General features: G+C 73.8%; 87 protein-coding genes. 35 read left to right on the top strand and 52 right to left on the bottom strand.

Annotated features, from left to right (window positions below):
- The 3 genes from ABD352_RS55640 to ABD352_RS55630 form a co-directional block, all read right to left on the bottom strand.
- Positions 1–424: thioredoxin domain-containing protein (locus ABD352_RS55640; protein WP_425554006.1), on the bottom strand; the 424-nt coding region annotated here is incomplete at its 3' end.
- Entirely contained in the window at positions 424–846 is a 423-nt protein-coding gene (locus ABD352_RS55635) for a cupin domain-containing protein (protein WP_344620806.1), read from the bottom strand. The genes ABD352_RS55635 and ABD352_RS55640, both read right to left, overlap by 1 nt.
- A gap of 14 nt (positions 847–860) precedes the next feature.
- Complete coding sequence (locus ABD352_RS55630; RefSeq protein WP_344620805.1) at positions 861–1,310, bottom strand: RrF2 family transcriptional regulator; 450 nt, start codon at positions 1,308–1,310, stop codon at positions 861–863.
- A 180-nt stretch (positions 1,311–1,490) separates the two neighbouring features.
- On the opposite strand from ABD352_RS55630, the gene ABD352_RS55625 reads away from it, so the two are divergent.
- On the top strand, positions 1,491–2,261 hold the full coding sequence (locus ABD352_RS55625; protein WP_344620804.1) for a hypothetical protein: 771 nt from the start codon (positions 1,491–1,493) through the stop codon (positions 2,259–2,261).
- Positions 2,262–2,287: 26 nt separating this feature from the next.
- Positions 2,288–3,103, top strand: coding sequence for an effector-associated domain 2-containing protein (locus ABD352_RS55620; protein ID WP_344620803.1), 816 nt, complete (start codon positions 2,288–2,290; stop codon positions 3,101–3,103).
- A gap of 13 nt (positions 3,104–3,116) precedes the next feature.
- Here the strand turns inward: ABD352_RS55620 and ABD352_RS55615 are convergent, their stop codons facing one another.
- Positions 3,117–3,494 carry a DUF6220 domain-containing protein gene (locus ABD352_RS55615; RefSeq protein WP_344620802.1) on the bottom strand — a complete coding sequence of 126 codons (378 nt, stop codon included), beginning with the start codon at positions 3,492–3,494 and terminating at the stop codon, positions 3,117–3,119.
- Positions 3,495–3,562: 68 nt separating this feature from the next.
- Between ABD352_RS55615 and sigJ the strand changes: the two genes are divergently transcribed.
- On the top strand, positions 3,563–4,435 hold the full coding sequence (gene sigJ, locus ABD352_RS55610) for an RNA polymerase sigma factor SigJ (protein WP_344620801.1): 873 nt from the start codon (positions 3,563–3,565) through the stop codon (positions 4,433–4,435).
- Positions 4,436–4,689: 254 nt separating this feature from the next.
- Here the strand turns inward: sigJ and ABD352_RS55605 are convergent, their stop codons facing one another.
- A complete protein-coding gene (locus tag ABD352_RS55605) occupies positions 4,690–4,869 on the bottom strand; it encodes a DUF3073 domain-containing protein (protein WP_344620800.1) in 180 nt (59 codons plus the stop codon).
- Positions 4,870–5,136: 267 nt separating this feature from the next.
- On the opposite strand from ABD352_RS55605, the gene ABD352_RS55600 reads away from it, so the two are divergent.
- A complete protein-coding gene (locus ABD352_RS55600; RefSeq protein ID WP_344620799.1) occupies positions 5,137–5,955 on the top strand; it encodes a hypothetical protein in 819 nt (272 codons plus the stop codon).
- A 43-nt stretch (positions 5,956–5,998) separates the two neighbouring features.
- On the opposite strand, the gene ABD352_RS55595 is transcribed toward ABD352_RS55600, so the two are convergent.
- Positions 5,999–6,640 (bottom strand): peptidoglycan recognition protein family protein, encoded by a 642-nt coding sequence (locus ABD352_RS55595; protein ID WP_344620798.1) that lies wholly within the window; start codon positions 6,638–6,640, stop codon positions 5,999–6,001.
- Between the two features lie 263 nt (positions 6,641–6,903).
- On the opposite strand from ABD352_RS55595, the gene ABD352_RS55590 reads away from it, so the two are divergent.
- Both ABD352_RS55590 and ABD352_RS55585 read left to right on the top strand, forming a co-directional pair.
- Entirely contained in the window at positions 6,904–7,593 is a 690-nt protein-coding gene (locus tag ABD352_RS55590; RefSeq protein WP_344620921.1) for a lysozyme, read from the top strand.
- 74 nt (positions 7,594–7,667) lie between these two features.
- A complete protein-coding gene (locus tag ABD352_RS55585; RefSeq protein WP_344620797.1) occupies positions 7,668–10,166 on the top strand; it encodes a glycoside hydrolase family 28 protein in 2,499 nt (832 codons plus the stop codon).
- Between the two features lie 127 nt (positions 10,167–10,293).
- Here the strand turns inward: ABD352_RS55585 and ABD352_RS55580 are convergent, their stop codons facing one another.
- Both ABD352_RS55580 and ABD352_RS55575 read right to left on the bottom strand, forming a co-directional pair.
- Positions 10,294–10,791, bottom strand: coding sequence for a pyridoxamine 5'-phosphate oxidase family protein (locus ABD352_RS55580; protein ID WP_344620796.1), 498 nt, complete (start codon positions 10,789–10,791; stop codon positions 10,294–10,296).
- Between the two features lie 196 nt (positions 10,792–10,987).
- Positions 10,988–11,680, bottom strand: a complete 693-nt coding sequence (locus ABD352_RS55575) for a GOLPH3/VPS74 family protein (RefSeq protein ID WP_344620795.1) — start codon at positions 11,678–11,680, stop codon at positions 10,988–10,990.
- A gap of 185 nt (positions 11,681–11,865) precedes the next feature.
- Between ABD352_RS55575 and ABD352_RS55570 the strand changes: the two genes are divergently transcribed.
- A complete protein-coding gene (locus ABD352_RS55570; protein WP_344620794.1) occupies positions 11,866–12,681 on the top strand; it encodes a tyrosine-protein phosphatase in 816 nt (271 codons plus the stop codon).
- A gap of 158 nt (positions 12,682–12,839) precedes the next feature.
- Here ABD352_RS55570 and ABD352_RS55565 read toward each other — a convergent pair whose 3' ends face one another.
- The 5 genes from ABD352_RS55565 to ABD352_RS55545 form a co-directional block, all read right to left on the bottom strand.
- Positions 12,840–13,907, bottom strand: a complete 1,068-nt coding sequence (locus ABD352_RS55565; RefSeq protein ID WP_344620793.1) for a sugar ABC transporter substrate-binding protein — start codon at positions 13,905–13,907, stop codon at positions 12,840–12,842.
- Between the two features lie 9 nt (positions 13,908–13,916).
- Complete coding sequence (locus ABD352_RS55560; protein WP_344620792.1) at positions 13,917–15,521, bottom strand: methyl-accepting chemotaxis protein; 1,605 nt, start codon at positions 15,519–15,521, stop codon at positions 13,917–13,919.
- 264 nt (positions 15,522–15,785) lie between these two features.
- Positions 15,786–17,042 carry an RNA polymerase sigma factor gene (locus tag ABD352_RS55555; protein WP_344620791.1) on the bottom strand — a complete coding sequence of 419 codons (1,257 nt, stop codon included), beginning with the start codon at positions 17,040–17,042 and terminating at the stop codon, positions 15,786–15,788.
- A 70-nt stretch (positions 17,043–17,112) separates the two neighbouring features.
- On the bottom strand, positions 17,113–17,472 hold the full coding sequence (locus ABD352_RS55550) for a YciI family protein (protein WP_344620790.1): 360 nt from the start codon (positions 17,470–17,472) through the stop codon (positions 17,113–17,115).
- A 94-nt stretch (positions 17,473–17,566) separates the two neighbouring features.
- Positions 17,567–18,418: an aldo/keto reductase gene (locus ABD352_RS55545; protein WP_344620789.1), complete on the bottom strand. Its 852-nt coding sequence runs from the start codon at positions 18,416–18,418 to the stop codon at positions 17,567–17,569.
- Between the two features lie 171 nt (positions 18,419–18,589).
- Here ABD352_RS55545 and ABD352_RS55540 point away from each other — a divergent pair, with 171 nt between their 5' ends.
- The 8 genes from ABD352_RS55540 to ABD352_RS55505 all read left to right on the top strand — a co-directional run bounded on the left by ABD352_RS55540 (position 18,590) and on the right by ABD352_RS55505 (position 24,193).
- Entirely contained in the window at positions 18,590–18,793 is a 204-nt protein-coding gene (locus tag ABD352_RS55540) for a hypothetical protein (RefSeq protein WP_344620788.1), read from the top strand.
- A gap of 85 nt (positions 18,794–18,878) precedes the next feature.
- A complete protein-coding gene (locus tag ABD352_RS55535; protein ID WP_344620787.1) occupies positions 18,879–19,574 on the top strand; it encodes a siderophore-interacting protein in 696 nt (231 codons plus the stop codon).
- Positions 19,575–19,641: 67 nt separating this feature from the next.
- Complete coding sequence (locus ABD352_RS55530; protein ID WP_344620786.1) at positions 19,642–20,631, top strand: glycosyltransferase 87 family protein; 990 nt, start codon at positions 19,642–19,644, stop codon at positions 20,629–20,631.
- Between the two features lie 66 nt (positions 20,632–20,697).
- Positions 20,698–21,450 carry an SDR family NAD(P)-dependent oxidoreductase gene (locus ABD352_RS55525; RefSeq protein ID WP_344620785.1) on the top strand — a complete coding sequence of 251 codons (753 nt, stop codon included), beginning with the start codon at positions 20,698–20,700 and terminating at the stop codon, positions 21,448–21,450.
- Positions 21,450–22,367 carry an aldo/keto reductase gene (locus ABD352_RS55520; protein WP_344620920.1) on the top strand — a complete coding sequence of 306 codons (918 nt, stop codon included), beginning with the start codon at positions 21,450–21,452 and terminating at the stop codon, positions 22,365–22,367. Before ABD352_RS55525 ends, ABD352_RS55520 begins: the two co-directional genes overlap by 1 nt.
- Positions 22,364–23,191, top strand: a complete 828-nt coding sequence (locus ABD352_RS55515) for an amidohydrolase family protein (protein WP_344620784.1) — start codon at positions 22,364–22,366, stop codon at positions 23,189–23,191. Before ABD352_RS55520 ends, ABD352_RS55515 begins: the two co-directional genes overlap by 4 nt.
- Before the next feature lie 196 nt (positions 23,192–23,387).
- Entirely contained in the window at positions 23,388–24,059 is a 672-nt protein-coding gene (locus ABD352_RS55510; protein ID WP_344620783.1) for a FadR/GntR family transcriptional regulator, read from the top strand.
- Entirely contained in the window at positions 24,056–24,193 is a 138-nt protein-coding gene (locus tag ABD352_RS55505; RefSeq protein WP_344620782.1) for a hypothetical protein, read from the top strand. The genes ABD352_RS55510 and ABD352_RS55505 overlap by 4 nt, the downstream gene beginning before the upstream one ends.
- A 16-nt stretch (positions 24,194–24,209) precedes the next feature.
- Here the strand turns inward: ABD352_RS55505 and ABD352_RS55500 are convergent, their stop codons facing one another.
- The 4 genes from ABD352_RS55500 to ABD352_RS55485 form a co-directional block, all read right to left on the bottom strand.
- Positions 24,210–24,533 (bottom strand): STAS domain-containing protein, encoded by a 324-nt coding sequence (locus tag ABD352_RS55500; protein WP_344620919.1) that lies wholly within the window; start codon positions 24,531–24,533, stop codon positions 24,210–24,212.
- Positions 24,534–24,662: 129 nt separating this feature from the next.
- Positions 24,663–25,910, bottom strand: coding sequence for an aldehyde dehydrogenase family protein (locus ABD352_RS55495; RefSeq protein WP_344620781.1), 1,248 nt, complete (start codon positions 25,908–25,910; stop codon positions 24,663–24,665).
- Positions 25,911–25,927: 17 nt separating this feature from the next.
- Positions 25,928–26,758, bottom strand: a complete 831-nt coding sequence (locus ABD352_RS55490; RefSeq protein WP_344620780.1) for a class I SAM-dependent methyltransferase — start codon at positions 26,756–26,758, stop codon at positions 25,928–25,930.
- 21 nt (positions 26,759–26,779) lie between these two features.
- Positions 26,780–27,670 (bottom strand): serine/threonine-protein kinase, encoded by an 891-nt coding sequence (locus ABD352_RS55485; RefSeq protein WP_344620779.1) that lies wholly within the window; start codon positions 27,668–27,670, stop codon positions 26,780–26,782.
- A 151-nt stretch (positions 27,671–27,821) separates the two neighbouring features.
- Here ABD352_RS55485 and ABD352_RS55480 point away from each other — a divergent pair, with 151 nt between their 5' ends.
- The 3 genes from ABD352_RS55480 to ABD352_RS55470 are packed head-to-tail and all read left to right on the top strand — an operon-like array spanning position 27,822 to position 32,232.
- Complete coding sequence (locus ABD352_RS55480; protein WP_344620778.1) at positions 27,822–30,164, top strand: putative bifunctional diguanylate cyclase/phosphodiesterase; 2,343 nt, start codon at positions 27,822–27,824, stop codon at positions 30,162–30,164.
- Positions 30,161–31,948, top strand: coding sequence for a diguanylate cyclase domain-containing protein (locus ABD352_RS55475; RefSeq protein ID WP_344620777.1), 1,788 nt, complete (start codon positions 30,161–30,163; stop codon positions 31,946–31,948). Before ABD352_RS55480 ends, ABD352_RS55475 begins: the two co-directional genes overlap by 4 nt.
- A gap of 5 nt (positions 31,949–31,953) precedes the next feature.
- Positions 31,954–32,232, top strand: a complete 279-nt coding sequence (locus ABD352_RS55470) for a hypothetical protein (RefSeq protein WP_344620776.1) — start codon at positions 31,954–31,956, stop codon at positions 32,230–32,232.
- Here the strand turns inward: ABD352_RS55470 and ABD352_RS55465 are convergent.
- From ABD352_RS55465 to ABD352_RS55450, 4 genes are all read right to left on the bottom strand, one after another.
- Positions 32,229–33,638 carry an FG-GAP-like repeat-containing protein gene (locus ABD352_RS55465; protein ID WP_344620775.1) on the bottom strand — a complete coding sequence of 470 codons (1,410 nt, stop codon included), beginning with the start codon at positions 33,636–33,638 and terminating at the stop codon, positions 32,229–32,231. The two genes, ABD352_RS55470 and ABD352_RS55465, sit on opposite strands and share 4 nt — an antisense overlap.
- Positions 33,639–34,187: 549 nt before the next feature.
- Positions 34,188–34,424: a hypothetical protein gene (locus ABD352_RS55460; protein WP_344620774.1), complete on the bottom strand. Its 237-nt coding sequence runs from the start codon at positions 34,422–34,424 to the stop codon at positions 34,188–34,190.
- 218 nt (positions 34,425–34,642) lie between these two features.
- Positions 34,643–35,020 (bottom strand): hypothetical protein, encoded by a 378-nt coding sequence (locus tag ABD352_RS55455; protein ID WP_344620773.1) that lies wholly within the window; start codon positions 35,018–35,020, stop codon positions 34,643–34,645.
- 621 nt (positions 35,021–35,641) lie between these two features.
- Positions 35,642–37,354: an ABC transporter ATP-binding protein gene (locus ABD352_RS55450; protein WP_425554012.1), complete on the bottom strand. Its 1,713-nt coding sequence runs from the start codon at positions 37,352–37,354 to the stop codon at positions 35,642–35,644.
- A 154-nt stretch (positions 37,355–37,508) separates the two neighbouring features.
- Here ABD352_RS55450 and ABD352_RS55445 point away from each other — a divergent pair, with 154 nt between their 5' ends.
- The gene (locus ABD352_RS55445) at positions 37,509–37,928 is read left to right on the top strand and encodes a MarR family winged helix-turn-helix transcriptional regulator (protein WP_344620771.1); all 420 of its coding nucleotides are present in this window, start codon (positions 37,509–37,511) and stop codon (positions 37,926–37,928) included.
- Positions 37,929–38,851: 923 nt separating this feature from the next.
- Entirely contained in the window at positions 38,852–40,108 is a 1,257-nt protein-coding gene (locus ABD352_RS55440; RefSeq protein WP_425554003.1) for a right-handed parallel beta-helix repeat-containing protein, read from the top strand.
- Positions 40,109–40,329: 221 nt separating this feature from the next.
- On the opposite strand, the gene ABD352_RS55435 is transcribed toward ABD352_RS55440, so the two are convergent.
- Genes ABD352_RS55435 through ABD352_RS55415 form a run of 5 tightly spaced genes read right to left on the bottom strand, consistent with a single transcriptional unit; the run spans position 40,330 to position 46,578 of the window.
- Positions 40,330–41,487, bottom strand: a complete 1,158-nt coding sequence (locus tag ABD352_RS55435) for a S8 family serine peptidase (protein ID WP_344620770.1) — start codon at positions 41,485–41,487, stop codon at positions 40,330–40,332.
- A 41-nt stretch (positions 41,488–41,528) separates the two neighbouring features.
- On the bottom strand, positions 41,529–43,835 hold the full coding sequence (locus ABD352_RS55430) for an Hsp70 family protein (protein WP_344620769.1): 2,307 nt from the start codon (positions 43,833–43,835) through the stop codon (positions 41,529–41,531).
- 30 nt (positions 43,836–43,865) lie between these two features.
- Positions 43,866–44,300, bottom strand: coding sequence for a nitroreductase family deazaflavin-dependent oxidoreductase (locus tag ABD352_RS55425; RefSeq protein WP_344620768.1), 435 nt, complete (start codon positions 44,298–44,300; stop codon positions 43,866–43,868).
- A 9-nt stretch (positions 44,301–44,309) separates the two neighbouring features.
- Positions 44,310–45,614 carry an AI-2E family transporter gene (locus ABD352_RS55420; RefSeq protein ID WP_344620767.1) on the bottom strand — a complete coding sequence of 435 codons (1,305 nt, stop codon included), beginning with the start codon at positions 45,612–45,614 and terminating at the stop codon, positions 44,310–44,312.
- 49 nt (positions 45,615–45,663) lie between these two features.
- Positions 45,664–46,578, bottom strand: coding sequence for a lipocalin-like domain-containing protein (locus ABD352_RS55415; RefSeq protein WP_344620766.1), 915 nt, complete (start codon positions 46,576–46,578; stop codon positions 45,664–45,666).
- 243 nt (positions 46,579–46,821) lie between these two features.
- Between ABD352_RS55415 and ABD352_RS55410 the strand changes: the two genes are divergently transcribed.
- The gene (locus ABD352_RS55410; RefSeq protein ID WP_344620765.1) at positions 46,822–47,118 is read left to right on the top strand and encodes a DUF3040 domain-containing protein; all 297 of its coding nucleotides are present in this window, start codon (positions 46,822–46,824) and stop codon (positions 47,116–47,118) included.
- A gap of 305 nt (positions 47,119–47,423) precedes the next feature.
- Positions 47,424–48,164, top strand: a complete 741-nt coding sequence (locus tag ABD352_RS55405; protein WP_344620764.1) for a 3-keto-5-aminohexanoate cleavage protein — start codon at positions 47,424–47,426, stop codon at positions 48,162–48,164.
- 168 nt (positions 48,165–48,332) lie between these two features.
- Here ABD352_RS55405 and ABD352_RS55400 read toward each other — a convergent pair whose 3' ends face one another.
- Complete coding sequence (locus ABD352_RS55400) at positions 48,333–49,163, bottom strand: NAD-dependent protein deacetylase (RefSeq protein ID WP_425554011.1); 831 nt, start codon at positions 49,161–49,163, stop codon at positions 48,333–48,335.
- A 149-nt stretch (positions 49,164–49,312) separates the two neighbouring features.
- On the opposite strand from ABD352_RS55400, the gene secA2 reads away from it, so the two are divergent.
- Positions 49,313–51,640 carry an accessory Sec system translocase SecA2 gene (gene secA2, locus ABD352_RS55395; RefSeq protein ID WP_344620762.1) on the top strand — a complete coding sequence of 776 codons (2,328 nt, stop codon included), beginning with the start codon at positions 49,313–49,315 and terminating at the stop codon, positions 51,638–51,640.
- Between the two features lie 65 nt (positions 51,641–51,705).
- Here the strand turns inward: secA2 and ABD352_RS55390 are convergent, their stop codons facing one another.
- On the bottom strand, positions 51,706–52,227 hold the full coding sequence (locus ABD352_RS55390) for a type 1 glutamine amidotransferase domain-containing protein (protein ID WP_344620761.1): 522 nt from the start codon (positions 52,225–52,227) through the stop codon (positions 51,706–51,708).
- 93 nt (positions 52,228–52,320) lie between these two features.
- Between ABD352_RS55390 and ABD352_RS55385 the strand changes: the two genes are divergently transcribed.
- Positions 52,321–54,267, top strand: coding sequence for an ABC transporter ATP-binding protein (locus ABD352_RS55385; protein WP_344620760.1), 1,947 nt, complete (start codon positions 52,321–52,323; stop codon positions 54,265–54,267).
- Between the two features lie 41 nt (positions 54,268–54,308).
- On the top strand, positions 54,309–54,788 hold the full coding sequence (locus ABD352_RS55380) for a GNAT family N-acetyltransferase (protein ID WP_344620759.1): 480 nt from the start codon (positions 54,309–54,311) through the stop codon (positions 54,786–54,788).
- 103 nt (positions 54,789–54,891) lie between these two features.
- Here ABD352_RS55380 and ABD352_RS55375 read toward each other — a convergent pair whose 3' ends face one another.
- The 12 genes from ABD352_RS55375 to uraD form a co-directional block, all read right to left on the bottom strand.
- Positions 54,892–55,146 (bottom strand): DUF4190 domain-containing protein, encoded by a 255-nt coding sequence (locus tag ABD352_RS55375; RefSeq protein WP_344620918.1) that lies wholly within the window; start codon positions 55,144–55,146, stop codon positions 54,892–54,894.
- 174 nt (positions 55,147–55,320) lie between these two features.
- Positions 55,321–55,812 (bottom strand): flavin reductase family protein, encoded by a 492-nt coding sequence (locus ABD352_RS55370; RefSeq protein WP_344620758.1) that lies wholly within the window; start codon positions 55,810–55,812, stop codon positions 55,321–55,323.
- Between the two features lie 9 nt (positions 55,813–55,821).
- The gene (alc, locus tag ABD352_RS55365; RefSeq protein WP_344620757.1) at positions 55,822–56,808 is read right to left on the bottom strand and encodes an allantoicase; all 987 of its coding nucleotides are present in this window, start codon (positions 56,806–56,808) and stop codon (positions 55,822–55,824) included.
- The gene (gene allB, locus ABD352_RS55360) at positions 56,805–58,112 is read right to left on the bottom strand and encodes an allantoinase AllB (protein WP_344620756.1); all 1,308 of its coding nucleotides are present in this window, start codon (positions 58,110–58,112) and stop codon (positions 56,805–56,807) included. Before allB ends, alc begins: the two co-directional genes overlap by 4 nt.
- Positions 58,109–59,272: a DUF6986 family protein gene (locus tag ABD352_RS55355; RefSeq protein WP_344620755.1), complete on the bottom strand. Its 1,164-nt coding sequence runs from the start codon at positions 59,270–59,272 to the stop codon at positions 58,109–58,111. Before ABD352_RS55355 ends, allB begins: the two co-directional genes overlap by 4 nt.
- Before the next feature lies 1 nt (position 59,273).
- Positions 59,274–61,526, bottom strand: a complete 2,253-nt coding sequence (gene pucD, locus ABD352_RS55350) for a xanthine dehydrogenase subunit D (RefSeq protein WP_344620754.1) — start codon at positions 61,524–61,526, stop codon at positions 59,274–59,276.
- On the bottom strand, positions 61,523–62,860 hold the full coding sequence (locus tag ABD352_RS55345) for an 8-oxoguanine deaminase (RefSeq protein ID WP_344620753.1): 1,338 nt from the start codon (positions 62,858–62,860) through the stop codon (positions 61,523–61,525). The genes pucD and ABD352_RS55345 overlap by 4 nt, the downstream gene beginning before the upstream one ends.
- Positions 62,857–63,315, bottom strand: coding sequence for a (2Fe-2S)-binding protein (locus ABD352_RS55340; RefSeq protein WP_344620752.1), 459 nt, complete (start codon positions 63,313–63,315; stop codon positions 62,857–62,859). Before ABD352_RS55340 ends, ABD352_RS55345 begins: the two co-directional genes overlap by 4 nt.
- Positions 63,306–64,157: an FAD binding domain-containing protein gene (locus ABD352_RS55335; protein ID WP_344620751.1), complete on the bottom strand. Its 852-nt coding sequence runs from the start codon at positions 64,155–64,157 to the stop codon at positions 63,306–63,308. Before ABD352_RS55335 ends, ABD352_RS55340 begins: the two co-directional genes overlap by 10 nt.
- On the bottom strand, positions 64,145–65,002 hold the full coding sequence (gene pucL / locus ABD352_RS55330; protein ID WP_344620750.1) for a factor-independent urate hydroxylase: 858 nt from the start codon (positions 65,000–65,002) through the stop codon (positions 64,145–64,147). The genes ABD352_RS55335 and pucL overlap by 13 nt, the downstream gene beginning before the upstream one ends.
- A gap of 3 nt (positions 65,003–65,005) precedes the next feature.
- Positions 65,006–65,308, bottom strand: coding sequence for a hydroxyisourate hydrolase (gene uraH, locus ABD352_RS55325; RefSeq protein WP_344620749.1), 303 nt, complete (start codon positions 65,306–65,308; stop codon positions 65,006–65,008).
- Positions 65,309–65,482: 174 nt separating this feature from the next.
- The gene (gene uraD, locus ABD352_RS55320) at positions 65,483–65,971 is read right to left on the bottom strand and encodes a 2-oxo-4-hydroxy-4-carboxy-5-ureidoimidazoline decarboxylase (RefSeq protein ID WP_344620748.1); all 489 of its coding nucleotides are present in this window, start codon (positions 65,969–65,971) and stop codon (positions 65,483–65,485) included.
- Positions 65,972–66,335: 364 nt separating this feature from the next.
- Between uraD and ABD352_RS55315 the strand changes: the two genes are divergently transcribed.
- Both ABD352_RS55315 and ABD352_RS55310 read left to right on the top strand, forming a co-directional pair.
- The gene (locus tag ABD352_RS55315; protein WP_344620747.1) at positions 66,336–67,640 is read left to right on the top strand and encodes an AAA family ATPase; all 1,305 of its coding nucleotides are present in this window, start codon (positions 66,336–66,338) and stop codon (positions 67,638–67,640) included.
- Positions 67,641–67,649: 9 nt separating this feature from the next.
- The gene (locus tag ABD352_RS55310) at positions 67,650–68,579 is read left to right on the top strand and encodes a hypothetical protein (protein WP_344620746.1); all 930 of its coding nucleotides are present in this window, start codon (positions 67,650–67,652) and stop codon (positions 68,577–68,579) included.
- Between the two features lie 305 nt (positions 68,580–68,884).
- Here the strand turns inward: ABD352_RS55310 and ABD352_RS55305 are convergent, their stop codons facing one another.
- From ABD352_RS55305 to ABD352_RS55280, 6 genes are all read right to left on the bottom strand, one after another.
- Positions 68,885–69,946 (bottom strand): NlpC/P60 family protein, encoded by a 1,062-nt coding sequence (locus ABD352_RS55305; RefSeq protein WP_344620745.1) that lies wholly within the window; start codon positions 69,944–69,946, stop codon positions 68,885–68,887.
- 18 nt (positions 69,947–69,964) lie between these two features.
- On the bottom strand, positions 69,965–70,450 hold the full coding sequence (locus ABD352_RS55300) for a poly-gamma-glutamate biosynthesis protein PgsC/CapC (protein WP_344620744.1): 486 nt from the start codon (positions 70,448–70,450) through the stop codon (positions 69,965–69,967).
- Positions 70,447–71,727: a poly-gamma-glutamate synthase PgsB gene (gene pgsB, locus ABD352_RS55295; RefSeq protein WP_344620743.1), complete on the bottom strand. Its 1,281-nt coding sequence runs from the start codon at positions 71,725–71,727 to the stop codon at positions 70,447–70,449. The genes ABD352_RS55300 and pgsB overlap by 4 nt, the downstream gene beginning before the upstream one ends.
- Before the next feature lies 1 nt (position 71,728).
- Complete coding sequence (locus tag ABD352_RS55290) at positions 71,729–73,915, bottom strand: HAMP domain-containing protein (protein ID WP_344620742.1); 2,187 nt, start codon at positions 73,913–73,915, stop codon at positions 71,729–71,731.
- Between the two features lie 83 nt (positions 73,916–73,998).
- On the bottom strand, positions 73,999–75,225 hold the full coding sequence (locus ABD352_RS55285) for a CapA family protein (RefSeq protein WP_344620741.1): 1,227 nt from the start codon (positions 75,223–75,225) through the stop codon (positions 73,999–74,001).
- Between the two features lie 21 nt (positions 75,226–75,246).
- Positions 75,247–76,005, bottom strand: a complete 759-nt coding sequence (locus ABD352_RS55280; RefSeq protein WP_344620740.1) for a GNAT family N-acetyltransferase — start codon at positions 76,003–76,005, stop codon at positions 75,247–75,249.
- Positions 76,006–76,097: 92 nt separating this feature from the next.
- Here ABD352_RS55280 and ABD352_RS55275 point away from each other — a divergent pair, with 92 nt between their 5' ends.
- Positions 76,098–76,415, top strand: a complete 318-nt coding sequence (locus ABD352_RS55275) for a PadR family transcriptional regulator (protein WP_344620739.1) — start codon at positions 76,098–76,100, stop codon at positions 76,413–76,415.
- Complete coding sequence (locus ABD352_RS55270; protein ID WP_344620738.1) at positions 76,409–77,332, top strand: hypothetical protein; 924 nt, start codon at positions 76,409–76,411, stop codon at positions 77,330–77,332. The genes ABD352_RS55275 and ABD352_RS55270 overlap by 7 nt, the downstream gene beginning before the upstream one ends.
- Positions 77,333–77,425: 93 nt before the next feature.
- On the opposite strand, the gene ABD352_RS55265 is transcribed toward ABD352_RS55270, so the two are convergent.
- Positions 77,426–78,841 carry an MFS transporter gene (locus ABD352_RS55265; protein WP_344620917.1) on the bottom strand — a complete coding sequence of 472 codons (1,416 nt, stop codon included), beginning with the start codon at positions 78,839–78,841 and terminating at the stop codon, positions 77,426–77,428.
- Between the two features lie 99 nt (positions 78,842–78,940).
- On the opposite strand from ABD352_RS55265, the gene ABD352_RS55260 reads away from it, so the two are divergent.
- A complete protein-coding gene (locus ABD352_RS55260) occupies positions 78,941–79,327 on the top strand; it encodes a MarR family winged helix-turn-helix transcriptional regulator (RefSeq protein ID WP_425554002.1) in 387 nt (128 codons plus the stop codon).
- Positions 79,328–79,367: 40 nt separating this feature from the next.
- On the opposite strand, the gene ABD352_RS55255 is transcribed toward ABD352_RS55260, so the two are convergent.
- Positions 79,368–79,856, bottom strand: coding sequence for a DUF2306 domain-containing protein (locus ABD352_RS55255; RefSeq protein WP_344620736.1), 489 nt, complete (start codon positions 79,854–79,856; stop codon positions 79,368–79,370).
- A 21-nt stretch (positions 79,857–79,877) separates the two neighbouring features.
- On the opposite strand from ABD352_RS55255, the gene ABD352_RS55250 reads away from it, so the two are divergent.
- Complete coding sequence (locus ABD352_RS55250; protein ID WP_344620735.1) at positions 79,878–80,426, top strand: TetR/AcrR family transcriptional regulator; 549 nt, start codon at positions 79,878–79,880, stop codon at positions 80,424–80,426.
- Here the strand turns inward: ABD352_RS55250 and ABD352_RS55245 are convergent.
- Positions 80,423–81,136: a class I SAM-dependent methyltransferase gene (locus ABD352_RS55245; protein WP_344620734.1), complete on the bottom strand. Its 714-nt coding sequence runs from the start codon at positions 81,134–81,136 to the stop codon at positions 80,423–80,425. The genes ABD352_RS55250 and ABD352_RS55245 overlap by 4 nt on opposite strands.
- 16 nt (positions 81,137–81,152) lie before the next feature.
- Positions 81,153–81,653 (bottom strand): hypothetical protein, encoded by a 501-nt coding sequence (locus ABD352_RS55240; RefSeq protein WP_344620733.1) that lies wholly within the window; start codon positions 81,651–81,653, stop codon positions 81,153–81,155.
- A 396-nt stretch (positions 81,654–82,049) separates the two neighbouring features.
- On the opposite strand from ABD352_RS55240, the gene ABD352_RS55235 reads away from it, so the two are divergent.
- Both ABD352_RS55235 and ABD352_RS55230 read left to right on the top strand, forming a co-directional pair.
- Entirely contained in the window at positions 82,050–82,463 is a 414-nt protein-coding gene (locus tag ABD352_RS55235) for a hypothetical protein (RefSeq protein WP_344620732.1), read from the top strand.
- 120 nt (positions 82,464–82,583) lie between these two features.
- Positions 82,584–83,402 (top strand): Rv1352/Rv1906c domain-containing protein, encoded by an 819-nt coding sequence (locus ABD352_RS55230; RefSeq protein ID WP_344620731.1) that lies wholly within the window; start codon positions 82,584–82,586, stop codon positions 83,400–83,402.
- A gap of 223 nt (positions 83,403–83,625) precedes the next feature.
- On the opposite strand, the gene ABD352_RS55225 is transcribed toward ABD352_RS55230, so the two are convergent.
- Positions 83,626–84,876: a sensor histidine kinase gene (locus tag ABD352_RS55225; RefSeq protein WP_344620730.1), complete on the bottom strand. Its 1,251-nt coding sequence runs from the start codon at positions 84,874–84,876 to the stop codon at positions 83,626–83,628.
- Positions 84,873–85,559 (bottom strand): response regulator transcription factor, encoded by a 687-nt coding sequence (locus tag ABD352_RS55220; protein ID WP_344620729.1) that lies wholly within the window; start codon positions 85,557–85,559, stop codon positions 84,873–84,875. Before ABD352_RS55220 ends, ABD352_RS55225 begins: the two co-directional genes overlap by 4 nt.
- A 49-nt stretch (positions 85,560–85,608) precedes the next feature.
- Here ABD352_RS55220 and ABD352_RS55215 point away from each other — a divergent pair, with 49 nt between their 5' ends.
- Both ABD352_RS55215 and ABD352_RS55210 read left to right on the top strand, forming a co-directional pair.
- Positions 85,609–86,073 carry a hypothetical protein gene (locus ABD352_RS55215; RefSeq protein WP_344620728.1) on the top strand — a complete coding sequence of 155 codons (465 nt, stop codon included), beginning with the start codon at positions 85,609–85,611 and terminating at the stop codon, positions 86,071–86,073.
- A gap of 87 nt (positions 86,074–86,160) precedes the next feature.
- Positions 86,161–87,265 (top strand): serine/threonine-protein kinase (locus tag ABD352_RS55210; RefSeq protein ID WP_344620727.1); only part of this gene is annotated, 1,105 nt, incomplete at its 3' end.

The raw sequence follows: 87,265 nt of genomic DNA, 5'->3' as shown, positions 1-87,265 counted from the left end.
GGTCCGCGTCGAGGCCCGGCACCCCGCGGGCGGCGGCCAGCGCCCGCTCCAGCGTGTCGGCCGGCGAGCCGAGGACGAAGAAGGTCTCGCGCAGCCGCCGCAGCACCCGGTCGGCGACGACCTCGCCCTGCCCGGCCGCGGCCCGCGCGACGAGCGACGAGGGCTCGCTGGACAGCGCCACCCGCTCCAGCGTGGCGGGCCAGGGCGCGCCGGTGTGCCCGGCGATCTCCTGGATGTGGCGGTGGTACCACGCCGTCTCCGCCGCCGGGTCGGGCGCCGGATCGTCGCCGGGGTGGAACAGGATGCCGAACACGCGGCGCCAGCGCGCATCGAGGGCGCCGCGCAGGTACCGGAACGCCGGCTCCGACCCCCACGCCCAAGGGCACATGGGGTCGGTGAACTCGACGACCGACAGCATCGCCATCAGGGCCGCTCGACCGGCGCCCACAGGCTCGGCAGGTTGACCACGACGCCCTCCTGGCTGCTGCGCGCGATGACCACGACGGCCTCCTCGGCGCCGGGGTTCTCCTCGCGGTGCGGCGCGTACGGCGGGACGAAGATGTAGTCGCCCGGCTCGGTCTCCAGGCGCACCTCCTCGTCGCCGTCGGCGAAGACGAACACCGGGCGGCCGGAGACGATGTAGATGGCCGTCTCCGCCTCGCCGTGGTGGTGGTCGCCGGAGCTGGTGGCCGGCGCGACGTGGGTGCGCCCCATCCACAGCTTGTCCGAGCCGACCGTCTTGCCGGAGACGGCCTCGAGCCGGGTCATGCCGGAGGTCTGCATCGTGTCGCCGGTGAGCTCGGCGCCCTTGATGTGGCGCAGGGGCGCATGCCAGTGATCGGTCATCGTCGTCGCCTTTCCTATGGGTGTACGTCCACCAGGCCCAGCAGGGCCGCGGCCGACGTTCGGGGGCGCTCGTCCAGCAGGTCCGCGAGGGTCACGCCGGTGAGGATCTCCTCGGTGCGGGCCTGGATCGCCCGCCACACCGCGGCGACCGCGGGCGCGCGGGTGGCGTCGGCGGGGTCGTTCAGGCTCTCGCCGTGCACGGTCAGCAGCTCGCCGTCGACCGCCCCGACCACGTCGGCGAGGGTGATCTCGGCGGCCGGGCGGGCCAGCCAGTAGCCGCCCTCGCAGCCGCGCTGGCTGCGCACGAGCCCGGCCCGGCGCAGGTCGCGCATGACGGCCTTGAGGAACCGGTACGGAATGTGCTGGGCCGCGGCGATCCCCTCGCAGACGAGCGGGCGCCCCGCGTCCGCGGCCAGTTCGACCAGCGCGCGGATCGCGTAGTCCGCCTTCGCCGAGATGCGCATCGCGGCACGTCCTCCAGCAGCTGGGGGGTTGACTGCCCAAAACCATACCAAGGCACTGTGTTTGTATCCATTGACTCCTGGGGTGCCGATGAAAGGGGATGCACCTTTTTGCCCGAATTGTCGTTGAACGCCTTGGCCGGCCCGGAGCGCGGGCCCGGGAAAGATCGGGAGCGTTGCACGATGAACCGCAGAAGCCTGCTCGTGGCGGCCGGCGCCGTAGGACTCACCACCGCGGTCGGCGGCGCCGCGGCCGCGATCGCCGCCGACGCCCCGGAGGCCGGCCGCAAGCCGCGCCCGATGCTGACCTGGGAACTGGTCGGCGGCTTCGTCCCGGCCGGCTGGACCATGCTGCGCGCCCCGCGCCTGGTCGCATACGACGACGGCCTGCTCATCGCCGACGCCACCCGTCGCCTGCGGATCAGCGGCGCCGAGGTGCGCTCCCTGCGCAACCACGCCACCACGGTCCTGCGCGACCCGGCCAACGCCCGCCGCCGCCCGGGCGCCCCGATCGTCGCCGACGTCCCGTCGACGGTCATCACCGCCCGCGACAACGGCCGCAAGTACTCCGCGTCGTTCGAGGGCCTGGAGGAGACCCGGCGCGACCGCGCGTACCCGCCGCCGGCCTACGCCCTGCTGGACCACCTGACCCAGCTGCGCGACCGGGTGAACCGCGCCGGCACCCAGTGGCAGCCGGAGGCGGTCCGGGTCGTCACCACCCTCATCGACGCCGCCCAGCCGACGACGGCGACGCTGCGCCCGTGGCCGCAGGGCGTGCCGGTGCCGCAGTTCCGCAAGGACGAGTTCGTGGTGCGGATGGACCTGCGCGACCGCCAGGCGCGCGCCCTGATCCGGGCCGTCCCGCACCCGGACCTGTCCCAGTGGCCGGTCTTCCGCCTGCCGGACGGCCGCCGCGCCCAGCTGAACTGGCGCTACCTGCTCCCCCACGAGTGACTCCCAGTGTGATAGCCATGTAATCCGTGGTACGTGTGCTGATCTCCTACGCCCATGACAACGCCGACCACGAGGAGGCGGTCTACCAGTTCTGGCGGACCCTGCGCGACCAGGGCGTGGACGCGAAGATCGACCTGACCGCCACGGCCACCCGCCAGATCTGGACGGAGTGGATGACCGAGCAGGTCCGGGAGGCCGACTACGTCCTGGTCATGGCCTCCCCGGCCTACCGTGATCGGGCCGAGAACCGCGGCGACCCGGCCGCGGGCCGTGGCGTGCGCTGGGAGTCCCGGCTGCTGCAGGAGCTGCTGTTCGCCGATCCGGACGGCGGCTTCCGCAAGGTCCTGCCGGTCGTCCTGCCGGGCCGCTCGGTCGACGAGCTGCCCGCCTGGGTCCAGCCCATGGCCGGGCACACCTACCGGGTGGCGGCGATCGCCCCCGCGGGCCTGGAGGAGCTGCTGCGGGTGCTGACCGGCCAGCCGCTGCACCCGGAGCCGGCGCTCGGCGACGTGCCGGTCCTGCCGCCCCGCACCGATGCGGCCCCGTCCGCTGCGCCGGCCGGCACCACCGCCGGCCTGGTCGACGCGCTGCTGGCCGTCCCCGGCATGCTGGAGCCGGCGTTCCGGCAGAAGCTGTACGACGGCCTCCCACCCCAGATCGCCCAGCAGCTCCACCGCGACGGGCGGGCCCGCCTCGAGCTCGTCGGCCTCGTCGACGTCTTCCGCGGCTACCCCCACCTGCGCCCGTGGCAGGCACTGGTGACCCGGCTGGAGGAGCTGGTGCCCGATCACCCTTCGGTGCGGGCGGTCGCCGGCCTCGTGGCGGGGTTCAGCGGGGACTGAGCGCGGCCGCCGGCTACGCCGGCCTTGCCAGGGCGCGGGCCCGGTGGGCGATGAAGGCGGTGACGGCCAGCATCGCGAGGGCGTTCAGGGCGTGCAGGCCGAAGACGAGCCGGCCGGCCACGGAGTCCTCGCCGATCGCCCTGGCGGTCACCGCGATGAGGACCTGCAGGCTGGTCAGGGCGCAGATCAGGGCGGACAGGGCGATGAGCCGGCCGGGGACCCTGGCCGGCACCGCGACCGCGATCATCGCGACCGGGACCAGGAAGATGACGTAGCCCAGCGCGTGGTGCGCGGCGTAGGAGTCGCCGAAGGCACCGCTCGCGGCGAAGAAGAACTGGGCGACGACGATCAGCAGGAGTAGGGCCGCGAGGGCGGCGAAAGCCTTGCGCATGCCCCTACGACGACGTACCCCCGCCAAATGTGACGTCACGTTTCGGGGGGCTGCGTCGTCGTGTTGGTATGAGCGACCCGATCGACGAGCGGCGGCAGCTGATCAACCTCGCGTACCGGCTGCTCGGCTCGCTGGCCGATGCCGAGGACGTGGCGCAGGAGGCGTTCGCCCGGTGGTACTCCCTCACCCCTGAGCAGCGGGCGGACATCGCGTCGCCGGGGGCCTGGCTGACCACGGTCACCGGGCGGATCTGCCTCGACGTGCTCGGCTCGGCCCGGGCGCGGCGGGAGCGCTACGTGGGTGAGTGGCTCCCCGAGCCGTTGCCCGGCCCGGGCGCGGCCGATCCGGCCGACCCGGCGGACCGGGTCACCCTGGACGAGTCGGTGAGCATGGCGTTCCTCGTCGTGCTGGAGTCGATGACCCCGGCCGAGCGGGTCGCCTTCGTGTTGCACGACGTGTTCAAGTACTCGTTCGCCGAGGTGGCGGCGATCGTCGGGCGCACGCCGGCGGCCTGCCGCAAGCTCGCCTCGCTGGCCCGCCGCCGCGTCGAGGCGCCGCGCTCGGCCGCGCTCCCGGCGGCGGAGCAGGCGGCGCTGGTCCGGGACTTCAGGCAGGCGTGGGAGGCCGGGGACATTGAGGCCCTCGTCGGGCTGCTCGACCCGGACGCCGTCGGCACCGTCGACGGGGGCGGGCTGGTCAACGCGCTGCCCCGGCCGATCGTCGGCGCGCCCCGGCTGGCCCGATTCGCGGTGGAGTTCTCCGCCTGGATCCCGGCCATGACGCTGCGCGAGTGCACGGTGAACGGCCAGCCGGGACTGGTCGCCGAGCGCGACGGGACGATCGTGGCGGTGATCGCCTTCGCCGTGTCCAACGGGCGCATCAACCACCTGTGGGCGGTCCGCAACCCGGAGAAGCTCCGGACGTGGACCACCCAGCGGTGATGACCGGCTGCTCAGCGGCAGCCGGGGGACGCGGTCCGCAACCCGGAGAAGCTCCGGACGTGGCACCCAGCGGTGATGACCGGCTGCTCAGCGGCAGCCGGGGGACCATGATGTCGCAGGGCCTGGTCTCACCCGCGTCGTCTCATCCGCGTCGGTAAGGCCCGGCCGCCGCCGAGTGCTCGACGCCCGTGGCCACCGCCAGGCCGATCACGGCTGACGCGCTCACCGCATCAGCCGTGTATCCCGGGCTGCGCTCAGCGCGACGGGGCTTCCTCGCGCTCGTAGTCGGCGTAGGCCTCGTCGGGGTCGTCGTCGACGGCGTGCGGCACGCCGGACAACTCGTGCTGGAGCGCGGTCAGATCGGTCTGCGGGCTGAAGTACTTCAGCTCTCGCGCGATCCTCGTCTGCTTGGCCTTGGCTCGTCCGCGTCCCATGTGTGCCCCCGTGAGCATCCCTCAAGCGTCATCCGTGCCGACCACAATAGCTCGCCGCCTGCCCATCGACGAACATCCCCCTGGTGGTGTCGCGAAGCGGACGGACGGTAACCGGAAGGCGTCGTAGAGGAAGCCGGGGCGAGTCGGCCCCACTCCCCGGTTGTGATGTGGGGTACACGGCGGGAGGAACACCGGAAAACGCACCACGCACCATTACGTGGGACTGTACGCTGCGGCGGCCTATACCCCCTTTCCAGGAAGAACCCGATGAAGCTTGCATGGGGACGGAGCGCGGCAATGCTCGCCGCGGTCTCCGTCGTGTTCGCCGCCGGCGCCTGCGGCGACAAGGCCGGCGACAGCTCGAAGCCGGCCGCCGCGGCCACCAGCTCGAAGCCGGCCGACCCGAAGGAGACCCTCCTGGGGTCCCTGAAGGAGTACGACAAGGGCATCTACGACGTCGCCTTCACCGCGCGCGACGGCTCCGGCTCGGCCGCGGTCGACGCGACGCAGAAGCACGCGCACATCAAGCTCGCCAGCACCGAGGGCGACGTGAAGTTCTCGATGGAACTGCTCGTGCTCGAGCCCGAGGCGTACCTCAAGATGGACATGGGCGCGATGGCCACCGCCGTGCCGGGCCTGGAGCTGCTCAACGGCAAGAAGTGGATCCACGTCGACCGGTCCAAGATCAAGGACTCGCAGGAGCTGAGCATCAAGGCCGACGAGGCCGACCTGCTCGGCGTCGAGGCGCTGCTCAAGAGCGCGCAGGGCGTGCAGGCGGCGGGCGACAAGAAGTACACCGGCACCCTCGACCTGAGCAAGGCCGACAAGTCCCCCATGACGGACGAGGAGGTCACCAAGGCCCTGGGCGACAAGGCGGCCAGCGTGCCGTTCACCGCCACCCTCGGCGCCGACGGGCAGCTCTCCGAGCTGGTCATCGACGTGCCGGCGGCCGGCGACAAGGCGGCGCACCAGCTGAAGATGACGCTGAGCAACTACGGCAAGGCCACCATCCCGGCCAAGCCGGCCGGCGCCGAGGTGGTCGAGCCCCCGGCGTCGATCTACACCATGCTCAACGGCAGCAACTGACGCACTACCGGCAGGGGGCGGCGACCCGCCCCCTGCGGGCTTCTCACAGACGTGCGGCCACCGCGGAGCGCAGCTCGGGCAGGCGGTCGTGCAGCAGTCCGGGACACTGGGTGTTGTTGAAGTCCATGTGCCCGTAGATCTCGGTGGGCGCGATGCCGTACTGCTGGCAGGTGAACGCGCAGAAGGCCACCAGACTGTTCCAGAGCGCCGCCGGCGGCTGCTCGGTCAGGTAGGTGCCCTCGTTCTCGATGCCGATGGCCTGGTCGTTCTGCCCGACGCAGTGCGCGCCCTGCACCATGGTCTGGCCGTGCAGCAGCGCGTAGAGGCTCCCGTTGCGCCCCTCGGTCAACCAGCCGCCGCGGCTGTTGGTGAAATGCTGGCCGCTGTCGACCCAGCCGTTGGTGTCCATGTGCAGGTTCTGGATGTCCCGCGAGTTCTGGAAGGCGTGCGCCTGCGAGTAGTCGGTCGAGTTGGCCATCGCGGTGTGGTGCACGATGATCTTGTTCGGGCGATGCTGGTCGATGGTGAGCGGCCCGGACGGCGGGCGGGCGCCCCAGGCGCCGCAGCTGGCGATCGAGACCTGCTCCACGGCCGCCCCGGCGGGCCGCAGCGCGGCGAGACCGGCGGCCGCGCCGCCGAGCAGGACGGCGCCGCGCAGGGCGGCACGGCGGGTGAGTCGGGCCACGACGACCTCCGGTTGGTAATTTACGACATCGACAACTTTCTGTAAGCTTCCTACAGCGGCGCACACTACACCTGTTCAGCGGGTGGTGTCCATCGATCGATGTCGCTGAGATCTTTCCTTAAACTTCGACGAGCGTCTCTTGAAAGTTTTCCACGGGCGTGAGCTAATCGGCGAAGCTCTTTACCGAAAGGGCCGACCCCCCACCCCCCACGAGGAGGCGCACCGTGACCCTTCGACGGCTCGGCGTCCTGGCGGCGCTGTCCATGGCGGCCGCCCTGGTCGCCACATTCCTCACCGGCAACCCCGCCTCGGCGGCCACCGTCACGTACGGACAGGACGTGTCTGGCTACCAGGGCAGCGTCAACTGGCAGGCCCAGTGGAACGCCGGCTCACGCTTCGCCTACATCAAGGCGACCGAGGGCACGTACTACACCAACCCGTCCTTCGCCCAGCAGTACAACGGCTCCTACAACATCGGCATGATCCGCGGGTCGTACCACTTCGCGATCCCCAACGGGGGCACCGGCGCCGCCCAGGCCGACTACTTCGTCGCGCACGGCGGCGGCTGGTCCAAGGACGGCAAGACCCTGCCGGGCGCCCTGGACATCGAGTACAACCCCTACGGCGCCACCTGCTACGGCCTGTCCCAGTCCGGCATGCAGAGCTGGATCCGCTCCTTCCTCAACGAGTACCACACCAAGACCGGCCGCTGGGCGGTCATCTACACCACCACCGACTGGTGGACGACCTGCACCGGCAACTACAGCGGCTTCTGGGCCAACTCCCCGCTGTGGATCGCCCGCTACAGCAGCGCCCCCGGCACCCTCCCGGCCGGCGCCCCGACGTGGTCCTTCTGGCAGTACTCCAGCAGCGGCCCCTTCGCCGGCGACTCCAACCAGTGGAACGGCGCCCTGGACCGACTCAAGGTCCTGGCCTGCAACGGCACCTGCTGACGCACCGGGCCCGGAGGGGCGCTTTGTCCCTCCGGGCCCACGCACGCATCGGAACTCGCCTATCCTCGGCCACCATGATTCGCCGAGGCATGGGGGCGCTCGCGATCGGTGTCGTCACGATCGCGATGTTGACGGGCGCAGGGGACGACTTCAACGACGTGACGGTGGGCCAGGCGCCGCCCGGCTGGACGGTCGACACCAGCGGCGGCACGGTCGCCGCGGCGGCCGCCCCGGACGCGACCGACCGCAGCCTGCAGCTGACCAAGCCGGCCACCACCGGCGTCGTGCGGGCCACCAAGCCGCTCGCGGCGCTGGCCGGGGCGGTGACCGTCGAGGCCCGGGTCCGCGGCACCGGCACCGGCGGCTGGCTGCACGCGCTGGGCGTCGACGGGGCCGCCGGCCCGGTCGCCGACATCGGCCTGCGGGCCGGCCAGCTCTACGACGGCGGCTCCGGCCAGAGCCTCGGCCCGGTCGCCGACGGCAGCTGGTACGTCGTGCGCCTCGAGCTGCGCACCGCCGAGCAGCGCTACGACCTCTACGTCGACGGCGAGCGCCGCCTCGCCGGGGCCGCCTTCGCGACCGCGGCCACCGCCCTGACGTCGCTGTCGGCCCGCATCGACGCCGGCTACCAGGGCGGCATCAACCTCGACAACGTCGCCGCCCGCCAGGCGCCGGCCGACTCGGTGAGCTACCTCGTCGCCGACCAGTTCAACGACGCACCGCTCGGCGCCGCGCCGCCCGGCTACCAGGCCACCCCCGGCCCCGGGACCGTCGCCGTGGCCGCCGTGCCCAGCGCCGCCGACCGCAGCCTGCGCATCGCCAAGACCGTCGCCACCGGCAGCAGCAACGCGGTGCGCACCTTCCCGGCGCAGACCGCGACCGTGCTCGTGCGGGCCAACCTGCGCACCGACGAGACGACCGGCACGAAGGTCGCGCTGTACCTGCAGAGCTCGACCGGCAAGACGGCGATCTCGCTGCGGTTCGTCAACGCCGAGCTGCAGTACTTCGACGGCGTCACCGCCCACCCGCTGACTGCGGTCACGGCCAGGGAGTGGTACACCGTCCAGCTCGCGGTCGACGTCGCCGCCCAGAAGTTCGAGGCCTTCGTCGACGGCCGCCGCGTCCAGCCGGCCCCGACCGGGCTCGGGACCACCCCGCGCTGGTCGTTCCGCGACCCCGCCGCCACCGACGTGGCCTCCGCGCTGATCGGCGTCGGGGAGAGCCAGACCGGCACCGTCCTCGTCGACAACCTCCTCGTCTACCCGCACCGCCCGAGCGCGCCCGCGGGCACCGTCATCGACGTGCGCAACCCGCCGTACGGCGCGGTACCCAACGACACCACCCCCGACACGGCCGCCATCCAGCACGCCATCGACGACGCCCCGCCCGGCGCCCGGATCGTGCTCAACGGCGGCGTCTTCCTGACGGGGACGCTGCGCCTGAAGTCCGACATGACCCTGTGGATCTCCCGCGGCTCGACGCTGCGCGGCGTCCAGGACGACGCGGCCTACCCGATCTACGACCGGGCCGCCCTCGGCGCGCCGAACTGGGGCCTGAGCCAGTTCCGGGCGCTGCTGTTCACCCTCGACGCCGACAACGTCCACGTCGACGGCGGCGGCACCATCGACGGCAACGGCGACAAGCCCGAGTGGCGCATCGAGGGCAACGGTCCCGACCCGAACAACCCGGTCCGCCGCCCGCTGCTGTTCCTGCCGATGCGCGGGCACAACGTCAGCCTGCGCAACGTCTCGGTCCAGAACGCCGCGACCTGGGCCGTCGTCCCGGTGCAGGTGGACGGCTTTCTCGTCGCGGACGTGAACCTGGACAGCAACCTGACGTACAACCGCGATGGCATCGACGTCTGCGACAGCGACAACGTGGTCGTCGAGCGGACCAGCATCTGGACCGACGACGACTCGATCGTCATGAAGTCCTACGACCCGGTCGGCGTGGACGACGTGACCGTGCGCCTGTCGACCGTCGGGCACTCCGAGCGCGCCAACGGCGTCAAGCTCGGCACCGAGAGCATGGGCGCGTTCCGCGGCGTGACCGTCGAGGACGTCCTGGTCAAGCACACCCTGCGCAGCGCGCTGACGGTGACGGTCGTGGGCGGCGCGACCGCCCGCGGCCTGACCTTCCGCCGGATCACCGCCCAGGACGCGTACCGCGCCTTCTTCGTCCTGCTGGGCGAGCGCACGGACGGCAAGACGCCCCTGGCCGAGCCGCGCTGGGTGAGCGGGGTGCGGCTGGAGGACGTGACCGGCACCGGCCTGCGCGAGCCCTCCGTCGCCTCCGGCGAGACGATCGGCGGGCACCCGTACCGGGTCTACGACCTGCTCGTCAGCGCGCTGCACCAGGAGCTGCCGGGCGGGGCGGCCGCGCAGCCGGCGGCGCCCGCGGAGTACACCGGCAACTACCCCGAAAGCAGCATGTGGCCCGCGCTGCCCGGCTCCGGCCTGTACGTCCGCCACGCGAGCGGCGTCACCGTCCGGGACGCCACTGCGACCCTGGCCGCACCGGACGTGCGCCCGGCCGCGGTCTACGCCGACGCCCTGGACGTGCGGACGCCGTAGCCGTCATCGAGCGCTGATCGCGCTGCAGATCGCGAACGCCCGGTGCATCGCTGTCCGCCCCGGAGGCCTTCGAACAGATCGTCCGCGCGGCCCTGCGGGCCTGAACGCACGAACGCGGTACCTGATCTCAGGCGTGCTGACGTTCGGCCCGTTGCCGGATCAGCTCCTCGACCGCGGAGGGCAGGGTGGTTTCGAAGTCGATAAGTTTCGCCCAGGTCGGGGTGACGACGATCCGGACCATGCCGTCGTAGAGCGAGCGGACCTCGGCCTCCCAGTCGACGCGCTGCTCGGGCGTCATCTCGTAGCTGCCGTTCATCTGCAGGTACTCGTCCGGGATGCCGTCGACGACGTCCAGCTCGGCCCGCCCGCGGATGAGCAGGATCTTCGGCGGGTGGACCTCGGTGTCGATGGTCAGGGCAACCATCGGGTTCTCGCGCAGTGCGGGCAGCTTCGGGGCGTTCTTCGTGGTGCACATGACGATCTCCGAGCCGTTCCAGGTGAAGGCGATCGGGATACTGCGCGGCGTGCCGTCCTTGGCGACGTAGGCCAGGCGGGTCAGGTCGCGGGCCAGCAGCTCCTGGCTGATCGGCCGGTTCAGGATCTCGGTGATCTCGGTCGGTCGCATGGTGATCGCTCCTTCGTCGGCGGCGCCGAGCGACCTGTCCGTGGCCGCTCGAGTCCTGGGACGGAGCCGGCCGGACGTTCTCGACACCCGAGCCGCACGAATGCTCGAAAATTTCCGAGCTCGTTCGCCACACCGCCTGGAGCCGCGGCCGGCCACCCGTCACCGCCGACGGCGGCAAGATCCTCGAGGACGCCGCCTAGGCCGTCGGCTTGGCGGTGCCGAGGGCGGTCTGGATGGCCTTGACCAGGACCGCGACCACCAGGGCGACCGACGGGCGGATCGAGGAGTCCTCCATGCTCACCGACCCGGTGAACCCGGCGAAGTCGCTGATCTGCTGCAGGCGCTCGTGCGCGGCCGCCGCCTCCTCGGCCGGCAGCCCCAGCGTCGGCTCCATCCGGGCCGCCGCGACCAGCGTCGCCAGCGCGGCGGTGCGCTCGTCCGGCGTCTCGTCGCCGACGAGCGCGCGGGTGAGCCGCTCCCGGATGCCCGCCTCGACGGAGGTGTCGATGGTGGGGTACCGGTGCAGGTGCACGTAGCCGTTCATGGTCGTCTCGTCGACGTCGCAGACGATGTTGCGCGCGCACAGGTCGCCCAGCACCCGCTCGCGCAGCCCGTGCCGCAGCCGCTGCACCCAGGACGCCGGCGTGTGCGGGGCGTCGGCGGCCACCCGGGCCAGCACCTCGTCGGCGATCGGCTCACCCGTCGGCGCCGGGTTGGTCACCAGCATCGTCCCGCCGTTGTAGGCGAGCCGCCCGGCCAGGGCCAGCTCGACCAGCACGGCGGCCGCCATGGCCAGGTCGAGCCCGATCGTGGAGCCGGTGGCCCGCCCCGACTCGTCGTCGTAGGCCAGCAGGAGCAGCTCTTCGGGCAGCGCAACCGATGTTCCCATGGCTGGACGTTAGCGCGCGACCGCCAGATCCCCTATCCCCCCTTTTTCCGACTCCCCCCTTTTCCGGCCCGGCCGTACCGGCGCGCAAGCGTTACCCGCCGGTAGGCCAACCGATAGACGCCGGTCACTCGAATCCGGCTAGATGGGGCGCGGCTGGTCAACCACCCCGAACGGAGTACGACCACATGGGGATCACTCGCCGGGCCTCCCTGGCCCTCGCGGCCGCGGTGCTCGCCGGCACCGCTGTCGCCACCCCCGCGGCGGCGGCGCCCGCGGCGACCTGGGAACGGTCGCTCGGGCTCGCCAACGCGTCCAACTTCCGCGACGCCGGCGGCTACACCACGGCGGACGGCCACACCGTGCGCACCGGTGTCGTCTTCCGGTCCAACAAGCTCAGCAACCTGACCGCCGCCGAGTGGCAGGTGGTCATCGCCCACGGCATCAACCGGGACGTCGACCTGCGCAACGTCTCCGAGCGCGGCGACGAGCCGGACCACGCCCCCGCCGGCGTGGCCTACCAGGTGGCCGACGTCGCCTCCCTGAGCCACGGCATCCGCTTCCACGACAACGCGATCGGCACCCTGGCCGCGGCGCTGGCCGCGGGCCTGCTGTCCGGCTCGTCGGACCTGGGCCAGTCCATCGGCTACCCGTTCATGGTCAACTTCGTCGGCGCCGACTACGCCTTCCGGGACACGCTGCTCGCGATCGCGAACAACACCTCGGGCGGCGTGGTGTACCACTGCTCGGCCGGCAAGGACCGCACCGGCTGGGCCACCGCCGTCCTGCTGACCCTGCTCGGCGTGCCGATGGGCACCGTCGAGTCCGACTTCCTGCTCAGCAACACCTACCTCGGCCGCTCCGACGCGGTCCAGGTCGCCTGGCTGCGCGCCGCGTTCGCCGAGCTGTACCACATCTACGGCAGCTTCGACGCCTACCTGCACCAGGGCCTGATGCTGTCCGACGCGAACATCGCCGCCATCAAGGCCCGCCTGCTCGTCTGACCCGTCATACCTCGCGGCGCGCCGCCGGACCCGGTCCCGGCGGCGCGTCGTGCTGTCGGGTTTCCGCGCCCCGGACCGTGCAACCTCGTCGATGGTCACCGCGTGTCTCTCGGTGTCCGGCGGGTCACCGGGTAGACGGGGGGTGATCCGCCGGACCCCTACGCGATGCCGGCGGCCCGGCAGGCGTCGGCATAGGCGCCCGCGCACAGCGCGCCCGGGGTCACGAAGCCGTCCTTCACGACGGTGCTCGCGATCGTGTCCCTGGTGACCGTCACCGGGTCGAGCAGGATCGACGGCACCTGCCCGGCCCCGTTGTCGACCGAGGTGGTCTCGGCCGGGTGCCGGCCCCGCAGCAGGTCGTTGGCCAGCGTCGCGGCCGTCTCGGCCTCGGTGCGGATCGCCTTGTACACCGTCATGTACTGCTCGCCCACCAGGATCCGTTGCAGCGCCGCGGTCTCCGCGTCCTGGCCGGTCACCGGCACCTGCGGCAGGCCCGCGGCCTTCATGGCGGCGATGGCGGCGCCGGCGGTGCCGTCGTTGGCCGCGTAGACGCCGACGATGCTCCGGCCGCGCAGCGTCGGCAGGATGCGGGCGGTCCAGGCCTTGGCGTTGTCCGGGTTCCACTCGGCGGTGTCGGACTCGGCGGCGACGCGCACCTTGCCGTCGAGGCCCGCGTGGGCGCCCTGCTTGAACATCGTCGCGTTGTTGTCCGTCGGGGAGCCGTTGATCCACAAAATCTCGCCCTGGCTCGCCTTGGCGCCGAGGGCCTGCAGCAGCGCGGCCGCCTGCAGCGTGCCGACCTTGGCGTTGTCGAAGGAGATGTAGTAGTCGACGGGGGCCTTGAGCACCAGGCGGTCGTAGGAGATGACGGGCACGCCCCGGGCCTTGGCGGCGCTCACGATGTCGCCGGCCGCGACGCTGTCGACCGGGGCCAGCACGAGCACCTTCGCCCCCTGGTCGAGGGCGTCCTTGGCCTGCTGCAGCTGGGTCTCCGCGTTCTGCTCGGCGTTGCGGTAGTCCACGGTGCAGCCGCCGCACAGCTCGGAGAGTTTCTGGGCGAAGTACGGCTGATCCCCGGCCTCGTAGCGACTGGCCTTGAGCTCGGGCAGCAGCAGCGCCACCCGCGCGGCCGGCCCGGACTCCGGCGGGGACGTCAGGCTCTCGGTGCACCCGGCGAGCAGGGCCAGGAGCAGCAGCGGTACCGCCAGCAGCGCGCGAACGGACAAGGGTGCCCCTCAGTACTTGAACCGGGCGACCAGCGCCCGCATCTCGGAGGCCATCGCGGCGAGCTGGTCGACCGCCCGGCCGGTGCTGGACACGCCCTCGTTGGTCTGGGCGGTGGCGTCGGCGACCCCGGCGATGGTGCCCGCGATCCGGGTCGAGCCGCCGGCCGCCTCGCCGACGCTGCGGCTCATCGAGCGGGCCGTCGCCGCCTGCTGCTCGACCGCCGCCGCGATCGCGTTCTGGTACTCGCTCATCTGCGCGATCACGTCGCCGATCTGCCCGATCGCCGCGACCGCCTGGTCGGTGTCGACCTGGATCGCCTGCACCCGGCGGCCGATGTCGTCGGTGGCCCGGGCCGTCTCCCGGGCGAGGTCCTTGACCTCCTGCGCGACGACCGCGAACCCCTTGCCGAACTCCCCCGCCCGGGCCGCCTCGATGGTGGCATTGAGCGCGAGCAGGTTCGTCTGCCCGGCGATCTGCGTGATGACCTTGACGACCTCGCCGATCTCGCTGGAGGAGGCGCCGAGCTTGCCGATCGTCTCGTTGGTGGTGGCCGCGATCGAGACGGCCGACGCGGTGACGGTGGCCGCGTGCGCGGTGTTGCGGGAGATCTCCTCGATCGCGTCGCCCATCTCGGAGGCGCCCCCGGCCACCGCGGCCACGTGCTCGCTGACCGCGCCGGCGGTGCGGGCCACCTCGCCGGCCCGGCTGTCGGCCTCGGTCGCGCTGCCCCCGATCCGGCGGCTGATCGCGGTGAGCTCCTCGGCCGACGCGGCGAGCGTGGCGGAGTTGTCCCCCAGGGACCGGACCGCTTCCCTGGTACTGGCCGTGGCGGCGCCGAGCGCGCGGGCCATCTCGCCGACCTCGTCGCGCTGGGCGACGTCGGCCTGCGCCGTCAGGTCCCCGGCCGCGACCGCGGTCAGGACCGCGTGCACGCGCCGGATCGGCCGCACGACCAGCCCGGTGAGGTACCGGCTGAGCACCATCGCGACGACGAGCCCGGCGAGCAGGGCCGCCCCCATCGCGATCCACGCCGTGCGGTAGGCCCGCGCGGCCTCGTCGGCCCCGTGCCGCCCGCTCGCCTGCTCGAAGGCGATGAGCTGCTGCAGGGCGCCGATCGCGTTGGCGCCGACCGTCTCGCCGTCGCCGAGGTACGCCTGCTGGAACCCGGCCGTGTCCCCCGCCGCGATGAGCGGCAGCAGCCGGTGGTCGCGGATGTTGCGGAAGGCCCCCCACCAGATCGTGAACCGGTCCAGCAGCTGCCGTTGCCGCACGTCGTGCAGGTTGGCGCGGTAGGCCTCGACCTGCGCGTCGACCTCCCGGTCGGCGGCCGCGATGTCGGCGGCGAACGCCTTGCTGGCCACCGGCCCGTTGGACAGCGCCAGGTTGGCCACGGCGTTGCGCACCCGCAGCGCCGCCTCGTCGAGCTTCGCCAGGTGCGCCGACGGCACGAGGTTCACCCGGTACAGCTCGTCGGCCCGCTGGTTGACCCGCCCGAGGCCGTATGCGCCGGCGCCGAGCACCACCGCCCCGACCGCGCACCCGACGAGCACGAGCAGCATCAGCTTGCGCGCCATCGGCTGGTCGGCCAGCCACCGTCGCTTCTCGGCCGCCACGCGTCCGCCCCCTCGCCCTGCCCGTCTGCCTCTCCATCGGCGCGACGGCTGTGGTTCTGAGCACGTTGGGGTTGCGGTGTTGCCGGCAGGGTGCGGCAAGGCACCGGCGGCCTGGCCTTCGGCAGCTTCCCGGGCGCCGGCTGGGCCGGCGAGCCTGGAGTGCCGAGCCGTCCGGGCACCCCGTCCGGTGGAACATCGAGCACGTCCGCCGGGTCCGCGACGTGGTGGCCCAGGCCCGGGCGGCGACCCGCGAGCCGGCCGGCCTCAGGGCGTGGCCGCGCGCCGGGCGAACAGCTCCCGTTCGGCCTCGTTGCGGGTCAGCTCGGCGGCGCGGGCGAACTCGGCCCGGGCCTCCTGCGCGCGGCCGAGCCGTTCGAGCAGCTCGCCGCGGGCGGCGGGCAGGTGGGGGTACCCCGGCAGCTCCCCCTTCGCGACGAGCCCGTCGACGATCGCCAGCCCCGCGGCCGGCCCGTCGGCCATCGCGACCGCCACCGCCCGGTTGAGCTCCACGACCGCCGACGGCGCCACGTGGGCGAGCAGGCGGTACAGCGCCGCGATCCGCCCCCAGTCCGTCTCCGCCGCCGTCCGCGCCTTCGCGTGCTCGGCGGCGATCGCGGCCTGCAGCCCGTAGGGCCCCAGGGTGCCCAGGTCCTCGGCCCGCCGCAGCGCCGCCAGCCCGCGCCGGATGAGCAGCCGGTCCCACCGCCGCCGGTCCTGGTCGAGCAGCAGCACCGGCCGGCCCTCGGCGTCGGTGCGCGCCCCGACCCGCGACGCCTGCAGCTCCATCAGCGCGGTCAGCCCGTGCACCTCGGCCTCAGCGGGCAGCAGCCCGCACAGCACCCGCCCGAGCCGCAGCGCCTCCTCGCACAGCGCGGGCCGCGCCCAGCCGTCCCCGGCGGTCGCGGAGTAGCCCTCGTTGAAGATCAGGTAGATCGTGCCGAGGACCGCCGCCAGCCGGGCCGGCACCTCGGACGCCGGCGGCAGCTCGAAGCGCACCCGCTCCTTGGCGAGGGTCTTCTTGGCCCGCAGGATCCGCTGGGAGACCGTCGCCTCGGTGGTGAGGAACGCCCGGGCGATCTCGTCGGTGCGCAGCCCGCCGAGCATCCGCAGGGTGAGCGCCACCTGCGACTCGGTGCTCAGCGCCGGATGGCACGCGGTGAAGATCAGCCGCAGCAGGTCGTCGCCGATGTGGTCGTCGAGCGCGTCGACGATCGCGGCCTCGGCGGACTCCCCTTCGGCCAGCTCCACGTCCCGCCCGACGACGGCGAGCTTGCGCCGGTAGTTCTCCTGCCGCCGCAGCAGGTCGATCGCCCGGTGCTTGGCCGTCGCCATGAGCCACGGCCCGGGATCGTCCGGCACCCCGCGCCCGGGCCACTGCTCCAGGGCGATGACCAGCGCGTCCTGCGCCAGCTCCTCCGCCAGCCCGACGTCGCCGACGATGCGGGCGAGCGCCGCGATGATCCGCCCGGACTCGATCCGGTACACCGCCTCGACGACCCGCCGCACGTCCGCGCCGCTCACCCCCGGATTCTCGCACCGGGCGTCCGGTACCGGGTCCCCTGTACCGGGAGTGAGCGGCGCGGGGCGGATCTCAGAAGTCCTCCGGCCCCATGACCTTCAGGATGCGGCACTCGCCCTCCCAGGCCGGCCACAGGTCCCGGTGGAGCTTCATGAAGCGCGACGCCCACTCGACCGCCTCCTCGCGGGTGCGGGTCTCGTACAGGGCGTAGCTGATCATCTCCTTGGTCTCGGCGAAGGGGCCGTCGGTGACGCTCAGGGCGCCCCCGGTGACGGTGACCTTCGCGCCGGCCGAGCTCGGCAGGAGGCCTGCGTTCTCCAGCAGGGCGCCGGCCGCCGTCGCCTCCTCGCCGAGCTTCATGATCGCGGCCATGAGCTCGGCGGGCGGGGGCGTGGCCGGCTGGGCGGCCTCGAGCAGCATCACGTAGCGCATGTCGGTGACTCCTTCGGGTGCGGGTCCTTCCCGGCTTCCAACCCCTCCTCGAAGGGGGCGGGCCGGATCCGACACGCGGCCCGGAGAAATCTTCCTACGTGTTGCGGGTGATGTCGGCGACCTCGGCCGGGGTGAGGTGGATGGCCGCCGCGGCCACGTTGTCCTCCAGGTGCCCGACCGAGCCGGTGCCCGGGATCGGCAGCATCGAGGGCGAGCGGGCCAGCAGCCAGGCCAGCACGATCTGGCGGGTGGTGGCCTCGTACTTCTTCGCGATCCCCTCGATCGTGGCGTTGTCGTCGAGGTTCTGGATCGGCGCCCACGGCAGGAAGACGATCTGCTCCTGCTCGCACAGGTCGACCAGCGACTCCGAGCCGCGGTCGTCGACGTTGTACCGGTTCTGCAGCGACACCACCGGGGTGAGGCGCTGCGCGGCCCGCACCTGCTCCTCGGTGAAGTTCGACACCCCGATGTGGCGGATCTTGCCCTGGGCCTTGAGCTCGACCAGCGTGCCGATCGAGTCCTCCAGCGGCACCTTCGGGTCGGGGCGGTGGAACTGGTACAGCGGGATCTGCTCGATCCGCAGCTTGCGCAGGCTGCCCTCGAGGGCCTCGCGCAGGTGCTCCGGCCGGCCGTCGGGCACCCAGTTGCCGGGGCCGGGGCGCAGCAGGCCGCCCTTGGTGGCGATGACCAGGTCCTCCGGGTACGGGTGCAGGGCCTCGGCGATCAGCTCCTCGCTGACGTCGGGGCCGTATGAGTCGGCGGTGTCGATGAAGTTCACGCCGAGCTCGACGGCCCGGCGCAGGACCCGCTTGGCCTCCTCGCGGTCGCCCGGGTCGCCCCAGATGCCCTCGCCGGTGATGCGCATCGCGCCGAACCCGAGCCGGTTGACCGTGAGGTCGCCGCCGAGGTCGATCTGGCCGGCGTCGCGCGCACTCTGCTCTGCCATGCGTCAGGTCTCCTTCAGGGAGTCGGTGTGTACTTGTACTGATCTCAGCTTTCAACCTAGCTCCGTACCTACCCCGGAAATTGCCTATGGATTACGCCAGAACGGCGCGGGTAAGGTGACCCGACCCAGCAACCGCCGACGCACTGACCGTGACAACTGGGAGTGAGCAGCATGAACGCGCATGACCCGACCGGGATCGACCCGAACAGCCCCGAGGCCAAGGCCCGCGAGGAAGCCCGCTTCGCGGCGGAGCGGCAGCAGAGCCTCCAGCACCAGCAGGCCCGCGGCGGGCAGGTGGACGAGGGCGCGGTCGACTCGACCGGGCGCAGCATCCGCGACCCGCGCCGCGGCACGCAGCTGGACGAGGACATCTAGCGCGAAACCGTGCGCCGGGTGCATTGCCACAATGCACCCGGCGCGGGTTTCCGATATATCGCCGATAGACGTAACGTCCCCGGGCATGAGGCTCTGGGAGAGACTGTTCGTCCGCGCGACCGTCACCGAGACCGCGGCCGCGGGCCGGTTCCGGCGCATCCGCCTGCGGGCCGCCGCCCTGGGCGACGCCGAGTGGAAGGCCGGCCAGCAGGTCCGGGTCGACGTCGGCCCCAGGGGTGCCCTCGGCCCGCTGCTGCGCACCTACTCCGTCTGGGACCGGGCCGGCGACGCGATCGACCTGCAGGTGCTGCTGCACGGCGACGGGCCCGGCGCCCGCTGGACGGCCGCCACCGAGGCCGGCGACGAGGTGCTCATCAGCAGGCCCAAGGGCGACTTCGTCACCCGCCCGGCCGCCTACCACCTGTTCGTCGGCGAGGAGACCGCCTCCGTCGCCTTCGGGCCGATGCTGCGGGCGCTGCCGGACGGCGAGCGCCCGCGCAGCCGGGCCGTGGTCGAGACCGCGGATCCCGGGGACCGGCTCGCCCTGGACGGGGCCGTCACGTGGGTACAGCGGGACGCCGACAGCGCGGCGGACTCGAAGGCGCTGCTGCTCGCCGTACAACGGCTGGATCTTCCGGAGGAACCCGGTCAGGCCTACGTGGCCGGCGAGGCCCGCACCGTGCAGGCCGTGCGCCAGCACCTGGTGCGGGAGCGGGGCTGGCCCCGGCGCAGCGTGCTGACCAAGCCCTTCTGGGCCCCGGGAAAGCGCGGCATGGAGTAGCGTCACTGCCACGAGCGTCGATGCGGGGGACACGCGCCGGGGCTGGGCCGCCCTGGCGCTGCTGAGCGTGGCCGTCGCGGCCCTCGTCGTGGTGTCCGCGCGCTGGCACGGCCTGTTCGACCTGCGCATCTACCACGGTGCCGTCCGGCAGTGGCTGCACGGCGGCGACCTCTACGGCTACCGCGAGCCCGGCCCGGTCCGCAACTACGGCTTCACCTACCCGCCGTTCGCCGCGCTGCTGTTCGCCCCGCTCGCCCTGCTGCCCCTGCCGGCCGCCGCCGCGCTGCTCACCGCCGCGTCGGTGGCCGGCACCGCCGCCCTGCTGCGGGTCCGCCTGCGCCGCGTCCGGCCCGTCCTCACCGCCCTCGTCGTCCTGGCCGCCGTCGAGCCGTGGCGCGACACGCTGAGCTTCGGCCAGGTCAACCTGGTCCTGCTGACGCTGGTCGGCCTGGACCTGCTGGTGCTGCGCAACGGCGCGCTGGCCGGGCTGGCCACCGCGGTCAAGCTGACGCCGGTGCTGTTCATCGCGTACCTCGTCATCGCCCGCCGCTACCGCGAGGCCGCCGTCGCCGCCGGGGTCGCGGCGGCCGCCACCGGCCTGGCCTGGCTCGTCGCGCCGGGGGCGTCCGCGCGGTACTGGGGCGGCCTGGCCTGGCAGGTGTCCCGGGTCGGCGAGGTGGGCGCCCCCGCCGACCAGTCCCTCGCCGGAGCCCTGCAGCGCCTGCACGCCCCCGAGGCCGTCTGGCCGCTGCTCGCCCTCGCCGTCGTCCTCTTCTGGACCACCCGCGTCCAGGCCGCCGGGGACTGGGAGGGCTTCGCCCTCACCGGGGTCGCCATGTGCCTGATCAGCCCGATCGCGTGGGTCCACCACCTGGTGTGGGAGCTGCCCGCCGTGCTGCTGCTGTTCCCGCGGCGGCGCCTGCTCGGGCTGGCGGTCGTCGCCGTGCTGGCCCTGCGCCTGGTGTGGCTGGTCCCCGCCCTCAGCCTGCTGACGCTCGTCGGCATCGTGCTGCTCGCGGCGGTACCACACGACCGGACATCGGATGTATCACCGTGACGGTGCCCTTGCGCCGGGACTTACCGGACTGATAGACATCAGTCCTCCGATGTATGGGAGTCCCTCATGCGTGAGTTCGACGGTCTTGCCGCCGTCGTCACCGGCGGCGCCTCCGGGATCGGCCTGGCCACCGCCCGCCACCTGGCCGATCGCGGCGCCCGCGTGGCCAGCCTCGACCTGCGCGCCGACGACCTGCCGGAGGGCATCGACGGCTTCGTCGCCGACGTGACCGACGACGCCGCCGTGCGGGCCGCCGTGACCGCCGCCGCCGAACGCCTCGGCGGCATCGACATCCTCGTCAACAACGCCGGGATCGGCGCCGTCGGCACCGTCGAGGACAACCCCGACGACGAGTGGCACCGGGTCTTCGACGTCAACGTCGTCGGGCTGGTGCGGGTCAGCCGGGCGGCGCTGCCGTACCTGCGGCGCTCGAACCATGCCGCGATCGTCAACACCTGCTCGATCGCCGCGCACGCCGGACTGCCCGACCGGGCGCTCTACAGCGCGACGAAGGGCGCCGTGCAGGCCCTCACCGCCGCCATGGCCGCCGACCACCTCCGCGAGGGGATCCGGGTCTGCTGCGTCAACCCCGGCACCGCCGACACCCCGTGGGTGCGCCGCCTGCTCGATCGGGCCGAGGACCCCGAGGCCGAGCTGGCCGCCCTCCGGGCTCGCCAGCCGACCGGCCGCCTGGTCAGCGCCGAGGAGGTCGCCCACGCCATCGGCTACCTGGCCAGCCCCCTCGCCGGCGCCACCACCGGCACCGTGCTCGCCGTCGACGGCGGCATGCACGGCCTGCGCCTGCGGGCCACGCCGTGATGCTCGGCCTGGGCTGCGCGCAGCTCGGGAACCTCTACGAGGAGCGCACCGACGACGAGGCGTCCGCGATCGTCAACGCCGCCTGGGACGCCGGGATCCGGTACTACGACACCGCGCCCCACTACGGCCTCGGCCTCTCCGAACGCCGCCTCGGCCGCGCACTGCGCGAGCGGCCCCGTGCGCAGTACCGGATCAGCACCAAGGTCGGCCGCCTGCTCGAGCCCGTCGACGGCGGCGGCGACGACCGGGCCGACGGCTTCGCCGTGCCGCGCACCCATCGGCGGGTCTGGGACTTCGGCCGCGACGGGGTGCTGCGCTCGGTCGAGGAGAGCCTGACCCGCCTCGGCCTCGACCGCATCGACCTCGCCCTGCTCCACGACCCCGAGCACCACCCGGAGGCCGCCCTGCGCTCCGGCTTCCCGGCCCTGGCCGAGCTGCGCGCCCAGGGCGTCGTCGGCGCGATCGGCGCCGGCTCCAAGGACCCGGCGGTCCTGCACCGGGTCGTCACCGAGTGCACGCCCGACGCCGTCATGGTCGCCGGCCGGTACACCCTGCTCGAACAGCCCGCCGCCGCCCTGCTCGCGCAGTGCGCCTCGGCCGGCGTCGAGGTCCTCGCCGCCGGCGTCTTCAACAGCGGCCTGCTCGCCTCGCCCGACCCGGGCCCGTCCCTGCCGTACGAGTACGGCGAGGCGCCGGCCCCCGTGGTGGCGCGGGCGCGCTCGCTCGCCTCGGCCTGCGCCGAGTTCGGCAGCACGCTCCCGGCCGCGGCGATCGCCTTCCCGGCCCGGCACCCGGCCGTCGCCGCGGTCGTCGTCGGCGCCGACTCGGCCGACCAGGTCCGGCGCAACGCCTCGTGGTTCGCCGATCCGCCCGCGGACGCGCTGTGGGCGTTCCTGGAAGGGCGTGGCCTGCTGTGATCGTCGACGCGCACCACCACCTGTGGCACCTCGGCGGCGGGTACGACTGGCTCGACGCCCCCGCGCTGGCCCCCATCCGCCGCGACTTCGCCTTCACGGATCTTCTCGGGGACCTGGCCGAGGCCGGCGTGACGCACACGGTGCTGGTCGAGGGCGGCCGCTGCGACGCGGGCGAGGCGGCCGTCCTGCTCGGCCACGCGCGGGAGCACCCGCAGATCGCCGGCGTGGTCGCGTGGGACGACCCGGCCGCCCCCGTCTTCCCCGCCTACCGCGACCTGCCCGGCGCCGGCCGCCTCGTCGGGCTGCGCGCCCAGGTCCAGGCCGAGGACGTCGCCTACCTGGACCGCGCCGACGTGCGGGCCGGCCTGCGCCGCATGGGCGCCGCCGGGCTCGCCTTCGACCTGGTGATCCGCCCCGACCAGCTGCCCGCGGCCGCCCGGGCCGCCGCCGCCCTGCCCGACGTCCGGTTCGTCCTGGACCATCTGGGCAAGCCGCCCATCCGCTCCGGCGGCTTCGCCCCGTGGCGCGCCGGCCTGCTCGGCCTGGCCGCCCTGCCCAACGTCTCCGCCAAGCTCTCCGGCCTCGTCACGGAGGCCGACTGGGAGCATTGGAAGCGCGAGGACCTGCGGCCGTACGTCGAGGAGGCCCTTCTGCTCTTCGGCCCCGGCCGCCTGATGTTCGGCTCCGACTGGCCCGTCTGCCTGCTCGCCGCCTCCTACGCCGAGGTCCTGGCGGCCGTGTCCGATCTGGTGAGCCCCGGCGAGCGGGCCCAGGTCCTCGGCGGCACCGCCGTCGAGGTCTACCGGCTGGGCCGCGGGGCGTAGGCGCCCGGGTCCTCGCCGGCATCGCCGTCGAGGACTACGGGCTGGATCTCGGGGCGTAGGCGCCCGGGTCCTCGCCGGCACCACCGTCGAGGACTACGGGCTGGATCTCGGGGCGTAGGCGCCCGGGTCCTCGCCGGCACCACCGTCGAGGACTACGGGCTGGATCTCGGGGCGTAGAGTCGCCGCGGAGGAATCGATGGCACTGACCGACGAGGCAATCGACAAGATCAAGGGCATGATCACCTCGGGCGAGCTGGGCCCGGGTGACCGCCTGCCCAAGGAGGCCGACCTGGCCGAGCGCCTCGGCCTGTCGCGCAACTCCCTGCGCGAGGCCGTCAAGGCCCTGTCGATGATCCGCGTGCTCGACGTGCGCCAGGGCGACGGCACCTACGTCACCAGCCTGGAGCCCGACCTCCTGCTCGACGCGCTGAGCTTCGTGGTCGACTTCCACCGCGACGACACCGTCCTGCAGTTCCTGGAGGTCCGCCGCATCCTGGAGCCCGCCGCCACGGCGCTGGCCACGCAGCGCATGAGCGACGCCGAGGTCGCCAAGCTCCAGGACGTGCTCGACGCGCTGGACGCCGACCCGACCATCGAGTCGCTGGTCGCCAACGACCTGGAGTTCCACCGCCTGATCGCCGCCGGCGCGGGCAACGCCGTGCTGGGCTCCCTGATCGAAGGCCTCTCGGGCCCGACGACCCGGGCCCGGATCTGGCGGGGCCTGACCCAGGAGGGCGCCGCGGCCCGGACCCGCGAGCAGCACCAGGCCATCGTCGACGCCATCGCCACCCGCCAGCCCGACCTGGCCCGCTCCTGGGCCTCCATCCACGTGGCCGGCGTCGAGGAGTGGCTGCGCCGCGCGCTGTGACGCGCTACGACGGCGCTGTGCCGCGCTACGACGGCGCTGTGCCGCGCTACGACGGCGCTGTGCCGCGCTACGACGGCGCTGTGCCGCGCTACGACGGCGCTGTGCCGCGCTACGACGGCGCTGTGCCGCGCTAGGACGGCCGGGGCCGGCTCAGGCGGCGCGCAGCCAGTCCGTGAGGTCGCACAGCTCCAGCATCCGCCGCACCGGCCGCCGGGCGTCGGTGATCACGAGCCGGCCCGGCAGGAAGCGCTGCACGGCGTCGAGCTCGGTGACCGCGCCGCTGGAACAGAACGTGACGCGGGCAAGGTCGAGTTCCAGGCGTTCCGGGCGCTCGGCCACCGCCGCGGCCAGCGCCGTGCGCAGCCGCGGTACCGTCGCCGCGTCGAGGTCCCCGGCCACGCTCACGCGCACCACGCGCGCCGCCGACCGGTCGGCCACCGTCGTGATTTCCAGCTCGTCCATCAGCATGTGCATCACCGTCCGTCACGGTACGGCCCGGACGGCGGCCCCCGCATCGGACGGATGGGTCGAGAAGGTGCACGGTTGTCGGTTTCGCGGCGCCGTCATGCCATCCTGGTGACGCCGCGAACACGTAGCGTCAGGTCAGTCGAGATCGGCCAGGCGGTCCGCAGGGACGACGGCGTACTGGCGCAGTGACAGGTCACGGAACGTGACCGGGCCGCGGGGTCCGGGGACGCGGTCGATGTTGATGCCGGTCTCCGGGACGTTGAGCAGCTTGAAGCCGTCGAGCAGGCGGGTGGTGGCGTTCCAGAAGGCGCCGGTGCCGGCGTAGGCGCCAAGGAACTCCCGGGCGGCCGCGGCCGACTCGGTGACGATGCCGGCGGCCAGGCCCGAGGTCTCGTCGTTGGCCAGGCGGGCGGCGTGCAGCGGGCCGTCGGCCGGGGCGACGGTGACGGTCGCCTCGCGGTCGGAGTCCAGGGCCCACTCGTAGCCGAGCGGGTGCTCGTGCGGCGGGCGGGAGACGGCGATGCGCGGGGCCAGCTCGGCCTCGACCCGCGGGAGCAGCTCGTCGTAGCGGTCGCGGTGGATGAGCAGCAGGTTGAGGCGGTTGCAGACGCCGAGGCGGTCCAGGCCGGCGCCGATCAGCGCGAAGGCCTTCTCCAGGTCGGCCTCGCTGTCGATGTACAGCACCCCGCCCCCGTCGGCGTGGGCCAGCGTCCGCACGCCGGCCAGGGCGGCCTTCTCGGCCAGGGTCCGGGTGCTCTCGCCGCTGCCGCGCAGGATGACCAGCGGGATCAGGCCGGGCTGGGCGACCAGGGCGTCGGCCGAGCCGCGGCCCCGGGCCCGGATGAGCTGCACGGCGGCCGGGTCGAGGCCGGCGTCGGCCAGGGCCGGGGCGACGACCTCGTCCATGAGGGCGATCGCGGAGGCCAGGGCGGCCGAGCCGGTGCGCAGCACGCCGCCGTTGCCGGACTTGACCAGCTGGGAGGCGACGTCGACGGTGACGTTGGGGCGGGCCTCGTAGTTGGCGCCGATGACCCCGACCGGGCGGCGCCACTCCTGCAGGACCAGGCCGCCGCCGAGCTCGCGGATCGTGCGGCGGGCCGGCTCCGGCTCGACGTCCGCGAGGATGTTCAGCTGCTCGGCCATGCCGGCCAGGCGGGCCTCGTCCAGGCGAAGCCGGTCGAGCAGGCCGCCGCTCATCCCCCCGGCCTCGGCCGCGGCGACGTCGTCGCGGTTGGCGGCGAGGATCGGCTCGGGGGCGGCGGAGAGCCGGCGGGCCATGCCGCGCAGCGCCTCGTCGATGGTCTTGGCCGGGGCCGCGGCCAGGGAACCGGCGGCGGCCCTCGCCGCGCGGGCGGCCTCGGCCACTACCTCGTTGACGTCCACTGCCGACTCCCCACTCGTCAAACCGGGCGCTTGCGTGCCTGAAGAGTGTAAGTAAGCGGCAACCGCTCCGGACGGTCGGCCAGGCGGTACTCGCCGTGCTCGTCGCCGACGCAGAAGCCGGGCATCGGATCCCAGGGGCAGCTGTCGTGCTCCTGCAGCATGGTGAGCTCCAGGCCCTCGCCGAGCAAGGCGCCGACGATCTCGCCGAGGCCGTGGTTCCACTGGTGGGTGACGGTGTTGACGAACTTCGTCTCGGTCGGCACGTACGTGGTGCCGTCGTCCGACACGAGGGGGTCCTCGCGCTCGAAGTACGGGTAGTCGACGGCGAGGACGCCGTCGCCGCGGGTCTCGTCGATGCTCCACAGCATCGGGTGGCCCTCGCGGATGAACAGCCGGCCGCCGGGGCGCAGCAGGCCGGCCACGACCGCGGCCCAGCGCCGCACGTCGGGCAGCCAGCACAGGGCACCGACGCCGGTGTAGACGAGGTCGAAGGAGCCGGGCCCGAGCACGTCGAGGGCGGCGTAGACGTCGGACTCGACGAAGTCGACGCCGGCGCCGGCCCGCTCGGCCAGGGCGCGGGCCTGCTCCAGCGACGCCGGGGAGAAGTCGAGGCCGGTGACGCGGGCGCCGAGGCGGTGCAGGGAGAGCGTGTCGGTGCCGATGTGGCACTGCAGGTGCACCGCCCGCAGGCCCTCGACGTCGCCGAGGCGGGGGCGGTCGAAGCGGACCACGTCGCTGAGGTACGCCGGGTCCGCCACGAACCGCTCCACGAAGTAGCCGGGCGAGGCGGCGTGGGCGGGGGCGCGCTCGTCCCACTGCGCCCGGTTCAGCCGGAGGTATTCGCTCACGGTCCGAGACTCACACGCCGGTCAAGCGGATATGGCGTGGGTCTGCGCGTGCAGGAACGCCGAGGCCGGGCGCGGGCGCAGGACCGGCGGGACGTGGACCGGGACGTCGACGGCGGCGGAGAGGATCAGGGCCAGGGCCACGCTGGTCGGCCGGGTCTCGGGCAGCTTGTCCAGGCTGGCGGTGCACACCTCGGCGAGCTCGTCGGGCAGGCCGTCGATGGGCGGCAGCGGGGCCGGCGGGGTGTACCGGTGGGCGTGCAGCAACTGCTCGTCGGTGTTGGCGGGGAACGGCAGGCGGCCGGTCAGGCACTGGTAGAGCAGCACGCCCACGGCGTACACGTCGGCCGCCGGGGTGGCCGGCCCGAGGTCGAGGCGCTCCGGGGCCAGGTAGGCCGGGGTGCCGAGCAGAGTGCCGTCGGGCTGCTGGTCGGGCTCGCCGGCGCGCACGGCCACGCCGAAGTCGAGGATCTTGGCGCCGGCCGGGGTCAGCACGATGTTGGCCGGCTTGATGTCGCGGTGCACGATGCCGTGGCCGTGCGCGGCCGCGAGGCCGGCCCCGACCTCGGCGCACACCCGCCCGGCGACCCGCCAGTCGAGCGGGCCGGAGGTCATCACGCGGTCGAGCGGCTGACCCTCCACCAGCTCCATGACCAGGTACGCGGTGCCGCGGCCGGCGCGACGGGACGTACCGAAGTCATAGACCGACACGACGTTGGGGTGGGCGAACCGCGCGCCCGAGCGGGCCTCGTTGCGGGCCCGGTCGAAGGCGTCCGCGTCGGCCGTGTGCTCCGGCGTGAGCAGCTTCACGGCGACCTCGCGGTCCAGCACCTCGTCGTAGGCCTGCCAGACACTGGCCATGCCGCCCTGGCCCAGCTTGCGCTGCAGCCGGTACCTTCCGCCGAGAAACCGCACATCCTCCTGTTTCCCCCGTCCCGCGTGATTCAAGCTCGCGTTTCCCCCGCCGCGGGTGATTTCAAGCTCTTGTTGGTGTTTCATGCCGGGGCACCCGATCGCAACCGGGCGCTACCCGGGCGGGCAACCCCGCGACGGTGACCTGGTAGCCATGCCCGGACGCGCGCGGTACCTCGTGTTGGCCGGCGCCACCGCCAGCGCCGGATCGTCGCTGGCCGCCGCGCCGCTGAGCCGCATCCTGTGGCTGCTCGGCGGGCTGGTCTGCGCCGCGCCGATGCTGGCCCGGATGGCCCGGCAGCGCGCCGCGATCGCCCCCGCGTGGCGGCTCGTCGGCGCCGGGCTGGCCGTGCGGCTCGCCTCCGACCTGGCGTGCATGATCGAGGACCTGACCCACCAGGGCGACGTGCCGCTCCCGTCGTGGGACGACGAGGTCGGGTACCTGCTCTCCTACGCGCTGCTGGCCGCCGGGCTCATCGGGGCGGCCGGCGGCCGGGCCCGCACCGCGCTGCTGGACGCCTCGATCGTCGCCGCCGGGGTCGCGATCATCGACTGGATGGCGCTGGTCCACCCGTTCCTGCACCACCACGCCATCGGACAGCTGGCGCTGGGCCACGCCCTGATGTACCCGATCTGCGACCTCGTGCTGTTCGCCGCCGCGGTCCGGGTGCTGTTCACCGGGGCCGTGCGCAACCGGGCCAACCTGCTGGTGCTGGCCGCGGTCGGGCTGCTCCTGGCCGCCAACACGATCTCCTTCGCGCACGCCGCGCACGGCGGCCACCGCTCGGTGGCGCTGCTCGACAACGCGTTGTGGCTGTGCTCGTACATCGCGTTCGGCCTGGCCGGCCTGCACCCGCGGCTGTTCGGCGAGCGGCACGCGGAGCCCGACGAGCCCCGCGGCGCGGTGTCGACCCGGCGGATCCTGCTGTTCGGGGCGGCGACCCTGCTCGGGCCGACGGCGACCGTGATCCGTCTGGCCCGCGCGCACGGCGCGCTCGCGCCGGGCGAGTGGCGCCACCTCGTCGTGCCCGCGATCCTCACCGGGCTGCTGTCGGTCCTGCTGGTCGCCCGCCTCGGCGGCCTGGCCCGCCTGGCCCAGCGGCGCCTGGCCGAGCTCGACGAGCACGGCCGGCGCCTGTCGGTGGCGCTGCTCGAGCGCGAGTCGCTGGAGCACCAGCTGCGCCACGGCGCCCTCCACGACCCGGTGACGGGCCTGGCCAACCGGGCGCTGCTGACCCAGCGGATGGAGTGGGCGCTGGCCCGGCCCGACGCCCGGCACCGCCACGCCCTGCTGCTGCTCGACGTGGACCGGTTCACCGACGTCAACGACGCGCACGGCATCGGCTTCGGCGACGAGGCGCTCATCGCCCTGGCGTACCGGCTGCGCACCCTGGCCGCCCCCGGCGACACCCTGGCCCGCATCGGCGGCGACGAGTTCGCCCTCTTCGTCGAGCACGGCACCGGCGACCCGGCGCAGGCCCGGGAGCAGGCCGAGCAGCTCGCCGAACTGCTGCGGGCCGAGGTGAAGGCGCCGCTGAAGGTCGGCGGGCGGGTCGTGCACCTGTCCTGCAGCATCGGGCTGGTCCACATCGACGGGCACGACCCGCGCGAGGCCATGGCCGACGCCGAGCTGGCCCTGCGCGCGGCGAAGCGGGGCGGGCGGGACCGTGTCTCGCGGTACAAGGCGGAACTGCGCATCGCGCGGGAGGCCTTCACCCGGATCAGCGCCGGGCTGCGCCACGCCGTCGAGCGGGGCGAGCTGGCCGTGCACTACCAGCCGGTGGTGGAGCTGCCGTCCGGGCGGGTCGTGGCCGTCGAGGCGCTGCTGCGCTGGACGCCGGCGAGCGGGCCGGTGCCGCCCGACGAGTTCATCCCGGTCGCCGAGGAGACCGGGCTGATCCTGCCGATCGGCGCGTGGGTGCTGGAGCGGGCCTGCCGGGACGCGCGGGCCTGCCGGGACGCGCGGGCCTGGTACGAGCGGCACGGCACCTCGGTCACCGTGAACGTCTCGGTGCGCCAGCTGGCCGAGCCGGGCTTCGCCGACGAGGTGCTCGCGGTGCTGGAGTGCACCGGCCTGCCCGCCGACGCGCTGGTGCTGGAGATCACCGAGTCGGTGTTCGCCGGCGACGCCGACGCGCTGCCGGTGGCCCTGGACCGGCTGCGCGGGCACGGCATCCGCATCGCCATCGACGACTTCGGCACCGGCTACTCCTCGCTGTCGTACCTCCACCAGCTCCCGGTCGACATCCTGAAGATCGACCGCTCGTTCGTGCCGGCCGAGCCCGGCGGCGACCACTCGTTCACCCTGGCCGTGCTGCAGCTGGGCAGCAGCCGCTCCCTGCCGGCGATCGCCGAGGGCATCGAGACCGCCGAGCAGGCCGAGCTGCTGCACGCGCTGGGCTGCCGGCTCGCGCAGGGCTACCACTTCGCCAAGCCGGGCCCGGCGGCGCAGGTCGAGGCCGCCTTCGCCCGGCTCAACCCGGCGCCGGCCGGATGAGGCGCGACCCCGTCCTGGCCGCCGTCTGCCTGTTCGGCGCGGCGGTGATCGGCTGGCTGCTGTACGGCCCCGGCGACGACGCCGCGTTCGTCCGGCTGTTCTGGACCGCGCTGCCGGTCTGCGACGCGCTGCTGTGGTACTTCAGCCGGCACGTCGCGCGGATGCGTGAGACGCCGCCGGACGCCGTGCGCTTCTGGCGCGCCTGCAGCCACGTGGGGCTGCTCTTCCTCGCCGGCGACGCCAGCCAGACCGTCGTCGCCTGGTGGCACCCGGGCCCGGCCGCCGCCGTGCCGAACGCGTTCCAGGCCGCCACGATCCTCGCCGGCGCCGCCTGGATGGTGTGGATCATGCTGACCCACCCGGGCCGCCGGCTGAGCCGCCGGGCCCGGATCAGGTTCTGGCTCGACGCCGCCTCGGTGCTCGTCGGCGCCGGCGTGCTGATCTGGCTGCTGGTCCTGCCGGCCCGCGGCGCGCAGTCGGGCGGCGCCCTCGTCGCCCTGCTGCTCGGCACCTCGATCGTGCTCGTCGCCGGGTTCGCCGCGGTGAAGCTGATCCTCAGCGGCAACGCGCCCATCTCGCTGCCCGCGGCCGCGCCGATGCTGCTCGCCTCCGTGCTGCAGGGCGGGGTCGGCGCCCTGGTCGGGCCGGACGGCCGTCACCTGCGCGCCCTGCTGGCCGTGCAGTTCCTCTCCGCGGTACTGGTGGCGCTCGGCCCCCGCCTGCAGGAGCTCTGCGGCCCGCCGGCCCCCTTGTCGCAGCGGGAGGCGAAGCCGTACAGCCTACTGCCGTACACGAGCCTGGCCGGCATGTTCGCCGCCCTGCCGGTCGTGCTGCGCGACGGTATCGGCCCCGACGTGTGGCTGCTGCTCGGCGGCCTGTTCGCCGCCACGGTGCTGGCCGTGAGCCGCCAGCTGCTCGCCTTCGCCGAGAACACGGCCCTGCTGCGCGAGCTGAGCGGCCAGCAGGAGCGCATCCGGTCCCTGCTGGCCCACTCGACCGACATCACCTCCGTCGTCGACGCCGCCGGCACGCTGACCTTCGTCAGCCCCGCCACCGAGCGCCTGCTGGGCAAGTCCCCCGACGCCGTCCTCGGCACCCCGGTCATCTCCCACATCCACCCCGACGACCTGCCGATCTTCCTGCCCGCGATGGAGCGCCTCCGCGCGCAGGCCGGGGCGACGGTGACGTACCAGATCCGCTACGCCCACGCCGACGGCACCTGGCGCTGGCTGGACGTCGTCAGCCGCAACCTGCTGGACGTGCCGGGCGTGCAGGCCTACGTCAGCAACGCCCGCGACGCCACCCAGGCCCGCCTCCTGCAGGACGAGCTGCGCCACCAGGCCACGCACGACGGGCTCACCGGCCTGGCCAACCGGGCCCTCTTCGACCAGCGCCTCGCCGGCCTGCAGACCCATGCTTCGGTACTGCTGGTCGACCTCAACGGCTTCAAGGCGGTCAACGACACGCACGGCCACCACGCCGGCGACGCGGTGCTCGTGGCGGTGGCCGAGCGCCTGGCCGCCGCCACCCCGTCGACCGGCACCGCCGCCCGGCTCGGCGGCGACGAGTTCGCCGTGCTGCTCCCCGCCGCCGGTCCGGCCACCGCCGCCGCCGTGGCCGAGCACTTCCTGGCCCTCCTCGACGCCCCGGTGCTGGTCGACGGCCACCGCCTCGCCGTGCGCGCCGCGGTCGGCATCGCCACCGGCCCGCCCGGCGACCCCGACGGGCTGCTGCGCCGGGCCGACACCGAGATGTACCGCCGCAAGCGCGCTGTGGTTGGCTAGATCGCGTGTCTCAGAAGCTTCTGCTGGTCGCCCTGGTCGACCTCGTCCCCGGCGCCGCCGAGGACGGTGCCCGCTACGAGGACGAGGTGCTGGCCCTGCTCCCCCGCCACGGCGGGACCCTGGAGCGCCGCCTCACCACCGGCGACACCGAGGTCCAGGTGATCTCCTTCGCCGCCCGCGCCGGCTACGAGTCGTTCATGACCGACCCGGAGCGCCTGGCCATCCGCGAGCGCTACGGCGAGCGCGCCCCGGCGGCCCGGGTCCTCGAGGTGACCGAGCGCTAGGCGTCCCCGCCGTTGTTGAAGTAGGCGTGCATGGCCCCGGTGGCCGGGTCGAGCAGCACGTAGTCGTCGCGCCCGTCGCCGTTGAGGTCGGCGAAGGCGACCTGCCCGGCCCCGCCGCCACCGGCGATCTGGCCGCGGAAGTTCCAGCCCGAGCCGGTGTACAGGTACGCCTTCACCGCCCCGGTCGCCGCGTTGACGATCAGGTAGTCGGAGCGCCCGTCGCAGTCGGCGTTGCCGAAGAGCACGGGCGCCTCGCCGGTGCCCGTCGCGACCTGCCCGCCCGCGATCCACCCGGGGTGGCCCGGCGAGTCGCCGCCGTTGTTGTAGTACGCGGTCACCGGGCCGCCGTTCGGCGCCACCACGAGGTAGTCGTCGCGCCCGTCCCCGTTGAGGTCGGCGAACCGCACGGTGCCGGGCGTCGCCCCCGGCACCCCGGCCGCGATCTGCCCCATGGCGATCCAGCCGCCCTTGTTGAGGTACGCGGTCACCGCTCCGGTGTCCCCGACCGCCAGGTAGTCGGCCCGCCCGTCCCCGTCGATGTCGGCGAACCGCACCCGCCACCCGGGCACCCCGATCCCGCTCGCGACCCGCCCCAGTGCCACGAACCCGGCCTGCCCGGGCGCGTCGCCGCCGACGTTGCGGTACGCGTCGACACTCCCGTCGTCGTGCACCACCAGGTAGTCGTCGCGCCCGTCCCCGTCGAAGTCCGCCAGCCGGACATTGGCCGCCGGCGCCACCCCGCTCGCGTACACCCCGCGGTCGAACCACCCCTGCCGCCCGCCGTCCACACACCGCGGCGCCCCTTGCACCGGCGCGGTGATCATGCCCGCGGCCTGCTGCAGCGCGTCGTACCAGACGTCGGCCATCGCCGCGTACCCCGCGTCGCTCGGGTGCAGGCTGTCGGCGAGCAGACCCACCGGGACACCGTCCATCGGCGCGAGGACCACCTTCTGCCCCGCCTGCCGGCGCTGCTCCATCGCCGCCCTCACGCCGCTGTTGTACTGCACCACCTTCGCCTGCTTCGCCGCGTCCTTGATCGGCAGGATCAGCGCCACCACGACGACCACACCGGGGTCGTGCGCGAGCATGTCGTCGACGAGGTGCGCGAGCCGCTGCGGCGCACCGTCCACATCGATCCCGCGGTCGACGTCGTTCGTGCCCGCGTGCAGCAATACGACGTTGGGCTTCGCCGCGATCGCCGTGTCCTCGGCCGCGTCGATCTGCCCGATGACCCAGCCGGGGTGCCCTTCGTGATCGGTGTCGGCCATCGACCCGCTGTGCATCGTCCCGACGTAGTCCACGACGTTGCCGGTCGCGTTCGCGGTGAGCCGGTCCTGCAGCGCTTTGCGGTACCCGTTCCCGCTGGTCCCGGCCTGCCCCACGCCGAAGGTGATGGAGTCCCCCATCGGCATGATCCGCAGTACGGCTGCTTGCAGCGCTCCCTCTTGCTTTTGCAGCGCCCCCTCTTGCGGCGGTGCTCCTTGCACCGCCACTTTTTGTGGCGCTACTCCGGCCGACGCCGCCGCCCCGGCCCCACCGGGCACAAGCCCGCCGCCGACCAGTGCAAGCAACGCCGCCGCCCCGACCCCGATCCGCCGCCCCACGATGCCGTCCCTTCCCCCGTAGACGGCCACGACTGTATGCGGTAGCGGTTACCGATGTCGATGAATCGTTGCGTTCTGCGCCCTTACGAACCGCGGCGGTCCCGGCCCAGGCTTGCGATTCGCGGGACGGCATTCCCTCGCCCGTATCGATTCGTGGCAAGGCTGCACCCACATCGGTGGCGGGGCAGGGCGAGACTCCCCTGTGCGCCGCAGCCCGCGATCGGTCGCGGGACGGCCGGCACTCCCCCGCGCGCGACACCGATCGCGGGGCGAACACCGCCGCGTTCACGCCCGGCGCCCATCGCGGACGGTGGGGACACCACCGCCGGGGAGCGCCGAGCGGAGCGACGGTCAGCGGTTGCGCTGCCGCCAGGTGGCCGCCGCGGCCTCGATGCGGCGCTGGTTACGCCCGCTGCCGATGGTCCGCTTCGCCCGCGCGTAGAGCCAGATGGCCCCACCGACCACGAGCGCGCCGACGATGAGATAGAAGATGCTGCTGAACAGCAGGTGGAACAGCCAGGTCGCGATCGCACCCACTACGAACAGGCCGACGACGACCGCTACGGCACCCAACAGGAAACGACCCATGGACCAAGCATGCTCCCCCGCCGCCACCCCCGGCATCAGGGCTTTCCCGGACCCACCTCGCAGGGGTGGTGCCCATCCCTCCCGATCCGCGCGGCGTACGCTTCCGCCGCAGCGACCGACCCGGGATCACCACACGCACGGCTCTCGGGCGCCGGTGAGCCCATACGCGTCGAACCCGGCCGGAATCGGGTGACCACGGCCGGGTTCGGGGGCATGCGTCAGCTGGAGGCGACACCCAGGTGAGCCTGGCCGCCGTTGTCCTCGCCGCCGAGGCCGCTCAGGCGGTGGTGCAGGTCGTCGATGTCGCCACCCGTGAACGACGGCTGCTCACCCTCGTCGTAGCCGGCGCTGTACTCGACGTGCTGCCCGTGCTCGAGCGCAGTCGTCTCGGCCTGCGAGTGGTCGTGCTCGAACACGCCGAACTGCTGGCCGAAGTTCATCTCCGAGCCGTGGTCCGCGTGCACCTGGTCCAGCGCGCTGTGCTCCTGGCCCGCCTCGAAGTGACCGAAGTCGGCGTCGTGGCCGCCGAAGACGTCGGGCTGGTCGTTGCCGGTGTAGCCGGAGTCGAGCTGGCCGCCGTCGTCGTAGTCGCTCATCCTGTCCGTCCCTCGGAAAATGTCGCGGTGGGTGTTCGGCTGAACGATAGGCTCCTGGTCCAGGCCCACGTATCCCCAAACCGCGCCACTCCGCTCGGCCCACGGCGCACTCCACCCCTCCGAAAGGGTGCCCAGGCGACTCCGACAGGGTGCCTGGGCGCGACACCCCCGGCCGCGCCGAACTCCAGCAGCGCGAACGCGACCACGACATACGCGCTGAACCTCAGCGGACGCACACGAATCCCGGCAGACATCAACCGGCCGCGCCGAATCCCACCGCTGTGAACGCGAAAGCAGCGGGCGCGCGGCGCCTCAGCGGGGTGCGCAACACCTCAGCCGGCATGCACGGAGCCTCGACGGGGGTGCGCGGAACCTCAGCGGGGGTGCGCGGAACCTCAGCGGGGGTGCGCGGAACCTCAGCGGGGGTGCGCGGAACCTCAGCGGGTGTGCGCGGAACCTCGACGCTGAGATGCACGAGATCTCGCCGGGCGTGCGCGGAACCTCGACGCGCGGACGCCCGGGACTTCGGCGTGGGGGTGCACGGAACCTCGGCACGTGGTGCGCGGAACCTCGGCGTGGAGGTGCGCGGGGCCGCGGACCGGCGGTGGGCCCGGTTCGGGGTTACGAGGCCAGGGTGGCGTAGGAGCCGGCGGCGGTGAGCAGGGCGGCGTGGTTGCCCTGTTCGATGACGCGGCCGTGGTGCAGCACTGCGATCTGGTCGGCGTCGCGGACGGTGGAGAGGCGGTGGGCGATGGTGATGGTCGTGCGGCCCTCGGACAGGGTGTCGAAGGCACGCTGGACGGCGCGTTCGGTCTCCGTGTCGAGAGCGCTCGTGGCCTCGTCCAGGATCAGGATGCGGGGGTTGCGCAGGAGGGTGCGGGCGATGGCGATGCGCTGCTGCTCGCCGCCCGAGAAGCGGTGGCCGCGGGAGCCCACGACCGTGTCGTAGCCGTCCGGCAGGGCGGCGATCAGGTCGTGGATCTGGGCGGCGCGGGCCGCGGACTCCAGCTCGGCGTCGGTGGCGTCGGGCTTGGCGTAGCGGAGGTTCTCGCGGATGGTGGTGTGCAACAGGTACGTCTCCTGGCTCACCACGCCGACGACCGAGGCCAGGTCGGTCAGGCGCAGCTCGCGCAGGTCCACGCCGTCGATGGTGATGCGGCCGGCCGTCGGGTCGTACAGGCGGGCGATCAGGGCGGCCAGGGTGCTCTTGCCCGAGCCGGTCTCGCCGACCACGGCCAGGGAGCTGCCGGCGGGGACGTCCAGGGTGACGCCGGCGACGGCGGCCGCCTCGGTGCCGGGGTAGCTGAAGGTGACGTCCTCCAGGCGCAGGTGGCCCCGGACGTCCGGCAGGGGTCGCGGGCGTGCCGGGTCGGCGACCTCGACGGGCAGGTCCAGGTATTCGAAGATGCGCGCGAACAGCGCCAGCGAGCTGGTCAGCGCCACGCCGACGCCGAGCAGGCCCATGAGCGGGCGGAACAGCCCGGCCTGCAGCGAGGTGAAGGCAACCAGGGTGCCGATGCTCAGCGCGCCGGCGGTCATGGGCAGGCCGGCGCTCAGGTAGATGACCGCGGGGATGGCGGCGAAGATGATGCTCATCGAGGCCATCCGCCAGCGACCGGCCAGCTCGGAGCGCAGCTCCAGGTCGATCAGGCGCTCCGACGACGCGCTGAAGCGGTCGATCAGGGCGGCCCCGGCACCCATCGTCTTGCTGAGCCGCACGCCGGAGACGGACAGGCCCTCCTCGATGGTCACGTTGAGGTCGGCCAGCTCGCGCTGGCGCTGGGCGGTGATCTCGCGGCGCATGCCGGCGACCCTGCGGGTCAGGTAGATCGCGGGCGGGAGCACCACCAACGAGACCAGCGACAGGCGCCAGGACAGCGCGGCCATCGCGACCGCGGTGGCGATGGCCGTGGTCAGATTGGACGCGATCGAGGTGGCGGTGTTGGTGACCACTGCCTCCATGCCGCCGATGTCGTTGGTGATGCGGGACTGGACCTCGCCGGTGCGGGTGCGGGTGAAGAACCCGATCGACTGGCGTTGCAGGTGGGTGAAGACGCCGGTGCGCAGCCGGTGCATGACCAGCTGGCCGACCTTCGTCGACAGCCAGGTCTGGACCACGCCGAGCGCGGAGGTGACGGCGGCGACGGCGACCATGCCGAGCACCAGCCAGACCAGCAGGCGGGTGTCGCGCTGCGGCAGGGCGCGGTCGATCACCTCGCGGAGCAGGAACGGCGAGGCCATCGACAGCACGGACGACGCCACGATGATGAGCACGACGACGGCCAGGCGGCCGCGGTGCTCGGTGAACAGCCGCCCGATGCGGGCCAGCGACACCCGCTTGGCCTGCTCCTTCTCGGCGGCGCTGACCTTCCGGGGACCGCGGGCGCGGGTGGGGTGATTGGGCTCCAAGGGTGGTTCCTTTCGGTTGAGATGTAGTGAGGCTACCTCACTATGAGGTTGCAACACCAGTTTGTGCTAAGCTGTTCCCGTGGAAGAGGAGAGCATCTCGGAGCTGTTCTGGGGCGTCGCGCGGCGGCTGCGCCACCAGTCGCACGAGACGCTGCAGCCGCTGGGGATCACGCCGGGGCAGGCCCGCGCGCTGACCGTGCTGGCCCGGCACGGCACCATGCGGCCGAGCGAGCTCTCCGAGCACCTGAAGATCGCGCCGAGGTCCACCACCGAGGTCGTCGACGGCCTCGAGGACCGCGGGCTCGTCGAGCGGCTCCCCGACCCGGCGGACCGGCGGGCCACGCTGGTCGAGCTGACGGAGGCGGGAGGCACCGTCGCGGAGAAGATACGAGCCGAGCGTGGCGCCCAGGGCGAGCGCTTCTTCGCGGCACTGCCCGAGGCGGACCGGGCGGAGCTGGCGCGGATACTGGCGACACTGCGGGCATCGGAGGCGCCGTGACCGATGCGCGCGAGCACGGGCCGCCGGGGCGACGGGCCCTCAACGACCAGCCGAGCGCCCGCGGCCAGCCGAGCTCCAACGGCCGGCAAGGCCCCGCGGCCGGTCGGGTCCCAGCGGCCGGTGGGCGCCAGCGGCCAGCTGAGTCCTAACGGCCGGTCAGGCACTAACAGCCGGAGACCCCCAGCGGCCAGTCGGGCGCCAGCGGCCAGCTGAGCCCCAACGGTCGGCAAGGCCCCAGCGGCCGGCCAGACCCCAGCGGCCAGTCGGGCGCTAGAGGCCAGCTGAGCCCCAACGGCCGGTCAGGCGCCAGGGGCCGGCCAGACCCCTGCGGCCAGTCGGGCGGCAGCGGTCAGCCAGCGCCGGCACCTCGCTGACCGGAGATCCGGCGAATCGCCCCGGCATGGGCACGGCCGGGGACCCGGCGAATCGCCCGGCAGGGGAAACCGGCCGGAGATCCGGCGAATCGCCCCGGCAGGGGCACGGGCGCTCCTGGGCACTGCCGGCGACAGGGGCATTGGCGGCGACGTACCGACGCGTCGCGGCCGAGGACAGGACGCGCCGCAACGGATTGCACCTGCCGACACGCCCGCGTAGCGCCGGCCAGGCACCAGGCGTCGACCACGCACGACGCCACACAGACGCGCGACGCCACAGACGCACGACGCCACACGCCGGTGGAGCGCTGGCTGCGGACAGGACGCGCCGTAGCGCGGGTGCCCGCCGGCAGGCAGCGGCGTATCACCCGCCGGGCATGAGCGTCTACGGCGCACGGGGTCGCACAGCGGGTGGTGCGGTGGGCTGTGCCCGCCGGCACGCACCCCCGCATCGACAGGCACGGACTGGCGTTCGCTGCGTGGCGGGAGGGTGCGAGGTGGGCCGGTCCGGGGGCGCATAGTCGCGGTACCCCGGGTATCAGGGCACGCATGATCAATGCACGCGAGCACGGGCTGACCGGGGACGGGGTCGTCAATGATCAGCCGGCCCTTCAGCGGCTCGTCGATGCCTGCCGGCCGGGGGACGTGATCTACTGTCCGGCCGGCACGTACGCGATCCAGGATGCGGGCACCATCTGGCGCACCGGGGTCTCGCTGATCGGGGACGGGCCGGCGGCGACCCGGTTCGTGCTGGGCAACCCCGGGGCGCCGCAGACGCCGGTGCCGCTCGCGTTCTGGACCACGCTGCAGCACGGGGCCTCGGCGCAGCGGCCGATCGCCGACGTGACGTTCGCCGGGTTCGAGATCGACGGCATCCAGGTAAGGCTGCCCGGGTACGACGTACTGGCCAAGGGCCTCGGCCTGCAGTACGTGCTGCGCGGCACCTTCCGCGACCTGTACATCCACGACACCCCGGCGACCGGGTTCGGCTGCGACTTCCTCCAGGACAGCACGGTCGAGCGGGTGGTCGCGATCCGCTGCGGCCGGCTCGACTCCGGCTGGGAGAAGGGCGGCGCCGGGATCGGCATCGGCGTCGGGGGCTGGGGCGCGGTCGAGCGGCTGACGGTGACCGAGTGCGTGGCCCTGGCCAACGGGACCAACGGCATCTTCGTCGAGCTGCAGGACGCGGCGTGGACGCCGCCGCGGGGCATCCGGATCACCGGCTGTCACGCCGAAGGCAACAAGTACGGCATCTCGGACTGGGGCGCCGACGGGCTGCTGGTCAGCGGCTGCATGATGATCGGCAACCGCACGGCCGGCTTCGACGTGTCCGGGCAGGGCACCACGCACATCGCCGGGCGTTACGGCGTCATCACGGGTTGCGTGGTCGACGACAATCCCGGCGACGGCATGAGCATCGGCAACACCCCCGGCGGCTACACCGTCAGCGCGAGCAGGATCAGCCGCAACGGCGGGCACGGGTACCGCCAGCACAACCTGCCCGGCGCGATCCGCATCCCGGCGGCCGACATGGTGCTCGACGGCAACGACATCTGGGACAACGCGGGCGACGGCATCCGCATCGACGGCGCCCTGATCGACCCGTTTTTGGTCAACAACCGGATACGCGGCAACGGTACGGTCGAGAGCCCCGCCGCCGGCATCACCGTCAACGCCCGGGTCATCTCGGCGACGCTTCGCAACCAGCGTATCTGGGACCGGCACTCGCCCCCGACCCAGCCGGTCGCCGTGAAGGTGACGGAACACGGCGAGCTGGCCGACCCGGTCTACCTGGATCCGGACTGAGTCAGCTGAACCCGGACCGAGTCAGCTGAACCCGGACTGAGTCAGCTGAACCCGGACCGAGTCAGCTGAACCCGGACCGAGTCAGCTGAACCCGGACCGAGTCAGCTGAACCCGGACCGAGTCAGCTGAACCCGGGCTGAGCCAGCTGCATCCGGGCTGAGCCAGCTGCATCCGGGCTGAGCCAGCTGCATCCGGGCTGAGCCAGCTGCATCCGGGCTGAGTCAGCGCCGCCGGGACGCGCGCAGCAGCGGCCGGGCGACGCCGAGGAACAGCACCAGCGCGACCAGCAGGGCACCCGCCCCGACGAGCACCACCCGCCGCACCGGCGGGCCGGGCAGGACCGGCGGACCGGCCGACGCCGGCGGACCGGGCGCGGGCGCGAGGCCCGCCTCCCCCGTGGGCTCGCTCAGCGGCGCGGTGAGCGCCGCGTACGGGTCGACCAGTCCCGCCCCGAACTGGTCGTCGCGCCCCGGCGGCCCCTTGTCCTGGGCGGTGCGCAGCACGCGGTCGACCACGGCGTCGGCGTCCAGCTGGGGGTACTTCGACCAGACCAGCGCCAGCACCCCCGACACGATCGCCGCCGACCCGCTGGTGCCCGACCCGACCGCGAAGCCGGACGGGTAGCGGGCCTTGGGCGCGGCACCGATGATGTCCTGGGCCGGCGCGGCGATGTCGACCTTCGGGTCGGCGATTGAGCCCTCCCAGGCCGAGCCATCGCGGTTGGTGCCGCTGACGGTCAGCACGCCCGGGTACCGCGCGGGCAGCGGCACGTGGTCGTTGCCCTGCGGCCGGTTGCCCCCGGCGGCGACGAGCACGGCCCCCTTCTGCCGCGCGTACGCGATCGCCGCCTGCTCGTCCGCCTTCGGGGTGTCGTCGGCGAGCGCGAACGACAGGTTGATGATCTTCGCGCCGTGGTCGGCGGCGTAGCGGACCGGCTCGGCAAGGTCCCCGCGCGTGCTGCCGCCGGCGGCCGAGCGCTCGCCGATCGGGATCGCCACCGGCAGGATCTTGGCGTGCGGGGCGATGCCGAGCATGTGCAGGCCGCCGTCCCCGCCCCGGCCGGCCAGCACGGTGGCCATCTGGGTGCCGTGCCCGTCGGGGTCCTCCCAGCCCTTGTCGCTGCGCACCCCGTTGGTCCCGGCCCCGGGCAGCAGCGCCCCGGCGAGGTCGGGCTGGCCGCTGTCGACCCCGGTGTCGACGACCGCGACGACGACCCCGTCGCCCTTGGCCAGCTGCTGCGCCTTGACGACCTGCAGCGCGTCGAGCCACCACTCCTGCTGCCGCACGGTGTCCGCCGCGGCCGCCGGCGCGCCGGTGAGGAGGACCGCGGCGACGAGCACGGCCGCGATCAGCGATCTGGCCGACCCGCGGATGCGCACGAGGGCACCGTACTCAGGCGGAGGGCGCCGGGGAACGGGCGCTAGCCGACCTTCCAGAGCCGCACGACGCCGTCGCGGGAGCCGCTGGCCAGCAGGCCGGCCTCGGCCGGGCTGTAGGCGAGGGCGTCGATCGGGCTGTGGGCCTGGTCGAACGGCTGCCCGTCGGGGGCCAGGGACGAGGCGTTCCAGATCCGGATGGTGGCGTCGTCGCCGGCACTGGCCACCCGGGCGCCGGTGCGGTCGAAGGCCACCGCGTTGACCGCGCCCTTGTGGCCGGTGAGCCGGCTGGCCGCGATGCCGGCCTGGTCGGGCCAGAGCAGGACCGAGCCGTCGCTGCCGCCGCTGGCCGCCTCGCCGTCGGCATTGACCGCCACGGCCCGGATCGCGCCGCTGTGCTGGGTCAACGTCTCGACCGGCTCGGCGGCGCCGCCGTTCGCGGTGCTGTACCGCGCGATGGCCGGCTGGTCGCCGCCCATCACCAGCTGGTCGGCATCGGCGGGGTCGAACGCCAGGGCCCGGACCGCGCCGCCGGACAGGACGTCCAGCTCGGCGGTCTGGCGGCCGGTGGCCAGGTCGTACACGACGGCGACGCCGCCCTCGCCGCCCACCGCGAGGGTCTTGCCGTCCTTGTCGAAGGCGAGCGCGGCGACGGCGAACGAGCGGGCGGGCTGCACGGCCGGGGCGTGCTCGGCCCGGGTCGTGGCGTCCCAGACGTGGATCTTCGCGTCCTGGCCGGCGGCGGCGACGAGCTTGCCGTCGGGGCTGAACGCGACGGCCGCGAGCGGGGTGCCGGCGTCGATCGGGGCGCCGTCGGCGTCGTGGCCGGAGACGCTCCAGAGGCGGACCTTGCCGTCGGCGCCGGCGGTGGCCAGCCGGCGGCCGTCGGGGCTGAACGCGACGGCCCGCACGGCGCCGGAGTGGCCCTTCAGCTCGGCCACGATCGGACCCCGGGTGAGCCAGCGGACCGCCGAGATGCCCGCCACGACCACCGCCACCACGACCACCGCCGCCACCATGAGCCTTCCCCGCCGCGGCCCCGCGGCCCCGCCCGAGGTAGGCCCGCCGGCCGGCGGCGTGGCCGGGGCGGGCGGCGCGGCAGGAGCCGGGGAAACAGCAGGAGCCGGAGAAGCAGGAGCAGCCGGGGACACCGGAGCCGCCGGCGAAACGGGAGCGGCGACGACCGGCGGGGACACAGGGGCTGGGGCAGGCGGGGAGACGGGGGCTGGGGCAGGCGGGGAGACGGGGGCCGGGGCAACGACGGGCGTGGGCTCGGTCGGAGGCGCGGACGCGGCCGTCGACACCGGGGCCAGCAGGCTGCCCTCGGCGACCACGAGCTCGGGCTGGTCCACGATGGTCGGCGCGATCCGCAGCGCCCGGTGCAGCAGCGTCGCCGCGAGCGGGATCCGCGACGAGCCGCCGACCAGGAACACGCCGCCGATGAGCTCCGGCGTCATCTCCGCGTCGCGCAGGACCTTCACGGTCAGGGCCACGGTCCGGTCGAGCATGGGCCGGGCGGCCGCCTCGAACTCCTCCCGGGTGAGGTGCACGTCGGTGCCGACCAGGGGCAGGTGCAGCTCCGCGGTGGCGTGCCGGGTCAGCTGCTCCTTGGCCGCCCGGGCGCCGGTCCACAGCGAGCGGCGGGCCTGCTGGTCGTCGGTGTCCTGCGGCCAGTCCAGGCGGCCCCACGCGGCCGTCGCGCCGGAGGTCAGGCCGCGGGCGTGGGCCACGACGGCGGCGTCGAGGTCCAGTCCCCCGAGGTCGGCGAGGCCGTCGGCGGCGGCCACCTCGAAGCCCTCGGCGCCGCGACGCACCACGCTCACGTCGAAGGTGCCGGCGCCGAGGTCGTAGACGACCACGCACCGGCCGGGCGGGAGGTCGCGCACGGTGGCGAAGTACGCGGCGGCGGCCACGGGCTCGGGGACCAGGCCCGGCTCGGGCAGGTCGGCCCGCGCGGCGGCGTCGGCGAGCAGGCCGAGCCGGGTGCGGCCCCAGGCGGCGGGGTGGGTGAGCACCACCTCGTCGATCGGCGCGCCGGCCACCCGCCGGGCCTCGCTGTGCACCCGGTGCAGGACGGCGGCGAGGACGTCGGCCACGAGGTACTCGCGCTCGCCCAGCCAGACGGTGCCGTCGTCGATGCGCCGCTTCGGATTGGCCTCCAGGCCGGCGGGGCGGGCGATCGCCGCCCGCTCGGCGTCGAGGCCGGTCAGCAGCTCGGGGGCGGCGCCGGCGAAGACCGCCGAGGACAGCAGTGGCGAGGCGTCGAAGAGCAGGGGGCGGGTGGCCGCCGGCCCGGCGAGCACGGCAACGGTCGTGGAGGTGCCCAGATCGATGCCGAGGCGGTAGGCCACCCGCACACTGTACGCAGTACCGCCAATGGGTTATCGCGGGGTCAGGACGAACAGCGGAATCGAGCGGTCGGTCTTGGTCTGGTAGTTGTCGTAGTCGGGCCAGGTCGCCGTGGCGCGCTTCCACCACAGCTCCTTCTCCTCGCCGGTGGCCTCTCGCGCGGTGTAGTCGCGGCGCACCGGGCCGTCCTGGAGTTCGACGTGCGGGTTGGCGACGAGGTTGTGGTACCACACCGGGTGCTTCGGGGCGCCGCCCTGGGAGGCCACGACGGCGTACTCCCCTTCGTGCTCCACCCGCATCAGCGGCGTCTTGCGGATCTTGCCGGACTTGGCGCCCAGGGACGTCAGCACGATGATCGGCCGGCCTCGCATGGTGTTGCCCTCGGCCCCGCCGGTGCGCTCGAAGAGCTCGACCTGCTCGCGCGCCCAGTCTGTCGGGCTCGGCTCGTAGTCACCGCTCAACGGCATGACTGCTCCTTACGGTTCGGTGGTTTCGGATTCGACCGTACCCGCTTCGCCGTCGGCCTTCTCGCGTTCCTCCGCCTCGTGCTCGTCCGCGGGCCCGGCGCCGGGCGGCCCGTCCTCGTCCGTGGGCTCGGCGCCGGGCGGCTCGTGGTCGTCCGTCGGCTCCCCGTCGGGGTGCTCGGCGAGGTACCGCACGGCGGTGTTGCCGATCGCGAGCAGCGGCACGGCGACGAGCCCGCCGATGATGCCCGCGGCCACGACGCCGGTGGTGATGGAGAGGATGATGGCGAGCGGGTGCAACGCCACCGCCCGGCCCATGATCAGGGGTTGCAGGACATGACCCTCCAGCTGCTGTACGGCGATGACGACGCCCAGCGTCAGCAGCGCGGTGACGGGGCCCTGTGTGACGAGCGCGACGAGCACGGCGACGGTCCCGGACAGCGTGGCCCCGACGACCGGGATGAACGCGCCGAGGAACACCAGGGCGGCCAGCGGCAGGGCGAGCGGCACGCGCAGGAAGGCGATGCCGACGCCGATGCCGACGGCGTCGACGAAGGCGACCAGCACGGTGGCGCGCACGTAGGACACGAGCGTGAACCAGGAGTAGTACCCGGCCCGGGCCACCGGCTGCTCAGCCTGCCGGGGCAGCAGCCGGCACAGGAACCGCCAGATCTGCCCGCCGTCGCGCAGCAGGAAGAACAGGGTGAACAGCACCAGGAAGAAGCCGGTGACCAGCTCGCCGATCGTGGTGGCGGTGGTGAGCGCGCCCGACGTGAGCGCGCCGCGGTTGGACGTGACCTGCCGCTCCAGCGCGTCGATGGTGTTGTTGAGCTGCTGCTCGGAGATGTGCAGCGGGCCCCGGGCGAGCCAGTTGCGGATCTCGTTGAGGCCGCCGCGGACCTGCCCGGTGAGGTTGTTGAACTGGGCGATGAACGTATAGACGATGACGCCCAGCCCACCGAAGACGACGAAGAGCCCGCCGACCAGCACGATCGCGGCGGCCAGCGAGCGGTGCAGGCCGCGCCGGCGCAGCAGGTCGGCGGCCGGCTCCAGCAGCGCGGCGAGCAGGATCGCCACGGCGACGGGGACGATCACCAGGTGCAGCGCCGCGATGAGCTTCAGCAGCAGGTAGCCGGCCAGGACGAACAGCACGATCCGCCAGGCCCAGGCCCCCGCGACCTTGATGCCGCGGGGGATGGCGTCCTCCACAGTGGACGCCGGGCGCACCTCGATCGGGCCCGGGTAGGGCGGGATGGTGCGCGGCGCGCTGAGGCGGGACTTGGCCCGCGCGCCGACCTGGGTGAACCACGTCGTCATGCCGGGCCAGTACCCCCGAAAAGGTGGCGCAACCGGTGGGCTCTACCTGCTACTTCTCCCGGTCGTAACGGGACAGGGCGCTCGGGTCGTCCTTGTTCGACAGGCGCCAGATGTCGCCGTTGCAGGTGTATTGCTGCGGGTCGAGGTTGGGCTCCAGCTCGATCCGGCCCTTCTCGGCGCCGTCGATGTTGACGATGACGGTCGTGGTGGCCTCGCCGCCGGCGTACGTGATGATGCCGTCCTTGGTCGACAGCTTGTACTCCGAGCGGCCCTGCCACGTGGTGTTGACCGTGCGGCCGTCGTCGGTCTTGCCGGTGTACACCGTCTTGCTGTCGTCCTCGATGGCGTTGCCGTCGGCCCGGATCTCCCAGATCTTGCCGCCGCCGGTCATCTTGACCTTGCCGATCTTCTCCTTCTTGTCGACGTCGGTGCCGGTGAAGTCGACGATCTTCTGGTACGTCGTCTGCTTCCACTTGCCGACCAGGCACGAGTCGACCGGCCCGGACTGCGACGGGGCGGTCTGCGGGGTCGTGCCCTTGTCGTCGGAGGAGCGCAGCCCGATCACGACGATGACCACCACCGCGATCACGACCACGACCGAGCCGGCCACCAGCCCGGCGACCCAGCGGTTGCGGCGCGGCCCGGCCGGCGGGGCGGACTGCATGGGCGGCACCGACTGCACCGGCGGCGCGCTGTACGGCTGCGCGTAGGGCACGGCGGAGTACGGCTGCTGCGGGTGCTGCTGCTGCGGCGGCTGCTGGGGGTACTGCGGGTACTGCTGCTGCGGCGGGTACTGCTGTGGCGGCGGCTGCTGCGGGGGGTACTGCTGCGGCGGCGGCTGCTGCGGGGGGTACTGCGGCGGCTGCTGGGGCTGCCCGTACTGCGGCTGACCGTATTGGGGTTGGCCATAGGGCTGCTGAGGCGGGTAGCCGCCCGGCGGTGTCTGGCCGTACGTCGGGTCCACGTCGGTGATCCTCCCCCAATGCGCACGCGGACAATCCGCGTCATTCGCCACCGAGAATGGCATACCCCCGGATCTTTCGCAGGCCGCGCGATCCGGCAAAAGCCGCGAAACGCCCCGCGGCTGACCAGCAGAATTCCACTCGGCACCAACTGGCCGACCCACTTGGGGCCGTTGTGTGTGACGATCGATCGCAGCGGGTACCTGTCGGCCACCGGGCAGGCCCGTCGGAGGAGGTTGGGCGCCATGCTCAGCGAGAGCGAGCAGAAGAGGCTCGCGGACATCGAAGCCGCACTGCGCAGCGACACGCGCTTCGTCAATGGATTCAACCGGGCCATGACCCGCCGCATCACGCCCCGCCGCGTGACGTCGGTCGTCATCGCCATCGCCGCGGTCGTCGGCGTCATCGTCGGCCTGGCCGCCGGCAGCGTCCCCGGGACGGTGCTGGGTATCTGCGCCCTCGGTGTCGCCGGCGGCGTGTGGACCTACCGGCCGGCCCACTCCGAGCCACCGGCACCCAGCGACGTGGACATCAACGGCTGACCCCCTGCCGCTCGCGTTCCCCGGCCGCGCCGGGGAACGCCGTCTTATGAGGCCTCCGCAAGGGGGCCTCGCCGGTAGAGCCGATCTTGCGCGCCGGGTCGAGTCGCGTTCCCCGGCCGCGCCGGGGAACGCCGTCTTATGAGGCCTCCGCAAGGGGGCCCCGCCGGTAGAGCCGATCTTGCGCGCCGGGTCGAGTCGCGTTCCCCGGCCGCGCCGGGGAACGCCGTCTTATGAGGCCTCCGCAAGGGGGCCTCGCCGGTAGAGCCGATCTTGCGGGCCGGGTCGAGCGGCGGGAGAGTTGTCCCATGTTGCCGCCGATTGTCCGCCTCAAGGCGGCCCTGAACGGCGGGCGGCCGCCCGGCGCCCACCCCGGGCTGCCCTGCACGCCCGCCGACCTCGCCACCTCCGCGCAGGCCGCCGTCGCCGCCGGGGCCGAGGCCGTCCACCTGCACCCGCGGGCCGCGTCCGGGGCCGAGTCGCTCGACGCCGCCGACGTGGGCGCGGCCGTCGCCGCCGTGCGGCGGGCCTGCCCGGCCACCCCGATCGGCGTGACCACCGGCCTGTGGATCACCGGCGGGGACGCCGAGGCCCGGCGGCGGGCGATTGCGGGCTGGGCGGGGCTGGAGCGCCACCTCCGCCCGGACTTCGCCTCCGTCAACGTCTCCGAGCCGGGCTTCACCGCGCTGGTGGGCATCCTGGACGAGCTGGGCGTGGCCGTCGAGGCAGGCGTGTGGAGCGTCGCCGACGCGGACGCCCTGTCGATCGCCGGCCGCGTGCCCCGGGTGCTCGTCGAGGTCATGGGCCCGGACTCCGACGACCCGGAGGCGATCCTGGCCCGGCTCGACGAGGCCGGGGTGCCGGGCGAGCGGCTGCTGCACGGCGAGGGCGAGCGGTGCTGGCCGATGGTGGCGCTGGCGGGCCGGCTCGGCCTGCCGACCAGGATCGGACTGGAGGACACCCTGACCGGCCCGGACGGCGCCCCGGTCCCCGGCAACGCCGCCCTCGTCCACCTGGCGCTGTCGGTGTGGTCGGCGGCGGCGGGCTAGCTAGCAAAGTGTCCGGGCCACCGCCGAGCGGCCGGCGGCGGGCCGGCGCGGCACGCTAGCGCCCAGGCCACCACCGAGCAGCCGGCGGCGGGCCGGCGCGGCACGCTAGCTAGCGCAGCGCCCAGGCCACCACCGAGCGGCCGGCGGCGGGCCGGCGCGGCACGCTAGCTAGCGCAGCGCCCAGGCCACCGCCGACAAAACCGCGCCCAGCGGCGCGTCGAGCAGGATGCCGGCGAGGGTGTCGGCGCGGGTCGGCCCCTGGTTCACGATCGCGATCGGCAGCCCGAGCTTGGCCGCCCGCACCACGAACCGCCGCCCCGACATGACGGTGAGCGAGGAGCCGAGCACGACCAGGGCGGCGGAGCGCTCGACCAGGTCGAAGCAGTCCTGCACGCGCGGGGCGGGCACGCTCTCCCCGAAGAAGACCACGTCGGGCTTGAGCATGCCGTCGCAGCCGGTGCAGCCGACCACCACGAACCCGGCCGCCTGCTCGTCGGTGAGGTCCACGTCACCGTCGGGGTTGATACCGCCGGCCTCGGCGGCGAAGCCGGCGTTGGCCCGCGCCAACCGGGCGTCGAGCGCGTCCCGGCCGGAGCGCTCGCCGCAGTCGAGGCAGACCACCCGGTCCAGCGCGCCGTGCAGCTCGATGATCCCGTCCGCCCCGCCGGCCTGGTGCAGCCCGTCGACGTTCTGCGTGATGATCCCGCTGAGCAGCCCGCGCGCCTGCAGCCGCCCGACGGCCCGGTGCCCGGCGTTGGGCGCGGCGCGGGCGATGGTCCGCCAGCCGAGGTGGCTGCGGGCCCAGTACCGGCGCCGGGCGATCGGGTCGCGGGTGAAGGTCTGGTACGTCATGGGCTGCGCATTGCGGCGCATCCCGCTCGGGCCGCGGTAGTCCGGGATGCCGGACTCCGTGGAGAGGCCCGCGCCGCTGAGCACGAGCACCCCGCCCTTGCCGACGAGCGCGCTGAGCGCCGCCACCGTCTGTTCCACGGCATCAATCTTGCCTCGGCGCGGCGGCGGTCAGATTGTCCATATTTCGCCGCTTATATGCGAAAAGTGGAACATATCCACGATGCAAGTTTCACGAGCCGATGGGAGGCGGTGACGGGGCGCACAACTTGTCCGCGGGGCGACGTATCGTGTTCGGCATGGGTTTGGTGAGCAAATTCAACGCGTGGCGCCGCAAGCTGCAGGAGCAGGTGGGCACCACGATCGACCTCGAGCCGATGCGCGCCCTGCTGCCATTGATCGAGGAGCGCGAGGCCGAGCTGTCCGAGCTCACCGACGAGGAGCTGCGCGCCGCCGCCACGGCCTTGCACCAGCGGCATGATCTCCAGGACTTCGTCGAGGCGTGCGCGCTGGGCCGGGAGGCGGCCAAGCGGGCACTCGACGAGCGGCCCTATGACGTGCAGCTTCTCGGCGCGCAGGTCCTGCTGGCCGGGCACGTCGTCGAGATGGCCACCGGTGAGGGCAAGACGCTGACCGCCGCGATCGCCGCCGCCGGCTACGCCGCGCAGGGGCCGGTCCACGTGATCACCGTCAACGACTACCTGGCCCGCCGCGACGCGGAGTGGATGCGCCCGGTGTACGAGCTGCTCGACCTCACCGTCGGGTGGGTCAACGAGTCCTCGACGCCGGAGGAGCGCCGGGAGGCCTACGCCAAGGACATCACCTACGTGTCGGTGTCCGAGGCCGGCTTCGACCTGCTGCGCGACTCGATCGTCACCAACACCGCCGACCGGGTGCACCGGGAGCTGGGCACGGTCATCATCGACGAGGCCGACTCGATCCTCATCGACGAGGCCCGCGTGCCGCTGGTGCTGGCCGGCTCGACGATCGACGACAAGGACCAGCCGATCGCCATCGCCGAGATCATCGGCGGGCTGCACCGCGACCACGACTACGAGGTCGTCGACGAGGGGCGCACCGCCCACCTGAGCACCACGGGCCTGGCCAAGGTCGAGTCCGCGCTGGACGTGGACCTCTACGCCGAGGACAACTTCGACACGCTGACCGCGGTCAACCTGGCGCTACACGCCGAGGCCCTGCTGGTCCGCGACGTCGACTACATCGTGCGGGACGAGAAGGTCGAGCTCATCGACGAGTTCCGCGGCCGGGTGGCCCAGCGCCGCCGGTGGCCGGACGGGCTACAGGCCGCGGTCGAGGCCAAGGAGAAGATCCGCAGCAGCGGCGGCGGGACGGTGCTGCAGACCATCACGGTGCAGGCCTTCCTCACGCAGTACAAGAAGATCTGCGGCATGACGGGCACCGCCATCCCCGTCGGTGACCAGCTGCGCGAGTTCTACAAGCTCGAGGTCGCGGTCGTCCCGCCGCACCTGCCCAACATCCGCAAGGACTGGCCCGACCGGGTGTACGCGTCGGCCGAGGAGCGGGACATCGCCGTCGTGGCCGAGATCGCCGCGATGCACGCGACCGGGCGGCCGGTCCTGGTCGGCACGCTGAGCGTGGCCGAGTCGGAGCTGCTCGCGGCCACGCTGGCCGAGGAGGGCGTGCAGTGCGTGGTGCTGAACGCCAAGAACGACGAGGCGGAGGCCGTGATCGTGGCCGAGGCCGGCGCGGTCGGCGCGGTGACCGTTTCGACGCAGATGACCGGCCGCGGTGTCGACATCCGGCTGGGCGGCAGCGACGAGAAGGACCGCGAGCGGGTGGCCGACCTCGGCGGGCTGTTCGTGATCGGCACGGCCCGCAACGACTCCCGCCGCATCGACGACCAGCTCCGCGGCCGGGCCGGGCGGCAGGGCGACCCGGGCGAGTCCATGTTCTTCGTCAGCCTCGAGGACGAGCTGATCCAGCGGTACGGCCCGGAGCCCATGCCGATGGGGCAGGCCGACGCCGACGGGGCGATCGAGGACGAGGACGTGCGGTGGGCCATCGGCTCCGCCCAGCGGGTCGCCGAGACCGTCAACCTGGAGATCCACCGCAACACGTGGCGGTACAACTACCTGCTCGACCAGCACCGCCAGCTGCACGGCAAGCGGCGCGAGGAGCTGCTCACCACCGACGCGGCCGGCGAGCTGCTGGCCGAGCGGAGCCCGGACAAGTACAACGAGCTGTCCGAGGAGCTCGGCGAGGAGACGGTGCTGCGCATCGCGCGGCAGATCGCGCTGTTCCACGCCGACAACGCCTGGTCGGAGCACCTGGCCGACATGAGTGAGCTGCGCGAGGGCATCCACCTGCGGGTGCTCGGCTCGCAGGACCCGCTCGACGAGTTCCACCGCGAGGCGATCCCGGCGTTCCGCGGCCTGCTGGCCGAGATCGACGACCGGACGGTGTCCGAGTTCGAGGAGCTCGAGATCTCGGGGCCGGACTGGGAGCCCGACGACGCGGGGCTGGTGCGGCCGAGCGCCACGTGGACGTACGTGGTGAGCGACAACCCGTTCGGCTCGGAGATGGAGCGGTTCTTCGCCGGCATGGTGAAGCTGTTCCGCAGCGGCAAGGGCGTCAAGAAGAGCTGACGTCGCGGCACGTCGAACGCCCCCTGCGAGCTACGCGGGGGGCGTTCGACGTTTCAGCCGGCGGTTCAGCCGGACAGGGCCGCCACGAGTTCCTTGCAGAAGGCCTGCAGGTCGTCGGGCTTGCGACTGCTGATGAGGTTGCCGTCGACCACTACCTCGGCGTCGACCCAGGTGGCCCCGGCGTTGCGGTAGTCGGTCTGCAGGGACGGCCACGAGGTGATCCGCTTGCCGGACACCGTGCCGGTCTCGATCAGGATCCAGCCGCCGTGACAGATGACCGCGATCGGGCGGCCCGTCGCGGCGAACTGGCGCACGAACTCGACCGCGGGGGCCTGCCAGCGCAGCAGGTCGCCGTTGGCCACGCCGCCGGGCAGCACCAGGGCCGCGTAGTCGGCGGCGCGCGCGTCGGCGGCGACCACGTCGACCTCGAACCTGTCGGCCGGGTTCAGGTGGTGGTAGGCCTGCACCCGGCCCGGCTCGGGCGAGATCAGCCGCGGCATGTGGCCGGCGTGCTCGACCGCCTTCCAGGGCTCCGTCAGCTCGGCCTGCTCGATGCCCTCGCGGGCAACCAGAAATGCGACATCCATCGCTCACGTCCTCCTCTCGGGTGCCTACGGCGTTCCCGTACCCCTTTCGGGGCGGGCCAACCGGGTTACGCTTCCCAGCGTCGAGGAGGGTCAATGGCGAAACAGTCCGCGCTCCCCGAGCTCAAGGCGGCCGGCTGGGACTCGCACAGCGTGGCCATGGCGAACGTGCGCTTCACGGCGATGGCCCGGCGGCTGCCCTCGATCCTGCGCCAGGCGGTCACGCTGGCCTGGCAGGCCAGCGCCCGGGACACCCTCGCCGCGCTGGTGCTGAACCTGTGCACCGGCGTGGCGACCGCGTTCGGGCTGCTGGCCACCCGCGGGGTGCTGCAGGCGCTGTTCGACGCCGGCCCGACGCTGGAGCGGGTGCGGGCCGCGCTGCCGTCGCTGGCCATGGTGGCGGCAGCCACGGCGGCGCGCAGCGGGCTGTCCATCGCCGCCGGGTGGGCCCAGGCCCGGCTGGAGCCGCAGGTGCTCAACACCGCCGAGCGGCGGCTGTTCGAGCTGACGACCCGGGTCAAGCTGGCCGCGTTCGACGACGCCGGCTTCTCCGACGAGATGGAGCGGGCCCGCAACCGCGGCTCGCTCGCCGTGCAGTTCCTGGTGCGGGCGGCCATCGACCTGAGCGCGGGGCTGGCCGGCCTGGCCGCGACCGCGCTGACCCTGGCCCTGCTGCACCCGCTGCTGCTCGGCGCGCTGCTGCTGGCCAGCGTCCCGGCGGCGTGGGCGGCGATCCGGGCAGCGCGGCTGGCGTACCTCAGCAACCACGCGCACACCAGCCGCCGGCGCCGGCTGTGGATGCTCGCCGACCTGATGGCGCACCGGGCCACCGCGGCCGAGCTGCGGGCCTTCACGATGCGGCCGTTCCTGCTGCGCGAGTACGACCAGATGGCCCGGGCGGAGACGGTCACCGAGCTCGACGTGGTGCGGCGCCAGACCGTCACCCGGCTGATCGGTTCGGTGTTCTCCGGCATCGCGACCGCCGGGGTGTACGCCGTGCTGGGCGCCCTGCTGATCGAGGGCAGCCTGCCGCTGGCCTCGGCCGGCACCGCGGTCCTCGCCCTGCAGGCCGCCCGCACCGCGCTCGCCCTCGCCGTGACCAACGTCAACCGCGTCTACGAGGAGGGCCTGTACTTCAGCGACTACACCGGCTTCCTGGAGCGCGCCGGGCAGCGCATGCCGCGGATACCGGCGCAGCGCGGTCCGCTGCCCGCCCCGCACACCATCAGCGTGGAGCGCGTGACGCTGCACTACGCCGACACCGACTCCCCCGCCGTCACCGACGCCTCCCTGACCGTCCACCATGGACAGACGATCGCGCTGGTCGGCGAGAACGGCTCCGGCAAGACCAGCCTCGCCCGCCTGATCGCCGGGCTCTACCACCCGGACCACGGCGCGGTGTGCTGGGACGGCCGGTCGCTGTCCGGCGCCGACCCCGACGACGTGTGGCGGCACGTGGCGATGGTGAGCCAGGAGTACTGGCACTGGCCCTTCACCGCCGAGCGCAACATCCTGCTGGGCACCGACGACGAGCCCGCCGACGGCCGGGTGCAGGCGGCCGCCCGCCGGGCCGGCGCGCACGACATGATCGAGGGCCTGCCCGACGGCTACCAGACCCTGCTGTCCCGCAACTTCCGCGGCGGCCAGGACCTCTCCGGCGGCCAGTGGCAGCGCCTGGCCGCGGCCCGCGCGTTCTACCGCGACGCGCCCGTGCTGATCTGCGACGAGCCGTCGGCCGCGCTGGACGCCCGGGCCGAGCACGCCCTCTTCGCCGCCCTGCGCGCGGGCGCCCCGCGGCGCATCACCGTGCTCATCACGCACCGGCTGGCCAACGTACGGCACGCCGACCACATCTACGTCCTGCGCGACGGCCACATCACCGAGCACGGCACCCACGACGAGCTGATCGCGGCCGGCGGCGGCTACGCCGAGCTGTTCGCGTTGCAGGCCACGGGCTACGCCACCGGCGCCGCACCGGGCCGGCCGGCGGCGCCGAGGCAGGCAAATGGGGCTGACATGCCGGACGCCGCGCGGCAAGAATGACGGCCGGGCCAGCGGTTCGGACAGGACGGGGAGCACGGGGCGTGAAACTCGACGTACGGCGGGCCGTGGCGGACGACGCCGAGGAGCTGATCCGGCTGCGGATCGTCATGCTGGAGGCCATGGACGGGGCGCCGGTGCCGCCCGGGGAGTGGTCGCGGCGCTCGGCGGCGTCGCTGCGGCGGCGGCTGCCGGCCGGGGACGCCGGGCTCGCGGCGTTCGTGGTCGACCGGCCGGACGGGGACGGGCTGGCGGCCTGCGCGACCGGGACCATGGAGGAGCGGCTCGGGTCGCCGGCCAACCCGGAGGGACTCGTCGGGTACGTCTTCAATGTGGCGACGGACCCGCGGTACCGTCGGCGCGGCTACTCGACCGCGTGCCTCACGGCGCTGCTGGGCTGGTTCGCCGAGCACGGGGTCCGCCAGATCCGCCTGCGCCCGTCGGAGGAGGGCCTCCCGGTGTACGAACGGCTGGGCTTCGTGCTCGAGCACGGCCCCTGGATGGTGTTACGGCCGCCGGCATGAGCCGGCGGGCGTGCTCCACCCACTGGGCGCCCGCACCGATTCGTCATCGACGTGCCCTGGACCGCCGGCATGGCGGACCAGTTCAGCTGAGGGGCCGGTCCGGCTACGGGGCGCTGTGCAGGCCGCTGGAGACCATGATGGCCACGAAACCGCACCACACGAGGATGAAGACGCCCTGCAGGACACTGATGATCCAGCCGGCGACGATGCCCACGGTGGCCAGTTCGCTGCCGCGCTCGCCGGTCTGCGCGATCTGCTTGCGGGCCTTGTAGCCGAAGTAGATGCCGAGCGGCGCGAAGACGACGAACGCGAAGATGGTGGCGAGGATCGCGTAGGTGTTGGTCGGCGGCGCCATCATGTACACCACCTGCGGGGGCGGCAGGGGCAGTTGCGGCTGCGGCTGCGGCTGCGGCTGCGGCAGCGGCTGTAGTGGCTCCTGTGGCTGCGACGGTTCGTCCACGGCTGCCGGCCCTCCCCCTCGACGGTCCCCGCACTGTATCGAACGGTGCACAACCACGGATGCCGGTGCGGCTCAGACGGTGCCGAGGTCCGTGTAGGCGCCGTCATGGTAGACGAGCGGGGTGGCTTCGGCGTCGTCGTGGTGCCAGGCGTGCACCGGCGAGGCCACCACGATGGCGTGGTCGCCGGCGTCCACCTGGTTCGCCACCCGGCAGACGAGCACGGCCAGGGCACCGTCCAGCAGCGGCACGCCGTGCGGGCCCGGGTGCCACGGCCCCGGATAGGCGGCGAAGCGGTCGATGCCAGGCGTGGCGAAGACCCGGGCCACCTGTTCCTGCCCGGCGGTCAGCACGTGCACCCCGACGACCGGGGTGGCGCTCAACGACGACCAGGCCGACCCGCCCCGGCCCACGCAGAAGGAGACCAGCGGCGGGTTGAGGGAGACCGAGGTGAACGAGGTGGCGGTGAAGCCCACCGGGCCGGGCACGGTGACCACGACCACGGACGCCGCGTGCCGCCGCAAGACCCGTCGGAAGAGACCTGAGTCGATGGCGGCGATGGTCACCACCCAACCCTACCCGCGGGTACCCGGCGCGGCCTCACCGTGAGGCGTGGCCTCACCGTAGAGCCGGAGGCGGGCGACGCCGCCGTCCGGGTAGATGTCCAGGCGCACGTGGGTGGCCTCGCGGGTGGAGTCGAGGCGGTACCGGTGCCTGGTGTCGGGCTGCAGGCCGGTGCGCGGGAGCAGGTCGAACCAGGCGGAGTCGTCGTCCGGGTCGGCGGTGGCGCGCAGGGAGGCCGCGCCCGGGGCGTTGCCCTTGAAGTGCGTGGTGTCGATCTCGGCCAGGCGGACGGCGCCGGGGACGGCCAGCCGGACCAGGACCCACTCGTTGCCCTCGCGCCGGCGCCGGGCGGTCTCCCAGCCCTCGCTCATCTGCCGGGCGCGGTCGGGCAGCAGCAGGTTGCCGGGCGAGCCGTAGAACATGTCGCTGCAGCCGGCCACCACGGCGCCGAGCTCGGCGGCGGCCAGGTCCACGGTCAGGCCGTAGAGGAAATCGGGATTCGGTACGACGCTGCCGTGCACCCGCAGCCGGGCCACGCCGCCGTCGGGGTAGATGTTGAGGCGCACGTGGGTCACCCGGTCCGGGTGGGTCACCTCGAAGGGGTTGTGGGCGTCGCCTTGCACCGCCGAGCGCGCGACCAGCTCGACCCAGTCGGCCGCGGCCAGGTCGGCCGGGGACGGGTGGCCGTCGACCGCGCAGCCCTCGACGGAGACGAACGGCGGGTAGTTGCCGGTGAAGTGGGCCGTGTCGACGACCACACCGCGGATCACGCCGGGAGCGCCGAGGCGCACGACCGCCCAGTCGTGGCCGGGGGTGCGCCGGCGGCGGGTCTCCCAGCCGTCGTACACCTTGCCCTTGGGTCCGTACGTCCACGTCTCGAACTGCGAGGGCTCCGGGTTGACGAGGTTGTCGCGGGCGGCGAAGAACTCGTCGTTGGCGTCGACCACGCCGCCGCCGAGCACCCGCGACGCCAGGTCGGGAAGATCCGTGAACGTCATGGAACATCCTCTCGCAGCAGGAGCTCGCCGGCGGGGGAAGCGCCGGTCGGCACGCCCCGCAGCCACGTCGTGCGGACCACGCCGGACAGCTCGCGGGCCGCGTACGGGGTGACCGGGTGCCGGTGGTGCAGGGCGGCCGGGTCGACCACGAACACGGCGTCCGGGTCGAAGGCGACCAGGTCGGCGTCGGCGCCCACGGCGATGCGGCCCTTGCGGGCCAGGCCGACCAGGTCGGCCGGGCCGGTCGCCATCCAGCCGACCACGTCGGCGAGGGTGAAGCCGCGCTCGCGGGCGGCGGTCCACACGGCGGGCAGGCCGAGCTGCAGCGAGGCGATCCCGCCCCAGGCGGCGGCGAAGTCGCCGGTGTCGCGGCGCTTCAGCTCCGCAGTGGACGGCGAGTGGTCGGACACGACGACGGAGATGGTGCCGTCGGCCAGGCCGCCCCACAGCCGGTCCTGGTTGCCGGCGTCGCGGATCGGCGGGCAGCACTTGAACTCGGTGGCCCCGTCGGGCACGGCGAGGGCGTCCAGCGTCAGGTAGTGCGGGCAGGTCTCGGCGGTGACGCGGACCCCGCCGGCCCTGGCCTCGCGCAGGCCCGGCAGGGCGTCGGCCGCGGACAGGTGCAGGATGTGCACCCGGGCGCCGGCCGCGGCCGCGGCGGCCAGGGCGATGCCGACCGCGGAAACCTCGGCGGCCGGCGGGCGGGAGGCGAGGAAGTCCGCGTAGGCGCGCGACGAGCGGGCCTCGCGCAGCCGCTCGGGGTCCTCGGCGTGCACGATGAACAGCGCGTCGACGGCGGCGAAGGCGTCCGCGAGGCCGGCCGCGTCCAGCGGCGGGAACTCCGGGACGCCCGAGTCGGCCAGGAAGCTCTTGAAGCCGAAGACCCCGGCGTCGTGCAGGGGGCGCAGGTCGGCGGCGTTGCCGGGCACCGCGCCGCCCCAGAAGCCGACGTCGACGTGGCACTGGCCGAGGGCCGCGGCCCGCTTCGCCTCCAGGGCCGCGACGCTGGTGGTCGGGGGCAGGGAGTTGAGCGGCATGTCGATGATCGTGGTCACGCCGCCGGCCGCGGCCGCGCGGGTGGCGCTGGCGAAGCCCTCCCACTCGGTGCGGCCGGGCTCGTTGACGTGGACGTGGGTGTCGACCAGGCCCGGCAGCAGGGCCAGCGGGCCGAGGTCGGTGACCGGGCCGTCCACCGGGTCCTCGTAGCCGCTCACGGCGGCGATGCGCCCGCCGGCCACGGTGACGGTCGCGGCCCGCGGGCCGCCGGGCAGGTACACCTGGCGCGAGCGCAGCGAGAAGGTCACAGGGCCTCCAGCACCTCGATCGGGTGGCGCAGCTCGGCGGGCCGCAGCGCCCCGCAGTGCAGGCCCCGGAGCAGGAACGCGGCCATGGCCCGGGCGGTGGCGGGCTCGTCGAGGTGGCCGCGGACCCGGCGGCCGAGGTAGTGGCCGAGGCGGATGCTCGCCTCCTCGACGCCGTCGCGGTAGAACTCGTACGTGGCGCCCCAGCGGGTGACGAGGTGCCCGGGGTGCAGGTCCCAGCCGCGGTAGATGCCGCGCTCGAGGCTGCGGCGCACCAGCCGGGCGTGCAGGGCCCAGGCGCGGTGGACGGCGGCGGTGTCGCCGGCCGGGATGACGTTGGTGGAGCCGTCGCTGACGTGCACGCCGGTGCCGGCGGCGGCGACCTGCATGACGGCCTTGGCGTGGTCGGCCACGGGGTGTTCGAGGGACTGGTACGCCGGGGCGATGCCCAGCGCCGTGCTGTAGTCGTAGGTGCCGTAGTGCAGGCCGGTGAGCCGGCCGTGGGAGCGCACGATCATGTCGGGCAGCGGGCAGCGCCCGTCCGCGCCGAGGATCGCCTGCGGGGCCTCGACCTGCAGCTCGAAGCGCAGCACGCCCTCGGTCAGGCCGTGCGCGTGCTCCAGCTGGCGGCACAGCAGCACGGCGGCGTCGGCGTGGCCTGCCGAGGTGGCCTTCGGGAACGTCACGACGAACGTCTCGGGCGGCGGGCCCAGGGCCGTGAGGAACGCGTCGAGGGTGCGGGCTGCCCGCCGTACCGTTGCCGGCTCGAGGCTTTTCACGCGAAGGCCGAAGAACGGCGGCGCGTCCGCGCGCAGGACCGCCCCGGCCGCGGCGGCGTGGGCGTCCTCCTCCTCGTCGGGGCGGGTGCCGTAGCCGTCCTCGAAGTCGACCCGCAGGTCCTCGATCGGCTCGGTGACGAGCTTGGCCAGGATCATCTCGACGATGGCGCCGGGGAACGGCGGGCTGCCGTGGTCGCGCACCAGGGCCCGGGCCTCGGCGGCCCAGTCCCCCACCGTCGACGCGGAGAACCTGTCGGCCGGCACGTACGCGGTGTGGCTGGGCTCCCGGACCGGCCGCACGTCGGCCTGGCCGGGCAGCTGGAGGCGGTCGAGGTATTCGGCGCGGGCCGTCAGCTCCTCGAGGTCGCGGTCGGTGAGCGCCATGTCAGGTCCCCGTCAGGTGCTCGGGCCGGACCGGGACGCGCCGCAGCGCCAGGCCGGTGGCGGCCCGGATCGCGGCGACGACGGCCGGCGTGGACGAGATCGTCGGCGGCTCCCCGACCCCGCGCAGGCCGTAGGGCGCCTCGGGGTCGCCGAGCTCCAGAACTTCGATACGCATCGGCGGTACGTCGAGCATCGTCGGGATCAGGTAGTCGGTGAACGAGGGGTTGCGGATCAGCCCGTCCACGACCTGGATCTCCTCCATGACGGCCAGCCCGAGCCCCTGCGCGGTGCCCCCGGCGATCTGCCCGCGCACCGACTGCGGGTGCAGGGCCCGCCCGACGTCCTGCGCGGTGGCGATCTCGACGACCCGGACCAGGCCGAGCTCGACGTCGACGTCGACGGTGGCCCGGTGCGCGGCGAATGCGTACTGCACGTGCGCGTCCCCCTGCCCGGTGCGCGGGTCGATCGGGAAGGTGGGCCTGTGCCGCCACTCGACGGTCCGCTCGACGGGCCGGTCGCCGAGCACGGCGGCGAGGTCGGCGACCACCTCCCCCTCGGCGGAGAGCAGCCGCCCGCCGGCGAGGCGCCCGTCCGGCACCCCGGCCCGATCGAGGACCTCCTGGCGCACCGCCTCGCAGGCCGCCTTGACCGCGCCGCCGGTGACGTACGTCTGCCGCGACGCCGACGACGACCCGGCGCTGCCCACCGAGGTGTCGGCCGTGGCGACGGTGACCTGCTCGACGCCGAGCTCGGTCCGGGCGATCTGCGCCTGCACGGTGACGAGGCCCTGGCCGACCTCGGCGGCGGCGGTGTGCACGACCGCGGCCGCCTCCCCGCCGACCACTTCCAGTCGCACCCGGGCGGTGGAGTAGTCGTCGAAGCCCTCGGAGAAGCCGACGTTCTTGATGCCGATGCCGTAGCCGACGCCCCGCCGTACCCCTTCCCCGCGGGTCGTGTTGGCCGCCCCGCCGGGCCGCTCGCGCGGGTCGGTGACCGGCCCGGGCGGCGGCGCGGCCTGGACCCGGCGCAGCAGCTCGGCGACCGGGGCGGGCCCGGACACGACCTGCCCGGTCGGCATGGTGTCGCCGGGCTCGAGGGCGTTGCGGGCGCGCAGCTCGACCGGGTCGAGGCCGAGCGCGTCGGCGAGCCTGTCCATCTGCGACTCGTAGGCGAAGCAGGCCTGGACGGCGCCGAAGCCGCGCATCGCGCCGCACGGCGGGTTGTTGGTGTAGACGGCGTAGCCGTCGATGGTCACGCTGGGCACCCGGTAGGGGCCGACGCCGAGGGTGGTCGCGTTGGCCACGACGGCCATCGAGGTGGACGCGTAGGCGCCGCCGTCGAGCACGATCCGGGCCTTCACGTAGACGAGCCGGCCGTCGGCGTCGGCGCCGTGCTCGTAGCGCAGCCGGGCCGGGTGGCGGTGCACGTGGCCGTGGAACGACTCCTCGCGGGAGTAGACCATCTTCACCGGCCGGCCGGTGTGCAGCGCCAGCATGCAGGCGTGGACCTGCATGGAGACGTCCTCGCGGCCGCCGAAGGCGCCGCCGACCCCGGCCAGGCTGAGCCGCACCTTGTCCGGCGGCAGGCCGAGGCAGGCGGCGACCTGGCCGAGGTCGCCGTGCAGCCACTGGGTGGCGATGAACAGGTCCACGCCGCCGTCCTCGGCCGGGATGGCCAGCCCGGACTCCGGCCCGAGGAAGGCCTGGTCCTGCATGCCGACCTCGTACTCCCCGGTGACCACGACGGGCGCGGTGGCGTCCTGCGGACCCTTGCGGATCGGCACGTGCCGCAGCAGGTTGCCGCCCTCGTGCACCCGCTCGGCGGCGGGGTCGAGCGCCGCCTCGCTGTCCACGATGGGCGCGAGGACCTCGTAGTCGACGGCGATGGCGGCGGCGGCCCGGCGGGCGGTCTCCGGGTGGTCGGCGGCGACGATGGCGACCGGCTCGCCGGCGTAGCGGACCTGGCCCATGGCGAGCACCGGCTGGTCCCGGTGCTCCAGGCCGTAGTGCTTGGCCCCGGGCACGTCCTCGGCCGTGAGCACGGCGTGCACGCCGGGCAGCGCGAGGGCGCCGGTGAGGTCGATGCCGCGGATGCGGGCCCGCGGGTGGGGGCTTCTCAGGGTGGCGCCCCACAGCATCCGGTCGGCCCACAGGTCGGAGGAGAACGCGAACTCGCCGGTGACCTTCAGGATGCCGTCCGGGCGCACCGGCGAGGTACCGATGCCGTGCCCGGCCTTCGTGGCGACGACCGTCATCGCAGCTCCTTCGCCGCGCGGGTCAGATCTGTGGCGAGGACCTGTTCGTCCACGGTGGACAGTGCGCCGGCCTGGACCACGGCCCGGCCGCCGACGAGCAGCAGGCGCAGCGGCGCGGCCGGGCCGAACACGAGGGCGGCGACCGGGTCGGCGATCCCGGCGTGGCCGAGCCCGGAGAGGTCCCACAGCGCGATGTCGGCGAGCTTGCCGGGCTCCAGCGAGCCGAGCTCGTCGGCCCGGCCGAGGCAGCGGGCCCCGCCGATGGTGCCCAGGGCCAGGGACTCGCGGGCGGTCAGGGCGGCCGGCCCGCCGCGCAGGCGGGCCAGGTACAGCGCCTGGCGCAGCTCCGCGCCGAGCTGCCCGGCCTCCTGGGAGGCGGCGCCGTCGACGCCGAGGCCGACCGGGGCCCGGGCGTCGAGCAGGTCGCGGACGGGGGCGATGCCGGCCCCGAGCCGCCCATTGGAGCTCGGGCAGTGCGCGATGCCGGTGCCGGTAGCGCCGAGGCGGGCGATCGCGGCGGCGTCGAGGTGCACGGCGTGGGCCAGCCACACGTCCTCGCCAAGCCAGCCGAGCGAGTCGGCGTACTCGACCGGGGTGCAGCCGTGCACCTCCTTGCAGTACGCCTCCTCCTCGATCGTCTCGGCCAGGTGCGTGTGCAGCCGCACGTCGTGGGACCGGGCCAGCTCGGCCGCCTCCCGCATGAGCCGCGGGGTGACCGAGAACGGGCTGCAAGGGGCGACCGCGATGCGCACCATGGCGCCCGGGGACGGGTCGTGGAAGCGGTCGATCGCGTCCTTCGTCGCCGCCAGGGCCGCGTCGGTGTCCTCGACCACCGAGTCGGGCGGCAGGCCGCCGTCCTTCTCCGACAGGTCCATCGAGCCGCGGCACGGGTGGAAGCGCAGCCCGACCGCGGCGGCCGCGTCGATCTCGGCGGCGAGCAGGTCACCGCCGCCGCGCGGGAAGACGTAGTGGTGGTCGGTGCTCGTGGTGCAGCCGGACAGCGCCAGCTGGGCCAGGCCCGCGGCCGCGGCCGCGTGCACGGCGCCGACGTCGATGCGGGCCCACACCGGGTAGAGCTCCTTGAGCCAGCCGAACAGGATCTCCTGCTGGGCGTAGCCGCGGGTGGCCCACTGGTACAGGTGATGGTGGGTGTTGACCAGGCCCGGCGTGACCAGGCAGCCGCGGCCGTCGACCCGGGTGACGCTCTCGTCGCCGCGGTAGGGCCCGGCCCCGACGGCGACGATCCGGTCGCCGGCGACGACCACGTGCCCGTCGGCGTGCTCCGTGCCGGCCGCGTCGACGGTCGCGACCGCGCAGCCCTCGATGACGATCATCGCGGCGCCGCCAGTCGCACGGCCGCCACGATGTGCTCGTAGCCGGTGCAGCGGCACAGGTTCCCGGCGAGCGCCTCGCGGATGTCAGGTTCACTCGGGTGTGGGTTGCGCGTCAGGAGGTCGTGCACGGCGACGACGAAGCCCGGGGTGCAGAATCCACACTGGACGGCGCCGGCGGACAGGAACGCCTGCTGGATCGGGTGCAGCTCCCCGCCGGTGGCCAGGCCCTCGACCGTGCGCACCTCGCGCCCCTGCGCCTGCCCGGCGGCGACCAGGCAGGCACAGACCGGGGTGCCGTCCAGGTACACGGTGCAGGAGCCGCACTCCCCCTGCTCGCAGGCGTTCTTGGCGCCGGGCAGGCCGAGCCGCTCGCGCAGCATGTAGAGCAGGCTCTCGCCCTCCCATACGTCGTCGGCCGAGACCTCCTCGCCGTTGACGGTCACATTCACCCGCATCGGTACTCCTCCCATGCCCACCGGAGCGTCCGTGCGCCGAGCACGGCCAGGGCGTGGCGGCGGTAGGCGGCGCTGCCCCGCACGTCGTCGATGGGCCGGGCGGCCGCGGCGACCAGCTCGCCGAAGCGCCGCACGGTCGCCTCGTCCAGCGCAAGCCGGTCCTCCCACGGCAGCTCGGCGGCGAACGCCTCGGCCGCCTCCGCCCGCAGCGGGGTCGGGCCGGCCGAGCCGATGCCGGTGCCGGCGGTGCGCCGGGCCGGGTCGAGCGCCAGGGCGAACGAGCACACCGCGATGACCATGGCGTTGCGGGTGCCGACCTTGGCGAACTGCTGTGCGCCGGCGGCCGGCGGGACGACGAAGGCCGCGATCAGCTCGTCGGGGGCCAGGGCGCTGCGCTTGGGGCCGGTGAAGAACTCGGCGGCCGGGATGCGCCGGACCCCCCGCACGGAGGCGACCTCGACGGCGGCGCCGGCGGCGAGCAGGGGCGGGTGGGCGTCGCCGGCCGGGGAGGCGGAGCCGAGGTTGCCCCCGACGGTGCCGCGGTTGCGGATCTGCGGGGAGCCGACCGTGCGGGCGGCCATCGCCAGGCCGGGCAGGCGCCCGCCGAGTTCGTCGATGATTCTGCGGTACGTCACCCCGGCGCCGATGCGCAGCAGATCCCCGTCGGTCCCCCACTCGGCCAGCTCGCCGACGCGGGTCAGGTCCAGCAGCGCGGCCGGGCGGCGGCGGTCGAAGTTCAGCTCGACCATCACGTCGGTGCCCCCGGCGATCGGCACCGCCTCGGGGTGCGCGGCCTTGGCGGCGAGCGCCTCGTCCCACGTGGACGCGCTCAGAAAGTCCACGCAACCTCCTCAGGGATCTCCACCCCGTCGCGGCGCACGACACCCTCGATGAGCCCGTAGGGCCGGTCGGCGGCGTGGTAGACCTCGTTGGGGTTGTCCAGGCCGAACGGGGCCAGGTCGACGAGGAAGTGGTGGCGGTTGGGCAGGGACAGCCTGACCTCCACCACCTCCGGGCAGCGCTGCAGCACCCGGGAGCCCATCGCGAAGAGGGTCTGCTGCAGGGCGTAGCTGTAGGTGTCGGCGAACGCCTCGACGAGGGCCGCCCGGGCCGCGGCCGGGTCGGGGCAGCCCTCGAGCCCGCGCCAGGTGGCGTCCACCGACGTGGCCAGGATGCGGTCGCGGGTCTCGGGCAGCGTGGTGTAGCGGTCCTTGACGTAGCCGTGGAACTCCGAGCCGGTGGTCTTCAGCAGCACCAGGCCCTTCACGCCGCTGACGGTCTGGGTGCCGTACGGCCCGTGGTGCACGACCGCCGTGCGCACCTCGCCCCCGTCGCGGCGGAAGGTGTGCGCGGCGTCGACGGGGCTCCAGGGGTACTCCTCGATCGACACCCGCGCCTCGTGGATGGCCGGCTGCGTGGCGACGAAGTGCTCGGCGAGCCGCGCCGCGAAGCCCTCGGCGCCGGCGATGCCGTGCTCGCGGGCGAAGGCGTAGACGGTGTTCTTCTGCGTGTCGGTGGGCAGCACGGCCGCGTTGTCGCCGGTCAGGTGGCTGGCGGCGAGGTCGCCGCGCAGCGCCACGCTGACGTTGAGGTCGGTGATGCGGTCCCCGCCGGCGGCCCGCTCGACCCGCACGAGGCGGGTCTCGGCCTTGCCGTACTGATTCGGGCCCAGCTCGAATGTCGGCACGGGTCAGCTCCCCCGGTAGGTCGAGTATCCGAACGGGCTCAGCAGCAGCGGCACGTGGTGGTGCCGGGCGTCGGCGATGGTGAACAGGATCGACACCTCGGGGAAGAACGCGTCCGGGCCGAGGTACGCGGCGGTGTCGATGATCAGCCGGAAGCGGCCCGTGCCGACGTCGTCCCAGCGCAGCCGGCCGTCGAGGTCGGTCAGCCCGTCGCCCACGAGGATCCGCTCGGCCGTCTCAAGGCGGATCGGCACCCCGGCCGCCGGGATGCCGCGCGCGGTATCGAGCACGTGGGTCGACAGGCTCATGCACCCTCCGCTTCGCTCCGGGTGCCTGAGCCCAGGCTGCGCTTCTTGATCGCGGCCCCTCCGCTTCGCTCCGGACCGCTCATACGGCCCCTCTGCTGCCTTCGGGACCGCTTGCGGATCGTTCGGGACCGCTGCCTGTTGGTTCGGGTCTGCTGCCGTTTCGTCCGGGACCGCTCATGCAACGCCCTCCGCCAGAGTTTCCAGTCGCAGCTCGACGATCTTGCGGAGCTCGCCGCGGACCACGGTCTGCTCGGTCTCGTCGTCGTTGCGCATGCGGCCACGGGCGGCGGCCAGGACCTCGTCGGCCGACTTGCCGGTGGCGAAGATCAGGAACAGGTGGCCGAAGCGGCGCTCGTACGCCTCGTTGACCTCGGCGAGCTCCACCTCCGCACCCCGCACGCCAGACTGTTCCCTGCGCGACCAGGTGGCCGCCGCGCCGTCCTCGGTGGGCTGCTGGCCGATCCGCGGGTGCCGGTCGAGCACCACGCGCAGCTCGGCCCAGCCCAGCTCGTCGAACGCGCTGACGCCGGCCACGACCAGGTCGGCCGGGGTCTGGTACGGTCGCGCGGCGACCACCCGGGCTGCCCAGCCGGGCGACGCGCAGCAGGCGAGCAGGGCCTCCTCGGCGGCCTCGGGCGCGAGGCCGTTGAACCGATCGAGCATGACACCCCTCTCGTATCCCCGGCACGTTACTCCCGGGATGTTTCATGTCCAGACCGTTTGATCAGGCCATTGGGATCATGTCCAGTATCCGCGTTTTGTCCGGAACCGCGAGGCCGGAGCGTGGAAACGGAAGCGTCAAGTCCGCGAAAACCGCGCCCGCCGCGCCAAGATCTTGATTCGCCGCCGTCGAGGTGCGGCGCGCGACCCTCTCGAGCTTCGCCGCCCATCGTCCCCGTCGCCGGGCCACCTGGCCGGCGTCTACAAGGCTCCGCCGTCCACTTCGGACGGTTCGGCCGGGCCGCGGTCCTGGGCACCCGGACGCGCCCCGGTCGCGCTTCGCGATTTCCGTGGCAGACTCGAACGTATGACCGAGGCGGGGCTGCGGCCCTCGGTTGAGGTGGTCGAGGCCGGCGGGCGCGTGGTGCGCATCGTCGACGGGCACCTGCTGGCCGCCGAGGGCGACGCCCGCCCGATCGGGCACGACCTGCCCCACCGCGGCATCGAGCTGACCGTCGACGCCCGCGGCTACCACGCCCGATGGTCCCGCGCCGCGTTCAGCCTGCCCGCGTTCGCCAGGCTCTTCGCCGGCGGGGCGGCCGGCGGCGCACTCTTCCGCCTCCTCGGCCTGCCCGGCGCCGTGCTCGGCACGCTCATCGCGCTCGGGGTGGCCCGCGGCGCCCGCCCGGCCCGCCCCGCCGACGTTGCCGACCCGGCCGTGACGGTCCGCGAGGACGGCCCCGACCTGCTGCTCTCCTCCGCGTCGCTGGCCGCGCTGGTCGTCGCCGTCATGGAGCTGACCGACACGCCCGGCCCGGTCACCGTGAGCCCCGCGTCCCTCGCCGCCGGCGAGGGCGTGCGGCTCGACGACGTCGGCGGCCTGCCGGACATCGTGGCCCAGTTCCGCGACGTGGCGGTCTCCTTCCGCCACCCCGACGTGATGGCCCGCTGGGGCGCCACCCGCCCCCAGGGCATCCTGCTGTCCGGACCGCCCGGCACCGGCAAGACCATGCTCGCCCAGGCCCTGGCCAACGAGATCGGCGCCGACCTGCGCGAGATCCGCACCCCGGAGATCCTCGACAAGTGGGTCGGCAACTCCGAGAAGAACATCCAGCGCATCTTCGCCGAGGCCCGCGGCCTGCGCTCCCCCACCGTCCTGCTCTTCGACGAGTTCGACTCGATCATCAGCTACACCGGCGCCGCGCTCGACGCCGCCGACCAGATGATCAACGCGGTGGCCGGCATCTTCAAGCAGGAGATGAACTCCCTCATCGAGGCCAACCCGAACGTCATCGTGGTGGCCACCACCAACTTCCCGGACCGCGTCGACGCCTCCCTCGTGCGCTCGGGCCGCTTCGACCTCAAGCTCACCGTGCCGCTGCCCGGCCCCCAGGCCCGCGCCGACATCCTCACCAAGCTCGTCCGTGCGCTGATCGCCCGGCACGAGACCCAGGGCTTCCGCATGTTCGCCGACGACCTGGACATCCCGGCCCTGGCCGCCGCCGCGACCGGCCTGACCGGCGCCGACTTCAAGGAGGCCCTGCGCCGCGCCCAGCTGGCCAAGGCCATGCGCGAGGCCCGCACCGGCACCCCGGCCCCGCCGATCGGCCACGCCGAACTGCTGGACACCCTGACGGGTCTGCGGTTTGGAATCGCACCGGACCTTGGATAGCCTCTGTCGGTGTCCCGCACCGGAACCCGCCATACCGGTGTCCGGCCCGGCATCGTCTTCCCGGTCGCGCTCGCGCTGATCACACTCCTGGTCGGGTGCGCCTCGGCCGCCAAGCCGGGCCGGTCCGTCGCCCACGGTGACGATCCCGGGGCGATCATCGAGGCCCACACCGCCCAGGTTTCCGCCGATGGGCCGTACCGCGACCCGACCTCCGACGAGCGCGCCCGGGGCCGCGACGCGATCCGCAAGCTCCTCGCCCACCCGGACGACGAGGCCGGCCAGGACGCGGCGTTCGGCAAGCTCGGCTACACCACGGCGCACGGCGTCGACCCGATCACCAACCGCCGCTACAGCATGTTCAGCATGTCGCCGACGTCCGCGCCCGCGTGGGGCATCCTGCTGGTCGACCGCTCCGCGCCGCCGCGGGTGGTGTTCGAGGTACCGCACCCGGGCTTCGACATCAACACCGACGACCTCGGCGTATCCCTGTACCACCTGGTCCCCGGCAGCGTCCTGCTGGTCGCCGGCCAGCACCGCCTGGCCGGCGGCGGCGCCGCCGACGTGGCCCACAACGACAAGTCGATGTTCCACGCCATGGCCACCGAGTTCGCCAAGGGCGGCCTGGGCCAGGTCCAGCTGCACGGCTTCGCCGACAAGAACCTCCCCGACGCCCAGGTCGTGGTCTCCACCGGCGTGGGCCAGGTGACCAAGGCGGCCAAGGACATCGCCGACGGCCTGAAGGCGGGCGGCCTCATCGTCTGCCGCGCGTGGGCCACCACCTGCGGCCGGCTGGAGGGCACCTCCAACGAGCAGGGCAAGGCCGCCGACGAGATCGGCGCGCAGTTCCTGCACCTGGAGCTGGGCTGGGTGGTCCGCCGGGACCCCCAGCTGCGCGACGTGGTGGCCCGCGTCGTCGCCGGGCACCTGCCCATCAGCTAGTCCTCGCGGACCCCGGCCCACGCCCTCCCGGCGCGCCTCGCCGCCCACGCCTCGCGGCGCGCCTCGCCGCCCACGCCTCGCGGCGCGCCTCGCCGCCCACGCCTCGCGGCGAGCCTTGCCCTCGCGGCGAGCCTTGCCGAGCACATCCTCCCGGCGCGCCGTGCCCGGCCGCATCCTCCCGGCGCGCCGTGCCGGCCACACCGTCCCGGCGCGCCTCGCCGGCCACACCGTCCCGGCGCGCCTCGCCGGCCACACCGTCCCGGCGCGCCTCGCCGGCTACACCGTCCCGGCCGCGACGGGAAGGCTCACAGGCGCCTGGAGGCGCGCAGGGCGGTCGCGAAGTGGCCGGTGCCGTCCAGGATGGCCTCGCCACCGGCATCGCCCATGGTCGGGCCGTTGGCGCCGACGCGGCTGGAGATGAAGCGCTGGTGGCCCCGGTCGTCGATGCCCATGTAGATGCCCGAGTGCTCGATGTGGGTGGGGCGGTCGGCGCCGTCCGAGTCGATCTCCGGGGAGCCGTAGAAGAAGACCAGGTCGCCCGGTTCCAGGCGGTCCAGGGTCGAGGGCCGCTTGCCCGTGTTCTCGATGACCAGAACGCCCGGGCCGAACTCGGCGATGGCGAAGGCGCGGCGCGGCAGGCCCGGGCCGGCCGTGTCCGTGTCGCGCAGCGGCAGCCCCATCCGGTAGCCGTAGACCATGCGGATGAAGCCCGAGCAGTCCAGGCTGTGCAGGCGGTCCGGTGACGGCTTCTCCTTCTTGCCGTCCGGGAAGGTCCAGTTGAGGCCGAGATAGTCGTAGAAGTCGGAGTTCTCGGCGCGGCCGTCGCGGTCGCTGGCGGAGAGCGGGCCGAAGGCGGCGTCGCCGCTGTACTGCACGCCCTTCTCGTCCTTCTTGGGCTGCGCGCCGTAGGTGTACTCCAGGGCGGTGGCCAGCACGTCGGGCTTCGGGTCGACGAGCTCGGTCGCGAGCCAGCCCGCGAACCAGGGCTGCTGCTCGGCGCCCGCGGCCCACTCCTGGGGCAGCAGGCGGACGTAGACGTCGTGGGTGATCTTGGCGTTGGTGAAGCGGGGCTCGACGAACGTCCGGGCCGGGCCCTTCAGGCGGGCGGAGCGGGAGCCGTCGGTCAGCAGGGCGACGCGGCTGCCGTCGGCGGCCACGACCTCGGTGCCGGGCGGCTCGCTCACCCGGCGGAAGGCGTAGCCGGAGCTGGGCAGCGGGTCGGCCGACGTGCCCAGGCTGATCTCGATCGGATCACCCTGCTTGAGCCGGACCGCGCTGTAGGCGGCGACCGTCAGGGCGGCGATGAGCACGAAGGCGACGCCGACGACGATCGCCGAGCCGCGGCGGGTGTTCGGGGACTGGGCCATGAGCTCACACCACCCTGCTCACGTGACGGGGACGAGGCCCGCGACGATGCCGCTGAACGTCACGCCGAACGTGATGCCGGTGACGATCGTCGTGGCCATGATGGTGGCCGGCGGCGGCTGACGCACGAGCTGGTAGGCGATGAGGCCCGGCGCGACGAAGCCGAGGGTCTGGTGGGCGAAGAGCAGCGGCAGGTCGCGCTGCACGATGACGAACAGGGTCAGCTGCAGGAAGACGCTGAGCAGCACGATGGCGGCGAACAGGCGCTTGCCGTACAGGATCACGAAGCGGCGCAGCAGCATGGTGAGCAGGTAGGTCACCACGGTCATCACCACCACGATGGCCGCCTGGAGCGGGTCCTCGATGAGGGCCAGCGCGATCCAGCCGGGGGTGATCATGCCGCCCGGCGAGAGGTTGGTGGTGAGGTAGCACAGCAGCGCGAACACCAGCCCGATGCCCAGGCAGGCGGTCGAGAGCTGAGCGCTGAGCTCGCCTCCGAAGATCATCGACGAACCCTTCCAGGGGGTGCGGCGCGGAGCTCGGTCCGCTGCCCGGGGATGGCGGGGGTGCGCAGCATCGGCGGGAGCGCCCGCTGCCGGTCGTCCGGCGCCCAGCTGGGCAGCGAGGCGAGCTCGTGGAGGAGCACCTCGCCCTGGCCGTGGATGTTGCCGACGGCGACGATCGACGAGTCGGGCGCCGTGGCGTTGAGCACGCCGTCCAGCAGGGCCTCGGGCGTGAGCTTCGCGCCGAGATCGACCACGCGGTCCTGCAGGTCGGGCGGGATGGCGTTGCGGGCGCTGCGGGTCGGCTCGCCGATGATGACGATCCGGTCGGGGCGGACCTCGCCGCACAGGGCGCCCATCTGGCCGTTGCGCTCGATCCGGTCGGGCCGGCAGTTGATCACCATGGTCAGCGGCCGGTCGATGAGCCCCTGCCGCTGCAGCTGCTGGATGTTCATGAGGGTCGACGCGGGATCGTTGGCGGCGAACACGTTGGCGAAGCGGACCCGCTTGTCGCCGGCCGCCACCCGGACCACCGACAGCACGCCCGGGTCGGGCGGGGCGTCCCACATGCCGGCCAGGGCGCTGCGCCGGTCGACGCCGAGCAGCGCGGCCACCTCGAGGGCGATGGCGACGTTCTCCTTGAACGTGATCCAGCCGAAGCCGGCCATCTCGGCGTCGCTGACCGACTCCGGGTCCACGGCGACGAGGCGGCACTTGCGCTTGTCCGCCTCCTGCTGCAGGATCGCGAGCCGCTCCTGCTCGGCCGTGACGCAGACGCCGCCGACCGGCATGGACAGGCTCAGCGAACGGGCGACGTCGTCGAGCGTCGGGCCCATCTCGGCGAGGTGGTCCTCGCGGACGTTGCACAGCACGCCGATGGTGGAGCGGATGAGCTTCGTCTGGTTGACCTCCTGCAGCGCGGGCATCACGGCCATGCACTCGATGACGAGCGCGTCCGGGTGGTAGGCGGCGGCCCGCCGTACGATCCCGATCTGCTCCACGACGTTGGCGATGCCGAACTTGCGGTGCACCGGCTCCTCGCTGGCGTCGGGGAAGATGAACCGGGCGGCGGTGCCGGTCGTCTTGGCCACGACGTGCATCCCGCCGCCGCGCAGCGCGCCGGCGCACAGGCGGGTGATCGAGCTCTTGCCGCGGATGCCGTTGACCAGCACCCGGTTCGGGATCTTGTCCAGGTTGCGGTAGTGGTTGCGCTGCTCGATGATGCCGGCGACGAGCACCGTCACGCAGCACAGCGAGAACACGGCGTAGAGATACAGCACGTCAGACCTTCGCGGCTTTGCCGGCGCCGCGCTGCGTGGGGAAGCGCGGGTACACGGCGGTGAAGTCGTCCTCGGAGCCGCGCAGGCGGATGGCGCCGCCGAAGCGCACGGAGCCGGTGTGCCGGACCTGCCGGCAGATCTCCAGGCACATCGCGATCGCCCCCACGTCGTCGTGGCGCTGCGGCGGTACCGGATCGTCGAACTCGCCGCCGCGAATGCGCTCGGCCGCCATCGCGAGGCGCCGCAGCGGCCAGACGAAGATGAAGAACTGCCACGCGAAGGTGAGCGCGAGGATGCCGACCACGGCCGCCGAGACGAGCAGCGTCCAGCGGTTCATGACCACCTGCGGCAGCTGCAGCGACACCGGGTTGCGCTCGACGACCACCACCCACTCCAGGTGGGCCACCGACGGCGGGTTGGTCAGCCCGGCCGCGGCCAGCAGCGTCGGCTGGCCGCCGGTGGTGCGCTGGCCGCGGACGGTGCCGCCGGCCAGGGCGTCGATCGCGACCGCCCGCACGGCGTCGCCGGACAGCGGCTGGAACGCCTGGTAGCCGGTGGAGTCCAGCACGGTGCGCAGCTGGGAGTCGACCACCCGGGCCCGCCCGTCGTTGCGCCGCATCACGCCGAGCAGGTAGTCGATGTCGAACTCGCCGACCACGCTGTACCCGCTGTCGAGCAGGCGGAAGGCGTAGATGACGGGCAGCCGCCGCACCTGCGGGTCGATGCGGACGCCGGCCTCGCCCGGCACCGGCTGCGGGGAGCGCAGCGACTTCCGGCCGGCCGACTTGACCACGGCGCCCGTGCGGTCGACGAGGTACATGCCCCGGAACCGGTACTCGTCGGCCAGCCCCTTCTCGAGGATCGAGCCGTACTTGGCCGGGTCGGCCTTGGCGTTGCCGAGCGCCACCCGGTCGACGGTCTGCTGGCCGGCGTCGAGGGCGTTGGCGAAGACGTTGCCGACCGCCTCGGCCCGGCTCTCCTCGTCGTAGAAGAGCTGCTCGGGCAGCTTCGGCTGGGGCGCGCGGACCGTCGTGCCGATCGCGACCGCGGGCCAGGCGAGGGCGACCAGGGCGGCGAGGGCAAGGCCCTGCATGGTGCTCGGCCGCCACCGCTTGCCGCGCAGCCCGGCGCCGGAGACGACGGCGAGGGCCTGGGCGATCCGGAACGCCTCCCGGGTGCGCAGGGTGCGGCGGGTGGCCGTGAACACGCCGCAGGCGTCGGCCTTGGCCTGGGCCAGCAGCATCCGGACCGGCGCGACCAGGAACGCGCGCATGAGCAGGAACGCGAGGAAGGCCACCAGGAGCAGGCTCGCGCCGAGGACGACGCCGTGGCGCAGCGAGGTGCCGCCGGTGACCCCGGCGACGATGACCGAGACGACCACGATGCCGGTGTCGCCGATCGGGGCCGAGGAGACCACCAGCTGCCGGTCCGGCCACTCCTTGACCATGACCGCGTGGCTCTGGCTGCGTTGCGAGCCGGCCAGACCGGCGAGGACCTGCGACAGGTGCGCGGAGTCGACCGCGCTCACGCCCTGCATGAGGGTGGCCGCGCCGTCCGGGGTGATCATGAAGACGCCGTGCCGGGCGCTCGGGTTGAGCCGGAGGTTGCGCATGAGCAGCGGTTCGAGCGCCACCAGGGTCCGCTGGCCGTCGAGTGCGGCGATCTTCAGTAGTGCCGGGCCGTCGGCGGTGAGGACGGCGACGGTGGCCTCCGCGGGCAACGGGTTGGGCAGCACCTCGGGCGGGATCACCACCCCGTTGGCGGCCACCGACTGCCGCGTGGCGGTCTGCAGGATCGCCGCCCCGCTCCAGGTCACCCGGTCACTGACGACCTTGGACAGCAGCGCGGCGTCGGCCGGGACCGGCGGCTTGCGCAGGCCGTCGATGACCCGGTCGAGGTCGGTGCCGGCCCGGGTGGCGCTGATGTTCATGGTGCGGGCGACCTCGGAGACGACGTCGCGCTGCGAGTCCTGGACCGCGCGGGGCACTCCGCCGCGGTCGTAGACGGCGAAGCCGAAGATGGCCGCGGCGGCGATGAGCATCGTCGCGCAGAGGTACACCAGTGACGGCGCACCGGAGCCGGCCGGGAAGGCCGCCTCCGGCAGCTGCTGTTCGAGGGCCCGGCCCCGCCAGGCGATGAGCTGCCCGGACTCGGGATCGGCCGTCGACACGGGAGGAACACCAGCCACTTCGACCCTCCCTCAGCCGACGGCCCATCCAAAACCGGCGGTGACTATAACAACGCCGCGGCGCCGCGAGGAAGCGCCCAAGATCAACTGCGCACGGCCCCGACGGAGGGTGATGCGACGGCCGCGCCGCGTACGATCAGCCCCGCGTCGCCGGCCCCGCGGGTCAGCAGATGCCCCTGGATGCGGCCCACAGCAGCCTCGTAGATCCGCCGGCGCCCGGCCGGCAGCGCCGGGTCGGCCAGTGCCCGCTCCAGGTCGACCACCCGGATGTCGGGGTTGAGGTCGACGTAGGTCGGGATCGCTTCGACCGCCGCGACCGTCCACCGCTTGGGCTGGGCGGCAGGCGTGAACGTGAAGCGGATCATCACGCCCTCGCGGTTGTCGTTGATCGGCTCCTCGTGCCGGGCGATCTGGTTGCCCATGCCGTAGACGATCCATTTGCCGCCGACCTTCTCGACCGGCTGCACGACGTGGGCGTAGTGGCCGAAGACGGCGTCGACGTCGGGCAGCGCGGCGACCTGGCGCGCCCAGGTCTGCTGGTCGACGTCGGGCTCGTGGACGTACTCCGTGCCCCAGTGCAGGCTGACCAGGACGATCTCGGCGCCGGCCGCCCGGGCCACCTTGGCGTCCGCCTCGATCTTGGCCGGGTCGATGAGGTTGGCGATCCACTCCTGGCCGGCGAGCCGGTCGATGCCGTTGAAGTACTTCGAGTACGCCAGGTGCGCCACCTTCACGCCCTTGACGTCGTAGATCATCGGCTTCTTCGCCTCTTCGGCGCTGCGGAAGCTGCCGGCGTGGCCGAGCCCGGCCTGGTCGAAGGCGTCCAGGGTGCGCTTGACGCCGTCGTAGCCCTGGTCGATGGTGTGGTCGGAGTCGGTCGAGCAACCCTCGTAGCCGGTCGCCTTGATCGCCGGCACGATCTGCGGCGGCACGCTGAAGCGCGGGAACCCGTCGTACGGCCCGCCGGCCGGGGCCAGTGGCGTCTCCATGTGGCAGATCGCGAGGTCGGACTGCTCGATCGCGGTCCTGACCCCGGCGAGCATCGGGGCGAAGTCCATCGCGCTCCCGCCGCCGTCGCGCAGCGCCTGCGCCCAGAGGTCGGGGTGCAGCAGGATGTCGCCCGCGCCGATCACCGAGATCGCGCGCCCCGGCACGGCGACCGGCGAGCCGAGCGGCCGCGGCGTGCCCGTCTCCGGCGCCTCGACCTGGGACCACGGCCCGATCCGGTACACCCCGAAGGCAGCGGCCGCCACCACGATGACGACACCGAGGTAGCCCCACAGGGGGCGGCGCGATCGGGTCTTCTGCACCGCGCCAGGCTAGAGGAATCGCTATGCGTGCTCGAACGGGGTGGTCGTGGCGAGGCGGGCGAAGCCGAGCCGCTCCAGGATCGGGCGGCTGTCGTCGGAGGCGTCGACCTGCAGGTACCGGTAGCCGGCCGCGGCGGCCTGGGCGGCGCGGTGGGCGACCAGGGCGCGGAACACGCCCTTGCCGCGCCAGTCCGGCACGGTACCGCCGCCCCAGATACTGGCGAAGGCGGTGCCCGGGTGCAGCTCGATCCGGCCGGCGCAGATCGGGCGCTCGCCGGCCATGGCCACGACGGCCTTGACCGTGTCGGGCCGGGTCAGCACGTGCCGGCCGATGACGGAGTGGTCGCCGCCGAAGACCTCGTCGTGCACGCGCACGAGCAGGTCGGCCTCGCGCTCGCCGGTGACCGGGACCAGGCGCACGCCCTCGGGCGGCTCCGGGTGTTGGGGCAGGGCGGCGACCTCGGCCACGAGCAGGGTCTCCGGCGGGCCGGGCTCGAAGCCGGCGGCGAGCAGGCGGTCGGCCAGGTCGGGCGGGGCGTCGTGGGAGTACCACTTCCACTCCCACGGCAGCCCGGCGGCGGCGAACCGGGCGATCTGGGCCGCGATGGCCTCCCCGGCGTCCCGTCCGGCGAGGTCGGCCCAGGTGATGCCGGTCCAGCCGCCGCCGGACGACACCACGCGCACCACGCCGGGCTCGCGCTCCACGACGGCGCCGGGGCCCTCCTGCGGGTGCCGGCGGATCTCGCGGTCGAAGCGGGCCAGGATCTCCTCGACGTTCATGGGACCAGCCGACACCCGCTGCGGCCGGCGGCGCAACCCAATTCGGCGACAACGGCCTGGACCCCTATGTAGAGTTGCGATAGAGTCCCCTCATGCGCATGACCGTCACCACCGCGCGGGTGCTCGCCGCCCTGCTCACGGACCCCGGCGCGGACCGCTACGGGCTGGAGCTCATGCAGGCGACCGGCCTGGCCAGCGGCACGCTGTATCCGATCCTGCACCGGCTGCAAGACGCCGGATGGCTCGCCGCCGAGTGGGAGGACGTCGATCCCGTGGCGGCCGGGCGCCCGGCCCGCCGCTTCTACCGGCTCACCATCGACGGGGTGGAGTCGGCCCGCCTGGCCCTCGCCGAGCTGCGCCGCCAGACGTCGGTGCCGGGCGCCCAGGGCTCCGCGAGGCCGGCGTGGTGACCCGCAGGGCGACCGCGGCGCTGCTGCGGTTCGCGGCGCGCCGGTGGCCCGAGCGGCTGCGGGAGGAGCTGCTGCGCGAGTGGGGCGCGGAGGCGCACGTGCTGGGCGGGCGGGGACGGCGCTGGGCGATGCTGCGGTACGCCGGGAGCCTCGCGATCGCCCGCCCCGCCCGGGAGCCGGCGTCCGCGCTGCAGCACCTGCGCAACGGCTGGCCCGGCGCCCGGCTGGTCCTGGTCGGCCCGCTGCTGGTCATGCTGATGCTGGTGCTCAGCCTGAAAGCGAGCTGGGCGGCTGTGAACGCCCTGCCGATGGGCTTCACGGCGGCGATGCGGCTGTACACCCCGGCCACCACGGCGATGTGCCTGCTCGCCGCGGTACTGCTGGCGCTGGTCGGGCGCCACTGGAGCCTGCCTGGCCGGCCGGTCCTGGTGCTCGCCGCGGTCACCCTGGCCCCGCTGGCGCTGGTCGTGCTGCTCGAGGCGCGACAGGGCCCGCCGATGAAGCTCGCCCTGCACGGCCCGGCCAACGCGGTGTACTTCCTCGGCCTCGGCCTCCTGCACGCCTGGACCGGCAGCCGAGCCCGCGCCGGCCGGCGCCGCACGGCCTGGCTGCTGGCCGTCCTCGGCGCCGCCGTGCTGGCCGACGTCGCGGTGATGGTGCTGATGCTGCGCTCCGATCCGGCCCCGGCGCTGTCGGGCGCACCGCAGTGGTGGACGTACTCGCTGACCGGCCGCGCCTTCGGGCTGTCGAACTGGGACGCCTTCAGCGTGGGCGACCTGACCGAGCTCGACTCGTGGACGCAGCTGCTCTTCACCGGCTTCGCCATCGGCGCCGCCCTGGGCCGGCCGGCGGCCGGGGCGGGAGGCCGGGCGCCGGCGCGCCCCGGCCGCCCGGACATCGCGCCCGGCCACTCCTGAGTCCGGCCGGCGACCGTCAGGCGCGGTGGGCGCCCCTGCGCGGCGGCCGCCCGGACATCGCGCCCGGCCACTCCTGAGTCCGGCCGGCGACCGTCAGGCGCGGTGGGCGCCCCTGCGCGACACCAGCGGGACCAGGGCGAGCACCAGGCCCGCCACGGCGACGCCGGTGACGAGGTTGACGCCGGGGTGGAACTGGGTGAAGCTCCCGCCGCCCGCCGGGGCGTCGGCGGTGACGAGGGCGGTCACCAGGGCCAGGATCAGCGCGGCGCCGACCTGGCCCGAGGTCTGCACCAGGCCGGAGGCCAGGCCCTGCTCGTCGTCGGCGATGCCGTCGGTGGCCTGGGCCATGATCGCGCTGAAGCCGAAGGCGAAGCCGCCGCCCAGCAGCAGCATCGTCGGCAGGGTGGTGACCAGGTAGTGCGGGGCGGACCCCGCGGTGAGCAGGAACCAGCCGTAGCCGAGGCTCAGCGAGAGCATCGAGCCGGCGATGAGCGGGGCCGTGCCGTACCGCGTGACGAGCCGCCCCACGAACGGCGAGCCGACGGCCACCAGCAGGCCGGCCGGCAGCAGGGCCAGGGCCATCCGCAGCGGCGACCAGTGCAGGACGTTCTGCAGGTACAGCGTCATCATGAACTGGAAGCTCAGGTACGAGCCGAAGAGCGCCACCAGGCCGAGGTTGGCCCGCACGACGGCGCCCACGCGCAGGATGCCGAGCCGGATCAGCGGGTGCCGAACCCGCCGCTCGACCGCCACGAAGCCGGCCAGCAGGGCCACCGCCGCGAAGGCGAACGCCAGCGTGAGCGGGTCGAGCCAGCCGCGGGCGGGGGCCGAGACCACCGTGTACACCGCCAGGAGCATGCCGCCGACCAGCGTCGCGGCGCCGGCCAGGTCGTGCCCGCCCTCGGCGGCCGGGCGGTCGCGCGGGATGAGCGCGATGCCGGCGGCCAGGGCGGCGATCGCCACCGGGACCGGGGTGAGGAACGTCAGGCGCCAGCCGAAGCTGGTGAGCAGGCCGCCGAGGATGAGGCCGGAGGAGTACCCGCTGGCCCCGAAGACCGAGAAGACCGACAGCGCGCGGTTGCGGGCCGGGCCCTCGCGGAACGTGGTGGTCAGGATCGACAGGGCGGTCGGCGCGGTGAACGCCGCCGCGACGCCCTTCACGAACCGGGTCGCGACGAGCAGGCCGCCGTCGTCGACCAGCCCGCCGATGAGGGAGGCGACGGCGAAGACGCCGAGCGCGACCAGGAAGACGCGGCGCCGGCCCAGCAGGTCGGCGGTGCGCCCGCCGAGCAGGAGCAGGCCGCCGTAGCCCAGCACGTAGCCGTTGACGATCCACTGCAGCGACGTGGTGGACAGGCCGAGCTCGGCCCCGATCGAGGGCAGGGCCACGCCGACCATGGACGCGTCGAGGCCGTCGAGGAACATCACGCCACACAGCACCGCCAGCACGCCCCAGAGTCGTGGAGTCCAGACCCGCTCTGCCGCCCGTGGCGCCTTGGTGAGTGTCATAGTCACGCCGGGAGACACTAGATGCGTGTGCATTCAATGTCCATGCACTAGTTACCCGTACATTTAATGCAGATGCAATCGCTGTCCATGGGGAGTAGGATGCCGCCCGTGAGGTCCGAAGGAGCCCTGATCGAGCGCTGGCGCTCCCTGCTGACCAGTTACAACGAGGTCGCGGGGCACCTTGAGCGGGCCCTGCAGGAGCGGCACGGCCTGACGCTGAGCGAGTTCGAGATCCTCGACCGTCTCAGCGAGCAGGAGTGTGAGAAGCGACGCATGCAGGATCTCGCCGCGGACATGTACCTCAGCCAGAGCGCCCTGTCCCGCGCGGTCGCCCGGCTGGAGAAGCACGGGCTCGTCACCCGGGCCATGTGCGAGACCGACCGCCGCGGCGTCTACGTCCACCTCTCCCCCGAGGGCCTGAACCGCCGCACGGCCGCCCGCGAGACGCACCTGCGGGTCCTGGCCGAGCACCTGCAGCCCGCCTGACGGGCCCGGCGGCGCAACACGACCGCCCCGCCGCCGTGGATCAGGAACGCTCCGCCGCCGAACGGCTCGCGGGCGCGCCGCGCGAGCCCGCCCAGATCACCGCGGCGGCCACCGCAACGCAGGCCAGGGCGCCGAGCGCGAGCTCCGCCGGGCGGTGGACGATCCACTGTGGAATGTCGCGCACCGGCACCGCGACCGCGCCGGCGAAGGCGCCGAGCAGGCCCAGGTACGAGCCGGTCATGAAGCGCTGGTGGGTCCGCACGCGGCCGGTGAGCGCCGCCCACAGGCCGATGCTCAGGGTGACGAAGGTGAACGCCGACAGGCCGTGAATCCAGCTGAAGTGGCCGGGGTTCAGCGAGCGGATGGCGAAGGAGCTGAGGATCACGAAGTACATCGCGCCGACCCAGACCCGGCCGGCCATCCGGTGCGCACGGTCGCCGCGGGCCCGGCGCAGCAGGTTGTACGCGCCGAGCAGCAGCGCGACCGTGGCGGCCGCGGCGTGCAGCGGGATAACAACGTTATCTGCCATAACACTGTTATAGTCCTGGGCGTGGCGAACGTCAACACCGAGCTCACGGGGCGTCTGGTCGACGCGGCGGCGCGCATCCTCGTCGAGGACGGGCCGGGCGGGCTGTCGCTGCGCAAGGTCGCGGCGGCGGCCGGGGTGTCGACGATGCCGGTGTACACGCTCTTCGGCGACAAACAGGGCCTGCTCGACGCCATGCACCGGGAGGGCTTCCGCCGCCTCGGGGCCGCCCTGGCCGCGGCGCCGCGCACCGACGACGCGCTGGCCGACCTGGGGGCGCTCGGCCTGGCCTACCGCGACGCCGCGCTGGCCAGCCCGCACCTGTACGGCCTGATGTTCACCGGCGGCTTCGGCCACACGGAGGCGGCCGACGCGACGTACCGGCCCCTGGTGGCCGCGGTCGCCCGCTGCCAGGCCGCCGAGGTCTTCACCGGCGACGATCCGGAGCCGGTCGCGCTGCACCTGTGGGCCCTCGCCCACGGCCTGGTGAGCCTGGAGCTCGCCGGAAAGATCACCGGGGAGTCGTACGCCGAACAGCTCGGCTACGCGGGCCTGGCGTTCCTGCGCCGTTAGCCCGGGCGGCCGCCCCGGCGGCGATAGTAGGAGTGCACGGCGTCCTGGCCCGTGTAGTTGGGACCCGCCGTGGCGTCGGCGCCCAGGTACTCGTAGGGCAGCGTCACGTCGCCCCGGTCGTCGCGGCCGATCCGGCGGCGGCGCCCGTCGTAGCTGAACCCCGCCTCGCGCAGGTCCGTGGCCAGGCGCCGGCCGGCGGGGGCGCCGGCGGCCAGGCGTACCTCGGCCAGATCCAGGTCGGCGACCAGCCGGCCGCCGTCGGTCAGCCATCCGGCCGCGCGGGCCAGCAGGCCGAGCTTGTCGCCGACGTAGTGCAGGCCGTGAACGCTGGTGATGAGGTCGTAGCGCCGGGCGGGGACCCACTCGAGCACCGGCGCGACGGTCAGCCGCAGCCACGGCACGTCGGGGGCCGGGTCGAAGGCGTCGACGAGGTCGACGCCCTCGACCAGCACCCGGTCGGCCACGCCCGCCTCGTGCAGCCGGCCGGCCGCCTGGATCAGCGCGCGGCCGGAGCCGCAGCACAGGTCGAGCCAGGCGACCGTGTCCGGCGCGCCGGTGACGCGCAGCAGGGCGGCCAGCACGTCGACCGGGTTGAAGCCCAGCTCGCGCTCGTAGCTGTTGATCCCGGCGAGCTGCCGGTCGCGGTTCATCGCGGAGTTCGCCACCACTGCCGATCCGGCGAGGGCGTCGTCGTCGAGCAGAGGAGGCACCGCGACATGATCCCAGTTAATGCCGGTGGCGGGAACCCCCATGATCGTCGCCACCCTTGTCGTCGGCGCCGTGACCGCCGTGGTCGTCCCCGGCCGGGTCGTCCGCGCCGTGCCCGCCGCGGTCGTCGCCCGCCAGGTCGTCGGCGCCGTGCCCGCCACGGTCGTCGCCCGCCAGGTCGTCGGCGCCGTTGCCGCCACGGTCGTCGCCGGGCGGGTCGTCGGCGCCGTTGCCACCCCGGTTGCCGCCGTGATCGTCCACAGTGGGCATCGTCGTCGGCGAGTGCGTGCCGTGGTCGTCAGCGGACTGGCTCGCCGAGGGGGAGGCGGGCGGGCTCGCCGAGGCGGAAGCGGACGGGCTCGCCGTGGGGGAAGCGGACGGGCCGTGGGAGCCGCGGTCGTCGAGCACCACCTGGCCGGGGTTGTCGTCGTGGCGGCCGGGGCCGCTCGCCGCCAGGGCCGTCCCGCCGATCGCCAGGACGGCAGCGGTCGTGGTGCCGAGGATGATGAGTCTGCGCATGGTGCCGTACACCTTCCGTCGCGTGTTGCTTGTGCGACCAACGGTGCCGGGGCTTGCGTCAACGGGATCCTGGCGCACTCCTAACGATCCGTTAAGAACGATCGAGCGCTGCACGTAGCAGGGATTTCAGCGTCGAGGAGGAGAGCGAACCGCCTCAGTTATCAGCACTAGGCACAAGTTCCGCAAGAAGAATGCGGGCCCGGGGGTGCGCCAACACCCGCCGAGGCCCTTGATCCCGACCCTCCCAAGAAGGGCAAGGACCTATGCTCATCCTCCCCGACCCCATAGAAGCCGCGCACTGCGGGCCGTGTGCGCGGACAACCCGATCGTCGACCTGGCCGAGCAGGCGTTGCGCGCCTCGGCGACACCGCCGAGAGCGCCGCTGAGATGCTGCCGATGTGGCGGCACATCGACGGCCTGTCGCCCCGCGAGTGCCGCGCCGTCATCGCCCGGTTCGTGCCGGACGAGCCCGGGCCCACGCCGACCGCGGCCGCGAAGATACCCGCCGTCGCCAACGCCCTGCACGTGCCCGGCCGCTGCGTCACCCGGAGCAACGCCGTGGCGCTGCTCGAACTCACCGTCGTGCAGCTGAGCGCCGCCGAGCGGGCCGCGGTGCTCAAGGCGTTCCGCTCGAGGTGTTTCCTGGCACCGGCCGCCACATGGCACGCCGCCGGCCGTGCCCGGCGCACGGTGCGCCTGCGGCCGTCCGGCGGTATACGTCGACCTCACCGAGCACCCGGGCGAGGTCGCCACGTGCGGGCAGCACGACGGGACCGCGCAGTGACGGCCCAGGGCGCGCACCCGTCCTGATGCGACCAGACGCATGGCGGCCTGCCGACGCACGGCGGGCAGATCGGCGCTGACCTCGAACTGGGCAGCGGCATGGTGGTCGGGGTGTACCTGTCCCGTGCCGGCGACGGGCCGACCCGGGTGGACCTCCTGGAGCACGCCGACGAGGAGACGTCGCTCACCGGGCTGTCCATCGTCGAGGCGTCGATCCTGCGCGACCTGCTCGACGAGGCGCTCGGCACAGTGGCCCGAGAGGCGTGCCCGGCGTGCGCACAATGCGTACCCGGGCCCGCACTCGCGGACGATCGGCTGAGGTCGCTCCGGGTTTGGCTGCGCAACACTTCGGCGATGACCGACACTCCGCCCTCCGTCCCGTACGTCCCCGGCAGCACGGGAGCCATGCCCGCGCAGGGCTTCCCGCCCATGGCTCCGCCGATGGGGCGTCCGCCTGTCCCCGGGCCGAATCCGGGCGGGAAGGGCGGCGGCCGTGCGGTCATCTTCGGCGTGATCGGCCTGGTCGTGGGGCTGGCCATCGGCGGCTGTATCGGCGCGGCGGCCGCCTCGGGCACGAATAACAGCCCGGCCAGCTCCGTCGACGCTGCGAAACCTGCTGCAACCACTGTCTATGTCACAGTGACCGCCGCGGCGCCAACCACGGCCCCGGCGCCAACCACGGCCGCGGCGCCAACGCCCGCCGCGACAACCGCCGCCGCGCCGCCGCCGGCCGCACCGACGATCGACGACGGCACCTGGACGGTCGGCGAGGACTTCCCGGCCGGCACCTACAAGACCACCGGCGCCGGGGACAGCTGCTACTGGGCAATCTACAAGTCTGGCACGAACCAGAGCTTCGACTCCATGGTGGATAACCACCTCGGCGGCGGGAACCTGCGGGTGACCGTGAAGGCCGGCCAGGACTTCGAGACCAAGCGATGCGGGGTGTGGAGCAAGGTTGGGTGAACCGCGCACCCCGCCGAGCGGTCCCAGGAGCGCACAATAGACGGCCCGGCTCCCCGAGTGGGGCCGGGCCGCTTCCGTCGCGTGTGGCCGCGGTCAGCCGCGGTTGCTCCGCAACACGCGCACCGGGTCATTGCCGCGCAGGCCAATCGCCCGGCGGATCGCACGTAGCACCCATCCGCGACCTCGCCGTCAGCGCGAGGCGTCACAGTAGCCTCAGCACCACCTAACGATCCGTTAAGAGCTCCAGGGTCACCCGGGCGCCGGCGATGCTCATGCGGCCGCCGGTGGATTCCGCGGTACGGCGGGCGATGTCCAGGCCCAGGCCGGTCGAGCCGCCGCCGCTCGTGCCGCGCGCGGACGCCGCCGGGTCGATGCCCGGCCCCTCGTCCGCGACGACCAGCTCGGCGCCGCCGGGGACGGCGCGCAGCGTGACCGACAGGCCCACGCCCTCGTCGGTGTGCGCGAAGACGTTGCCCAGCAGGGCGTCCACGGCGGCGGCGAGGTCGGGCGCGGACGCCGCGACCGGCAGCGGGCCCGGGTCCAGCGCGGCGCGCACGGGCCGGGCCTGGTCCTCGGCGAGCACGGCCCAGAACGCAACCCGCTCGGCGACCACGGCGGCGGCGTCGCACGAGGGTGCGTCCCGCTCGCGGCGGGCGTCCTCGATGACCGCGGTGAGCGCGCGGTCCAGGGCCGCCACGTGCGCGAGCATCCGCGCCGCGTCGGCCGGGTCGGCGAGGCCCTCGGCGTCCAGGCGCAGCGCGGTCATCGGCGTGCGCATGCGGTGCGACAGGTCGGCCGCGGCCTCGCGCTCCTGGCGCAGCAGGTCGCGGATCCGCGCGGCGAGGCGGTTGAGGGCGGTCGCGACCGCGCGCACCTCCGGCGGACCGTCGCCGGGCCGGGCGCGGCGCTCGAGGTCCCCGGCGGACAGCCCCTCGGAGACCGCGGCCAGGTCCCGGATCGGCCGGACCACGGCGACCGCGAGCCGGTCGGCGACGGCCAGGCCGAGCAGCAGCAGGCCGGCCCCGACGACCGCGAGCACCAGCCAGGACCGGCTCACGCCGCGGCGCAGGTCCCGTTCGGGCACGAACGAGCGCACGACCGCAGTGCCGCCCGGCAGCCCCTGCACCGCCACCACGATCTCCCGGCCGCCCGGGTGGGCCACGGTGAAGCTGCCCCCCTGGGCGGCCAGGCGCACCGCGGGCGTCGGCGCGACCGCGGCCCCGACCGCGCTGCCGTCGGGCAGGAACACGGTCACCGGGTGCGCATCGTCCACATTGGCCTGTTCGACGCTGAGCCGCAGCGACCGGGGGTCGGCGGTGCCGACGAGCACGCCGAGCGCCTGCGCCTGGGTCTTCGCGGCGCCGACCGCGCGGTCCTCGGCGGCGGCCCGCAGCAGCAGGGCCAGCGGCACCAGGAACGCCACGAGCACCAGCACCATGGCCGCGCTGACCAGCAGCGCGAGCCGCCGCCTCACGGGGTGGCCCCGAAGCGGACGCCGACGCGGCGCACGGTGTGGATGCGGCGCGGCTCCTGCGCGGTCTCGCCGAGCTTGCGGCGCAGCCACGACAGGTGCACGTCGACGGTCTTGTCGGCCGCCGTGTACGGCACCTGCCACACCTCGGTGAGCAGTTCCCGCTTCGACACGACCTCCCCGGCCCGGCCCACGAGGAAGTACAGCAGGTCGAACTCCCGCGGGGTCAGGTCGAGCGCGGCGCCCTCCAGCGTGGCGGTGCGCGAGCGCGGGTCGACCCGCACCCCGTCGGCCTCGACCGCGGGGTCGCGCTCCTCGGCGGGCCTGGTGGTGCGGCGCAGCACCGCGCGGATGCGGGCGTCGATCTGGTCGGCGCCGTAGGGCTTCACGACGTAGTCGTCGGCGCCGGCGTCGAGGGCCCGCACCATCTCGCCCTCGGTGCGCCGCGCGGTCGCCACGATCACCGGCACCTGGCTGATCGCCCGCAGCATCCGCAGCACCTCCCGGCCGTCGAGGTCGGGCAGGCCGAGATCCAGCAGTACCACGTCCGGCGCCTCCGCGACGACCAGCCTGAGCCCGTCCAGCGCCGTCCCGGCCGGCACCACGACGTGCCCGCGACCCGCCAGCGCGCGCACGATGCCGGTGCGGATCGTCGCGTCGTCCTCCACGATCAGCACCTTCGCCATATGGGGAGGTTAACCATTCGTTAGCGTTGCCCGGCGGAGACTATGGGGCATGAGGATGCGTTGGCCCCTGGCGGTGCTCGCGTGGCTGGCCACGGCGGCACTGGCCACGGCGGCCTCGATCGGCGCGGTGAACACGGTGCGGGCGGGCCTGTTCGGGCCGTCCGACCAGGCACTTCGCGAGTCGGAGGTGGAGGCGGATGTCTCACCTGTGCCGGCGGCATCGCCAACACCCCCGGCCTCCGCGTCTCCCGCCCCGGGTTCGGTGACGCCCACCGCCGCCACCCGCGCGCTGGCGACCGGCGGCGGCAGCCTCGTCGCCTCCTGTGCCGACGGCCAGGCGACCCTCGTGTCGTGGATCCCCGGGGCGGGCTTCGAGGCCGACCACGTGGTCCGCGGGCCGGCGCCGGCGGCGTCGCTGCGCTTCAAGGCGCGCTCGGGCGGCGGGCAGTACCGTGCGCAGGTCACGTGCGTCTCCGGCGAGCCCACGCTGACCGTCGGCGGGGACGACGACTGACAGGGGTGGGGCGGGCGTTGTACGCTTGCCCGCGATGCTGACCTACGAACGCAGATCGGGGGTCCCGTCCGTCGAAGTGGCGTGCTGATGCACACCTTCGACGCCGACGGCGTAGACCGCCTTCTCCTGTGGCTGCGGACGCGCGAGTTCGCCGTGCCGCCGCCGATGATCGAACACGCCGCCGCGCGCCGGGCCGCCGGGGACTGGGGCGGGGCGTGTGCCGCCGCCCGGGTCGACGTCGACCTCAACCTGCGGCGGCTGGCCCGGGACCGCGGGGGCGACCTCGCCGGACGGGTACGGGCCGACCTCAGACACCTCGCACCCGACCTGTTGCGCTGGCACATGCCGCGCATCGCCCCGGACGGGCTGCTGCGCCCGGGGCTGACCGTGGCGCTCGCCCGGTACGGGCCCCGGGACGGCCCCCGGGACGGCCCCCGGGACGGCCCCCGGGACGGGCCCGCCCTCCACCTCGTCGCGCGGACGCCGCCCGCCTGGGCCGCGGCCGGGCAGCGGATCAGCCTCGCGCTGTGGGAGGGGCGCCCGTCCGGGCCGCACCCGCACCCCCGGCCCGACCGGCATTTCCGGCTCGACCTGCACCGGCACCTGTGGGACGCGCGCCGCGCGGGCGAGCTCGCCGAGCGCCTCGGCGGACCGGCCCGCTGGGCGGCCGAGGCGGCCGTCCTGCGCGCCACCGAGCCCGCGCCCGGCGACGGCGTGCTGGTGCGGCTCGGCGGCGGGCGGTGGCTGCGGCTGCGCCGGGACGGGGTCACCGAGCCGGCCCGGCGGCGCGATGCCCGGCTGCCCGTGCTGCCCCACGCGGCCACGTGGGTGCCGCCCGACCTCGAGCTGCTGCGGGCCGGCCTGATCGACGCGGCGGCGCTGCACCCGCTCGTCGCCGCCGCGCTGTCGCCCGGGGCCACGGCCACGCCGGCAACGGCGGTGCCCGCGGACGGGGAGCGGATCGTCGAGTGCCGGGGTGAACGGCACCGGCTCGGGTTCGTCGGCGGGGTCCTCGTCGCCCTCGACCACGGGCCGGAGCAGCTGCGGCGGGAGGAGCTGCTCGTCGCGCTCGGCGGGCCGCCGCTGCCCTGCCTGCAGGCGATCGACGCGGCGCACCGCCGGCCGGCGTGCCTCGACGACGTCACCGCGCGGCTCGCGCTCGGCGACGCCGACGCGGCGCTCGCCGCGGTCG

This window comes from Dactylosporangium salmoneum, assembly GCF_039532525.1.
GTDB classification, from domain to species: Bacteria; Actinomycetota; Actinomycetes; order Mycobacteriales; family Micromonosporaceae; genus Dactylosporangium; species Dactylosporangium salmoneum.
The sequence above is the reverse complement of the archived record's forward strand: the minus strand, read 5'-3'. Positions and strand labels throughout refer to the sequence as shown.

Bases quoted from the DNA above. Each gene is read 5' to 3' on its own strand.
- ABD352_RS55315 (WP_344620747.1), top strand. From the start codon at position 66,336: ATGACCGAGGCGGGGCTGCGGCCCTCGGTTGAGGTGGTCGAGGCCGGC.
- ABD352_RS55420 (WP_344620767.1), bottom strand. From the start codon at position 45,614: ATGACGACGTGGTTCACCCAGGTCGGCGCGCGGGCCAAGTCCCGCCTC.
- ABD352_RS55255 (WP_344620736.1), bottom strand. From the start codon at position 79,856: ATGGCAGATAACGTTGTTATCCCGCTGCACGCCGCGGCCGCCACGGTC.
- ABD352_RS55455 (WP_344620773.1), bottom strand. From the start codon at position 35,020: ATGAGCGACTACGACGACGGCGGCCAGCTCGACTCCGGCTACACCGGC.
- ABD352_RS55520 (WP_344620920.1), top strand. From the start codon at position 21,450: ATGCTCGGCCTGGGCTGCGCGCAGCTCGGGAACCTCTACGAGGAGCGC.
- ABD352_RS55235 (WP_344620732.1), top strand. From the start codon at position 82,050: ATGTGGCGGCACATCGACGGCCTGTCGCCCCGCGAGTGCCGCGCCGTC.
- uraH (WP_344620749.1), bottom strand. From the start codon at position 65,308: ATGAGCCTGTCGACCCACGTGCTCGATACCGCGCGCGGCATCCCGGCG.
- uraD (WP_344620748.1), bottom strand. From the start codon at position 65,971: ATGCTCGATCGGTTCAACGGCCTCGCGCCCGAGGCCGCCGAGGAGGCC.
- ABD352_RS55355 (WP_344620755.1), bottom strand. From the start codon at position 59,272: ATGGCGCTCACCGACCGCGACCTCGAGGAGCTGACGGCCCGCGCCGAA.
- ABD352_RS55630 (WP_344620805.1), bottom strand. From the start codon at position 1,310: ATGCGCATCTCGGCGAAGGCGGACTACGCGATCCGCGCGCTGGTCGAA.
- ABD352_RS55215 (WP_344620728.1), top strand. From the start codon at position 85,609: ATGAGGATGCGTTGGCCCCTGGCGGTGCTCGCGTGGCTGGCCACGGCG.
- ABD352_RS55635 (WP_344620806.1), bottom strand. From the start codon at position 846: ATGACCGATCACTGGCATGCGCCCCTGCGCCACATCAAGGGCGCCGAG.
- ABD352_RS55260 (WP_425554002.1), top strand. From the start codon at position 78,941: ATGCCGCCCGTGAGGTCCGAAGGAGCCCTGATCGAGCGCTGGCGCTCC.
- ABD352_RS55440 (WP_425554003.1), top strand. From the start codon at position 38,852: ATGATCAATGCACGCGAGCACGGGCTGACCGGGGACGGGGTCGTCAAT.
- ABD352_RS55405 (WP_344620764.1), top strand. From the start codon at position 47,424: ATGTTGCCGCCGATTGTCCGCCTCAAGGCGGCCCTGAACGGCGGGCGG.
- ABD352_RS55410 (WP_344620765.1), top strand. From the start codon at position 46,822: ATGCTCAGCGAGAGCGAGCAGAAGAGGCTCGCGGACATCGAAGCCGCA.
- ABD352_RS55600 (WP_344620799.1), top strand. From the start codon at position 5,137: ATGAAGCTTGCATGGGGACGGAGCGCGGCAATGCTCGCCGCGGTCTCC.
- ABD352_RS55280 (WP_344620740.1), bottom strand. From the start codon at position 76,005: ATGAACGTCGAGGAGATCCTGGCCCGCTTCGACCGCGAGATCCGCCGG.
- ABD352_RS55535 (WP_344620787.1), top strand. From the start codon at position 18,879: ATGAGGCTCTGGGAGAGACTGTTCGTCCGCGCGACCGTCACCGAGACC.
- ABD352_RS55550 (WP_344620790.1), bottom strand. From the start codon at position 17,472: ATGCGCTACGTGATGCTGCTCGAGGCCGCCCAGCCGGCCACGCCCCCG.
- ABD352_RS55385 (WP_344620760.1), top strand. From the start codon at position 52,321: ATGGCGAAACAGTCCGCGCTCCCCGAGCTCAAGGCGGCCGGCTGGGAC.
- ABD352_RS55265 (WP_344620917.1), bottom strand. From the start codon at position 78,841: ATGACACTCACCAAGGCGCCACGGGCGGCAGAGCGGGTCTGGACTCCA.
- ABD352_RS55580 (WP_344620796.1), bottom strand. From the start codon at position 10,791: ATGCGACCGACCGAGATCACCGAGATCCTGAACCGGCCGATCAGCCAG.
- ABD352_RS55500 (WP_344620919.1), bottom strand. From the start codon at position 24,533: ATGCACATGCTGATGGACGAGCTGGAAATCACGACGGTGGCCGACCGG.
- ABD352_RS55615 (WP_344620802.1), bottom strand. From the start codon at position 3,494: ATGCGCAAGGCTTTCGCCGCCCTCGCGGCCCTACTCCTGCTGATCGTC.
- ABD352_RS55375 (WP_344620918.1), bottom strand. From the start codon at position 55,146: ATGATGGCGCCGCCGACCAACACCTACGCGATCCTCGCCACCATCTTC.
- ABD352_RS55305 (WP_344620745.1), bottom strand. From the start codon at position 69,946: ATGGCCCAGTCCCCGAACACCCGCCGCGGCTCGGCGATCGTCGTCGGC.
- ABD352_RS55575 (WP_344620795.1), bottom strand. From the start codon at position 11,680: ATGGGAACATCGGTTGCGCTGCCCGAAGAGCTGCTCCTGCTGGCCTAC.
- secA2 (WP_344620762.1), top strand. From the start codon at position 49,313: ATGGGTTTGGTGAGCAAATTCAACGCGTGGCGCCGCAAGCTGCAGGAG.
- ABD352_RS55510 (WP_344620783.1), top strand. From the start codon at position 23,388: ATGGCACTGACCGACGAGGCAATCGACAAGATCAAGGGCATGATCACC.
- ABD352_RS55545 (WP_344620789.1), bottom strand. From the start codon at position 18,418: ATGGCAGAGCAGAGTGCGCGCGACGCCGGCCAGATCGACCTCGGCGGC.
- ABD352_RS55340 (WP_344620752.1), bottom strand. From the start codon at position 63,315: ATGCGGGTGAATGTGACCGTCAACGGCGAGGAGGTCTCGGCCGACGAC.
- ABD352_RS55590 (WP_344620921.1), top strand. From the start codon at position 6,904: ATGGCGGCCGCCCTGGTCGCCACATTCCTCACCGGCAACCCCGCCTCG.
- ABD352_RS55460 (WP_344620774.1), bottom strand. From the start codon at position 34,424: ATGGGTCGTTTCCTGTTGGGTGCCGTAGCGGTCGTCGTCGGCCTGTTC.
- ABD352_RS55390 (WP_344620761.1), bottom strand. From the start codon at position 52,227: ATGGATGTCGCATTTCTGGTTGCCCGCGAGGGCATCGAGCAGGCCGAG.
- ABD352_RS55465 (WP_344620775.1), bottom strand. From the start codon at position 33,638: ATGGGGGACTCCATCACCTTCGGCGTGGGGCAGGCCGGGACCAGCGGG.
- ABD352_RS55570 (WP_344620794.1), top strand. From the start codon at position 11,866: ATGGGGATCACTCGCCGGGCCTCCCTGGCCCTCGCGGCCGCGGTGCTC.
- ABD352_RS55605 (WP_344620800.1), bottom strand. From the start codon at position 4,869: ATGGGACGCGGACGAGCCAAGGCCAAGCAGACGAGGATCGCGCGAGAG.
- ABD352_RS55345 (WP_344620753.1), bottom strand. From the start codon at position 62,860: ATGATCGTCATCGAGGGCTGCGCGGTCGCGACCGTCGACGCGGCCGGC.
- ABD352_RS55480 (WP_344620778.1), top strand. From the start codon at position 27,822: ATGCCCGGACGCGCGCGGTACCTCGTGTTGGCCGGCGCCACCGCCAGC.
- ABD352_RS55540 (WP_344620788.1), top strand. From the start codon at position 18,590: ATGAACGCGCATGACCCGACCGGGATCGACCCGAACAGCCCCGAGGCC.
- pucD (WP_344620754.1), bottom strand. From the start codon at position 61,526: ATGACGGTCGTCGCCACGAAGGCCGGGCACGGCATCGGTACCTCGCCG.
- ABD352_RS55525 (WP_344620785.1), top strand. From the start codon at position 20,698: ATGCGTGAGTTCGACGGTCTTGCCGCCGTCGTCACCGGCGGCGCCTCC.
- ABD352_RS55240 (WP_344620733.1), bottom strand. From the start codon at position 81,653: ATGCGCAGACTCATCATCCTCGGCACCACGACCGCTGCCGTCCTGGCG.
- ABD352_RS55585 (WP_344620797.1), top strand. From the start codon at position 7,668: ATGATTCGCCGAGGCATGGGGGCGCTCGCGATCGGTGTCGTCACGATC.
- ABD352_RS55300 (WP_344620744.1), bottom strand. From the start codon at position 70,450: ATGATCTTCGGAGGCGAGCTCAGCGCTCAGCTCTCGACCGCCTGCCTG.
- ABD352_RS55475 (WP_344620777.1), top strand. From the start codon at position 30,161: ATGAGGCGCGACCCCGTCCTGGCCGCCGTCTGCCTGTTCGGCGCGGCG.
- ABD352_RS55220 (WP_344620729.1), bottom strand. From the start codon at position 85,559: ATGGCGAAGGTGCTGATCGTGGAGGACGACGCGACGATCCGCACCGGC.
- ABD352_RS55275 (WP_344620739.1), top strand. From the start codon at position 76,098: ATGCGCATGACCGTCACCACCGCGCGGGTGCTCGCCGCCCTGCTCACG.
- sigJ (WP_344620801.1), top strand. From the start codon at position 3,563: ATGAGCGACCCGATCGACGAGCGGCGGCAGCTGATCAACCTCGCGTAC.
- ABD352_RS55625 (WP_344620804.1), top strand. From the start codon at position 1,491: ATGAACCGCAGAAGCCTGCTCGTGGCGGCCGGCGCCGTAGGACTCACC.
- ABD352_RS55425 (WP_344620768.1), bottom strand. From the start codon at position 44,300: ATGCCGTTGAGCGGTGACTACGAGCCGAGCCCGACAGACTGGGCGCGC.
- alc (WP_344620757.1), bottom strand. From the start codon at position 56,808: ATGACGTTCACGGATCTTCCCGACCTGGCGTCGCGGGTGCTCGGCGGC.